Here is a 112,961-nt window from a genome sequence, read left to right on the forward strand (position 1 = left end):
ACACATGTGGCCGCTCGACAGAAGGCGGAGACCGACCGGCCCGGCGGGCCGTCCTACGGGGCGGTGTCGCGCCGCCGGAGACGATCACACCCGTGCCGCCGCGGCCGGGCCGTCCGCCGATCCGGCCACGCCCGCGCCGCCCCCGGGCGCGAACGCATGACCGTACCGCTCAGTACCCTGCGGCAGTGATGACCGGAACACGGGCCCGGCCCACCTCCCCCGGAGCGGGAACCGCGCCGGACCCACCAGCGGTGCACCGCTCCGCGGGACCGGGGCTACACCTGCCCTCAGAGGGTTTTGCTCCGCGAACTCACCGATCGCCGGGACGGGATCGGTCGAGAGGGAGAAGCACCGGATCCGCTGTAAACCGGGCAACGAAGCGCATCAAACCAAATCGGCCTCATTCGCCGGTACTTGTCCGGATGCATATGACGAGAACGCGACAACAAGAGCGTTCGCGTCGTACGGGAACACGCCGATGTGACCGACAAGTAGGCGTTGCGCCACGGCGACGGTTTCGGGCACCGTCCAGGGAACTGGTCATTCAACTAGACGAACTCGGCTACGATCCCGTCGCTCGTTATCTTCTGACAATTCGACAAGTTGAAGGTGTACGTGATAGATTTTTCGTCGGCAGACCGCTCGGCCGAGACCCCGCAGGCGGAAGAGGGCCCACGGTCCAAGTTAACCCGCGGCTTAACACTTCTGCACGCGTTCCGGCCTCAGGACAACGAGGTCCAACTGTCCGAACTCGCCCGGCGGACCGGACTGCCGAAACCCACCGTGCACCGGCTGATAAAAGAACTGGTCGACCAGGGATTCCTGGAACGCGGCCGGCGAGGGCTGAGGCTGGGGCACACCCTGTTCCTGCTCGGCTCCCGCGCCCCGCAGCACCAGTTGCTGCGGCGGACGGCGCTCCCCTGTCTGCAGCGGCTCAACGAGGCCACCGGCGGCAGCGCCTACCTGTCCTTCGCGGACGGCCCGAACGTCGTCCACCTGGACGCCGTGCACAGCCCGTCCCTCCAGACCATGCGCCGCACCGACCACAGCTCGGTGTGCGCCTCGGCGGCACGCCAGGCGCTTGCCTCCCCCGCGCCCACCGGAAGCGCGAACGGCCGGCCGTACACCACGGTGCCCGGCGCGCGCGGGCTGGTCGCCGTCTCCACCCCGGTCCTGGGCGGATCCGGAACACCGGTGGCCGCCCTCACCGTGGTCGGCGTCACGACGCACCTGCGCCCCGAGATCGCCGCCCGGCACGCGCAGGGAGCGGCCCACACCATCTCGCGCCAGTTGCAGGAACCGTGGGAACAGCCACCGTGCTGAGCGGCACGGGCGCGCCCTGACCGGCACCGCCCCGCACCCGTCTCACACCTTCCGGGCGACGAACAGCCGGGGCAGCAGGCGCTCGGCCCGGTACTCCGCCAGCGCGGAGTCGAGGGTGCCGACCACACGGTCCGCCGAGTCGGCGCCAAGGATGGAATCCAGGCTCCCGCGGAACAGCCGCAGGGCGCGCAGCCGTTCGGCCACCAGCTGAGCGGCCCACTCGGAGACGTCCGTCTCGGCCACCAGGTCCAGGCCCGCCGCCGTGAACTGAGTGCGCCGCTCCTCCACGTCCGTCAGGAAGAACACACCCTCGGGATGGAAGCGCCGGAAGGCAGGAGCCGGCGCTTCTCCGGCGGCACACAGGCTCACCTCCTCGGTGACCACCAGCACGCCCCCGTCCGCGAGCAGCCGTGCGGCCTCGCGCAGGACCGCCGCGGGGTCGGGGAAGTGCGGCATGGAACCGGTGACCACCACCGCGTCCACCTCCCCGTCGGGCAGGGGCACCGCGTCGGCGGACGCGCACACCTCGGTGACGTTGGAGCGGCCCTGCGAAGCGGTGATGCGCGCGCTGACCTCACAGTGCTCCGGGACCAGGTCCACTCCGACCGCCTCGCCGACGACGGCGCCGCGCGCGGTCAGGGCGTCCACCAGGTAGCGCAGGGCGCCGCCGAAACCGCTGCCCAGCTCGACCAGCCGCAAGGGCTCCTCGGCCCGGTCGGCGGGCCGGTGCGCGGCCACCGCGTCCGCCACACGATCGCAGCCGTGCGGGCCGAAGTGGCCCATCTGGTCGAGTCCCAGCAGTCCCGACGGGCCGCTCTCGCCCGTGAAGTCGGCGATCCTGCCGACCGTGGTCTCCCAGTCGTGCCAGGCGGGGAACAGCTCCCGGTGGTACTCGCCCTGGGCGGTGGTCTGTCCTCCCCCGCTCATCCGGCGGCCTCCGGGCGGACGAAGTGCACCAGCAGGGTCTGCCGTTCCTGACGCGCCTCGTCGGTCACGGCCGCCACCGAGTGCCACGACGCGTCGGAGGGCACCAGCACCACGGACTCCCCCAGGTCCGGCCGCACCTGCCGCACCACCTCGTCCCCGCTCGGCCCGGCCAGGATGCACAGGGCACCGCCCCACTCCGGGAGCCAGCCGGAGTTGAAGTACCAGGTCTGGGTCACCGCCTTGTCCGCGCGGTCGGTGTGCGGGTCGATCCAGGAGCCCGCCCCGTAACGGACGGCGCGCGCCTCGACGGTGCAGCCGGTCAGGTCACGCCCCGACAGCGCGGCCACCGCCGCCCGGTACCGCGGGGACAGCAGCGCGTCGATCACGCCCCGCCAGCGCGGAGTCAGCGACTCCAGGGCGGCGGGAACGGGCTCGGACCGCTCGACGAGCTTCAGGTTGCGGGTGCTGTAGCCCTTGCCGCCCGTGCCCGTGGCGCGTTCGGTGAGGGTGAAGCCCTCGGTGGGGAACTCCTCGGCCAGCCGGGTCCCCAGGGCGCCGGGCAGCATGCCGCGCACCAGCGCCCAGCGGAACGGATCGGTGGCCGGCTCGGTGCGGGCCAGCGCGTCGTAGTCGAAGGGCGCGTTGTCGACGGTCGTGGTCACGAGGCATCCTCGGGGGTGATGGTGGCGCCGAGCGAGGTGAGCTTGCTGGCGAAGTCCTGGTATCCGCGGCGCAGATGACCGACGCCGACGAGGCGCTGCGGGACACCGGTGCCCAGGGCGGCCAGCACCAGCGTGGCCGCGGCCCGCAGGTCACCCGCCACCAGGTCCGTACCGGCCGGACGCAGCCGGCTCGGCGTCGTCGTGAGCCGGTTGCCGCGCAGGTCCAGCCGGGCGCCCAGGGCGCGCAGCCCCTCGGCGTACCCGAAGCGGCCGCCGTGCCAGACCAGATCGGTGAGGGTGGCCGGGCCGTCGGCACCCAGCAGCATCAGCGCGAACAGCGGCTGCGCGTCGCTGTAGGCGAAGTGGGAGGCGGCCAGGACGTCGGTGGCGCGCAGCCGCTCGGGCTCGCCGATCCGCAGGGACGACGGGCCCCACTCCAGGGGCACGCCCATCGCGTTCAGGTAGCGCAGTTCGGGGGCCAGTCCGGCGCGCACCTCCTCGACGCCGTCCAGGGCCAGTTCCAGCGGACGGCGCAGGTGCACGGCGAGGGCGACGAAGGTGACGACCTCCATCAGGTCGGACGGCACCGTGACACGGGCGGCGCCCAGCGGCCCGCCGGCGCCCTCCACCACGATGCGGCCGGGGGCCGACTCCACCGCCACCCCGGCTTCGGCGAGCACCCGCACCAGGCCGTACACGTCGAGCTTGGGGTACGGGTTGCGTATCTCGGTGGTGCCGGTGGCCGTGGCCGCGGCCAGCAGGGCGGTCTTCGTGGCGCCGGAGTAGTACGGGCCGGTCAGGGTTCCCGTGGCGGGCTCGACGTCGGCGAAGTCGGCCATGTCCAGGGTGGTGCCGCGCAGTCCGCCGCGGGGCGCGCGGGCGCTGAACCCGCCCGCGGTGGCCTCGCAGGTCGCGCCGAACGCCTCCAGGACGCGCGCCACGTGGCCCGTCGGCCGGGCGCCGCCCGCGCCGTCGCCGATGCTGCACCCGCCGTGCGTGCCCGACACCACCCGGCCGCGCGCCGCCAGCAGTGTAGGCAGCAGGTACATGCCGCCGTGCACGCCTTGGGACAGCCCGGCCGGTATCTCGTGGCCCGTCAGCCCGCGCGGGTCGACCGTCATCCGGTCCCCGTCGTGCTGGACCCGCCCGCCGAGGGCGGAGACGATGCCGCCCAGCGCGTGCCGGTCGGCGATGTCGGGGACGTTGGTGAACTCCCACGGCGCGCCGGCGAGGCAGGCGGCGGCCAGGCTCGGCACGAGCAGGTGCTTGAACCCGTCCGCCCGTACGGGACCGGCGTCCGCCGCCGGGGAGCCGCCGCACACCGTCCACACGTCGGTGGCGGCGTGGTCGCGCATCAGGGTGGAACCGCTCATCGCCACATCTCCACCTGCACCGTCACCCGCAGGCCGGGCGCGGACGGACGCACCGGGGCGACCGCGTGCCAGGAGTTCTCCGAGCGCGCGAACAGCACCGACCGGCCGCCGCCGGGGACGATGGAGGCGTGCACCGGCGCGTCGTCGCCCGCCGTGCCGCGTACCAGGAACTCGCCGCCGTCGTCCGTGCCCCACTCCTCGTTGAGGTAGAGCACGTGGGTGGCGTTCTTGTCGGCCTTGTCGGTGTGCGAGGACACCCAGTCGCCCTCGCCGAAGACGAACACCCCCACGTCGAAGGCGCCGCCCGACACGTCCGCGCCCACCGTCTCGCGCACCCAGTGGCGGTACTCGGGCGACTGCACGGCCGCGGCGAACTCGGCCCAGGCGTCGCCCGCCTTGCGCAGCGCGGGCTGCTCCGCGCCGCGGTGCACCAAGGGCAGCACATGCATGCCGTACGTCTTGTCACCGCCGGTGCGGCGCTCGGAGCGGGTGAAGTGCTCCAGCGCGGGCACCGATTCCCGCAGCGCGGCGCGCGCGCCGGCGGGCAGCAGACCGGTGACGGTCGACCAGTGGTAGGGCTCGGTCCTGGTGTCCCGGGCGGCGGTGAAGTCGAGCACGTTGTCCTCCTCGGACGATGGGGTGGTGCGACGGGCGGACGCCGACCGGGTCGTGTCACCGAGGACAACGGCGTGCGCCGGCCGGAGGGAAGGAGTCCGGTGGCGGGGCCTAAAGCGGGGGCTCGGGAAGGCGCGGGCCGAAGGAGACCTGCGGCACGCCCTCCTGGCCGGGTTCGCGCGAGCGGAGGATCTGCACCTCGCGGAAGGACTCCCGCTGGGATTGCGCGAGGTCCCAGATGATCCCGGCGACCTCCGCCGGGTCCATCATCGTGCCGTAGTCGATCTCCAGTCCCGTGTGGAAATCGGGCACCGCGAGGCCGCCCGGCTGGATCAGGGTCACCTGGTTCGCCGGGTGCGCCTCCACCAGTTCCGGCACCAGCCCCCTGGTCGCGGTGGCCTGCGCGGCCTTGAGCGCGCAGTACAGGGACTCGTTCTCCCGCCGCTTCCAGCCGGACGACGAGGCGATCGTCACCAGCCGCACGCTCGACGGGGCGGCCGCCAGCATGCGCCGCAGCAGCTTGAGCGGACCGGTCAGGAGCAGGTCGGTCAGCCCGTCGATCTCCGCGTCCTCGGTCTTGGCCAGGGGCTTCTTCAGGAAGGCCCCGGCCACCCAGAACACGTACGCCGGACCGGGCAGCGACACGTCCGCCGAGGCCACGGAGTCCGCGTCGCACAGGTCCAGTTCACGCGGTTCGAACCCGCGCGAGCGCTCCGGCGGCAGGTCGTGCACGGACCGCCCGTAGACGAAGGTGCGCAGGCCCGCGTCCCGGCAGCGGACCGCGAGCTGGTGGCCCAGCCCCCGGGTCCCGCCGATCACCGCCGCCACCGCGGGCTGCGCTTGCGACGTGGTTGATGTCATGGAGGAGTCACCTTCCGGGGTCCGGTGTCAGGTCGAGCAGGAGGAAGCGCGGCCTGGTGGCCACCGCGGGGAACTTCTTGTCGCCGAAGGCGGCGCGGTGCTCCTCGGTCGCGCGCGGTTCGCGCAGGTCCCGCACCGCGAGGCCGGCCGCGTGCGCGGCGGCGACCATGTCCCCGAGCGGCCTGCGGTAGAAGCGGACCACCATCGGCGGGGGGCCGTAGGACGTCCAGGTGTCCGTGAGCCGCTCCACCGCGAAGTAGTCGCCCCCCTCGGACAGTTCGAGGTCGTCGAAGGGGTGGTGGGTGGAGATCACCACCCGGCCGCCGGGGGCCAGCACCCGGCGGAACTCGGTCAGCACCGGCACCCAGTCCGCCACGTAGTGCAGCGTCAGCGACGACACCACCCGGTCGACCGAGCCGGTCTCCAGGAAGTCCAGCGGCTCGCGCAGGTCGTGCACGCGGAACTCGGCCCTGTCTCCCGCCCGTTCGCGGGCCGCCGCCACCAGGGAGGGGCTGACGTCCAGGCCCAGTACCCGCGCGCCGTCGTCCGCCAGCCGCGCGGAGAGCCGGCCGCCCGCGCATCCGGCCTCCAGTACGCGCAGTCCGCGCACCGGTCCGAGCAGCTCCCGCAGCGCGGGCCGCTCCAGGAGGGTGTTGTAGGGGTTGTCCGCGCTGCCCCGGTCGTACTGGAGCGCGAACGGCTCGTAGCCGAGGTCGTCCGCGTCCCGGTCGGGGCCGGTGGTGGGTGCGTCGTGCTCGCTCATCGTCGTCCTCCGCTCAGCCCGCCGTCCCGCTGACGGCGAGATCGGGAGTGATCCTGGCAGACGCCTCGTCGAGCACCTGCCATGCCCGGTCGAGCTGTGCGGGGGTGGTGACCAGCGGCGGAAGCAGCCGCAGCACCTCGGGCTCGCCCAGGCACGGCGACAGCAGCAGTCCACGCTGCCCCAGCTCCATGAGCAGGTCGCCGGCCGCGGCGGGCGAGGCCGTCTCCAGGCCCCACAGCAGTCCGCGTCCGCGCGCGCCGCGCAGCAGGTCCGGGTGGCGGGCACACAGGTCGGCCAGCCCCCGCTCGACCCGTTCGGCCAGGTCGGCGCCGTCCGCGGCGTGCTCCTCGACCGCCTCGAGCGCGGCCGATCCGGCCGCCGCGCACAGCGGGTGTCCGGAGAAGGTCGTGGTGTGCAGGAACGGGTCGCGGGCCAGGGGCCGGTGGAACTCCTCGGTGGCCACCATCGCCGACAGCGGCAGGACGCCGCCGCCGAGCGCCTTGCCCAGCAGCACCGCGTCCGGGCGCAGTCCCGCCGTCACCGCCAGCGACCGCTCGCCGCAACGGCGCAGGCCGGTCTGGATCTCGTCGGCGACGACGAACGCGCCCGCCTCGCGGGCCCGTGCCACCAGGGCGTGGAGGAACTCCGGCGGCAGCGGGCGCACGCCGCCCTCCCCCTGCACCGGTTCGAAGATCACCGCGGCGACGTCGCCGTCCGCGAAGGCCGCGTCCAGCGCGCCGACGTCCACCGGCACATGGGTGACCCCGCCCAGCAGGCTCCGCACCGGCGCGCGGTAGCGCTCGCTCCAGGTGGCGGCGAGCGCGCCCAGCGACTTGCCGTGGTAGGCGCCCTCGACGGCGACGACGCGGGTGCGGCCGGTGTGCGCGCGGGCCAGCTTCAGGGCGGCCTCCACGGCGTCACAGCCGTTGAGCCCGAACCAGGCGCGGGTCAGCCGGCCGGGGTCGAGGTAGCCGGTCAGCCGGTCGGCGAGCGCGGCGGTGGCCGGGTTGGCCAGGACCCGGGTGGAGGTGGGCATGCGGCCCAGTTCGGCGGCGACCGCGGCGGTGACCGCCGGGTGCCGGTGGCCGAGCAGGGTGACGGCGTAGCTTCCGAAGTCCACCGCGTCCCGGCCGTCGGAGAGGCGGACGAGCGCGCCGTCGCCGGTGGCCTCCACCGCGTCCTTGCCGTTGATCGCGTACAGCATGCCGAGGCTCGGCGAGATGTGCTCGCGGACGCCGCGCAGGGTGTCCCCGGCACTTCTCACCGCGTCGACAGGCGCCGGCGTCACACCGTCTCCAGCTGCTGGAAGAACTGGGTGACGGCCATGGTGGCGTAGCAGCCGGAGGGCAGGAAGAACGACAGGGTGCAGGCCCAGCGGTCCGGGAACCGGTCGTCGGGGCGCACGCCGAGCACCCGCACTCGCGTCTGCACCACGGTGGGGCGCGGGGACTCGGTGTAGCGCATCTCCCCGTCCGTCCACCGGTAGCGGCCGCAGTCCAGCTCCGGCGCGGCGCGCAGCACCTCACGCGCGGCGGCGGGGGTGCGCGGCAGGACGTAGCGCAGGCCCTCCCGGTCGGTCTCGACCGTGTCCGCGCCGCCCTCGTCGGCGACCAGCTCGGTCAGCCGCTCGTTCCACTCGGCCGAGGCGTGGGCGCAGCGGTAGAAGGCGAGCACGCGCGGGTCGAGCGCGGCGAGGAATTCCGCCGGGTCCCCGTCGTGCGCCAGTGCCTGCCCGCCCTCGGGCGAGCCGGACTCCCGCAGCAGCCGGAACGCGGCCCGGTCGTCGCCGTCGATCAGCGCGCCGCCCAGCAGGTGGGTCTGCTTGGGGCCGCCGGGCACGCCGAAGCGCTGGGTGTCGTAGTAGTTGACGAAGAACATGTTGTGCTGGGCGGGACCCGCGCGCAGGGCGTCCGCGGTGGCCGTGTCGAGGTCGCGGGCGACGATGCGGAAGCAGTTGCCGTCCAGCTCGCCGACGACGACCGGTGCGCCGCCGTGCCCGCGCTCGGACAGCCGCATGTAGTCGGTGCCGGCGTGCGCGCGGTTGAAGTCGGCCAGTTGCTCGGGGGAGGCCGCCCCGCGCAGGGACAGCGTCTGTTCGGTGACCCCGTCCTCGTCCTTCAGGCCGGCGGCGGCGACGGCCTCGCGCTCCACCCCCAGGTGGGCGGCGACCGCGGCGACCGCCTGGTGGGTGGTGTACCCGCGCTTGGTGAGCAGCAGGTACTGGTGGTCCGCGGCGCCTGCGGGGCCGGTGGCCGTCCCCAGGCACTCGCTCACCGCGAAGTCCTCGGGGACCGCTTTGAGTACGCAGACGGACATCGGGTTCCTTCCCAGGGGGTCGTGCGGTGCGGGCCCGGCACGGCCGGGCCCGCACCACGCTCTCGCTTCGGTCCGGGGCGAGCGCCCGTCGTCCGGCGTCCGGGGTCATTCGTTCCCCCGACGCGAGAACGCGTCTCGCGCAGGCCGGGCGGGGCCGCTGTCGGTGCAACACGTGAGTCCGCGTGCGGACTTCGTGGTGGGTGCTGCCTCAACGACTCCCGGCCGGAGACGGTCGGAGTGGTGCCGACTCTAGGCACGCCCCATCCCGTGCCGGGGGCGGGTGTTCCGAGCAGTGGAACACCGAACAACGTTCCAGGGCACGGCAGTTCAGGATGGGGGCGCGGCGCCGCCCGGCGCCGCGCGAGCAACCACCCAGGGAGGCCGTCCTGTCGATCGCACCCTCCACCCCCTCGGCCGCGTCCGCTTCGGACGATCTCCTGCGCACCCGGCTCGAAGCGTTCCTCACGGCCCGGTCGTTCGGCCTGGACGATCTGGTCGAGGAGACCGACCAGGGCCACGGCGAACCGGTGCTCGCGGTCGCCGCGGGCTCCGTCCTGGCGGGCTTCGGCACCCACAAGAGCGACCTCGACCTGCTGGTCCTGGTCGACCACGACCGCGTCACCCGGATGCCGATCACCTCGCACCGTTTCGGCACCCTCGTCGACGTCACCGTGCGCGCCGCCGTTCCGGCGAAGGCCGCGGCCGCGGAGCTGACGACCACCGACTGGCCCACGCCGGACCGGGTGGACAACGCGGGCTGGAACCACCACCGCCGTTCCCTGAACACCACCAGCCGGATGGCGCTCGGCCTGCCGCTCAAGGGCGGCGACGAGTGGCTCGCCTGGCAGCGCGGCCTGCGCGGACCGTGGCTCGGCCGGGTGCTGCACCGCTGGTGGGTGGCCGAGTCGGTGCGGATGCGCACCGCCGCCCGCTGGCTCGCGCCGGCCAACCCGGCCCTGGCGCTGCTGCGCGCCCGCGACGCCGTCCTGCACGCCCTGCACGCCCGCGCCACCGAGGCGGGACAGTGGTACTTCAACGCCAAGTGGCTGCCGGAGAAGCTGCGCGCCCTGGACGACGCCGACGGGCTGGCCAAGGTGACCGCGCTGCTGGCCGGCCGTGTCACCCTCGACACCGCGCTGTCCTGGGCCGACGACCTGCTCGGCCCGGTGGGCCGCTGGGAGGCGGCGGTGCACTGGGCGCCCGGCGTGTCCACCTGGCCGGTCGACACCGGCACCGTCGTCGACCGCTGGGGCATCCGCGCGGTGCAGACCCCGCTGTCCGGCCTGCCCGCCGCCCCGGGCGACGGCGCGGTGTGGACGGGGCCGGCCGACGCCCCGCCCCCGGAGGTCCGCGACCTGTTCGCCCACGACATGCTGTGGCTGGGCGTGGCCCCGGCCGTGAAGGAGGCCCCGTGAGTGCCGCGGCCCTGCCCGACGTGCGCCGGCTCATCGGCTACCGCGCCCACGGCGCGGCCCGCCTTGTCCTGGAGGGCCATGCCGCGCTGGAGGACGTCGAGGGCTCGCTGGCCGCCGGCCAGCCGGAGACGGCCGTGCTGATGGCGCACGACCTGATCCAGATCTCCCTGTCCATCAGGGGCCTGGCCACCGCCGGGGAGTTGAGCTGGCCGCAGGGCCAGGCCAGCTTCGACCCCTTCGCCGGGGTGGACCCCCAGGAGGTGGCCGAGGGCGACGCGCTGGCGGCGCGCGGCCTGGACCACGGCGACGAGGCCTGGCTGGAGGAGCTGCGCGCCCACCTGGCGGAGACCGAGAGCCGGCTGGGCTACCCCGAGCCCCTGCCGTACGTGCGCTCCGGTGCCGGGATGTTCAAGGCCGTCGGCCTGGTCCGCACCTGGGCCGCCCATCTGGAGAAGCTCGGCCTTCCGGGCGTCCTCCCCGGCGACTGGGCGCTGCCCGGTGACTGAGTCCGTCCATGACGTGCCGCTCGCCGTCGGCGGGACGAAGTCCTCCGCCGGCCGCGGCGACGGCCCCGCGCTGGACGTCGTCGGCGTCACGAAGTCCTACGGCGACGTCCACGCGCTGCGCGGGGTGGACCTGCGCATCCCACCGGGCCGGGTCACCGCGCTCCTCGGCGAGAACGGCGCGGGCAAGTCCACGTTGATGTCGCTGGTGGCGGGCCTGCAACGGCCCGACGCGGGCACCATCGCCATCACCGGGCACGACGTGGCCGACGCGCCCCGGGCGGCCCGGCGCGCCCTCGGCTTCGCCCCGCAGGACCTGGGCGTCTACCCCACTCTGACGGTCCGCCAGAACCTGATGTTCTGCGCGGAGCTGGCCGGCCTGCGCCGCGGCGCCGCCCGGGACCGTACGGCCGAGACCGCCGAGCCGCTCGCGCTGGCCGGGCTGCTGGACCGGCGGGCGGGCGAGCTGTCCGGCGGCCAGCAGCGCCGGCTGCACGTGGCCATGGCGCTGGTGCACCGGCCCGCCGTCCTGCTGCTGGACGAATCCACCGCCGGAGTGGACGTCCGCACCCGTACCGCCCTGCTCGACCTGGTGCGCGGGCTCGCCGCCGACGGAGTCGCCGTGTGCTACTCCACGCACTACCTGGCCGAGGTGGAGTCCCTCGACGCCCACGTCGCCGTCCTCGACGGGGGCCGGGTGATCGCCCACGACACCCTGTCGGCGCTGGTGGACCGGCACGCCCGCGGCGCGCTGGAGCTGACCTTCCACGGCCCCGTCCCCGAGGACCTGGACCTGCCCTGGCCCACCCGCCCCACCGGGGACGGCCTGCGGGTGCTGGCCGACCGGCCGCACGAGGCGGCGGCACGCCTGCTGGAACTGCTCGGCCCCACCTCCGCGCTGTCCGGGCTGCGCGTGGTCCGGCCCGACCTGGAGGCGGTCTTCCTCGAACTGACCGGCCGCCGCTACCGCGACGAGGGGAGCCCCGCCGATGCGTGAGTCCCTGCCGCGGTCGGTCCGGCGCGTCGCGGCGCTGGTCCGGCACGACCTGCGACTGCACCGCGCCGATCTGACCCCGCTGGTCACCATGACGGTGATGCCCCTGCTCATCATGGCCTTCGTGCGCCCGCTGTACCTGAGCAGCCTCAGCACCCGCTACGGCACCCCGCCCGACGGCGTCCCGTTCACCGGCGCGGAGCTCGCCGTGCCGGGCGTCGCGGTGATCTTCTCGTTCTTCCTGGCCGCCGACGTCGGCTACGGCGTCTTCCGCGAACACGGCTGGCGCACCTGGGACCGGCTGCGCACCGGTCCGGCCCGCCCCTTCGAGGTGCTGGCCGGACGGGCGGTCGTCCCGCTGCTGGTGCTGCTCGCCCAGCTGACGCTGCTGTTCTCCGTCGGCGGGCTGCTGTTCGGGCTGCGCGTGCGCGGCTCCTACGCGGCGATCGCCGCCGTCGGCGTGTGCCTGGCCCTGTGCCTGGTCGCCTTCGGGTTCGTCCTGGTCGCGCTCTGCCGCACGGTGATGCAGCTCAACGTCTTCTCCAACGTGGCCGCCCTGCTGTTCGCGGGCCTCGGCGGCACCCTGGCCCCGGTCGAGCAGCTGCCCGGCTGGGTGCAGGCCCTCGCCCACGTCACGCCCACCTACTGGGCCATGCGCGGCTTCACCGGAGCGGTGCTCGACGGGGACGGCCTCGGCGGGGCCGTCCTGCCCTGCCTGGTGCTCCTCGTGATCGCGGCCGTGCTCACCGTCGCCGGCCTGAACCGGTTCCGCTTCGAGGACCGCAAGGTCTCCTGGTCCTGACCGGCACACCGTCCACCCCACCGTCCGCACTCCTCCGAAGGGGCCCCGCATGCCCGCCCTCGTCGTCTTCGACTGCTTCGGCACCGTGGTCACCGAGCTGACGCCCATGCCCGAGGCGCCGGAGCTGGCCCGCAGGCTGGCGGCCGCCCTCGAACTGCCCGCGGCCACCGCGGCCGCCGTGATCGACGACCTGATCGGCACCCTGTGGACCGCGCTGACCGACCCGGCCGCCGAACAGCCCGCGTCCCGGGCGCTCCTCGCACGCGTCCTGGACGAGCACGGCGTCCCGGCGGACGCGGCGGCCGTGGACCGGACCCTGTGGCACGTCATGGGACCGGACGACGGCCGCTTCCGCCTGTGCGCCCCGGCCGCGGAGGCGATGGTCCGGACGGCCGCCGCCGGTCACACCGTCCGCATGGTCAGTACCTGCTATCTGCCCGGGGACCAGATGCGCCGGCTGCTGGCCGGACTCGGGGTGCCCGACGTCCTCGACGCCTGTCTGTTCTCCGCCGACGGCGGCCCCAAGAAACCCGACCCGCGGGCGTTCGCGGCCGTCGGCGCGGGGGACTTCACCCGGCGCGTCATGGTCGGCGACACCCCGCACAACGACATCGCGCCCGCACGGGAGCTGGGCTGGGACACCGTCCAAGTGGACGCGGCGGCACCGGACTTCACGCCGTTGCACGCCCTGCTCGGCATCTGAGCCGGTCCTCGCACCCACTCGATCGAATCAGCGTTCCAACCACAGAAACACCGCGTTTCCCCGCACCCGCACGACGGCACAGAATCGTCGTGCCCCCACCAGCCGAGGAGTTCATCCGTGGCGAAGATCCTGGTCGTCTGGCCGCCGCACGTGCCCAGCTACTTCAACGCGGGCCACCACACCCCGCTGTACATGACGGCGGGTCACCTGCGTGCCGAGGGGCACGAGGTGGAGACCTGCGACGCGAGCGCGGCGGGCCTGAACTGGAAGGCCATGGGCGACCTGCTCTACCAGGGCGCCTACGACGTGATCGCGATGATGAACGACTTCGACGCCGTCGACGGCTTCGAACGGTTCGTGCTCTACGCCCAGGAGCTGTGCCCCGGCGCCCGCCTGATCACCTTCGGCCGGCTCAGCAGCATGAACCCGGGCTTCTTCGCCCGCTACGCCCTCGACGCCGTGGTGCAGTCCGGCGACTACGAGACCGGCGTGGCCCACTACGCGCGTGCCCTGGCCGAGGGGCCGGTCACCACCGGCCTGCCCGGAGTCACCGTACGCGAGGGCGACCGCTGGCACCCGCCCACCGGCCCCGGGGACACGCTGCCCGCCGAGCAGTGGGTGCTGCCCGAGGTCGACGAGATCCCCTACGACTCCTACGACCGCCTCTACGCCGACGACGCGCACAAGTTCTGCGGCATCCCCTTCCGCCGCGAACTGGTCGTGCCCGCCGCCCGCGGGTGCCCCGTCAACTGCGACTTCTGCGAGGTCCCGGCCATCTTCGGGCTGCGCGAGCGACGGCTGAGCGTGGACGCGACGATCGACTACATCCGCCGTTCCTACGAGAAGGCGCCCTTCGAGTACGTCGCCTTCTACGCGCCGACGTTCACCCTGGACCGCCGCTGGGTCAAGGAGCTGTGCCAACGCTTCATCGAGGGCCCGGTGTCGCCCCAGTGGAAGTGCGCCACCACCATTCCGCACCTCAGTGAGGAACTGGTCGCCCTGATGGGCGAGGCGGGCTGCGTCCGCATCTCCGTGGGCCTGGAGACCCTCGAACCCGACGGGCAGGGCACCCTGCCGCGCGCCAAGCGGATCGAGGAGGAACGCTTCCGCGAGCTGGCACGCTGGTGCGAGGCCGCGGGCATCGAGCTGAACGCGTTCGTCATCGTCGGGCTGCCCGGCACCACCGCCGCCGGGGCCGCCCGCACCCGCGAGGTGCTGCGCGACACCGGCGCCCGCTTCCGTCCCACGGTCTACACCCCGCTGCACGAGATGACGCCGGCCATGACCCCGCTGGAGATCAGCCGGTTCAACCGCCAGCTCACCTCCGCCCCGCTCGGCGCGGAGTCCACCGAGGTCTACGACTTCGTCTTCGGCGGGGACGACCGGCTGACCTCGGTCTACAAGAACATCCCCAGGCGGCTGTCGGGCGGGGTGTCGTGACGGCCGCCGCGCAACCCGCGGTCGCCTTCGCCACCGCACCCGGCGCGGCGGCCGTCGCTCCCCGGCCCCGCCTGCGGACCGACGCGCTCAACCTCAAGAGCTGCGAACTGCGCCACCCCGGCTCCGACCGGCTCGTGGAACGGGCGCTGGCCCGCGTGCGCGTGGAGGACACCCGCTCCTACCCGTACCAGGCGGAGACGCTCGTCGCGCTCGCCCGGGTCCACGACACCCCCGTGGAGGGCATCACCCTGACCGCGGGCTCGGACGCCGCGATCGGGCTGCTCGTCGACGCGTTCGCGCGCCCGGCCGGCGGGCTGGTCGTGGCCCGGCCCGCCTTCGAGGCCTGGGAGTACTACGCCCGGCTGCGCGAGGTGCCGGTCACCGGCGTGCCCGTCCTGGTCGGCACGCCGCCGCGCACGGACCTCGGCGCGCTGGCCGGCGCCCTGGCCGACGCGCCCTCCCCGGCCGTGGTCGCGCTGGCCAACCCGGTCAGTCCCGCCGGTCTCGTGCTCGACACCGCCGAGGTGGCCGAGCTGGCGGTGCTCGCCGCGCACCACGGGCACCTGCTCGTCGTCGACGAGTGCTACGGCGCCTTCACCGGCACCACCCACGTGCCCCTGCTGCGCCACCACCCGAACCTGGTCGTGGTGCGCTCCTGCTCCAAGGCCTACGCCCTGGCCGGCGCCCGGCTGGCGGCGGTCTTCTCCCACCCCGGCCTCGCCGCCGAGCTGTTCAAGTACCGCCCCGACAGCACCGTCTCCGGTACGGCGCTGGCCCTGCTGGGCCAGGGTCTCGACGCGCTCGACGAGTACCGCGCCGTGTGGGCCGACCTGGCGCGGATACGCGAGGAGTTCGTCGCGGCCGTGCTCGCCGACCGCCCCGACTGGACGTTCCTGGCTCCGGGCGGCAACTTCGCCACCTTCGTCACCGGTGACCCCGAACTGCCCGACCGCGTCGCCGCGGGCCTGGCCGAACGCGGCGTCCGCATCCGGTCGCTGACCTCGCTGACCGGGCTGAGCGGCGCCTTCCGCGTCTCGCTGGCCGACGACGCCACCATGCGGCGCGTGGCCGGGTTGATCCGGGAGGTGTCCGATCACCACGCCTGAGACCGTCAGCCGGATCGCCGTGCTCGGCAGCCCCGGAAGCGGCAAGACGACCTTCTGCCACGCGCTGGCCGCCGCGGGCGGTCCCCCGCTGTACCACCTCGACGACCTCTACTGGGGCCGGGGCTGGCGGCGTCCCGCCCCCGCCGAGTGGGAGGCCACGGTCGCCCGGCTGACCCGGCTGCGGACGTGGACGGTCGACGGGAACTTCATCGACACCGTGCCGGTCCGCGTGGCCGCGGCGGACGTCGTGGTCCTCTTCGACCGCCATCCGCTGCTGTGCGCCGCGGCCCTGGTGAGCCGGTCGGCCCGGCTGCGCCGCGGCGACCGCACCGACTACCTGCCGCACGGACTCGCCCCGGACGACCCGCCGGTGCGCAGCGTGCGCGCGTTGCTGCGCAAGGCCCTGGGCTTCCGCCGCCGCGAACTGCGCCGCATGGCACCGCTGCTGGCCGGGGCCGACGTCCGCGTGGTGCGCACCCGGCGCGCCGCCGCGGCCCTGCTGGCGGAGCTGTCCGCCCAGGACCGGCGGGCACCCGCCGCGGACGGCGACCCGGGCCTTGCCCCGTGCCGCTGTCCCGAGACCCTGTCCCCGAGAGGAGAGCCGATGACCCACGGCACCAGGCCCCGAGCGGACCGGGGGACCGGCACGTGACCGCCCCCGTGACAACCCCTCCCGTGTGCGCCGAGGCCACGCTGTCGTGCTGGTTCGGCCGGATCAACGTGGAGAGCGAGGTGCCCGGGCTCGACGACGTGATCGCCGCCGTGCTGGCGCCCTACTTCACCCTGACGCCCGGTCACACCCTGGGCGCCGTCACCGTGCGGATCACCCGCTCCGCACGGCTGCCGGTCTCCTCGTCCGACCTGGAGGCCGTACGCCGTACGCCGCAGCTGTGGCTGAACGAGGACGGGCCGCGCTTCGTCCTGCTCGACCACGGCCACGACCGGATGGTCCTGCTGCGCGACGCGGAGGAGGACAGCGGCCCGATGCTGGTCACCGCCTCGCGGCCGGCCGGGCACGTGCACCTGGAGGTGTACGACGAACGGCCGCAGACCGTCCGTGCCCTGGTGCGCTACCTGGCCTTCCTGGTCGGGGCGCAGCTGCACCACGGCGGTGTGCCGGTGCTGCACGGCTCCGCCGTGGCCCGCCACGGCGAGTCGGTGATCATGCTGGGGGCCACCAACTCCGGCAAGTCCACCCTGGCGTTCCTGGCCACCACCCTGGCGGGCTGGGACTTCGTCAGCGACGACACCCTGATGGTGTGGCGCGACCACGCCTCCGCCCCGCCCCGGGTGAGCGGCTGGCCGCGCCGGCTGGGCATCAGCGTCGGCAGTCTCGTCGGCCACCCGGCCCGCGCCCGCTTCGAGCAGGCCACGCTGCGCCGCTACGACGGTCCGGTGGGCCCGCTGCCCACTCCGGGCGCCTCGTCGTGGACCCGTGAGGGCCGGGTGCGCGTCTACTGCGACCTCGACGAGTTCACCGCCATCACCGGTGCCACGGTCGACCAGGAGTCCCGGCCGCGCGGCATCCTGCTGCCCCAGGCCGACCCCACCGTCCGCGGCTGGCGGGTCGAGCCGGTCGACGGCGTGCCGCCCGAGCTGGCCCCCGTCGCCGGCCGCAACCTGCGCCACTTCGTCGACTACCTCGGCGTACTGCCCTCGTCCGTCGCCGACACCGTCACCCGCGACGCCGTCCTGGCCGGCCTCGCCGCGCTGCCGTGCGCCCGCGTGCGCTACGGCCCGGACGTCAACGACGACTTCCCCCGCTTCTGGGCGGACGCCACCGCCGCCCTCGCCACCCCGGCGGGGGTGCGATGAACGGCGACGACCGCGTCGGGGTGAACTTCCGCGCCGTGCGCGCCCGCGGCCTGGCGGCGGACCGGATGTTCCGCTGCGGCGCCGTGACCACGTACACCGCGCGGGACGCGACGGCCCTGCGCGACCGGTACGGCATCCGCGCACTGGTCGACCTGCGCTCGCGGCGCGAGATCGACAAGTACGGCGCGCCCAAGGCGCTCCAGGACGCGGGCATCCGCTGGATCAACGCGCCCGTGACGGGCTACCCCAGCACCCCGATCGACAAGCCGCGCCCCACCTCCGACGACGTGGTGGCGTACTACCACGGGATGCTCGCGGAGGCGCTGCCGGAGAGCTGGCCGGACCTGTTCGCCGCGCTGGCCTCGGTGGCGCACGAGCCCTTCCTGGTCTGCTGCCACTGCGGCAAGGACCGCACCGGCGTGGTGGTCGCCGCCGTGCTCGACACGGTGGGCAGCCCCGCCGCGGACATCGCCGAGGACTACGGCGCCAGCGCCGCCGACCTGGTGGCCCGGGTCGACCTGTTCGAGGACAAGTGGAGCAAGCGCGGCCACACCCGCGACGACTACCTGACCCGGATGCGCGTGGTGCCCGCCACCATGGCGGACTTCCTCGCCGGGGTCCCCGGCGGTCTGGCCGGCTTCGTCGCCCGTCGAGTGGACCCGGCCGATCTGGCCGCGGTGCGCGCCGCGCTGGCCGCGCCGTGACCGCCGCCCTGCTCACGGCCGTACGGGTGACCAGTCCGGTCCCCCGTGACCTCTGGCACGCGGCGCTCGCGGAGGACCCCGACGCACTCGCCACCCAGACCCCCGGCTGGCTGGACGCGATGTGCGCGGTGCGGCCCTACCGCGACGTCAGCCGGCTCTACGAGTGGCAGGACGGACGGCGCCTGGTTCTGCCGCTGGTGCGCTCCCGCCTGACCACCGCCGCCCGCGCCCAGGAGCTGGGCTGGCCGCTGGACTGGGGCATCGGCGGACCCGTGGCCCCCGGCGGCCCCGTCACCCGCGCGGAGGCGGCCACCGTCTTCGCCGACCTCGCCCGCCGGCCCGGCGCCGCCGCCTATCTGCGGCCCAGCCCGCTGACGGACGAGGTGTGGCGCGCGTCCGCCCCCGGCCACGTGCGCCGCTACCCGCGCATCACGCAGATCGCCGACCTGTCCGGCGGGTACGCCACGGTCTGGAGCGAGCGCTTCACCTCCAACACCCGCCGCAACGTGCGCAAGGCCGAGCGGGCCGGGATCGGCGTCGAGGTGGGCAACGACCCGCGCCTCATACGCGAGTTCGACCGGCTCTACCGGATGTCGGTGGACCGCTGGGCCGCCCAGGAGGGCACGTCCCGGCCGCGCGCCCGCTGGCGGATGTGGCGCAAGGACCCGCGGCGCAAGTTCGCCGCCGTGGCCCGCCACCTCGGCGACGCCTGCCAGATCTGGCTGGCCCACCACCAGGGCCGGGCCGTCGCCGGGATCATCACCATGCGCCAGGGCGAGCACGCCAAGTACTGGCGCGGCGCGATGGACAAGACCCACGCGGCGGCCACCGGCGCCCCCACCCTGCTCCAGGCCCTGGCCATCGAGGCGGCCTGCGCGCAGGGCTGCCGCTACTACCACATGGGCGACAGCCGTCCCGACACCCCGGTCACCCGCTTCAAGCAGCGCATGGGCGGCCGGCTGCACCACACGGAGGGCTGGTGGATCGACCCGCGCCCGGACACGGCGCCCACCGGACCCGGCCGGCACGAGGAGGCCGCAGCATGACCCTCACCGACATCGACCGGCACACCGACCGGCACCTCACCCTGCTCGACGCCGGCTGGCACCTGCCGGACGCCTGGCCGGGGCCGGTGCACGACCCCGAGGAGGGCACCCCGGCCGAGCGCATCCGCGCCGTGGCCGCCTCCGGATTCGCCTCGCTGGCGATCCCGGAGGCGTTCGGCGGCGCGGGCGCCGACCTGGCGGGGACCGCCGCCGCGCAGCGCGCCCTGGCCCGGCGCGACCCGCACGCGGCGATCGCGCTCAACATGCACTCCCTGACCGTCGGCCTGATGACCGACTACTGGGAGCGCCACCGCGACACCACCTCCTGGCTCCTGGAGGGCATCGCGACGCAGAACGCCCTGGTGGCGTCCGCGTTCGCCGAGCCGGGCGGCAGCGCCAACTTCCTCAGCAGCGTCTCCACCGCCCGCCGGGAGGGCCGCGGCTACGTGGTCTCCGGCACCAAGTACCCCTGCTCGCTGGCCTCCACCGCGACCCTGGTGTGCCTGAGCGCCCGGGTCGCCGGCACCGACGACACCATCATCGCGCTGTGCCCGAGCGCCTCCCCCGGACTGCGGGTGGAGGGCGACTGGCCCTCCCTGGGCATGAACGTCTCCGACACGGCGAAGCTGGTGCTCGACGAGGTCGAGATCGACGACCGGCTGGTCTTCCACCGCGCGCCCGCCGACTCGATCGACGACACCGTCATCGCCGGCATCGTGTGGTTCGCCGTACTGATCGGCGCCACCTACCACGGTGTGCTGACCTCTCTGCTGGACCTGGCCGTGAAGACGGTCACCACCAGCGACCGGCACGGCCCGCGCACCGTGCGGATCGGACAGGCGGCGCGGGACCTGCTCGCCCTGGGCGGCGCCTGCCGGCAACTGGCCCGCGACTGGACCGACGGCTCGCTCGGCGGCGAACCGGCGCTGGCCACCGCCATGGCGCTGCGCTCGTCGCTCAGCGACACCCGGGACCGGGTGGTGTCCACGCTGACCCCCGTGATCGGCAGCCGGATGTACACCCGCGGACAGCACGCCGCGGCGCTGCACCTGGACTCGCTCGCCGCCCACCACCACCCGCCGAGCCTGCTGGCCTGCGACGAGGCGGTCGGCGCCTACTGCACCGGCCGGCCACTCGGCTTCGACCCCTCCAGCTGACGTACCACCGAAGGAGAAACACCGTGCCCACCGTTGAAGTCAAGCTGAGCATCGCCGCGCCGGCCGAGGAAACCTGGCAGGCCGTCAGCCGCATCGAGGACTACGCCGACTACATGGACAGCGTGAACTCGGTCCGTGTGACCGAGTCCTCCGGTACGCGGCGCGTCAGCGAGTGGTCGGTGCTGCTCAAGGGCTCGACGCTGGAGTGGGTCGAGGAGGACGAGATCGACGACGCCGACCGCACCATGACGTTCCGGCAGCTCACCGGCGACCTCGACCACTTCGGCGGCTACTGGAGGGTCGACCCGGACGGCGACCACGGTTCGGTGACCACGTTCTTCGTGGAGTTCGAGATCGGCATCCCGCTGCTGGCCGACATGCTCAACCCGGTGGCCGCCAAGGCCCTGCGGGACAACGCCCAGCAGATGCTCACCTCCATCGAGCAGCGGGTCGTGGCGCCGTGAGCCCGCGGATCCTGGTCGCCGGCGCGACGGGGGCGGTCGGCGGCGAGCTGATCCGCCACCTGCGCGCCCGCGGCGCCGACGTGACCGGGGTGAGCAGCCGCGGCGCCCCCGGCCAGCACGCCTGGCGGATCGGCTCCGAACCGCCGCCCCGGGAACTGCGGGACACCTCCTGGGACGTCATCGTCAACAGCGCCGCGGACACCCGCTGGAACCTGCCCGCCGACCAGGCCCAGGCCGCCAACGTGGGCCCGACGAACGCCCTGCTCGACCTGGCGGACGAGCACACCCACTTCCTCCAGCTGTCCACCACCTTCGCCGCGGGCCTGCGCGGTGACGGCGCGTCCGACGGACCCGCCGACTACCGCAACACCTACGAGTGGTCCAAGGCGTGGGCGGAACGGACGGCGTCGGCCCGCCACGCCCGCACCGACGTCGTCCGCTTCCCCATGGTCATGGGCCGCCGCACGGACGGTGCGATCGACCGGTTCAGCGGACTCTTCTGGATCGTCTCCGGCCTGTGCTCCGGGGTGATCCCGGCGGTCGTCGGGGTCAAGGACGCCTACGTGGAGATCGTCGCGGTCGACGACCTCGCCGCGTGGATCACCGACACCGTGTACGCCGGGCCGCCCGAGGCGCCCCGCACCTCGGTGCTCGGCCGGGGCGCCGACGCCCCCCGGGTCGGCGAGATGTTCGACCTGACGGTGGAGGGCCTGAACTCCTGGCGCGTCCCGCGGGGCGCCTCGGCGCTGTCCACGCCGCCGTTCGTCACCCCCGAGGCGTGGAACCGCTTCCACCTGCCCTTCGCCCGGGAGACCCTCAGCCGCGTCCAGCTGCGCCGGGTGGAGATGTACGCGGCCTACCAGGTCTACCTCGCGATCGAGGACCCCATCGGGTGCACGCACGTGATGCCCGACCCGGCCGACTCCATCCGGTCCTCGCAGGTGTACTGGGCCGAGAACAACGCGCGGGCCGCGTCCGCCGAGCCGAAGGCGTGGACCGGATGAGCCCCGCAGCGGTCCACGACACCGCGCCGGACGCCGCCACCCCCTTCGCCGCCCAGGTCGCGCGGGCGGTCGCGGGCCGGCGCTGCGTCCTGGCCGGCATGTCCCCCGCCCGCCTGGTCCCGCGCGTCACCCAGCTGCTGGAGCTGGGCGCGGCCGGCGTGTTCGCCCTGTCGGCCCGCCCGGACTCGGCACCCGCCGACGGCCGCCCCGCCTCCGCGCGGCTGGTGTGGTGGGACGCCGGTCTGGCCTCCGGCGACCAGGACACCCTGGCCGCGGAGTTCACCCGGCTGCTGTCCCGGCCCACGCCCGAGCTGGCCGCACGCCTGGACGCCTTCGACCCGGACCGCTCCGCCCTGGTCCTGGACACCCTGGACACGGACGGCGCCGAACTGCTGCACCGCCGCCGCTACGGCCACCGGCGCCCGCGCTGGACGGTCGCGGAGGACAAGGTGCGGGTGCACGAGGTCTGGGAACGGGCCGGTATCGCCGCGGCCCCGGAGACGGTCGTGCCGTGCGAGCCCGGCGCGCTCACCGAGGCGGTACGCGGGCTCGGTACCGCCGGAGGGACCGTGTGGGCCGCCGACGCCCGCGACGGCATCCACACCGGGGCCCGCGGCACCCGCCACCACCCGCCGGGGGCCGACACCTCCGCGCTCGCCGCCGAGTTCGCCGGGCGCGCCGACCGCGTGCGGGTGATGCCGTTCCTCGACGGGCTGCCGTGCAGCATCCACGGGCTGGTCGTCCCCGGCACCGACGCCGTACCCGTCTTCCGCCCGCTGGAGCTGCTGACCCTGCGCCGCCCCGACGGCGCCTTCGTCTTCGCCGGCACCTCCACGTACTGGGACTGCCCGGCGCCCCGCGGCGCCGAGCTGCGCGCCACCGCACGCGCCGTCGGCCGCGCCCTGCGCGAGCTGTACGGCTACCGCGGCGCCTTCACCCTGGACGGCGTCCTGACCGCGGACGGGTTCCTGCCCACCGAGGTCAACGCCCGCCTCGGCAGCGGTCTCAACATCGACAGCACCCGGCCCGAGCTGGCCTTCGACCTGCTGTGCCGGGTCCTGCGCGAGGGCGGGACGGTGGACGTGGCCCCCGCCCTGCTGGAGAGCACCGTCCTCGACGCGCTGGACCGGGTCCGGCACAGCGAGGCCAAGATCCGGCTGGACGCCCCGGCCGAGCCCGGCCTGCGGCTCGCCCTGCGCCTCGGCCCCGACGGCACGCTGCGGCCCGCCGGACGTCACGACCGCCCCGACGCCACCCTGCGCACCGAGCGGTCCGCCGTGGGCGACCGGGTGCGCTTCCAGCCGCGCACCGACGCCTTCCGCGGCCACGCCCTGGGCGGCGCCCTCGCCGCGGCCTGCGCCCTGGGCGTGCGCGAACTCGGCCTGAGCATCGCGCCGCTGACCGCCTGCGTCCCACCCACCGTCCCCGGATCAGGAGCCACCGCATGACCGTCACCGACCCCTCGACCACCACCGGCCTGCGGCACCGTTTCCCGGGGCTGCGCGGCGACTGGGCCCGGCTGGACGGGCCCGGGGGCACCCAGATCGTCGACACCGCCGTGGAGGCGATGACCCGCTATCTGACCAGCGGCGACAACGCCAACACCGAGGGCATGTTCGCAGCGGCCGACGCCACCGACGAGGTCGTGGCGCGCGGGCGGGCCGCGATGGGCGAGCTGTTCGGCACCGACCCGCGCGGCGTCGTCTTCGGCCCCAACACCACCTCGCTGGTCATCGACCTGGCGCAGACCGTGGCCGCCGGCCTCGGCCCCGGCGACGAGATCGTGTGCACGCGCCTGGACCACGACGCCAACGTGGCCCCCTGGCTGCGGATCGCCGCCCGCACCGGCGCCACGGTCCGCCTCGCCGACGTGGACACCGACACCGGCCGGCTGCCCACCGAGAACGTCACCCGCCTGCTGAGCGACCGCACCCGCTGGGTGGCCGTCACGGGCGCCTCCAACGCCCTGGGCAGCATCCCCGACGTGGCGGCCGTCGCCGGCGCCGCGCACGCCGCCGGGGCCAGGGTCCTCGTCGACGCCGTGCACCTGACCCCGCACCGCCCGGTGGACCGCACGGCCCTCGGCGCCGACGTGCTGGTCAGCTCCGCGTACAAGTGGTACGGCCCGCACCTGGGCGTGCTGTGCGCCGACCCCGACCTGCTCGACGCGCTCGACCCGGACCGGGTGCGGCCCGCTCCCCAGGTGGCCCCCGACCGCTGGCAGACCGGCACCCCGTCCTTCGAGGCGATCGCCGCCGCCACCGAGGCCGCCCGCTTCGTCCTCGACCACGCCCGCGCCGTCGACGAGACGGCCGTGTTCGCCCCGCTCCTCGACGGCCTGCTGGCCATGCCCCACGTACGCGTGCACGGCCCGCACGACCACACCGACCGCACTCCCACGGTGGCCTTCACCGTCGCCGGCCACCGCGCCGACGACGTCGCCCGGCACCTCGCCCGGCAGAGGATCGCCACCTGGAGCGGCATCTTCTACGCCCACGAGGTCATGCACGCCCTGGGCCTGCACGAGGACGGCGCCGTCCGCGCCGGCCTGTCCTGCTACACCAGCACCGAGGACGTCGACCGCCTGCTGCGCGCCGTGGACGCACTCGCCTGAAGGGAACTCCCATGCTCACCAGGATCGACCTCTCCGCCGAGGACCGGGATGCCGTGGCCGCCCTGTGCGCCGAGGCCGCCGGGGAACATCCGGCCGCCGACGACCCCGCCTTCCTGCGCGAGGCCCCGCTGTTCGCCCACCGCCTGCCCCGCGCGGTCCGCGCGGCGCTCGCGGGACTGCACGCGGACGACGGCCCGTCGGCCCTGGTCATCGGCGGGCTCGACGTCCCCGACGAGGCCATCGGGCCCACCCCTGCCAGCTGGCGCGAGGGCCGTCCCGTACCGCCGGCCGTGCACCGTCTGGAGAACGCCCTCGTCCTGTACAGCTCCCTGCTGGGCGACGTGTTCGGCTGGGCCACCCAGCAGGACGGCCGCCTCGTCCACGACGTGGTGCCCACCCGCGGCCACGAGGACGAGCAGCTCGGCTCGGGCAGCACCGCCCCGCTGATGTGGCACACCGAGGAGGCGTTCCACCCCTGCCGGGCCGACTACGTGGTCCTCATGTGCCTGCGCAACCCCGACGGCGTGGCCACGACCGTCGGCGGCCTCGACCCCTCGGTGCTCACCGAGGAGGAGCGCCGCTGCGCCTTCGAGCCCCGTTTCCGCATCCGCCCGGACAAGTCGCACCTGGAGGCGTACAACGCGGAGAACGCCGACCGCCACCGCGAGGGCTTCGACCGCACCGAGCGGATGAACGAGGAGCCCGACGCGGTGCCGGTCCTCTTCGGCGCCCCGCACGACCCCTTCCTCCAGATCGACCCGGCGTACATGGACACCGCCCCCGGCGACGAGCCCGCCCGGCGCACCCTGGACCGCATCGGCGAGGCCATCGAGGGCGGGCTGACCGACGTGCCGCTGCGCCCCGGCGACGTGGTCTTCATCGACAACTTCCGCCTGGTGCACGGCCGTCAGCCGTTCAAGGCCCGCTACGACGGCACCGACCGCTGGCTCAAGCGCGTCAACGTCACCCGGGACCTGCGCAAGTCCAGCGCCATGCGGCTCCCCGACGCCGTGCGCGTCGTCGCCTGAGCCCGCGAGAGGTCTTCCGTGAACTGGTCGACACTCGGCCTGACCGTCCTGGTCTTCGCCGTCCTGGTCTGCCTGGAGCTGCTGGCGCACAAGTTCCTGCCGTCCGACGAGGACACCGGCTACGACCTGCGCGACACCGCCAGCAGCCTGGGTCTGGCCATGGGCAACCAGGTGGTCAACTTCTTCTGGCAGGGCACCAACGTCGCCATCATCGCCGCCCTCTACGCGATCAGCCCGCTGCGCGTGGACGCGAGCGACTGGCGGATGTGGGTCCTGCTGTTCGTCCTGGACGACCTGTGCTACTACGCCTTCCACCGGTCCCACCACCGCGTCCGGGTGCTGTGGGCGGTGCACAGCGTCCACCACTCCAGCGAGCGCTTCAACTTCACCGTGGCGGTGCGCAACTCCTGGGCGCCGATGACCTCCATCCCCTTCTTCGCCGCCGAGCCGCTGCTGGGCTTCCCGCCGTACATGCTGCTCGTCGTGCAGGCCGTGGGCCTCGTCTACCAGCTCGTGCTGCACACCGAGAAGGTGGGCAAGCTGTGGGCCCCCATCGAGTGGGTCTTCTGCACCCCGTCGCACCACCGTGTGCACCACGCCAGCCACTACCCCTACCTGGACCGGAACTACGGCGGCGTCTTCATCGTCTGGGACCGGATGTTCGGCTCCTTCGAGCCGGAGGGGGGCCGCATCGCCTACGGCATGACCACCAACGTCAAGTCGTACAACCCGCTGCGCGTCGTCACCTTCGAGTGGCTGCGCCTGGGCCGTGACCTGCGCGGCGCCCGCTCGCCGCGCGAGGCGGGCGGCTATCTCTTCCGCGGCCCCGGGTGGCAGCCGCGGCGCGAGGAACAACCGGAAGGACAGCCATGATCCAGAACGTGATCGCGGGGGCCTCGGTCCCGGCGGCCGACGGCTCCACCCTCGACCTGATCGACCCCTGCACCGGGACCGTCTCCGGTGCGTCCGCCCGTGCCGGGGCCGCCGACGTCGACGCGGCCGTCCGCGCGGCCCGCGCCGCGTTCCCCGGCTGGCGCGACGCCACCCCGGGCGGACGCCAGGCGGCGCTGCTGCGCCTGGCCGACGCCGTGGAGGCCCACGCCGACGCCCTGGTGGACGCCGAGTGCGCGGACACCGGCAAGCCGCGTGCCACCACGCTCCAGGAGGAGCTGGTTCCCACCGTCGACCAGCTCCGCTTCTTCGCCGGCGCCGCCCGCTCGGTGCAGGGCGCCGCGGCCGGGGAGTACACGCCGGACTTCACGTCCATGCTGCGCCGGGAGCCCCTCGGTGTGATCGGCCAGGTCACGCCCTGGAACTACCCGCTGATGATGGCGGTGTGGAAGGTGGCACCGGCCCTGGCCGCCGGCAACACGGTGGTCCTCAAGCCCGCCGAGACCACTCCGCGCAGCACCGTCCTGCTGGCGGAGCTGGCCGCGCGCGTCCTGCCTCCCGGCGTGCTGAACGTCGTCTGCGGCGACCGCGACACCGGACGTGCCCTGGTCGGCCACCCGGACGTGGACATGGTGGCGGTCACCGGGTCGGTGCGCACGGGGATGGAGGTGGCCGCCACCGCCGCGGCCGGTCTCAAGCGCGTCCACCTCGAACTGGGCGGCAAGGCGCCCGCCCTGGTCTTCCCCGACGCCGACCTCGCGGCCACCGCCGAGGGCATCGCCCAGGCCGCGTTCTTCAACGCGGGCCAGGACTGCATCGCCGCGACCCGCGTGCTGGTCCACGAGGACGTGCACGACGACCTGCTCGCCGCCCTGGTGAAGGAGGCCGAGGGCACGCGGGTCGGTCCGCCCTCGGACACCTCCGCCTTCTGCGGCCCGCTCAACAGCGAGACCCAGCTCCAGCGGGTCGGCGGCTTCGTCGACCGCCTTCCCGGTCACGCCCGCGTCCTCACCGGGGGCCACCGCGTCGGCGAGGAGGGCTGGTTCTACGCGCCGACCGTCGTCGCCGGCGTGCGCCAGGACGACGAGATCGTCCAGCGCGAGGTCTTCGGCCCGGTCCTCACCGTCCAGTCCTTCTCCTCCGAGGAGGAGGCCCTGGCCCTGGCCAACGGCGTCGACTACGCCCTGGCCGCGAGCGTCTGGACCCGGGACCATCCCCGTTCCATGCGTCTGGCCCGGCACCTGGAGGCCGGCTGCGTCTGGATCAACGCCCACATCCCCCTGGCCGCCGAGATGCCCCACGGCGGCACCAAGCACTCCGGCTACGGCAGCGACCTGTCCAGCTACAGCATGGAGGACTACACCCGCCTGAAGCACGTGATGACCCACCTGAACCCCTGACGCGCCCTCCCCACAGGGAGCCACCGCGGCCTCGGGGGCACCGCCTCCCCCAAGGCGCCGGGAACGGGCGGGAACCGCCATCAGAGACCCGGTGAGGGCCCTGCCGACGCACGTCGGCAGGGCCCTCACCGTTGTACGCCGCCTCACCGGCGTCGCGGGCCGCAGGATGCCTGCCTCCCCCGAACGCCAAAATCTACTTTTGCCAGAGTAGACATTGAGGCCCAGCACGGTTAACGTTGTACTCGTCGACACGGTCGAGCGAAGCCCGGCAGACACGAACTGGCGGGCAGATGTAGTTGAAGTTCGCAGGTCGGTGCGGCTCTGGAGCTCCGAAGCCAAGGCGTTCGTAGAACGGTGACGGGGCTGGGAGCCGCACCGGGTGGCCCGCAGGTCGAGGGGTCGCCAACGGCATCACCGACGCAGTACCGCAGTACCCGTTCAGCAAGTGGTCGGTTCGGAGGAAGAACGGAGGAGGAGCAGACGCCATCAGGATCGCCCGGTCCGAAGAGCTTTCGGTCCGGGTACCGCAAGACCCCGGAATGGATGGTGGTCCCCGGTCACGCAGCCGCGATCCCCGCACCCTGCCCCTCGCCGGGCCGGGTGACGGAAACAGAAGGTCGGCACAGCATGAGGGCCGACAGATGGTGTTGAATTTCCTTCGGGGCCCTGGTGCCGTACGGCACCAGGGCCCCTCGACGCGTTGCACAAAGAGGTGACATGGCAGCAGATACTCCACTCAGTGATCGTCTGGACGACGACGACTACCCCGCCTACACCATGGGCCGGGCCGCCGAGATGCTCGGCACCACCCCTGGTTTCCTCCGAGCCATCGGCGAGGCCCGTCTGATCACTCCGCTGCGCTCGGAGGGCGGACATCGCCGGTACTCCCGTTACCAACTACGGATCGCCGCTCGCGCCCGCGAGCTCGTCGACAGGGGAACCCCGATCGAGGCCGCGTGCCGCATCGTCATCCTCGAGGACCAGCTCGAGGAAGCTCAGCGCATCAACGCCGAGTACCGGCGTGCCGCGAAGGAAGGGTCCGGCAGTTCCAGTTCCGGTTCGAGCTGATCACGTGGGCGAGGAAGACGCCGGCCGCTTCCTCGGGACAGGTGACCCGATGACCGCGGTGGACATACCCGCGCATCCGCGTCCCCCCGCCTTCGGCTACCCGAAGGCGCGTGACCGCCAGTCGTACGACTTCACCCGGCCTCGGCAGCCGTCGCACCGCACCCGCGTACCGTGCGGCACACGGCAGCCTCCCGGCCGGGCCGTCGCCCGCATGTCCGTCCGCGGGCAGCCCCGCGGTCTCGGACACACGGAGGAGGGCCGAAGCCGGTGGTACGGGCTTCGGCCCTCCTCACCGACGTCACGACCCGCGTCAGCCTTCGTCGACCCTCATCTCGCCGAGCCGCGACCAGTCGTCCTGGGGCACCTTCACGTGGACGATCCTGGGCGTCTCGGCGAGGTGGGGCGGCAGGGTCCGCCGCGCCTCCTCGAAGTGCGCCGAGCCCACGTGCGCCGCGCCGGCCTCGTCGTCCCGGAAGGCCTCGACCAGGACGTACTCCGCCGGGTCCTCCAGGCTGCGGGACCAGTCGAACCACAGGCACCCCGGTTCGGCGCGCGTGGCCCGGGTGAACTCGTCCACCACCCGGGGCCATTGATCGGCGTACTCGGGGCGGACGCGGAACTTCACGGTGATGAAGATCAAGGGGTCACTTCCTTCGCGGTCGTCCGGGGCCAGGTCACGGGGTGAGGATCGCCCGGCCCCGGATCCGGCCGCTCCCGAGGTCGTCCAGGGCGTCCTGGAACCGGTCGAGGGGGTACTTGACGGTGTGCAGGCGCACGCGGCCCCGCGCGGCGAGGACCATCAGCTCGCACAGGTCGTTGTAGGAGCCGACGAGGTTGCCGATGAAGTTGATCTCGGCGGAGATGATGTCGATGGTGGGGACGTCGATGTTCTCGCCGTAGCCGACGACGTGGTAGTCGCCCGCCCGGCGCAGCATGCCGACGCCGTCCCGGGTGGAGCCGCCCTCGCCGACGAAGTCGATGACCGCCTCCGCCCCGTGTCCGCCGGTCAGTTCGCGCACCCGGTCCACCTGGCCGCCGTCGGCGACGACCCCGTGGTCGGCGCCGATGGAGACGGCCAGGTCCACCGCGTCGGGGTTGCGGTCCACGACGACGATCTCGGCGGCGGTGAGCGCCTTGAGCACCTGTACGCCGATGTGCCCGAGCCCGCCCGCGCCGATCACGACGCACCGGTCGCCCGGCCGCAGCCTCCGGGCGGCCTTCGCCGCGGCGTGGTACGCCGTGAGCCCCGCGTCGGCGAGCGCCGCGACATCGGCGGGTTCGAGGGAGTCGTCGATGCCTACGACACTGCGCGCGGAGGTCTTCAGGTACTCGGCGTAACCGCCGGCCGTGTCGATCCCGGGGAAGCGGCTGCTCTCGCAGTGCACGTCGTCACCGGCCCGGCACGCCCGGCACAGCCCACAGGTGATCAGCGGGTGCACGATCACCTTGTCGCCCTCGGCGACATGGGTGACGGCGCTGCCGACCGCGTGGACCCATCCGGCGTTCTCGTGACCGATCGTGTAGGGCAGTTCCACGCCGGACTTCTGCGCCCACTGGCCCTCCAGGATGTGGATGTCGGTGCGGCACACGCCGGCACCGCCGATCCTGACGATCACGTCGTACGGGCCGGTGATCACCGGATCCGGGACCTCGGCCATCTTGAGGTCCTGGCCGTAGCCCACGACCTGAACTGCCTTCACTGGACGGTCTCCTTCGGTGCGACGGTGACGGGGAGGAGTCCTCCCGCGGGCACGGGCTCCCCCGCGCGTGGTGACTGGTCGGCGGCGGACTCCGGATACCGGGTGCGCAGCAGGCCCCGGCAGAAGTGCGCGTTGCCGTCGATCGACACCCGGACCGCACGGGCGAAGCGCAGCCGGAGCGGGATCTCCCCCGGCGGGAAGCGCCGCCCGTCCTCGTCCACCAGGGCCGGGTCGGTGGGTGCCACGCCCAGACCGAGCGCCGCGCGGCGGCGCAGCAGGGCGTGGGTCGCCGCCGTCCCGGGGAGGTCGCCGAGCACCACGCCGTGGAGGTCCTCCTCGGTGAGGTCCGGGTTCGCACGGAGCAGGCCGGTCAGCGCGCGTTCCATCGCCGCGGTGTGGGCCTTGCGGCGGAACGTCAGCCGGAGCGCTTCGAGGTCCTTCTCCGCCTCGGCCCCGAACGTCCCGCGGTAGCCGGCGTCCGCGGCCAGCCCGCGGTTGATCAGCTCCGAGTCGTGGTGGTCGTCGAGCAGCACCACGACCCGCCGTGTCCAGGGCAGCGCCGTCAGCGCGTCCTTCGCGTCAGAGGCCATCAGGTAGGCGAAGTTCGGGGAGCAGAACGAGGTGGGGAGCCGGAGACGGACGGTGATCCCGCCCCCGGGCGTCACTGTCACGGAGCGTACGAAGCCGAGGTCGGTGATCGGTTCGTCCAGCTCGGGGTCCATGACCGTGTCCAGCGCGGCGCGGGCGGACCGTTCCCTCGGTGCGGCGGGCATCTCAGGCCACCGCCGGTTCGGCGACACCCAGCCCGGCCGGCACCTCGATGCCGTACAGGGCGGCCGCGTTGAGCCCGAGGATCTTCTTCTTCTGCGCCACGGTGATCGGCTCGTACTCGGTCATGTCCGCGGGGATCTGGAAGTCGACGAACCGCTCGACCAGCCAGCGGGGCGTCCACAGCGCGTAGTCGCTGGAGAACTGGATGCGGTCCTCGTCCAGCCAGTACAGCAGTTCGCCGATGATCTGCGCGAAGTAGCGGGGCCGGCTGTGGATGAAGGGCATGGCGACCGCGAGACCGGCGTGCACGTTGGGCTCCTGCGTGGCGATCCAGCAGAAGTCCTCCAGACGGGGCAGGCCGCAGTGCTCCACGACGAAGTTCAGCTCGGGGAACCGCGTGGCCGCCTTGTCGACGTCGGCGACGTCGAACGCGTCCCGGTCCAGCGGCCGGATCGTCGGCCCCTTGTGGATGTGGATGTTGGTGATCCCGAGTTCCTGGCACACCTCCAGGTAGCGGTACGTCCACGGGTCGTCGAGCTTGTAGCCGCGGCTGTCGCCCTTCCATTCGGCGGTGTACAGCTTCACGCCCTTGAGCTGGAACCGCTCGGCGTCGCGCCGCAGCCGGTCGAGTCCCTTCTGCTCGTAGCGGGGGTCCCAGGAGTGGTTGTACGTCAGCTTGTCCGGGTGCCGCCGGGTGAGCGCGAACGCCTCCTCGGTCTGCCCGAAGCCGTTGCGGTAGAACGCCCCGAGCCGGGCGGGCTGGAAGATGGCGTGGTCGACGTACCCGTCGACGAAGAGGTCCTTCATCAGACGCTCGCCGCCGTAGTAGAGGTACTCCTCGTACGGCCACAGCTCCGACGCCGGGCTCAGGTTGCGGTGGTAGTCGTAGAAGCAGTCGATGAACTGCTTGCCGTGGATGTTGAGCTGGTTCTCGGGGCGTGCGTCCCAGAGCGCGACGTGCGCGTCCACGATGAAGTAGTTCTCGCCGTCCTTGGAATACATCTCGCTCCTCGATTCGCGGTGGGTGGTGGACCGAGTGGCCGGGCGGCCGCGGGGCTGCCCGGCGCGCGCGTCAGGAGAACTGGATGCCGCCGTCGATCATCACGGACTGGCCGGTCATGTAGTCCGAGTCGCGGGAGGCCAGGTAGGAGACGAAGGACGCGACGTCGGCGGGCTCCTCGACCCGGCCGAGCGCGATCGCCTCCGCGTACTTCTTGATGGCGCGGCCCTTCTCCAGGCCCTCGGCCTGGGCCAGCCGCTCGTCGATCAGGTCCCACATGTCGGTGCCGACGATGCCCGGGCAGTAGGCGTTGACGGTGATGCCGTGCCGCGCCCACTCCATGGCCGCGGCCTGGGTCAGACCGCGTACGCCCCACTTCGACGCCGAGTAGGCGCCGAGCAGCGCGAACGGCCGGTACGCGACGATCGACGCCGCACCGATGATCTTGCCGCCGCCGCCCTGGGCGATCATCTGGCGGGCCGCGGCCTGGTAGGAGAGGAAGACACCGCGCAGGTTCACGGCCATGATCTGCTCGTACTCGTCGAGCCCGGTCTCCAGCAGCGGGGTGACCCTGGCGATGCCGGCGTTGGCCACGAAGACGTCGACCCGGCCGAAGCGCTCCGCGACCTCCTCGACGAGCGCGTCGGTCTGCTCCTTGCTGGTCACGTCGGCGTGCACGGCGAGGGCGCGGCGGCCCGTCTTCTCGATGCCGGCCGCCACCTCGCTCAGCTCCTCGCCCATGCCCGGGAGGTCGGCCACGGCCACGTCGAGTCCGTCCGCGGCCAGCCGCTCCGCGATGCCCCGGCCGATGCCGCGGGCGGCGCCGGTGACGATGGCGGTACGGGTGGCGTTGTCGGCGGAAGTCATGGGTCCTCCTGTGTTCGACGGTGCGCCGCCGCACCCTTCGTGCGGCGCCGGGCAACAGCGTGGGGGCGGGGAGCGCCGTCGAGTTTTTCAATGTGGAACACAGTCGGTCCGGCCCCTGATCAGGGCACGGCGAACAGGCGGGAAAGCCGTTCGGAACAACCCGTTGACAGGTGCAAACGCGTTCGTAATATGGCGGAAACACGCTCATCGGAGGCGCCATGCCCAGTGACGTCACAGCGCGGGACCGGAACATCGCACGAGCGCGTCTTCAGTTCCTGGAGAACGAGGACCCGCCTCCCACGATCGTGCCCGAGGGCATCCGCAACTCCTGGCGGCGCTCCAAGTACCTGGGGATCGGCACGGACGAGGTGGTCGTCCCCTACCAGCCGGACTACGACCGCGAGAGCCGCCTGGTGCGGGCCGCCACGCCGGTCCTGAACCGTTTGGAACAGGCGCTGGCGGGTTCCGACGCGTGTGTGATCGTGACGGACCGGGAGGGCTGGGTGCGCGACCGCCGTGTCGGGGAGGAGCGGCTGTCGGCGCACCTGGACCGGGTCTACCTGGCGCCCGGCTTCAACTACGCCGAGCAGTTCGTCGGCACGAACGGCATCGGGGTCGCGCTGGAGGAGCGCCGGCCCCATGTGGTGCTGGGCACCGAGCACTTCAACGAACGTCTGCAGAACGTCTCCTGCGCGGCCGCCCCCATCCGCAACTCGGTCACCGGGCGGGTCGAGGGAGCGATGAACCTGACCTGTTGGAACGGCCCGTCACGCACCCTCATGGCGGCCCTGGTGCAGGAGGCCGCCGGTGACATCGAGCGGGTGATGTACGAGTTCAGCAGCTCGCACCAGCGGGCCCTGCTGGAGGCGTTCCAGCAGGTGACCCACTACGGCGACCGTCCGGTGCTCTGCCTCGGCCAGGACCTCGTGCTCGCCAACTCCGCGGCCACGGCGCGGCTCACCGGCGACGACCACCGGCTGCTGCACGAGGCCGCCGCCGGGACGGGGCACGCGCCGCGCACCCGCAAGGAGGTGCGGCTGACCGGCGGGGCGACGGTCCTGATGCGGTGCCGTCAGGTCGACAGCCCGGCGGGCACGGCCGGCTACCTGCTGGAGCTGGCCTTCACGGACGGCCCCGGCGACCCGGCCCGCTCCCGGACCGGCCCCCGTTCATCGCGGGAGGAGCGGGACGCCACCCGCCCGTGGCCGCTGCCGGGGCTGGCCGGGACGGACCCGGCGTGGAACGCGGTGTCCCGCGCGGTGTCGCGCTGCGCCCGGGAGCGGACGCCGCTGCTGCTGCACGGTGAGACCGGGACGGGGAAGTCCGCCCTGGTCCGTGCCGCGCACGCGCTCACCGGCGCGGCCTCGGCGCCCGTGCTCCTGGACGCCGGCGCCCCGCGGCCGGCCGTCACCGACGCGGTCTCGGCGCCCACACCGGTGAACGCCGGAACCCCGCGGCCGGCCGCCGACGGGGAGGATCTTGCGGCCGCCCTGCGCGCGGCGCCCGCCGGGCCGGGGCGGGCCCTGGTCCTGCGCAACGTCGACGCCGTGGCCCCCGGGGAGGCGGCCGCCGTCGCCCGCGCCCTGGACGCCGCGGCGGCGCGGGGCACCTGGATCGTGGGCACGCTCCACGGGGCGGCGGGCGTACCGGAGCCGTTGCGGCGCTGTTTCACCGAGGCGGCGGCGGTCCCCGCCCTGCGGCACCGTCTCGCGGACCTCCCGGCCCTGGCCGGCTGTCTGCTGCGGCGCGTCGGCGCGGGCGTGGAGTGCGCGCCGGAGGTCCTGCCCCTGCTGCGCCGGCACGACTGGCCCGGCAACGTCCGTCAGCTCGGCGAGGTGCTGACCAAGGCCGCCGCGGGCCGCCGCACGTACCGGATCGAGCTGCGCGACCTGCCGCCGTCCCTGCACAGCCCCGGCAGCCGGTCCCTGAGCGCCTGGGAGGCGTCCGAGCGCGACACCCTGGTGCAGGCCCTGCTGGACGCGGACGGCAACAAGCTGCTGGCCGCCCAGCGCCTCGGCATCTCCCGCACGACGATCTACCGCAAGATGCGCGCCTACGGCATCACCCTCCCCGCCCGCTCCTGACGGCACCGGCGGGCGTCAGCCGGTGGCCGGAGCGGCGGCGTACTCCTCGTCGGTGACGGGCGTGAGCCAGTGGACGGCGTCGTGGTCGGCGTCCGCCTCGTTGATGGACGGGGCGCGCGGAGCGCAGGGCCTGCCGCATGAACCGGGACTCACCATGACCGTCCACACCGCCGAACCCGGCTCCCCCTCGGAAGAGGGGCTGCGCCTGCTCGCCTCCCTGGCCGCCACCGAGGACGCCGGCCCACGGACCCGTCACCCCACGGGCCGGACGGAACCGGGCGGGGCGTCGGCACAGCCCTGACCCGGACGACCGTCCAGCCCGTGGACCACGGGCACCGGGCCGGTCCCGGGTCCCGGGCGCGCGCGCCCACCGCCGGGGGACGACCGGCACCCGACCTGCGGGTCCGGGCCCGCTGCCGAGGGGTGACCTCACGCTGCCTCCGCGGTCTCCGGGCACGGCACGCCTGCCGACCGCGCCCGGCGCCGCGGATGTGAGACTGGGCGGATGCTCCTACAGTTCATGACCGCGGTCGGTGTCCTGGCTGTGCTGACCATGGTGCCCGGCCCGGACATGGCCGTCGTGACCAGGCGGGCCGTCGCCTCCGGCTGGCAGGACGGGCTGCGGACCGTGGGCGGGATCACCGCGGGGCTGCTGGTGTGGGGCGTGCTCGCGGTGGCCGGTCTCGCCGCCGTCCTGGCCGCGTCCGCCACCGCGTACACGGTGGTCAAACTCGCCGGAGCCGTCTACCTGGTCCTCCTCGGTGTCCAGGCGCTGCGCCAGAGCCGGCGCGACCGTGCGCAGGCACCGGCAGCGGCCGTCGCCCCGCCCCGCGGCAACCCGTGGCGGACCGGCCTGGTGAGCAACGTCCTCAACCCCAAGATCGCCGTCTTCTACACGGGACTGCTGCCGACGCTGACCCCGGCCGGCGTGCCCCCGCACACCGGTATGGCCCTGCTGGTCCTCGTCCACACGCTGCTCACCGCGGTCTGGCTAGGCGGATACGTGCTGCTGCTGTCCAAGGCCCGCGCCTTCTTCGAGAAGCCGGCCGTACGCCAGGGCTTGGACCGGGTGACCGGGGTCGTACTGATCGGTTTCGGGCTGAAGGTCGCCACGACCCAGCCCTGAGCGGCGGTGACGTGGAGCTCTCGCGCGCGTACGCCGAAGGTGCCGCGCCCACCAGGACCCTGAGAGGAACAGCACGATGACGAACGACGACGACCCGGTACTCGATGACCCGGTGGGCCAATCGCTCGGTGGCCGGCACACGCACCTCGCCCGACGCCACGGCCGGGCCGTCACCTACCTCACGGACGTGGCGACCTTCTCCGCCGTGTCCACCGACCCGGACGCGAGGGACTGGGCCGACCTCGCCGAGCTGCTCGGTCCCGGCGCCTTCGCCGACATGTTCAGCTGCCCGGCCCTCCCGCCGTCGCACTGGGAGCCGGTGTTCACCCTCGAGGGCCGTCAGCTGATCCGGCCCGTCGGCGACCGCCCCGACCGCACCGGCACGGAGCCCGGCACCGATGTGGTCGAACTGGGCGCGGACAGCGTGCCCGAGATGCTCGATCTCGTCGCGCGGACCGAGCCGGGGCCCTTCTGGCCGCGCACCCGTGAACTCGGCACCTACCTGGGTGTCCGGGTCGACGGCACCCTGGTGGCGATGGCCGGGGAGCGCCTGCGCCCTCCGGGATGGACCGAGATCAGCGCCGTCTGCACCGCCCCCGACGCACGCGGGCAGGGCCACGCCGCCCGCCTGGTCGGTGCGCTCGCCGACCGCATCGTGGCCCGCGGCGAACGCCCCTTCCTGCATGTGGCCGAGACGAACACCGCCGCGATCGCGTTGTACGAGCGGCTCGGTTTCACGACCCGCAGGCAGGTGACGTTCCGGGGCTTCCGTACGCCCTGACGGCGTGGCGGGTGCGGCGGGAGGCGCAGACGTGGGCGGCGTCATCGGTGGCCGGGCACCGAGGCGGTCCCGGGTGCGGAGGCGGACGTGGGCGCCGAGGCCGTCGCGGGCATCGCGGTCCCGTCCGCCGGCAGGTCCAGGCCGCGAGAGGTGACCGTCCGTACCGTGCCCTCGGCCAGGCGGTAGGTCAGGCCGACGACCGCCGTGCGTCCGGAGGCGACCCGGTCGGCCAGTTCCTGGGAGCGGTCCATGACGAGGTCGACGGTGTGGCGGACGTGCGTGGCGATGAACTCGTCCTCCTCGCTCACCCCGGCGGCCTGGGCGGCCAGCACGCTGGGGGTCACCCGCTCGATGACGTCCCGCAGGTAACCGGGGGCGGGCGCACCGTCCCTTACGGCGGCCCGGGTCGCCGCGACGGCGCCGCAGGCGTCGTGGCCGAGGACCACGACGAGCGGGCAGCCCAGCACGCTCACCCCGTACTCGATGCTGCCGAGGACCTCCGGTCCCACGGCGTGCCCGGCGGTGCGCACGACGAACAGGTCTCCCAGCCCCTGGTCGAAGATGATCTCGGCGGCCAGCCGGGAGTCGGAGCACCCGAGCAGCACGGCGTGCGGGTGCTGGGCGGACGCCGTGTCGGCACGGCGTACGGCGTCCTGGTTGGGGTGCCGGGGCGTGGCGGCGGCGAAGCGCCGGTTGCCGGCGGTGAGCAGGTCGAAGGCTTCGCGTGGGGTGGCCGGGGCCACCGGGCTGGCGTCACTCATGGGCCGCAGGTTACGTACAGAGCTTCTGCTCGGCCGCATCGGAGTGCGCCGATCGGGTGCAGGCCCGGGGAGCGGGCAGAAGCCTCACCCGCCGGAACAGCCGGACCCGCCGCGCCCACCGCCCCGGCGTCCAGCCGCCCGTGCGCGGCCCGTTACGGCCACCGGGCACCGGGCACTCGCCGCCCATGGCATCCACACAGGGAACGCACCGTTCGCGCGGTTCCGGACGAGGGCCGGCCGCGTCCATGGCGATCGGTGTCGCGGCGGGCGTGACGGCCGCGGCCGGTCTCCTGCTCGGCCGCAAGGCGGCCACGATGAGCAAGGTGGGCGAGGGACACCCGCTCAAGCACCGCGCGCTGGACCTGGCGGCCGGCGCGATGCAGACGAAGTACCCGCTCGACGCGATGAGCACCTACCTCAACGGCTTCCACATGTACGCCGACGACATGGGCCGCCAGGTGGAAGCCACGCACTTCTGCATCCATCTCCGGCACGACCTGCACCAGTGCGTGATCTTCGACCGCAACGCGCCCGACGCCCGTCTGATCGGCATCGAGTACATCATCAGCGAGGAGCGCTTCCGGTCCCTGCCCGAGGACGAGAAACGGCTGTGGCACAGCCACCACTACGAGGTGAAGTCGGGCACGCTCACCGCCCCCGGCATCCCCGACCTGGCCGAACACGCCTACGTCGAGGACCTCGTGACCACGTATGGCAAGACCTTCCACACATGGCAGTACGACCGCGACGACTTCCCGTACGGCATCCCGCAACTGATGATGGGCTTCACCGGGGACGGGCAGGCCGCGGAGGAGATGATCCGGGCCCGGGACGACAGGCTGGGCGTTTCCACGTCCCGCAAGCGGCGGAACCGGGCGGACATCCCCATGCCGGACGTGGCACCGGGCGCCAACGCGTGGGAGAGCGGCAGGACCGTACAGACCCGTATCGAGGACATGGACTTCAGGCGCTGACCGTCCCGCGCCCCCGTCGGCGCCCCCGTCGGCGCCCCCCGTCGGCGTCCGCCCCCGGACGCATGGCGGGCCGTGGCTCAGGCGTCGATGATCAGGCGTCGATGATGACGGGGATGATGAGGGGCTTGCGGCGGTGGGTGCGGAACGCCCAGTTCGCCACGGCACGGGCGAGGAGCTGTTCGAGCTGGCGTGCGTCCCCCACGCCTTCCTCGGCCGCGGTGGCCAGGGTCTTCTCGATGACGGGGACGACCGGCTCGAAGGTGGTGTCGTCGTGGACGAAGCCGCGGGCCAGGAAGTCGGGGGCCTCGGCCAGCGCGCCGGTGTCCGCGTCCACGATCGCCACCACCGTGACGACGCCTTCCTCGGCGAGGGTGAGGCGGTCCTTCAGGGACGCCTCGGTGGCGCCGCCGACCTCCATGCCGTCCACGTAGACGTTGCCCGCGGGGACCTTGCCGGTGATGGAGGCACGCCCGTCGACGAGGTCGACCACGACACCGTCCTCGGCGATGACGACCCGCTCGGGGTCCACGCCGGTACGGATCGCGAGGTCCGCGTTGGCCCGCAGGTGACGGAACTCGCCGTGCACGGGCATGACGTTGCGGGGTTTGACGATGTTGTAGCAGTAGACGAGTTCGCCGGCGCTGGCGTGCCCGGAGACGTGCACCTTGGCGTTGCCCTTGTGGACCACGTGGGCGCCCCATCGGGTGAGTCCGTTGATCACCCGGTAGATGGCGTTCTCGTTGCCGGGGATGAGCGAGCTGGCGAGCAGGACGGTGTCGCCCTCGCCGATGCGGATCTGGTGGTCGCGGTTGGCCATCCGGGAGAGCGCGGCCATCGGTTCGCCCTGGGAGCCGGTGCACACCAGGGTGATCCTGTGGTCCGGGAGCTTCTCCAGCTCCTTCGTGCTCACGACCAGACCGGACGGGACCTTCAGATAGCCCAGGTCACGGGCGATGCCCATGTTGCGGACCATCGAGCGGCCGACGAAGGCGACCTTGCGGCCGTACTGGTGGGCGGCGTCCAGGACCTGCTGGATGCGGTGCACATGGCTGGCGAAGCTGGAGACGATGACCCGGCGCGGCGCGGTGCGCATCACCTGCTCGATCGCCGGGTTCAGCTCACGCTCGGAGGTGGTGAAGCCGGGCACCTCGGCATTGGTGGAGTCGGTGAGGAACAGGTCCACGCCCTCCTCGCCGAGGCGGGCGAAGGCGCGCAGATCGGTGATGCGTTCGTCGAGAGGGAACTGGTCCATCTTGAAGTCACCGGTGTGCAGCACCATCCCCGCGCCGGTGCGGATCGCGACCGCGAGGCTGTCCGGGATGGAGTGGTTGACCGCCACGAACTCACAGTCGTAGGGCCCGAAGCGGCGCCGGTCGCCCTCGCGCACGCGCACCGTGCGGGGCCGGATGCCGTGTTCCTTGAGCTTGGCCTCCAGGAACGCCAGCGTCAGCTTGGAGCCGACGACGGGAATGTCGGACCGCTCGCGCAGCAGGTACGGCACACCGCCGATGTGGTCCTCGTGGCCGTGGGTCAGTACCACGGCCACCACATCGTCCAGCCGGTCCCGGATCGATGTGAAGTCCGGCAGGATCACGTCCACGCCGGGCTGGGTCTCCTCCGGGAACAGCACGCCGCAGTCCACGATCAGCAGCTTGCCTGCATGTTCGAAGACGGTCATGTTGCGACCGATCTCACCGAGGCCGCCCAAGGCGACGACTCGCAGCCCTCCTTCGGGGAGGGGAGGGGCGGCTTTCAGCTCGGGGTGCGGATGACTCATACCTTGACGCTACCGGAGAGTGGGGCGTGGTGATCCATTGCCTGTGCGATCTCTTCCTCTCGACGGGGTCGGGGCACCACGACGGGTGCCCCGAATCGATCGGACTACCCCGGCGGCCGAGCAGGGCCGTCCGGTCATGCCGTGCCCGACGTTGCGAGACCGACCTCCGGGGATCCCGTCACGGGCGGGCTTTTAGCATGATCGGATGGTTGCCGATGATGCTGAAAAGTCCGAGCCGGGACGGAAAGCTGTGTCCGGGGAGGCCGTAGTCGGTCCCCCCGGCGGATCACATCATGGCGATGCCGGGGAGAAGCCTCACCCGGTTGCCGATCTGGTCGAGTGGGCGGCCGACCTGGTCGAGCCGGTCAAGCCGAAGCTGCGTGGCTGGCTCCATGCCGCGATGGTCCCCGCCTCGTTGAGCGCCGGCATCGTCCTCGTCTGCCTGGCCCGGACCCCGCAGGCGACCCTGGTCTGCGCCGTGTACTCCGTCACCGCCTGGCTGCTGTTCGGGACGAGCGCCGTCTACCACCTGGGTACCTGGGGGCCGCTGGGCGAGGCCGTTCTGCGTCGTCTCGACCATGCCAACATCTTCCTGATCATCGCCGGTACCTGCACCCCTCTGGCTGTGCTCCTCCTCCCCCCTGACCGGCGAACCCTGCTGCTGTGGATCGTATGGACGGGGGCGCTGACCGGCATCGCCTTCCGTGTCCTGTGGGTCAACGCTCCCCGCTGGCTGTACACCCCCTGCTACCTGGCCCTGGGGTGGGCACCGGTGCGTTACCTGTCCGACTTCCTGCACACCGGCGGAGCGGCCGTTGCCACCCTGATAGTGACCGGCGGTCTCCTGTACAGCGCCGGCGCGGTGGTCTACGCCGTCCAACGCCCCGACCCCTCACCCCGCTGGTTCGGCTACCACGAGGTGTTCCACGCCCTCACCGTCGCGGCCTTCACCGCGCACTACATCGCCATCTCCCTCGCCGCCTACTGACCACGACGGCAGGCGCGTCCACTCCTGCGGCACGGTGCTCTCGCCGCACTCGCGGCCCGATCAACGACTGCGGCCGTACGGGGATGCCTTGGAGGTGGAGGAGAGGCGGCGTATACGACGGTGATCTGTGGAACGTACGACGGTGATCTGTGGAACGCGTGGAGGGGCCTTGGTGCCGTACGGCACCAAGGCCCCGAAGGAACCGCGACACCATCTGCCGGCCCTGGTGCTGCGCCGGCCTTCTGTCTCCGCCCAGCCGTCCGCTACTCCGACGGGGGTACGGGGATCGCGGATCGGAACCGCGTACTGCCGGTACTGCGACCGCGTCAAACGCGGTCCTGCTCCCGGCGGCCCCCTCCGGCACCAGGGATCCGTGTGTGCCCCTCCTGCCCGGGAGTGCCACCACCCGGGTACGCCCGGACGGGCCGGTGCATAGAATCTGATCTCATGCCGAAGCCTGACGAGCTGATCGTTGACATCGCCGCCCTTGTGGAGTCCGGACAGAGCAATCAGATGTCCCTGACCGTGGTCACCGGTGGTGCTGTCATCACCGGTCGGCTGGCCCCCGAGGCCAAATGGAGGCAGAGGGTGTCGGAGGTGCTGACGGACTCCGCCGACCTGAGCGCGTTCTCCGCCGTCTTCGACACCCCCGCGAAGAAGGACGGGCCGCCCACGCATCTGCACTTCCATGTCGCGCGGATCCTTCAGGGCACGGTGGGGATCCCGGAGACGGGCGGGATGTACCGCGTCGCGATCGAGGACGTCAGCGCCTGGACCGTCGGCGACTTCAGCTACTCCGACCACTGACCCACTGACCCGCCGCCGCGTCGAGACCGGCACGGCACGCAGTGAGGGTCCTACCGGCGCGCGCCGGTAGGACCCTCACTGCTCTGTTCGGCTCGTGCCTGCCCGTCGGTCAGACGGACAGGGGGGTGCCGAGCATCGCGGAAGCCCGCCGCAACGGGCTTTCGACGCGCGCGGGTGCGACCTCGGGGAGGGCGCGACAGGTGAAGCCGAGCCGGGACATGGCCCGGAGGACTTCGCCGGCGCTGAAATCACGGCGGTCCTGGCGGGTGATGACCTGGCCGACCTGCTTGACGGGATAGCGGCGCCGTCCGATGATCACGAACTCGCCGGTGACCGGTTCGGGCTTGACGCCCTTCATCGATTCCAGCACGCCGCTCCTGGTCAGGTCGAACGGGAAGCGGGCGATGACACAGCGCATGATGCCTCACAGGGAGAAGGAGAGACGGGGCCGGCCGTCGTGGAGCGGTTCAGCGGGAGAGGGCGAGGACGCCCAGAGCGTTGCCGTGTTCGTCGACCACGGGCAGGGCGCCGAGCCGGCGACGGCGCATCGCCCGTTCGGCTTCGGCCCTCGTGGTCGACGGAGAGGCGAAGGGCCCGATGACGTCGGCGATGTCACGCAGGCGAATCAGGTCCGTGTATCCGGAACCGTCACGAACGGTTGTGAGCCTGGTCCGGGTGACCAGGCCGGTGCACAGACCGTCCTCGTCGCAGACGACCAGATGACCCGTACGGGCGGCGGCCATCACGGACAGTGCGACCTCCACGGTCATGTCCTCCCAGACCTGCGGTCCGGCCGCGTCCATGGTGTCGACCACCGTGCCGTGCGTGGGCTGGGCGCTCGCCGGGCGGCTCTGCGCGTGTACCAGCGTCAAGGGGGTCCCTCCTGCGGAGTCGGGTCGGCTTCCTGATCACGAAGGTCCTATGCGGCCGCCCCGGCCGTGGACCGCCCTGCGGATGCGCGGCGGGCCGCCGAAGCAGGGCGTCGTCGGCCGCGTGAAGTGGCGCCGCGCTTCTTGGGGCGTTCGACCACCGGTGCGGTGATGACGACCGGGATGCCGGACGGGGTCTGGGCGCCGGTGATGCGGTGCAGGGTCTCTTCGCCGGCGCGGACCTGGGTGGTCTGCGGGACGATCCCGGCCGCTGCCATGAAACGGGCCATACCGCGGCGCTGGTTCGGGGTGACCAGGGTGACGACGCTGCCGGACTCGCCGGCACGGGCCGTACGGCCGCCGCGGTGGAGGTAGTCCTTGTGGTCGGTCGGCGGGTCGACGTTGACGACGAGGTCGAGGTTGTCGACGTGAATGCCGCGCGCCGCGACATTGGTCGCCACCAGCACGTTGACGTGCCCGGTCTTGAACTGCGCCAGCGTGCGGGTGCGCTGCGGCTGCGACTTCCCGCCGTGCAGGGCGGCGGCCCGTACCCCGCTGCTCAAGAGGTGCTCCGTGAGGCGGTCGACGGCGTGCTTGGTGTCGAGGAACATGATCACGCGGCCGTCGCGTGCGGCGATCTCGGTGGTGGCCGTGTGCTTGTCGGCGCCGTGGACATGCAGCACGTGGTGCTCCATCGTCGTGACCGCGCCGGCCGAGGGATCGACGGAGTGCACGACCGGGTCGCTGAGGTAGCGGCGCACGAGCAGGTCGACGTTGCGGTCGAGGGTCGCGGAGAACAGCATGCGCTGGCCCTCGGGACGGACCTGGTCGAGAAGGGCGGTGACCTGCGGCATGAAGCCCATGTCGGCCATCTGGTCGGCCTCGTCGAGGACGGTGATGGAGACCTGGTCGAGCCGGCAGTCGCCGCGGTCGATGAGGTCCTTGAGACGTCCCGGTGTGGCGACGACGACCTCGGCGCCACCGCGCAGCGCGCTCGCCTGCCTGCCGATCGGCATCCCGCCCACCACCGTGGCCAGCCGCAGCTTCACGGAGCGGGCGTACGGGGCGAGCGCGTCCGTGACCTGCTGCGCCAGCTCACGCGTCGGTACGAGGATCAGCCCCAGCGGCTGCCTGGCCTCGGCACGCTGCCCGGCCGTACGGGCCAGCAGCGCCAGACCGAAGGCGAGGGTCTTGCCGGAGCCGGTGCGCCCGCGGCCGAGGACGTCCCGGCCGACGAGGGAGTTCGGCAGGGTCGCGGCCTGGATCGGGAACGGCACGGTCACGCCTTGCGAACCGAGCGCGGCCAGCAGCTCCCGGGGCATGTCGAGATCGGCGAAGTCCTCCACGGCGGGAAGCGCGGGGGTGATCGTCTTGGGGAGGGCGAACTCCCCTCGGACCGAGGCGGGCCGGCGGCCGTAGTCACCGGAGCGGCTCGGCCCGCCGGACCGGCGCGGGGCCGACGAGCCGTATCGGCTGCCGCCCCTTCCGGAGTCGGCACTGCCGTTACGGGTGCGGGCGAAGCGGTCGTTCGTGCGTGTGCGGTTCATGCGGAACCTTCCTCGATGCGGCACATATCAAGGAATTCCCGCAGCGATGAGCAGCACGGAGGAATCGCAAGAATGAACCGGTGGAGCGGAAAAGCGGATCTGGCCGACGGAAAACTCGTGCGGGCGCAGGCGCTGAAATGAGTGACGCGAAGTGGCGCAATGTTCGGGCGTCCACCGCGATAAAGCCATGAAGGGTTGCGTGCATCCCTGAGGCATGCTTCGTATGCGGCGAGCATACGGGTTTCCTGTTTTTCGTCCACAGTCGCGAACACTGCGGGAAACGCCAGCAGCTGGGGCCCGCACCCCGAAGGATGCGGGCCCCAGCTACAAAGTGCGCGTGAGCGTCAGGCGAGAACGATGTTCTCGGCCGTCGGGCCCTTCTGACCCTGCGCGATGTCGAAGGTCACCTTCTGGCCCTCGATCAGCTCACGGAAGCCCTGGGCGGCGATGTTCGAGTAGTGGGCGAACACGTCAGCGCCGCCACCGTCCTGCTCGATGAAGCCGAAGCCCTTTTCCGCGTTGAACCACTTCACGGTACCAGCAGCCATGTCATTTCTCCTTTGGGGCAGTGCCTCGGGATCCACACTGCGCGGACCCCGTGTCGCCGCGATGATCACCCCGTCCGGAAAAGGACCGGATAACAAAAGTGCTTCCAGCGGCACAGGCGCCGCCCGGAGGCACTTGAAGTTTTTGGGAACCACAACTGCAACTGAGATCGACAGTAGCACGCCGCAGCGGCCTGCGTACGGTGAAGAATCCCACGCCACTTAATGCGACAGAGAATCTGTCCGCATGTTCCGTTGAAATCTCAGCTCGCGGGCACATATTTTGCCCAGCCAGAGCGCAACGTTCCGGGGAGTTCTGGGGCGCGCCCGGGCCCGCCGCCATGGGGCGCTCCGGCTCCCGGCGCCTGCCCCGTGAGAACCGACCGAGGACTGCGAGACGAAAATTCTTGGACGAGGTGATCAGTTGTCGGGTTTCTTCTTCGAGCGCCGAGGGGCGGCGGCCCGGGTGGGGCGAGCGCCGGCCTCGATCTGCTGGGCGTACACGGCGTTCGTCACCAGCTCGCGCGCGTATGCGGCGTCCAGTCGGCCGGGGCGGAAGAGGATGCGGTACATGATCGGCGCCACGACACGGTCGATCACCAGGTCCGTCTCGGGCACCGGCTCCCCCCGCCGCACCGCACGGGCCAACACGGCGTCGATCTGCTCTGCGGCATACGCCGAACACTGACCGGCATTGGTTCCGTCGGGGTCGCCGAGCAGGGCGTCCCGGATGTAGGCGCGCCCGGGCGGCGAGGCCATCTCGTCGAGGAACTGTTCCGCCCACGCGTCGAGATCGGCCCGCAGGCTTCCGAGATCGGCCGGATCCGTTTCCGGGCGCAGTCGTTCGACGGCCACGTCGGACAGGAGTTCCTGCAGGTCGCCCCAACGACGGTAGATCGTGGAGGGGGTCACGCCCGCCCGAGCGGCCACCATCGGGACCGTGAGCGCGTCGCGGCCCACCTCCCCTACGAGTTCATGTACCGCCGCGTGGACGGACTCCTGTACGCGTGCGCTGCGCCCGCCGGGGCGGACCATGGGCTTGGGACTCACGCGGTCCACCCTAATGCGATTTTGTTGCTTCTAGGCGGTGGCCGGCGTCGGCGACCCGCAGGGCTACGTGTCCGGGCGCCCGAGCACGGCGGACGCCCCTGCGGCGACGCGACCGCATGCCGGCGGGAACGTCCGCCTTCCCTCAGGCAGCGAGGGGAGCAAGCCGCCCCGCGCCGGCCACCGACTCCTCGTAGACCCGGCCCACGCGGAGCACCGTCGCGTCGTGGAAGGGGCGCGCCATCAGCTGCATGCCGATCGGCAGTCCGGCGCGGTCGTGACCGACCGGCAGGGTGAGGGCCGGGACGCCGGTGATGTTGGCCGGGGCACAGAGGCGGACGTAGCTGTCCGACACGGCCTCGGTCGTGCCATCGACCCACTCGACGGCTTCCTGCCCCGCCTCGACGGCGGTCATCGGCACCGTCGGCGCGGCGAGGACGTCGATTGCGTCGAACATGCGGGCCCAGGCGTCTCGCATCAAGGTGCGGGCCCGCTGGGCGCGGAGGTAGTCGCCCGCGGAGGTGAGTTCGCCGGCCTCCAGCAGGATGCGCACGTCCGCCGCGTACAGGTCGGGGGTGGCCCGCAGCGACCGCTCGTGGTAGGCGGTGGCCTCGGGAACCATCAGCCCCCACTGGACGGCCTGGATGTAGCGCGCCATCGGGATCTCGACGTCGACGAGCTCCGCCCCCAGCTCCGCCAGCCGTTCGATCGCGCCGCGTACGGACTCCTCGACCTCGGGCGTGACCCGGTCGAAGTAGTGGTTTCGCGGTACGCCGACCTTCAATCCTCGCAGGTCGCCTCCCGGGAAGCGGTCCAGCACCGGGCCGGGCACGCTCGCCGGGTCGCGCGGGTCGCGGCCGGCGGTCGCCGACAGCACCAGCGCGACGTCCTGGACGGTGCGGGCGAGAGGGCCCACGTGGTCCAGGGACCAGGACAGCGAGGTCACGCCCGTGCGGGGGACCAGGCCGTAGGTCGGCTTGAGGCCCACCACGCCGTTCAGGGCCGCGGGGACCCGGATGGAACCGCCCGTGTCCGTGCCCATGGCGAACGTCGCCCCGCCGGCGGCGACAGCCACCGCCGAGCCGCCGCTCGACCCGCCCGCGACCCGGCTGTGGTCCCAGGCGTTGTTCGTCTGCGGAGTGGTCAGGCCGTAGGCGAACTCGTGCGTGTGCGTCTTGCCCAGGAGGACGGCCCCGGCGGCGCCGAGCCGTTCGGCCGCCCGGCTGTCGCGTTCCGCCACGTGCCCCGCCCGGACGTGCGAGCTCGCCGTGGTGGGCATCCCCTGTGCGTCGATCAGATCCTTGAGCGCCATGGGGATCCCGTGCAGCGGCCCGCGCGGTCCGCTTCCGGAGATCTCCCGTTCGGCACGGTGCGCTGCGGCCAGGGCCGCTTCGGCGGCGACGGTGACGTAGGCGCCCAGCCGTCCTTCGACGGCGGCGATACGGGCGAGCACCGATGCGGTGAGTTCGACGGGGGACAGCTCCCGTGCGCGCACCGCACGGGAGGCTTCGGTCAGCGACAGCTCAAACGGTTGCATCGGCGTTCCCCCGTCCGGCTCGGTAGGAGGACGCGGGAGGGGTCTCGCCGAAATCGAGCTCGCGCAACGTGCTGATCACGGAGTGGATGTGGTTGGCCGTCATGGCCACTCCTTCGTGTCGGCCGTCCCCGAGGGGGAGCCCCGCCCGCAGCGCCCCTCGGGCTGCCTCTTGGGGGGTGAGTTCGCTGGTCATGGCTTCCTTCCGGATCCGTGCGGCGCGACGGGCCGGGCAGGTACAGGTCCTCCGACCACCGCAAAAGCGAATCGTTTGCTTTAGCCGATCGTAGGATCTACGGTGCCTTAAAGCAAACCAGTCGCTTTTAGCACGGGAAGGACCCTCATGCAGAGCGTCCCCGCGGGCCTCGCGCCTCCCCGCACCTCCCCCTCCGGACGTCTGCCGTTCGCACTGCACGCCTCGATCCTGATCGCGCTGCTCGCCGCATCCAGCGCGCCGACCCCGCTGTACCCCCGCTACCAGGCTCAGTGGCAGTTGTCGTCCCTCGACATCACCGTGGTCTTCAGCGCCTACGCCCTGGCGCTCCTGATCGCACTGCTGACCACCGGAACCCTTTCCGACCATGTCGGACGCCGCCCCGTGCTCCTGGGCGCGCTCGCGGTCCAGGTCGCCTCCATGGCACTGTTCGCGACGGCCGGCGGCCTGACCACCCTGATCGGCGCCCGCGTGCTGCAGGGCATCGCGACCGGCGTGGCGACCAGCGCGGCAGGTGCGGCTCTCCTCGACCTGGAAGACCCCGCCCGGCCGGGTCGCCCCGCTCTGGCCAACAGCATCGCGCCGGTGACGGGCATGGCGGCCGGCGTCCTGGCAGCCACCCTCATGGTGCGCTTCGCCCCCGTTCCGACGATCACGGTGTACGCGGCCCTGATCGCCGTGTTCGCCGCGCAGGCCATCGCCCTCGTCTCGACGTCCGAGACCGTCCGCCGCCGTCCCGGAGCACTGCGCTCGACGCGGCCCCACCTGGCGCTGCCGCCGGCGGCCGCCCACGCTCTCCTGCTCAACGGCGCCGGCGTCGTCGCCGTCTGGGCACTCGGCGGCTTCTACTCGTCCCTGGGACCGGGCTTCACACGGCTCATCTCCCCCGACGGACCCGGATACGCCGGCGGCATGGTCTTCTTCACGCTGACGGCCGTCGCCGCCCCGACGGTGTACTTCACGCGCAGGATGCGTGCCGACGTCTGCGCTCTTCTCGGGAGCTGCGCGGTGATTCCGGCGGCCGTCCTGACCCTGGGTGCCCTCCATTTCGCCGGCCCCGTACTTCTCTTCGCCGGGGCGGCGCTGGCCGGGTTCGGCTTCGGAGCCGTCTCCCAGGGTGCGCTGCGCGCGGTCGTCGACTCGGTCCCGGCCCGGGAGAAGGGCGGCACGCTCGCCTCCTTCCACGTACTCAGCTACCTGGCGATGAGTCTGCCCGCCATCGGCGCCGGCGCCCTCACCGCCGGCTTCGGGCTGCGTGCGGCAGCACTGGCCCATGCCGGCTGCGTGGCCGTACTGGCGACCGTCGCGGTCGCGACCCTGACCGCGCCGCTGCGCGGTCGGCGCCGGACACCGTCCCCGGACGCCCACTCCCGCCCGGCAACGAGCAACTGCACATCTGCCTCACCCGACACACACGCCCCAGACGTCTCGGTCCTCGCGACCCATGACAGGTAAGGAAAGTCGCCGTGTTCACCTCATCACACACGACCAAGTCCACTACTCCCCCCGCCTCTTCCTGGACGGTGGGCGACCACACCGTACGACGCATCGACGAAGTGGTCCTGCCCGCCCGGACCGGTCCGTGGCTGCTGCCCGGGGCGACCCCTGACCTCGTGAGCCGGACTCCCTGGCTGAGCCCCGAATTCGCCGACGAGCAAGGCGTCCTGCGCCTGGCGAGTCACAGCTTCGCCGTCGAGGTGGACGGCATGCGGGTGCTGGTGGACACCGGCATCGGAAACGGGAAGCGGCGCGCCAACCCCGCCTGGCACAACCTGAACAGCGACTACGAGGCACGGCTACGGGCGGCGGGCTTCGCGCCGGAGAGCGTCGACGTCGTGGTCCTGACCCACCTCCACGCCGACCACGTGGGGTGGAACACGCGTGCCGAGGGCGACGCCTGGGTGCCGACCTTCCCGAACGCGCGCTATCTCACCTCACGCATCGAGTGGGACTACTGGGCGGGTGTCGACATGGAGGAGGCGCGTCGGCAGATGTTCCGGGACTCGGTCCATCCCGTCCGGGAAGCAGGTCTGTTCGACCTCATCGATGTCGCGGACGAGGGCACGGACGTCGCGCCGGGAATCCGTCTGCTGCCCACCCCCGGCCACACACCGGGGCAGGTGGCGGTGGAACTGAGCAGCCGCGGCGAGACCGCGTTGGTCACCGGCGACAGCATCCACCACCCGGTCCAGATGGCGCATCCGGAGCTCTGCAGCTGTGTGGACGTCGCTCCCGAACTCGCGGCCAGGACCCGGAACCAGGTGCTCGGCTCACTGGCCGGTACGTCGACTCTCCTGCTCGGGAGCCACTTCCCGCCGCCGACCGCCGGACACGTGCTGCGCGAGGACGGCGGGTACCGACTGGTCCCGGCTCCCCCAGGGGCCACGCCCATCGGCGGCTGAAGCGGATCGGAGCACCCGGGACGTACCGCGCACCGAGTCGCACCGAGTCCGTGCGGGTGACGTCCTGGGCGTCCGCGACCGGACGATCCGGGAGCGGCCATGAGACTCCTCCGGCAGGCGCTCCGTCGCCACCGGGGCGTCAGGTGAACGCCAACGCCCCATGTGCGATGCTTCGTCGCCTTTACCACATGTGACCAGCGGAAGTCATCTCTCCGTTTCTCCGGTGTGGCTGGTTATGATCGGTACATCACGTCGCGTCAAAGCCGAACCGGACTTCCCCCAGTTCTGAACGCAGAACTGCGTCCGGTCTCGGCGGTCGGGCCGTCCCCCTGGTTCCCCGCTCTCCGAGGACTGATGTCTCCCATAGAAACCGAAGGCACACGAGGGCAGCTGACGGCTCGTCGGCGGCGTACTCCGCGCCTGCGTACGCTGCTCATTTGGCTGGCCATCATCCCTATCCTGGCGATGAGCGCCCAAGTGGCCATGACCGCACAGCCGCTGGTACACCAGTCAAAGCAACTACGCGCTGATGTGGCAGTCGCTGAGCGGACCGATGTACCCCTGACCAGGCTGATGGTCGAACTCCAGGCTGAGCGGACGATGACCGCCACACGGTGGGCGAGCGGCTCCGTGTCCGAGAAGGAGCTGCGCGAGCAGCGCGCGGCCACGGACCGGGCCGCGGACGAGTTCCGCCGGGCGGCGGACGGAGCTCTGGCGGCGACCGGGCGCGAAAACGATCATTACGTCACGGAGCTGAAGCACAGCCTCGCGGATCTGGCCGCGTTCCGCGAGCGCGCGGACGCCCGCAGCGGGGACGCGGACCGGACGATCGGCTACTACTCCGACCTCGTCGACCACATCATCCGGGTGTACCAGAACGAGTTCAGCCATGCGGAAGACGCCGAGCTCATCCAGGAGAGCGGCCTGGTCGTCACGGTGTTCACGGTGACCGAGATGGTGGCACGCGAGACCACCATCCTCGCCATGGCCGGGCCGTCCAGGCGTCTGAGCCCTTCCGGGTTCGCCGAATTCGTCAACTCCGTCGGATCCCAGCGGTACCAGTACGACGAGTGGGTCGCGCCGTATCTGACGACCGAGGACAAAGCGGCCTACGACCAGGTCTTCGCCTCGGACGGCTGGAAGACGAAGGTCCGCCTCGAGGACGTGGTCATCTCCGACCACCAGAGCACCGCGTCCGGCATCGAGCTGCCCGAGGAAGCTGACGCCTGGCAGGCCGCGTACGACGAGTTCGCGCCGCGCCTTGCCGCGCTCAACGCGGAACAGGGGCGAGCACTGCTCGTGCACGCCGACGCCAAGGCCACGCAGTTGGAGAACGAGGTCATCTGGCTGATCGTCGGAAACGGCGCGGCCGTCATCGCCGTCGCGGCCGTCATCGTGCTCACCACGCGCTCCGTGCTCCGCCGCCTGCGCGGTCTGCACCAACGTACGGTGGCCATTGCCGAGGACACGCTGCCGGACGTCGTTGCCCGGCTCCAGCGCGGGCAGCCCGTCGACGACGACGCGCTGCCCGCGGTGAGCGGGGACCGGGACGAGGTCGGACGTATCAGCGACGCGTTCGCCCGGGTCGTCTCCGTATCCGTCGACGGGCATGCGCGGCTCGCGGCCGAGCGTCAGGGTTTCGGTATGTTCGCCGCGGGCATCGCCTCGCGCACCGGAAACCTGGTCAGCCGCCAGTTGGCCCTCACCGACGAACTGCAGGACGCCTTCGGGCACGACGAGGAGCTTCTCGCCCGGTTGATGCGATCCGACCAGTTGACGGTGGGCATGCGGCGGCAGATCGAGAACCTGCTCATCCTGGCAGGTGGGGAGATCCCCGATCCGCACACCGAGCCCATGCGCGTCGCCGACCTGCTGCGCGAGGCCGCGGCGGAAGTCGAGGACTTCCGGCGGATCGAGCGCCAGGCCCTGGACGAGATCAGCGTGGCACCGCGGGTGATCAGCGAGATCAGCCACCTCCTGGCGGAACTCCTGGACAACGCCACCCGGTTCTCCCCGCCGCAGTCGAAGGTGGTCATCCGTGCCGAACTGGTGACGGACGGGCTGTCGGTCGACATCGAGGACCGCGGGCCTCGGGTGACCGCCGCCACCTACGAGGAGATGAACGGGCGTCTGCACTCGGCCCCGCCGTATGCCGTCCTGGCGGAGAACGCGCACCGGCTCGGGCTGTTCGTGGTCGGCCACATCGCCGAACAGCTCGGGGCCACAGTGACGCTGCGCCGCTCGGTGTACGGGGGGACGTCGGCCGTGGTGATCCTCCCCAAGGAACTCCTCGTGCCGACCGAACCGGTCCGGGCGGGAAAGGAAGCGCCCCGCGCGGCGATGCCCGCCCCGGCACCGGGCCCGTTCGACGAACGCAAGCCCGAACTGGTCCTGCACGCGAAGACCAGGTCGGCCGCCCGCAGGACGCCGGAGCGCTTGCCCGAGCGGCCGGTGGAGAGCAAGCCGTCGGTTCCTTCCCCGACACGGAACGGTGACGCGAAGCCGGCCCTCCCGGAACGGATCCCACAGGCTCACATCGCCGAGCAGCTCCGCGCGCCGCACGCAGCGGAGACCGGCGTCCATCAGGACGCGGCGACACCCGAAGAAGTGGCCGACGCCTGGGCGGACTACGAACACGGGACTCAGACAGTGGAAGAAGAACTCCGACAGGATCAGCCATGACGACAACGAACGACATGATCTACAGCGTCCTGGACAACAACCTGAGCAGGATCGCCGGCATCAAGGGAGCCGTGCTCCTGTCCAACGACGGGATCAAGCTCAGCTCGTACGAGCTGGAACGGGACCAGGCGGAGCGCATAGCCGCCGCGTCCTCCGGCATCGCTTCCACGATGAAGGCGATATCCAGGGAGGTCGACGGCGGCCGGGTGATCCGTCAGCTGGTCGAGATGGACGACTGCTATCTCTGCATCGTCGGGTGCGGGGAGGGCAGCACGCTCATCGTGGTGACCTCCCGCAAGGCGCGGCTGGGGGAGCTGGGCGGTGAAGCCGTGCGCACCGCCCAGGCGCTCGGTGAGTGGCTGAGCACGCCTGATCGCGGCCAGGCGCAGCCGTCGTAATGGCGGACGAGCCCAGGCCGGGAGAGGGAGGCCACCGCCGGACGCGGCTGTACGCGCTGACCGATGGACGTACGGCGGCTGCACACACCGCCCTCACCATGGACACCACGATCACGGCTGTGGCCGTCGCGGACGGCCACAGCGGCCTGCCCAGCGAGTGGCAGGCCATCCTCGCGATGTGCTCGCCTCCGGGCGGCCTGGCGGTCGCCGAGATCGCGGCGCGCATGCGCATGCGCCTCACTCCCATGACGCTTCTTCTCGGCGAACTCGCGGAGCGGGGGCTGATCGAGCACCGGCCACCCCTGGAAGGGGCCGAGACCACCAATGTCCACCTGCTCATGAGAATCAGGGACAACCTTGCCTGGATATGACGCCCCTGCCCGTGAAGCGGCCCCCGTCAAGATCCTCATCGCTGGGGGATTCGGCGTCGGCAAGACGACCCTGATCGAGACGGTCTCCGAGATCGAGCCGTTGCGCACCGAGGAGCGGCTGACGAGCGCGGGCGTCGGCGTCGACGACCTCGACGGCATCGAGTCCAAGGCGGCCACCACCGTCGCGATGGACTTCGGCCGCATCACCCTCACCGAGGCACAGGTCGTGCTCTACCTGTTCGGCACACCTGGCCAGGAGCGCTTCTGGTTCATGTGGGACGACCTGCTGAACGGGGCACTCGGGGCGATCGTCCTCGTCGACACACGACGCCTCGACCGCAGTTTCCCGGCCGTCGACTTCTTCGAGAACCGAGGGGTTCCGTTCCTGGTCGCCGCGAACTGTTTCCACGGCGAACAGCCCTACACCGTCGAGGAGATCAGGGCGGCGCTGCATCTGCGTGACCCGAACACACCCATCCACTTGCTCGATGCCCGCCTCCGTGACGACGCGCGCGGTGCGCTGCTCTCGCTTCTGGACATGCTCATCGCCAAGGCCGGGGGCGCGGCGACCGGCTGACTTCGGCCTGCCACGTGGTGGCGTAGAGGTTCACGACCGCGACCGTGGACCCGGTCCAGGCCGCCGCCGCGTCGGCCGGCGAGGAGAACGTGCCGTCGTCCGGCGGGTCGGCTGGTACGGCACCGATGCGCACGCCCGTGGCGCCGAGGTCCTCGGCGCCAGAAAGCCGCAGGTCAGAGCCCCTTTGCAGCAGGCTCCAGAATCGCCACGCACTCCACGTGGTGCGTCATCGGAAAGATGTCGGCCTGGACGGAGGCATTAAAAGAGCAGGTCAGAGAGGCTTTCGGGTCCCGAATGAGGGCCAGCGGGCACCCGGAGCGTCAAATGAGCGTCACGGCCGTACGTCGGTTCGGAACGGACAATCTGGCATGGCATGGCCCCCCGCAATACGGCAGCATCCCCCCTGTCGTCCGCCACGGGAACGTCAGTTGCTCCGTCACGGGGGGGGTGTCAGTGGCGCGGCGCGTTGTCCCTCGGTTTTACGATCTGCCCATGACCCGACGTATCGGCCGGGGCGGACGCACGGCCGGGCGACGGACCCAGACGACGCGGCCGGCCCGGACAGATTGCCCTCCGACGCCGCTTACGCCCTGACCCGGATCGGACCGCTCCCGGCTACGGTAGACGCCCATGAACGCCTACGAGCAGGCCGTGCAACGCGCTCTCGCCATTACCGGCCACACCCACCTCACCGCCCGTCAGCTCGCCGCGCTCCTTGACCGCGTCGAGGAAGCCATCCCGCACGCACAACACCTCCAACGCCTCCACCCCGGACATGCCACCACCCGCAACCGCCTGCACGCCGCTGGCATGACCTGCGCACAGATTGGCCTCCACGACGACGGCGACCCGGAGTTCCTCGACGCGCTGCTGCAGGAACTCGCCCACGCATAAAGCCCGACAGCAGCCCACCTGGCTCGGGAGTACCGGGCCAGGGCGGGGAGCGTTGCGGTGCAGGGTCGTGCGCGCCAGCGCGGTGATGGTCGTTTTCTCCGCTGGGCCCCGCCAGGCGCTCTCTACCAGTCGCGGTCGAGGTCTCCAGTTTCTGTGTCGAGCAAACCTGGGAGCGTTGAGTCGGCACCGAGGCCGGCCCGCAAGAGCCAGTCGTACGTCCGGATTTCAATCCGGTCGTTCACGGAATGGCGATCCCGGATCTCGCGGGCGCTGTCCGTCACGTCCTCCCGACCCATGATGATGAGCCCGCGTGCATCCACGGTGATGCCCGGGAGCAAAGCCCGGGCAGACAGGAGGTTGACCTTCAGCCACTCGCGCCAGTCCTGGATCTGGTCGATGGCATGGCGCAGCGTGGGCGAGGCACGCTGGTTTCCAGGGTTGGTGAGCCGCTCGGTGGGGCTTTCCAGTTCGACGAGGTGCCAGCGAAGGCCAGCCGAGGTCCGACTGGCGATGAGGAAGTCCGAGACGTACCTGTCGCCCAGACGAACCTGCGGGCGGACCCAGATTCCGTGGTGGCCGGCGATCACGTTGGCCAGGAGGGCTGGGTGGTTCTCCAGGACGACCTGCATGGGCCGTTCCTCGGTGGCGTTGTCCATCGCCTCGTGGAGGGCTCGGCAGTCCACCATTGACGGGCGCCGAGGCACCTTCCATCTGTCGAGCAGGGCCAGCTCGCGGTTGGTAACGCGCTCAGGGTGCCGGTCCTCGGCAGTGGCTTCTTCGCGTGCCTTGGCGAGCAGATCGCCGTGGTCGGCGTCGCCCGGCTTCGTCAGGTGCTTGACGGTATGGGGCCACGCGCGGCGTCCGAGACCACCGCGGAAGTTCAACCGACCGCTCAGGCTGATCGAGCTGATCTGCCCGTATCGATCCTCATCGGGCTTTCTTCTCTTCACGGTAACGGCGATATCGCCCACCTCGGGGCGCAGCCGACGAGGGTGTCCCCGGGCTCCAGGAAGGCGTGGCACGCCTTCAGCTCCGGCCGGGCGTCGTTCTTGCCCGACTTCTTCTCCTTGATGATTCGCCGACACCGCGCGAGGGTGAGCGCGTCTACCTGCCGGTCTAGCTTCTGCCCACCGGTCGACACCCGCGCGTAGCCGATGCGGATCTCACTCGGCCGCGCGGGGAAGGCGGCCAGGAGGTCGTCGTCGGCGTCGAACATGTCGGTCAGGGTCATCGTCACGTACGGCAGTGTGGCGTCAACTAACCATCATTTTCTGAGGAACGGCCCGGAACCCCCCGTAGGAGGCCGAGAGCCTTCGATAACTCCCTCAACCCCCTTAACACCCCTCCGACACCCTTTGCTGAGGAAATCCGGGCCCTTAGAGGGCGTTTTGAGAGTGTTTGGTAGGCGGCAGTGAGGGCTTGATCGTGGCGAACACTTGTCGGTTGTCGGCGACCGCTCCCACGACGCTGTACGGGGCAGTGCTGCGCGATACTCGTCCTGTGGAGTGGTTCGAACAAGTCCAGGCTGCGGAACAACGCCGAGATTGGGACGCGGCCATCGCGTTGGTGAGTGCCCACGCCGAGTGCTACTCGACCGATCCGTCCAGGCACGACAGTCATCTGTGGCACATGGATTTGCTTGCCCGTGCAGCACGGCTCTCTGAACTCGCAGAGCGCGCTCTCACGGATGTTCACGCACGTCGGAGACTCAACAGAGCGCTTCGCGAGCGGGGGATGGAGGCTGCCCTGCGCGACCGAGCCGAGGCCGGTGATCATGGTGCCCTGTACGCCCTTGTTCGACTGATGTGTGAGACGGGTCGGACCCAAGAGGCCCATCGAGCGGTCCACGACCTCGGCCCGGACAATCAGTACGCACACCAGATCGTGGCTCACTTTCGATCACCATCGAACGGTGCACAGTAGCGGTTTCTGATTGTGGTACTCGGTCGGCTACTGCTTCCTGGCGAAGCTGCCAGTGTCGATCTCGGTGAGGATGTCGAGCTTGACGAGGCGTTTGAGCTTGGCGCGGGTGCCTTCGATGTTCTTCGGCAGGAGTTCGTGGTCGAGGGCTTGGCAGACGTCGCGGGCCCTCAGCGGGCTGGTGGCCTCGTTGAAGACGGCGAGGATGCGAGGGTAGTCCGGGTGCTCGGGCAGGGCCGGCGCGACGGCCGGGAGCCGGTCGGCGAGGCCGGTGACGGTCCTGCGGGTGATTGCGAGGTGATCCAGGTGGGTCTCGGCCTCCCGCAACTGGGTCCGCAGGTCGTCGATCTGTGCGCGGAGGTCGTCGGCCAGGGCCCGGGCGGCGTCTTCCTGGATGTCCAGTGCCCCCAGGAGAGGCTGGATGTTCACGCGGCCACCGCCTGCGTGTCGCGCCAGGTGGGGGCGTTCGCGCCGGTGAGGCGCCGGATCATGACGTGGGTCATCGCCCAGTAGACGCGGGAGGCGGAGGAGGAAGGGCGGTGCTCGTAGTCGCGGACCAGGCGCCGGTGCAGTATCAGGATCCCGTAGGTCTGCTCGACCCTCCACCGCTTCGGCTGCGGCACGAACCCCTTGACCTGCGGGTTGCGTTGGACGATCCCGACATCGATCCCCAGGCCAGCGCCGTGCATGATCACCTGGTTCTTGAAGCCCTGGTCGACCAGTGCCTTGCGGACGGTTGCGCCGGCGTGCTCGGCAACCTGGTCCAGCAGGACGATGCCCGCGGCGTTGTCGTGCGTGTTCGCAGCGAGAACGACGACCGCGATGACCAGACCGAGGACGTCCACGGCCAGGCCCCGCTTGCGGCCGGGCACCCGCTTGGCCGGATCGTGGCCGCTCGTGGCGGCGGGGACCCCGGCGGCCACGTGGACACTCTGGGTGTCCAGGACCACCAGGGTCGGGTCCTCTAATCGCCGGGCCCTCTCCCGGACCTGGCAGCGCAGGAGTTCATGAATGACCTGGTCGGTCCCGTCGTCCCGCCAGGCGGCGAAGTAGTAGTACGTCGCACTCTTCTGCGGCAGATCGTGCGGGAGATAGGCCCACTGACAGCCGGTCCTGCCCTGGTACAGGATCGCGTTCACAATCTCCCGCATGCCGTAGGCAGAGTCCGCCCCGCCGCCACACCATCAGGCGACAGCAGATCCACTCAAAGACTCACGAACCGCCTGCTAAGACTCAAGGTGACATTCCGTGATAACCGAGCAGGACTGGTCGCTGGCGGGTTCAGATTCAGAGGTTAAGTCTGTCGACACCGAAGGCGCGGGGTTCCTGTGGCCGGCGTCCTGGGTTGACGAGTCGCTTCGTCTACAACCTTGCTCCGGCTTCGGGATGACCAGCGCTCGCCTGCACGGCAGTGCTCGGCGCGCGGTTCTCGGCGGAGACCATCCATGCGAGCTGCTCGAGGCGCCCGATGAAGCCGTGGAGGAGGTCGGCGGTCGTCGGGTCTTCCTCGTCGACCTCGTCGTGGACGTCGCGAATGGTTCCGATGGCCTGGTAGAGGCGCAGGGTCACCTGGTCGATGGCGTCGTGGGTCGTGATCTCGCCCTCGGGGAACTGGTCGAGGTGGCTGGTGGCGGCGACCGTGGAGGACCGCCCGTCCGGGACTGCGTAGAGCGCGCGCATGCGCTCGGCGGTGTCATCGGCGAACCCACGAGCGGCGTCAACAATCTCGTCGAGCTGCAGGTGGAGGTCGCGGAAGTTGGCCCCGAGGATGTTCCAGTGGGCCTGCTTGCCCAGCAGGCACAGGTCGATGAGGTCCACCAGGACGGCCTGGAGGTTCTTCGTGAGGGTGGGCGATGCGTGCACGAGTGGTGTTCCTTTCAAGGATGTGAGCCCAGGGGAGCAGTGAGAAGCGTGGGACGGTTCGGTCGCGGAGCCGCCCAGGTGTGGGAATCGGAAGCGCGCGAGCCCGACCGGAGGCCACGCGTGTAGTTGAGGCGCTGTCCAATAGGGGATCGGCCACCGGACGCTGTTGTGCGCCGGCGGGTTAGAGCGGGGGACGCTGCTGATCCTGCATCCGATCCGAGGATGCCGACTTCTCGCGAACGCGTGGCCTCCACGCGGTCCGTAAGGGGGGGGGCGACGGCTGAGCCGAGACGTTCACGATCATCGGGCGCTTGGCGGGTGATGATCGTGAACGTCTCGGCTCAAGTACAGTCAGGGCTGCTGGACGAACGCGAGGATGTCAGGGTTGATGTCGCTGGCATTCACGGTGAGCATTCCGTGCGACAGACCCTCGTAGATCTTCAAGGTCGCATCCTGCAGGAGCTCCGCCTGCTTGACGGCGGCTTCCCGGTACGGGACGACCTGGTCGTCGTCGCCCTGCAGGACGAGCACCGGCACGGTGATGGCCTTGAGGTCTGCAGTCTGGTCGGTTTCCGAGAACGCCTTGATGCCCTCGTAGTGGGCAAGGGCGCTTCCGGTCATCCCCTGGCGCCACCAGTTGTCCACGACCTGCTGCGAAAGCGGGACGCCGTCACGGTTGAACCCGTAGAAGGGACCGGAGGCCACCGCGTGGAAGAACTCCGCCCGGTTGGCCGAGAGAGCGTCGCGGAAGCCGTCGAAGACCGAGACGGGAACACCGTCGGGGTGCTCGGCGGTCTGCACCATCAGCGGGGGCACCGCCGCGACGAGTACCGCCTTCGCGACGCGGCCCTGGGGCTGGCCGAACTTGGCCACGTACCGCGCGACCTGTCCACCACCGGTGGAGTGTCCGACGTGCACAACGTTGCGCAGATCCAGGTGCTGCACGACGGCGTCGACGTCGCTGGCGTAGTGGTCCATGTCGTGACCGGAGCCGATGTCGGAGGAACGCCCGTGTCCGCGACGGTCGCTGGCGATCACGCGGTAGCCGTTGGTGAGGAAGTACAGCATCTGCGCGTCCCAGTCATCCGAGGACAGCGGCCAACCGTGGTGGAACATGATGGGCTGGGCATCGCGCGGGCCCCAGTCCTTGTAGAAGATCTCGGTGCCATCTTGCGTGGTGACGAACGGCATGTCTTACTCCTCGTCTGTGCCGCCGGGATTCGGCGGCACGCATGGCGTCTCGACGGCTTCGCCGCGACGGTGAGCTGCGCCGGTAGGACGGCAGCAGCGAGGTGTGCCAGCCGGGGGCGCCGGCCGGTCGGAGGTAGAGGCCGCATGCGGCTGAGCGATCACGCATGCGGGCACTGTGAAGTGGGGGCGGACCGGACCGGTCGCCAGACTGACGCCGGTCTGGGGTGTCCGCTCAGCGAGTGGCACCGAGCAGGTGCTGCTCGGTGCGGGCGACGATTCCGAGGAACGTCACGTCGTCGCCGTATGCACGGGCCAAGATCAGCCCGCCCTGTATTGCCGCGACTGCGTCCAGCGCGCGGTCTGCCGCTTCCTGAGGTGGGAGACCGCCGGTGCGCAGCACTCCCGCCAGGGCGTCGACCCAGTCGGTGAAGTAGGTCCGCACCGCGTCGGCGAACGTGTCCTGTTCTTCACCCAAGGTCATCGCGGCGAACAGGCACACGCGATTGCGCGAGGTGAAGTACTCCGCCACCTCCTGAGACATTGCTTCGATCGCCTCGGCGGCGTCGTTGGCAGTGCGCAGGGGGGTGAAGATCCGTTCCTCGAACCACTCGCTTACCTGCTCGAGGACGGCAGCGGCCATGTCGGTCTTCCCTCGTGGGAAGAAGTGGTACAGGCTGCCGCGGCCGACGCCAGTCTCCTGCTGAATGACCGACAGGGAGCCGCCTTCAAAACCTCGCTTGCGGAAGACGCCGGCGAGGGCGTGGACGACGTCCGAGCGGTCGAGGACGGTTCGTGCCATTACAGTCCGAGCTCGCTCAGGCCGGGGTGGTCCGCCGGGCGGGGGCCGGATGCGTCCCAGAAGAACTTGCGCTCGGACTCATCGATGGCGACGTCGTTGATACTCGCGTGGCGGTGGGTCATCAGGCCGTCCTTGTCGAAGTGCCAGTTCTCGTTGCCGTAGGCGCGGAACCACTGGCCGGCAGCGTCATGGTACTCGTAGGCGAAGCGCACGGCGATCACGTCGCCGGTGTACGCCCACAGTTCCTTGATGAGGCGGTAGTCGAGTTCCCGGTCCCACTTGTCGGCGAGGAAGTCGACGATGGCGGGGCGGCCCTGCACGAAGGTCGAGCGGTTACGCCACCAGCTGTCCTCGCTGTACGCGAGGGAGATGCGCTCGGGGTCACGGGTGTTCCACGCGTCTTCGGCGGCGCGGACCTTCTGGATCGCGGTGGCCTCAGTGAACGGGGGAAGGGGAGGACGAGACATCACGGCGCCTTTCGAGCAAGGTGTGTACTGATCGGTTCAACGTGTACTGATCGGTTCGGTGTGTACCTAACAGTACAGTCGGCTGGTGGGGGCGTCAACACCGGATTCCGCAGATGCGTGAATCTCGCCCCGCGCTCGAGGTCGCTACCGCTGCCCGCGCCGAGAGTTCCGCCCACCTGTAGGGTGTCAAGGCCGTGTTCGGGCAGGTCAAAGCCCGCGAAGACGGTGAAGCGACCTCGACGAGAGGGCCGTGAACCACGGTGGCGTAGCTGTCACTCGACGCGGTGCGTGCACGCGGCGTCGGCCCTTCGGCGGGCCCGCCCCACACCAAGGTCCGTAGCGGTGCGATCCTGATGCAGTCGGCTCCGATCGGCCGCCCCACGCCTGTGGGGGTGATTCCCGTGCGAGCTCCGCCGGATCGCGAGAGCTGGAATCGGCCCCACACGTGTGGGGTACTGACTCATCAAGCCCCGAACACGCAGCTCAGACGCCCTGCCCTTGGGGGCTTCTCGCAGCGCGCAGGAGGTTCTCACTCGAAGTCGCCTCGAGTTCTCACTCCGTGTTCCGTCCTAGGCACCACCACGTCGCAGACGCCCGAGGACTGGTCCCCGGCCGGGTTCCCGCTTGGGTGTGGCTCACCCATCAGCGGCGCTCGTACAAGGCTGGCCGGCTCGATGCGCAGCGGGTCGCGGAGTCGGACGGACTGGGCATGGTGTGGGCACCGCGCGAGGACGCGTTCGCCGACGGCCTCGCCGCCGCGAAAGCCTGGGCCGGGGCGCACGGGCATTTCCTGCCGCCCACCACCGCGGTGCGGCACGAGTACCCGGTGGGGAAGTGGGCCAAGAACATGCGGGACGCGGCCCGGCTCGCCGACCGCATTGCCGCGCGCCGGAAAGTGGGGGAGCCGGTCGGGTCGGAGGCCGGCGCCCTCACCGACGAGCGGCGCCGACAGCTCGACGACATCGACCCTGGGTGGTGCCCGGCCTGGGACAACCTCCACCAGCAGCCCTGCCCCCGCCTCAGCCAGAAAAGGGACATCACCTTACGAACCGCCCACTAAGAATCCACCTGCTGATCGACCGCTGCTTCGTAGAAGGCATCCGCGAGGGCGACGATGATCGAGTTGATAGCCGGCCCGTCCGTGAAGAAGTAGTCAGCTATCGTGTTGTGGGCGTCCTGGTTGTCTGCAACTGCCTCAGTGACGGCTGCTTGGAAGTCTTGTGACTCCAGAAACTGCTTCTTGGAGTTCACCTTGGTCTGCTTGATCAGGTTCGGGTCGGCGAGCAACCGCTGGACGAGGCCCTGCACGAACTCCCTGATCTGGTACTCGGCGAACGACTCGGCGCCGAAGAGGTCGTTCATCTTGTCTATGACGACCTGGAGCGCGACGTACTTCGGTTCCTTCTTCGTTCCCGTGCCGGCGGCGCTGATGCCCTTCAGCTGCCCGTCACCCACGAGCGAGATGTCGACCGGGATCGCCTTGTTGTGTTTGACCCCGACCAGCACGACGTCGGAGAGGTCGACGTCGGCCGCCCACGCGGACTCGGCGATGACCTTCTCCAGCAGGTGCAGGAAGATCGAGAGCATCTCCATGTAGGGGTCGCCGTAGTCGACGATCTGGGACATGAAGTCAAAGAGGCGTACGTAGGTGGAGACGTCCTTCCGGAACAGGTCGAGCGCCTGGAGCGTGACCTTGTCCTCTTCCTCGATCGCCCTCGCGTAGCGGCGCCGGAAGTCGTGCTGCGCCGGGCTGATCGCCGCCGAGAGGGCGTTGTTGCCCTTCCTGGTCACCCACAGTTCGGCGACCTTGCGGACGTCGTCCTCGGTGTGGATTCCGGCCTGGGCGAGCTTGTTCGCCAGGTGGACGACGACGTACGGGTCGGTCTCGGTCTCCAGGGTCGCGTTCTTGAAGTACGGCTCGAAGGCCGCCTTGATGTCCTCGGGCTTGTTGGCGAAATCGATGACGAACGTCTTGCGCTTCTGCTCCCCACCCGCGGTGCGGTGGGTGCCGTTGAGCCACGAGAACGTCTGCACCGCGGCGACCCCCGACAGCTTTTTGTCGACGTACATCGCTGAGAGTAAGGGCTGGTCGAAGCCGGTCTGGAACTTGTTGGCGACCAGCATGATCTTGTACGTATCACCGTTGAATGCGGCCGCCATATCAGCCCCGGCACCGGGGTTCATGTTGGCCTCGGTGAACTCGTCATCCTTCGACGGCTGCGGGCCCCAGTCGCTGTGCCACGTCTCGTCCTCGGCCATCGTTACCCCGGCGGAGAAGGCGACCAGGGTGCGGTAGTTGTACGAGGCGTCCTCGGCGCTGCGCCTGGCGATGTAGGCGTCGATGGCCAGCTTGTACTTCACCGCGGACTTGCGTGAGTCGGTCACCACCATCGCCTTCGCCTTGCCTTCGAGGAGGTAGGCGACGTTGGCGTGGAAGTGCTCGACGATGATCTGTACCTTCTGGCTGATGTTCGTTGGGTGGAGCTGCACCCAACGCATCAGCCCCTTGCGGGCAGCGGCCTCCTCGACATCTCCCCCCCGTCACCGCTCTCGGCCCTGCCGGCGATCTTCAACGCGGTGTCGTAGGACTGATAGCCCTTGAGCACGTCGAGGATGTAGCCCTCCTCGATCGCCTGCTTCATCGAGTACAGGTGGAACTCGCGCGGCTTCCTGTCGACGCCCTTGCGGCCGAACAGTTCGAGGGTCTTGTTCTTCGGCGTCGCGGTGAAGGCGAAGTAAGAGATGTTCTCCGACTCGGCCCACTCGGTCATCTCCGATGCCAGCACCGACTCCACATCGACCTCACCGCCCTCATCGATCTCCTTCACCTCCTCGGCGGTCAGCACCTGCTTCAGCTTCGAGGAGATCTGACCCGACTGGGAGGAGTGCGCCTCATCGGCGATGACGGCGAACCGCTTGCCCTTCAGGCCGGCGTCGGTCCGTATTTCGTCCAGCGCATGCGGGAAGGTCTGCACCGTCACTGCGATGATCAGCTCACCGTTCTTCAACGCCTGCGCCAGCAGACCCGACTTCGACTTCGCGCCGGCCTTGCGGACGTCCTCGGGGCTGATAGTTGCTGCCGGAGCTTCCCTAGGCGTTGGAAGGTGGCAAAACGAACCAGGCTCGGCGGACTTCCACTACTGCGAGATGAAGATGCGCCGGCACTGCACCGAAGCACCTCTGGGCAAGCAACTGCTCCTGAGCGTGCCCTGGACAGAGTCCGGATAGGAGCTGCGGGCCGTTCGTGCCCTCATCTCCCGCAGGAGGACTCCGGCCCACCGTCACCGCAGGAAATACCAACTGACTCACCATCAGAACGAGCGTCAAATGAGCGTCATTTCAGCGTCAAGATATCGCCCGTAACGCCCACACCGCACATAATACGCACGAGCAAAACCGCAGGTCAGGAGCCCTTCGCGGTGGGTTCGAGGATGGCGACACACTCCACGTGATGCGTCATCGGGAACAGATCGAACACCCGCAGCGTCCGCACCCGGTACCCACCGTCCCGGAAGTACCCCAGGTCCCGGGCCAGCGCGGCCGGGTCGCAGGCCACGTACGCGATCCTGCGGGCGCCCAGGGACGACAGGTGCTCCACGGTCTTCCGGCCGGCGCCGGCCCGCGGGGGGTCGAGGACGATGAGGTCGACCTCGTCGATGCCCGTGCGGGGCAGGACGGACTCGACCTTGCCCTGTTCGATGCGGACCCGGGGGAAGTCGGTGAGGTTGTGCCGGGCGTCCTCGACGGCCCGCTTGCCGGACTCGATGCCGAGGACCGCGCCCGCCTCGCCGACCCGGTCGGCCAGGGCGCCCGCGAACAGGCCGACGCCGCAGTACAGGTCGAGCGCCATGTCGCCCTTGCGGGGCAGCAGGCCCTGCATGACCGCGGTGACCAGGGTGTCGGCGGCCTTCGGGTGGACCTGCCAGAAGCCTCCGCTGCCGACCCGGTGGGTGCGGCCGTCGGCGCGTTCGCGGACGAAGGGGCGGCCGTGGACGCGGTGGACCTGGCCGGAGCGTTCGTCGACGCGCATGACGGAGACCGGGCGGTCGAGTTCGACCAAGGGCAGGCGGGAGCCCGGCTTCGGGGTGAGGATGACCTGGCGGTCCTGGGAGCCGGTCGCGGCGATCGCCTCGACGGAGTCCATGCCCGTCCAGTCCCGCTTCTCGATGCCCAGCTCGCTGACGCCCTCGGCGGCGATCATGCAGTGGTCGATCGGCTCGACCTCGTGCGAGCGGTGCCGGCGCAGTCCGGCGCGGCCGTCGGCGGTGACGGCGTACTGCACGCGCGTGCGCCAGGCCGGGACCTGGCCCGCGGGGACCTTGTCGCCCTCGGCGGGCATGACGGTGCCGTCCCAGCCGACGTCCTCGGGCGCGAGTCCGGCCAGGCGCCGCAGCTGCTCGGCGACGACCTCGCCCTTGAGGCGCCGCTGGGCGCCCGGCTTGGCGTGCTGCCAGTCGCAGCCGCCGCAGCGGCCGGGGCCGGCGAAGGGGCAGGGGGCGTCGATGCGGTCCTTGGAGGCGTCCAGGACGGTGACCGCGTCGGCCCGCAGGAAGCGGGCGCCCTCCTCGCCCTCGGTCACCCGGGCGACGACCCGCTCACCGGGCAGCGCGTGCCGGACGAACAGCACCTGCCCCTCGGACGTACGGGCGATGCAGTGACCGCCGTGGGCGACGGGGCCGACCTCGACCTCGTACTCCTCCCCCACCAGCGATTTCCTCGGTTCTGCCTGCATGGCGGGGTGACTCCACAACATCGGGGGCGGGTGGGCGGCGCGATGGCCCGTGACAACAGCCCACCAGTCTACGTGTGTGTGGAGGAGTCCTTCGTCCGCTCCGCCGGGCCGCGACGCACCGAACCGGGCGCGGTCCACTCCTGCCGCTTGCGGGCCCGCTTCTTGGCCACCTCGGACGACTGGAGCTGGTACGGGACCGAGGTCACCATGACGCCCGGCGTGAACAGCAGCCGGCCCTTGAGGCGCAGGGCGCTCTGGTTGTGCAGCAGGTGCTCGTACCAGTGGCCGACGACGTACTCGGGGATGATCACGGAGACCACGTCGCGCGGCGACTCGTTGCGCAGGCTCTTGACGTACTCGATGACCGGGCGGGTGACCTCCCGGTACGGCGAGTCGAGCACCTTCAGGGGTACGTCGATGCCGCGCCGTTCCCATTCGGCGCGCAGTGCCTTGGTCTCGGCCGGGTCCACGTTGACGCTGAGCGCCTCCAGGGTGTCGGAGCGCATCAGCTTGGCGTAGCCGAGCGCGCGCAGCGTGGGGCGGTGGATCTTGGAGATCAGGACGACGGAGTGGACCCGGGAGGGCCGCACGCTGTCGTCGCTGGGGGCCTCCGGTGCCGCGATCTCCTCGGCGACGCGGTCGTAGTGCTTACGGATGGCGGTCATCGTGGCGTAGAAGATGGCCATGCCGAGCAGCGCGACCCAGGCGCCGTGGGTGAACTTGGTGACGAGCACGACGACCAGCACCATGCCGGTGAAGAAGGCGCCGAAGGTGTTGATGGCCCGCGAGCGGATCATGTGGCGGCGCTTGGCCGGCTCCTTCTCGGTGGTCAGCAGGCGGTTCCAGTGCCGCACCATGCCGATCTGGCTGAGCGTGAAGGAGACGAACACGCCGACGATGTAGAGCTGGATCAGCCGGGTGGAGTCGGCGCCGTAGATCCACACCAGCAGTCCGGCGGCGCCGGCGAGCAGCACGATGCCGTTGGAGAAGGCGAGGCGGTCGCCGCGGGTGTGGAGCTGGCGGGGCAGGTAGCGGTCCTGGGCGAGGATCGAGCCGAGCAGCGGGAAGCCGTTGTAGGCGGTGTTGGCGGCGAGGAACAGCACCAGCGCGGTGGCGGCGGCGAGGATCATGAACAGGACGCTGCCATGGCCGAAGACGGCCTCGGCGACCTGGGAGATCACCGGGTCCTGGACGTAGTCCGGGCCGAGCGGGGCGCCGTTGTGGATCAGATCCTTGGCCGGGTTCTCGGCCATGCGGACGTCGGTGGCCATGGCCAGGCCGATGATGCCGCAGAACATGGTGACGGCGAACAGGCCCATCATGGCGAGCGTGGTCGCCGCGTTGCGCGACTTGGGCTTGCGGAAGGCCGGTACGCCGTTGGAGATCGCCTCGACGCCGGTCAGCGCGGCGCAGCCGGAGGAGAAGGCGCGCAGGAGCAGGAAGACCAGGGCGAAACCGGCCAGCCCCGGGTGTTCGGGCTTGATCTCGAAGTCCGCGGTGGGCGCCCGCATGTCGTCGCCGAGCACGACCCCGCGGAACGCGCCCCACGCGATCATGGTGAAGACGCCGGCGACGAAGACGTAGGTGGGGATCGCGAAGAGCGTGCCCGACTCCTTGACCCCGCGCAGGTTCATCAGGGTCAGGAGCACGATCACGCCGATCGCGCAGGCGACCTTGTGCTCGACGACGAAGGGGACCGCGGAGCCCAGGTTCTCGATGCCGGAGGAGATCGACACGGCGACCGTCAGCACGTAGTCGACGAGCAGGGCGCTCGCGACGGTCAGGCCGGCCTTGGGGCCGAGGTTGGTGTTGGCCACCTCGTAGTCGCCGCCACCGCTGGGGTAGGCGTGCACGTTCTGCCGGTAGGAGGCGACCACAGTGAACATCAGCACCACGACCGCGGCGGCGATCCAGGGGCTGAAGTGGTACGCCGACAGGCCCGCGATGGACAGGACCAGCAGCACCTCACCGGGGGCGTACGCCACGGAGGACAGCGGGTCGGAGGCGAACACGGGCAGTGCGACGCGCTTCGGCAGGAGGGTTTCCCCCAGCCGGTCGCTGCGGAGTGCGCGCCCGATGAGAATGCGTTTGGGCACGTCGGTCAATTTGGACACAGCAGTGGATCGTAAGCCTTCCAGGGCGGGGCGGCCCAACCACCACCCCACTTCCATACGGCATCCATACGGCCTCGGCCCACCGGGTGAAATCACCGGGCGGCCGGGCTGCGGATTCCGCAGGTCGGGTCACTTCCATGGCTATATGACTGAGCCCCGTCCGTTTCCCGTGCCGTCGCCCGGCCGCAGCCGCTCCGTGGAGGTTCCATGCACGCGACCGCAGAACTGATCGGCGCGGCGGCGGCACTTCTCGGCCTCGGAATCCTCACCGCGGCGAGCGTGCGGAGCATCACGCGCCGTCGGCCGTCCCGGGGGCCCGCCCGGTGACTCCGGCGCGCAGGGCCTCCGGCCCGATCGCGGCCACCCGCGTCGACGGCACCGTGCAGGCGTGGGCGCCGGCCACGGCGCCGAGCCGGGCGCAGTGCACGGCCGGTTCGCCGCCGAGCCAGCCGTGGACGAAGGCGGCCGCGAAGGCGTCGCCCGCCCCGTTGGAGTCCACGACCGGTGCCGGGGGCTCGGCCGCGGGGACGTGGGTCAGTTCGCCGTCGGCGAGCAGGTACGCGCCCTCGGCGCCCGCGGTGGCGACGACGATCCGCGCCCTGCCCCGCGCGGTGATCCGGCGCATGGTGGCCTCCGGGTCCGGCAGGGCGGCGGCGGAGAGGAAGACGAGGTCCGCGGCGAGGGCGAAGGGCTCGTGGTAGGGGTTGGCGCCGTCCCAGTCGTGCAGGTCGGTCGAGATCGTCACCCCCGTCTCGCGCAGCACGGGCAGGGCCCGGTCGCAGGGCTGGGTGATGACGACGTGGGCGTGGCGGCTGGCGGCGGCGAGGCCGCGCACGGTCTCCTCGGGCAGCCGGTCCGTCTCGGCCCAGCGGGTCGCGTCGTACAGGGAGAGCCGCCGGCCGTCGGGGCCGACCAGGTTGACCGCGCGCTTGGTGCCGCACGGCTGGGGTACGGCGGTGAGGGCGATGCCGTGGTCGCGGTGCAGGGCGCGGACGAGGTCGCCCTCGTGGTCGTCGCCGATGAGGTCGAGGTGGTGGGTGCGCAGGCCGAGGGCGCTGGTGCCCAGGGCGAAGAAGTCGCCGCTCTGCCCCGCGCGGGTGACGATGCCCGGCCGGATCATGTGGCTGTCGGCGAGCGGCACGGGCAGTTCGGGCACGTGGACGATCGTGTCCACGCCCGCGCCGCCCAGGACGAGGACGTCGGTCTCGGCGGTCATCGTTGTTCCTCTCCCGGCCCGGGCCTCGGAGGTGTCCCGGTGATGCGGATACGTTGGAGTCCGGCACGCGCACACGGCGTCCGGGCCCCGGAGGGCGTCAGGACCGCGATCCCCCGGCATGATGTTGCCCTGCGGCCCGCCTTCGGGCCGCGATGTGTTGCCTGGCGAGCCGAGAGAGAGACATGAGCACGGAAGTCATGAAGGTCGAAGGGCCTGCAGGAAGCGCGGTGTGACGCGATGCATATTGTCATCATGGGCTGCGGAAGGGTTGGTTCCGCCCTGGCCCAGACCCTGGAGGAACAGGGGCACACGGTCGCCGTGATCGACCAGGACCCCACCGCCTTCCGCCGGCTGGGCTCCTCGTTCGGCGGCCGCCGGGTCACCGGGGTCGGCTTCGACCAGGACACACTGCGCGAGGCGGGCATCGAGGAGGCGGGCGCCTTCGCCGCCGTCTCCAGCGGCGACAACTCCAACATCATCGCCGCGCGGGTGGCCCGGGAGATGTTCGGCATCGAGAACGTCGCCGCCCGGATCTACGACCCCCGCCGCGCGGAGGTCTACCAGCGCCTCGGCATCCCCACGGTGGCGACCGTCCGCTGGACGGCCGACCAGATGCTGCGCCGGCTGCTCCCCTCGGGCGCGGAGCCGCTGTGGCGCGACCCCACCGGCGGGGTCCAGCTCGCCGAGGTGCACACCTCGACGGCCTGGGTGGGCCACCGGATCAGCAGGCTGCAGGACGAGACCGGGGTGCGCGTGGCCTTCCTCACCCGGCTCGGTGAGGCGATGCTGCCCAGCTCGCAGACCGTGTTGCAGGAGGGCGACCTGGTGCATGTGATGATGCGGACCGACGAGATCAACCGGGTCGAGGCGGCGTTCGCCAAGGGTCCCGAAGAGGAGGGCGGTCACTGATGAGGGTCGCCATTGCCGGAGCCGGCGCGGTCGGCCGCTCGATCGCGGGCGAACTGCTGGAGAACGGGCACGAGATCCTGCTCATCGACAAGGCGCCGACCGCCATCTCGGTCGAGCGCGTGCCGCAGGCCGAGTGGCTGCTGGCCGACGCCTGCGAGATCACGTCCCTGGACGAGGCGGCGCTCCAGCGCTGCAACGTCGTCATCGCCGCGACCGGCGACGACAAGGTCAACCTGGTCGTCTCGCTGCTCGCCAAGACCGAGTACGGCGTTCCGCGCGTCGTCGCCCGGGTGAACAACCCGAAGAACGAGTGGCTGTTCAACGAGTCCTGGGGTGTGGACGTCGCCGTCTCCACACCGCGGCTGATGTCGGCCCTGGTGGAGGAGGCGGTGAGCGTCGGCGACCTGGTCCGGCTGCTGCGCTTCAGCCACGGCGACGCCAACCTGGTCGAGCTGACCCTGCCGGAGGAGTCGGCGCTGGCCGGCACCCAGGTCGGGGACGTGGAGTGGCCGCAGGACACCTCGCTGGTGACCATCATCCGCGGCACGCGCGTACTGGCGCCGACCCGCGAGGACTCCCTGGAGGCCGGCGACGAACTGCTCTTCGTGGCCGCCCAGGCCCGCGAGGAACAACTGGAGGACCTGCTCTCGGTCCGCAAGGACGACCCGGCCCGCTAGCCGTGCGCAGAGGGGCGCCCGGAAACCCCGGGCGCCCCCTTCAGCCCGTCCGGCGTTCGAGGACGAGGCCGTTCAGGCCGAACCGGGGGTTTGGGGGCGCAGCCCCGGAGGGGACGGGAGCGACGGCGCCTACTCACCCGCGGAAGCCGCGGCCTTGCGCTCCTCCTCCGCGCGCTCCTCCGCCTCCATCTCCGCGAACACGTCGATCGGCGGCGGCGCCTTCGCGAGGAACACCCAGGTCAGGTACACGGCGAGCAGGAACGGCGGGATCTTCAGCGCGACGAGCACCCAGCCCAGCTGCGTGGTGTCCGCCCACCAGTACAGCGGGAAGAGGATCGCGCTCTTGCCGAGCAGGATCAGGCCCCAGGCCCAACTGGCCTTGGTGTACGCCTTCTTGCGGCCCGGGTTACGGGTGCGCCAGGAGAGGTTCTCCTTGAAGACCGGGCCGAGCATCAGGCCGATCAGGGGCACACCGGCCATCGCCGTGACGATGTACGCCAGCGCCAGGCCCAGGGTGTAGAGCATGCCCGGCAGGTAGAAGTCCTTGGCGTTGCCGGTCATCATCGCGAAGACGACACCGAAGGCGACCCCGAAGACGCCGCTGAAGGCGTGCTTGACGGTGTCCTTCATCACCAGGCGGACCACGACCATCACCAGCGCCACGGCGAGCGCCGCGATCGCCGACATGTGCAGGTCCTTGTTGACCGTGTAGATGCTGACGAAGAGCAGTCCGGGCAGCACCGTCTCGACCATGCCCCGCACGCCGCCGAACGCTTCGAACAGGGCGGCCTCCGTCACCGCCCGGGTGTCGTTGGCGGATGTGTCTTCGGTTGTCGGCTTGTCGAGCGACGTCACCGGCTACTCCCGTCCGAGGGGTCTCAGTTCGTATTTCGGATTGAACAGCACCCGGCGGCCCCGGCTCATCGAGATCCGGCCCGATGCGATCAGCTTGCGCCCCGGCTCGATCCCCACGATGGAGCGCCTGCCGAGCCAGACCACGTCCAGCGCGGCGGAGCCGTCGAACAGCTCGGCCTCCAGGGCCGGGACACCGGCGCGCGGCCGCAGCGTGACCGTGCGCAAGGTACCAGTAACCGTGACGATCTGCCGGTCACGGCAGTCGCCTATCCGCGTACAGCCGGCGGTCTCGGCGTCCTCACGCAGCTCCTCGGACTCCAGGTCCTCCTGAGACGAGGAGAGCCGGTCGAGCATGCGCCGGAACCGGCCTGCCGGCTTCTCGGAACGAGGAACAGCACTCATATCTGAAGCGTACCGGGGTGCACTGACGGTTACGTACCCCTTGGTCGCCGGGACCGAACCGGCCGCCGGCGGCCGCCTGCGCGGGCACCTCGCTGACCTTCACTTCTCGAAGCGGTACCCCATGCCGGGCTCGGTGATGAGGTGCTGCGGATGTGACGGATCCGCCTCCAGCTTCCGCCGCAGCTGCGCCATGTACACGCGCAGGTAGTTGGTCTCCGTCCCGTAGGAGGGACCCCACACCTCCCGCAGCAGCTGCTTCTGCGCCACCAGCCGGCCGCTGTTGCGCACCAGCACCTCCAGCAGGTGCCACTCGGTGGGCGTCAGCCGTACGTCCTTGCCGCCGCGGTTGACCTTCTTCGCGGCCAGGTCGACGGTGAACCCCTCGGTCTCCACCACCACGTCGCCCCCGTCGCCGGCGGGCTCCGCGCGGCGTACGGCGGCCCGCAGCCGGGCCAGCAGTTCGTCCATGCCGAAGGGCTTGGTCACGTAGTCGTCGGCCCCCGCGTCCAGCGCCAGGACCTTCTCGTCGGAGGCGTGCCGCGCGGAGAGCACCAGGATCGGCACCCGGGTCCAGCCGCGCAGCTCCCTGATCACCTCGACGCCGTCCATGTCGGGCAGGCCCAGGTCGAGGACGACGACGTCGGGGTGGCGGGCGGCGGCGGTGCGCAGGGCGCCGGCGCCGTCGTGGGCGGAGTCGACCTCGTAGGACCGTGCCTTGAGGTTGATCACCAGGGCGCGCACGATGGCCGGATCGTCGTCGACCACCAGCACACGGGTCATGAGGGCTGCCTTTCCGGTTCTGCGGCGGGTACGGACTCCGGGCGCGTGCCCGCGGCGCGCAGGGTGAGCGCCATGGTGAGGCCGCCGCCGGGAGTGTCCTCGGCGTTCAGGGTGCCGCCCATGGCCTCGGCGAAACCGCGGGCGACGGCGAGCCCGAGGCCCACGCCGGCTCCGCGCGGGGCGTCACCGTGACGCTGGAAGGGTTCAAAGATACGGTCCTTGGCCTCGTCGGGGACGCCGGGGCCGCGGTCGACCACCCGCACCTCGACCCGGTCGGCGAGGGCGCTGGCGGCGACCAGGACGGGCAGGCCGGGGGGACTGTACTTGACGGCGTTCTCGATGACGTTGGCCATCGCCCGCTCCAGCAGTCCGGGGTCCGCGGCGACCATGGGCAGGGACTCCGGGACGTCGAGGGCGACGTCCGCTTCGGGCACCCCGCCGAGCGCCATGGGGACGACCTCGTCCAGGTCGATCTCGCGGATCAGGGGGGTGACCGTGCCGGTGTGCAGCCGGGACATGTCCAGCAGGTTGCCCACCAGGTGGTCCAGCCGGTCGGCGCCGTCCTCGATGCCCTCCAGCAGCTCGGAGCGGTCCTCGGGGGACCATTCGACGTCCTCGGAGCGCAGCGAGGAGACCGCCGCCTTGATGCCGGCCAGCGGGGTGCGCAGGTCGTGGCTGACGGCGGCCAGCAGGGCGGTGCGGATGCGGTTGCCCTCGGCGAGGGCGAGGGCCTGGTCGGCCTGCTCGCGCAGCCTGCGGCGGTCCAGGACGACGGCGGCCTGCGCGGCGAAGGCGGCCAGCACCCTGCGGTCCTCGGCGGGCGGCACCCGGCCGGTCAGGGCCAGCGCCATGTGGTCGCCGACGGGCACCTCCACGTCGGCGTCCTCGGGCCGCTCCACGGGCCGTCCGCGGCCGGCCCGGCCCGCGCAGGTCCACGGCTCCACGTCACCCGCGCGCTCCAGGAGGGCGGCGGAATCCATGCCGAAGGTCTCGCGGACCCGTTCCAGCAGGTCCTCCAGGCCGGTCTCGCCGCGCAGCACGTTGCCGGCGAGGAAGGAGAGGATCTCCGACTCGGCGCGCAGCCGGGCCGCCTGATGGGTGCGCCGGGCGGCGAGGTCGACCACCGACGCCACCGACACGCCGACCGCCACGAAGATCGCGATGGCGACGATGTTCTTCGGGTCGGCGATGGTCCAGCGGTGCAGGGGCGGGGTGTAGAAGTAGTTCAGCAGCAGGGAGCCGACGGCGGCGGAGGCCAGGGCCGGCCAGAGTCCGCCGAGCAGGGCCGCCGCGACCGTCAGCGCCAAAAACAGCAGCATGTCGTTGGCGAGTCCCAGGTCCACGGCGCTGAGCAGCAGCGCCACCGCCGCCGGTCCGGCCACCCCCACCATCCAGCCCGCCGCCCGCCGGGACCGGCCGAGCCGCGCGTCGCGGGCCACGGGCAGTCCGCGGCCCTTGGCGACCTGTCCGTGGGTGACGATGTGCACGTCGAGGTCGGGCCCGGAGTCCCGCGCGACGGTCGCGCCGACGCCGGGGCCGAAGACGTACTGCCAGGCCCTGCGGCGTGAGGAGCCCAGGACGATCTGGGTGGCGTTGGCGCCGCGCGCGAAGGCGAGGAGGGCGGCGGGGATGTCGTCGCCGACGACGTGGTGGAAGCTGCCGCCGAGGTCCTCCACGAGGGTGCGCTGTTCGGCCAGCTCCTTGGGCGAGGCCGCGGTGAGTCCGTCGCTGCGGGAGATGTAGACGGCGAGCACCTCGCCCCCGGCGCCCTTCTCCGCCAGCCGGGCGGCCCGCCGGATCAGGGTGCGGCCCTCCGGTCCGCCGGTCAGGCCGACGACGATCCGTTCGCGCGAACCCCATATGGCGGAGACGTCGTGTTCGCTGCGGTAGCGCTGGAGGTGGGCGTCGACCCGGTCGGCCACCCACAGCAGCGCCAGTTCCCTGAGCGCGGTGAGGTTGCCGGGGCGGAAGTAGTTCGAGAGGGCGGCGTCGACCTTGTCCGGCTGGTAGATGTTGCCGTGCGCCATGCGGCGGCGCAGCGCCTCGGGGGTCATGTCGACCAGTTCGACCTGGTCGGCCCGCCGCACCACCTCGTCCGGTACGGTCTCCCGCTGCCGTACGCCGGTGATCGACTCCACGACGTCGCCGAGGGACTCCAGGTGCTGGATGTTGACGGTGGAGAGCACGTCGATGCCGGCGGCGAGCAGTTCCTCGACGTCCTGCCAGCGCTTCGCGTGGCGTGAGCCGGGGACGTTGGTGTGGGCGAGTTCGTCGACCAGGGCGACCTGGGGGCGGCGGGCGAGGACGGCGTCGAGGTCCATCTCGGGGAAGACCGCCCCCCGGTGTTCCAGCTCGGCACTGGGGATCCGCTCCAGGCCGTGCAGCAGCGCCTCGGTGCGCGGCCGGCCGTGCGGTTCGACGAAGGCGACCACGCAGTCGGTGCCCCGCTCGACCCGGCGGTGCGCTTCGGAGAGCATCGCGTACGTCTTGCCGACCCCGGGTGCCGCACCCAGGTGGATCCGAAGCTTGCCGCGTGCCATGGCCCCATTGTCTTCCGGTCGTTCTTTTCCGAGAGTCGACCTTAAGGCCGCAATGGGAGGTATGCGGATGCCGCGGGGGTGCGCGGACCGTCCTTGACGCAACTCTGACGCACCGGGGGCGGAGCGGGTCCAGTCCTCGACGATCACGCCGTCGCTCGGTTCCGGGACCCGGTCGGCGACGGCGAGGGCGACCCGCTGCTGGCCGCAGGAGAGTTCGCCGGGCCGCTGGGCCGCGTGTCCGGCGAGCCCCACGGGTGAGAGCAGCAGGGCGACGTGCTCCTCCCGCTCGTCCGGGTCGGCGCAGTCCGAGCGGGACGCGCCCTCCCCCGTGGACCGGACGCCGGTGTCCCCGCCCGACGCCCGGCATCCGGTCGAACAACGGTCAGGCGGGGTTGTCGCCGTGAGTGAGGGTCTCCCAGGCGACGAAGAGGTTGTTGGTGCCGCAGGGGCGGGTGCGTTCGGTGAGCGCCTGGGTGTTGGGCATGGCGTGGCCGAGACGGTTGTGCAGGGCGTTGTGGCCGACCTCGGTGACCGGACCGAGGCCGAGGTGCAGGGAGCGGCCGCACAGCCGACTCGGGACGGCCGCGCCCTGCTCGTAGGTGGCCTGGAAGCCGAGCGCGTGCCGCAGCCGCTCGCCGACGTCGTGCCGTACAGGTCCTGGCCCTGGATGCGGCTGGTCTCGGCGACGTGCGAGATGGAGGCCGTAGGTCCGGACCAATGGACCGTCAAGGGTCCGCGCACGCGAAAGGGCCGCGCCCCTCCCGGGACGCGGCCCTTCCGGCGATGCCTAGCGGACCTCGGTGATCTCCGGCCCGCGCTGCAGCTGGCCCATGCCGCCGGCGAAGCGGGAGCCCTCCTCCTGCTGCACGTTCTCGGGGACCATCTGCGCGTCGTTCGGCAGCTTCAGGACGATCGGGTCGCGCGGCGCCATCGGGCCTTCCCCGCGCACCACCACCGTGTCCCGGAAGATCTGCTCCAGCAGCCCGGCGGCCTGCGGCTGCACCGCGCCCTGGCCCGAGATCACACCGCGCAGGAACCAGCGGGGTCCGTCCACGCCGACGAACCGCACGACCTGGAAGCCGCCGGTGCCGTCCGGCAGCTGCACCGGCACCTGGGCGCGCAGCTCCCAGCCCAGCGGGCCCTCGACCTCGTCGATGATGCCGCCCTGCTGGGTGATGCCGGCCGCGATCTCCTCGCGGACCTCGCCCCAGATGCCCTCGCGCTTGGGCGCGGCGAAGGCCTGCAACTGGATGGCGCTGTCGCGCAGCACGACGGTGGCCGCGACGATCGCGTCGCCCGCGACCTCCACCCGCAGCTCCATGCCGTCGACGCCGGGCACGAACAGGCCGCCCAGGTCGACCCGGCCCTCGCCGGGCTCCCGGACCTCGGTGCTGTCCCAAGGTCCGTCGGGCCGTGGCGCCGGCTCGAGCCTCAGCCGCTCGGCCTCCTCGTCCGCCTCAGCGTCGACACCGTCGACGACCTGCTCGGCCTCGCCGGCCGCACCCTCGGCGGCATCCTTCTTCTTGCGACGTCCGAACACGTCACTGTCCTTCCCGGTCGGATACGACCGAAGCGTATCGATTCCCACCCGTCGTGCCGCCCACGGCGGCCTGAACGCTTGTGCCGCTCTTACCTTCCACCGCCGCGTGCCCGCCGGTGGAACCGAAGCCCCCCTCGGCCCGGGCCGAGGGGGGAAGTTCCGCGACCGACACGAAACGAACCCTCTCGACCTGCTGGACGACCAGTTGGGCAATCCGGTCGAAGCGCTCGAACCGCACCGTCTCGCGCGGGTCGAGATTCACCACGATCACCTTGATCTCCCCACGGTACCCGGCATCAACCGTCCCCGGGGCATTCACCAGGGCGACGCCGCAGCGCGCGGCCAGACCGGAACGCGGGTGCACGAAGGCCGCGTACCCCTCGGGCAGGGCCACAGACACCCCGGTGGGCAGCACCGCACGCTCGCCGGGGGCCAGTTCGCAGGGCTCGGTGGTGCGCAGATCGGCCCCCGCGTCGCCCGGGTGCTCGTACGCCGGAAGCGGTACGTCGGGGTCGACGCGCTTGATCGCGACCTCGAGCCCGCTCACGGGTTCACCTCGAAGGCGCGGGCACGGCGGACCTGGTCGGGGTCGCTCATGGCGGCCTGGATCTCCTCGTCGCGCCCGTGGTCGATGAAGTGGTCGACCTTGACCTCGATGAACAGGGCGTCGGCGCGGACCGCGACGGGCCCGTCGGGGCCGCCGATGCGTCCGGTGGCACTGCAGTAGATCTTCCGTCCCGCCACCGCGGTCACCTCGGCCTCCAGGTGCAGCACCGTGCCGACCGGCACCGGCCGGACGAAGTCGGTCTCCAGCCTGCCGGTCACCGCGATCGTGCGCAGCAGCCAGTTGAGCGAGCCGAGCGTCTCGTCCAGGGCGGTGGCGAGCACCCCGCCGTGCGCGAGTCCCGGGGCGCCCTGGTGGGCGGCCTGCACGGTGAACTCGGCGGTGATCGACACGCCTTCACCGGCGCGGGCCTGGAGGTGCAGCCCGTGGGGCTGTTCGCCGCCGCAGCCGAAACACTGGCCGTAGTGCGCGCCCAGGAGCTCGCCGGGTGCGGGGGCGTCCGGGTGGCGCACCGGCTGCACGGCGTCGGCCGGGGGCTGAAGAGCTGCGGAAGTACCACTCACAGCCGCAGACCTTACCCGCGCGTCGGCCCTGCCCCGACACCGTGCCAAGCTTGGATTCATGCAGCTCTCCGCCGCCCCGTACGAAGAACGCCTCACCGCCCCCCGCACCTGGTGGCTGCTCGCCTTCCTGGTGGGGGTCTCCATGGCGCTGATCCTGCTGCCGTTCGGCACCCTGCCGATGCTCGGCGGCCTGGCCGGCGGCACCGCCGTCGCGGCGGTCGTGGCCAGCTCGTACGGCTCGGTGCGCATCCGGGTCGTGGGCGGCCACCTCATCGCGGGCGACGCGAAGATCCCGGTGTCGGCTCTGGGCGAGGCGGAGGTCCTGGACGCCGAGGAGGCCCGGGCATGGCGCACGCACAAGGCCGACCCGCGCTCCTTCATGCTGCTGCGCGCCTACATCCCGGGCGCTCTGCGCGTGGACGTGACGGACCCGGCGGACCCGACGCCCTACGTCTTCCTGTCGACCCGCGAGCCGGAGCGGCTGGCCCAGGCCCTGCGGGCGGCGAAGGAGTCCGCGGACGCCGCTTGAGAGCGGGCACGGGGCGCCGGGCGGGCGTCACCGGGCCATGCGGAGGGGGCGCCGCCCGGCCCCGCGCGCGGGCGTCACCGGGCCGGGACGCGTCACGGGGCTCTGTGTCCGTCGCCCTTGTCGGAGTGGCCGCCGAGTTCCTTCAGGGCGTCCTCGGGCAGGGCGTTGTCGGGGCGCTCCAGGGCGGGCAGCGCCGGCAGCGCGTCCCAGGGCACCTGCACTCTGCGCAGGTCGTCCCGGATGCGGGCGGCGAGCTTTCTGGTGTCCCGGCGGTTCATGGCGGCGCCCACGGCGGCTCCCACCAGGAAGGGCATCAGGTTCGGCAGGTTGCGGACCGTGCGCTTCATGATCCGCTGGCGCAGTTCGCGCTTCATGCGGCTGTTCAGCGCCGCGCTCACGGTCGAGGGCCTGGTCGCCTCGATCCCGCGCTCCTCCGACCAGGAGTTCAGGTACACGGTGCTGCGCTGGGCGAGACCGCCGGCCGGCCGCACACCGTAGACCTCGTGGAGTTCGGCGATCAGCTTCAGCTCGATCGCGGCGACGCCGGTGACCTCGGCGGCCAGCTCCGCCGGCATCGCGGGCGGCACGGGCATCGCCGCCGCCGCGCCGACTCCGGCCCCGACGGTCGCCGTGGCCTTCGCGGCTCCCGCCACGAGCTTGTCCGCGAGCTCCTCGGGACCGAGCCCGGGGAACTGCCGGCGCAGGGTCGCGAGGTCCCGTACGGGCACCCGCGGGGCGATCTCGATGATCCGGTCCGTGAGGTACGCCAGTCCCGCGCGGGCGCGGGCACCGCCCTTGCGGGCGCCTTCCCTGGCCCTCTCACGGAACGCGGCAGCCCTCCGGTGCGCCGCGGGCGCGGTGACCTCCAGGGACGCCGGGAGGTCACCCCGGCCTGCTGCCGATTCGAGCGAGGCCGCCCCGGTACCGGTTGAGCCCCGCTCGTGGTCACGCGTGTCGTGCTGCGGGCCCTGCTGGGCCCCTTGGTCCGCTCCCCTCGGGAAGAAGCGGCGCTTCCTCGGAGGGGTCGAGCCAGTCACGGCCGACCCGTCCTCAGTCGCAGTCGCGGCAGATCGGCTGGCCGTTCTTCTCGCGGGCCAGCTGGCTGCGGTGGTGCACCAGGAAGCAGCTCATGCACGTGAACTCGTCCTGCTGCTTCGGCAGGACCCGGACGGCCAGCTCCTCGTTCGAGAGGTCCGCCCCGGGCAGTTCCAGGCCTTCCGCGGCCTCGAACTCGTCGACGTCCACTGCGGAGGCCGACTTGTCGTTGCGTCGGGCCTTCAGCTCTTCCAGGCTGTCCGAGTCGACGTCGTCGTCGGTCTTGCGTGGAGTGTCGTAGTCGGTTGCCATGTCGCTCTCCCCCTCTGGGTGTATGCGGTGTCTCCAGCGCACGTAACGCGTGAGAGGCCGGACTTGTGCCCGACCTGAGGCGGAGATTTTGCCTCACATCAAGGTCTGTTACTCAATCGACACCCAACCGGACTCCTCATGAGTGATCGGCTTGGATGGCGATGGGGACCGTACACGGTCCGGATACCGCACTTCAAAGGCGCCCCACCGTGTACTTCCCGTGATCGGGCCCCCTGAAAACCGGGACTTTCCCGACCTTCCGACCGGATACATGATCACGGAGAGTAGATGGCCGGGAAATCGCCCCTGTGATCGATCACACATGGGGTTACCGGAAACATGCCCCGGAAATTCCGCGCAAAGCGAACACCCGTGGTGTCGGGGGCATGCTCTCAGATCGGAAGGGTGACGCGCATCACGAGTCCGCCTCCTTCACGGGGCTGGGCGTAGATGTGCCCGCCGTGCGCCCGGGCCACCGACCGCACGATGGAAAGACCCAGTCCTACACCCTTGTCACTGCCGGTGCGCTCGGTGCGCAGCCGCCTGAAGGGCTCGAAGAGATTGTCGATCTCGTACGCCGGTACGACCGGGCCGGTGTTGGACACCACCAGGACCGCCTGTCCGTGCTGGACCTCGGTGGTGACCTCCACCCAGCCGTCCTCGGGCACGTTGTACCGCACGGCGTTCTGCACCAGGTTGAGGGCGATCCGCTCCAGCAGCACGCCGTTGCCCTGGACGACCGCGGGCTCGCAGGTGCCGCGGATCTCCACGCCCTTGGCGTCCGCCTCGGCGTGCACCTGGTCGATGGCCTGGGAGGCCACCTCGGCCAGGTCCACGGGTTTGCGCTCGACGATCTGGTTGTCGCTGCGGGCGAGCAGCAGCAGGCCCTCCACGAGCTGTTCGCTGCGCTCGTTGGTGGCCAGCAGCGTCTTGCCGAGCTGCTGGAGCTCCACCGGCGCGTGCGGGTCGGAGAGGTGCACCTCCAGCAGGGTGCGGTTGATCGCCAGCGGGGTGCGCAGCTCGTGCGAGGCGTTGCCCACGAAGCGCTGCTGGGCGGTGAACGCCCGCTGGAGCCGCTCCAGCATGTCGTCGAAGGTGTCGGCCAGCTCCTTCAGCTCGTCGTCCGGGCCGTCCAGCTCGATCCGGCGGGACAGGTCGGAACCCGCCACGACGACCGCGCGGGCGGTGCGGGTGATCCGGCCCAGCGGCGACAGGACGCGGCCGGCCATGGCGTAGCCGAAGGCGAAGGCGATGATCGCCAGGCCGAGCAGCGCCCCCAGGGAGCGGCTGAGCAGATCGTCCAGCGCGTGCTGGCGCTGGGCCGCGTTGCACTGCTTCAGCATGTCGTTGAGCTGGCTGTTGGTGGTCGCCGTGTCCAGCTGGGGGCAGGTGTCGCTGGTGATGTCGATGTTGGTGCCGGTCACCTGGAAGGACTGGCCGCTGCCGCCGTCGTGGAGGGCCTGGGCGGCCAGCAGGTAGATGATCGACAGCAGCAGGATGCCGGCGATCAGGAACATGCCGCCGTACAGCAGCGTGAGACGTATGCGGATGGTCGGGCGCAGCCACGGGAAGGGCGGGTCGAGCTTCCTCGGGTCCCACGTCGGCTTGGGGGGCGCGGTGGGGGGCGCGGGTGTGGTGGCCATCGGGTATCAGATCCGGTATCCGGAGCCCGGCACGGTCACGATGACCGGCGGCTCGCCCAGCTTGCGGCGCAGCGTCATCACGGTCACCCGCACCACGTTGGTGAACGGGTCCGTGTTCTCGTCCCAGGCCTTCTCCAGCAGCTGCTCCGCCGAGACCACCGCGCCCTCGCTGCGCATCAGCACCTCCAGGACGGCGAACTCCTTCGGCGCGAGCTGGACCTCCTTGCCGTCGCGGAAGACCTCGCGGCGGTTGGGGTCGAGCTTGATCCCGGCGCGCTCCAGGACGGGCGGCAGCGGCACGCTCGTCCGCCGTCCCAGCGCGCGCACGCGCGCGATGAGCTCGCTGAACGCGAAGGGCTTGGGCAGATAGTCGTCGGCGCCGATCTCCAGGCCCTCCACGCGGTCGCTGACGTCACCGGAGGCCGTGAGCATCAGCACGCGCGTGGGCATGCCGAGCTCGACGATCTTGCGGCAGACGTCGTCGCCGTGCACGAGCGGGAGGTCGCGGTCGAGGACGACCACGTCGTAGTCGTTGACGCCGATGCGCTCCAGGGCGGCCGCACCGTCGTACACGACGTCGACGGCCATGGCCTCCCGGCGCAGTCCGGTGGCCACGGCATCGGCGAGCAGCTGCTCGTCCTCGACGACGAGTACGCGCACGTCGCTTGTCCTTCCTCATGACCTGCCCGGGCAGCGCCGCAGGGCGCGCACGGGCAGGGGTGCTGGTGGGTGTGTTGCCTCCATCCTGCCCTTTTCGGTCATAAGTCGGCGGTAAGGCGGTCGGGCGCACGGTGGCGGACGGGTGCGGGACCGGGGAACGTCCGGGCGAACGGGGCGGGAATACGAGATTTTCTCGCGCGGTTAGGTTTCCGCGGAAGGGAGCTTGGGGAGGACGGGTTTTACATCCCGCGATCACGCTCTGCATGTACGGCACCACCTTGTGGTGCGCACAGGTCCGCTTCCGCAGAGCGGGCGTGGATGTCCGGCACCGTCGCCGCCCGGCCGGGTGGCGCTGGGCATCCGCTTCGGACGTGATCGTCCCTTTCCGAACGGCACACCCCCGTGCCACCGACCCACCGACCCAGGACGAGGGGGCGCAGCATGGACGCATTCACCGCAGGACTTCTCCAGCGCATAAAGGCGACCGAGTCCGATCTGACGCGTGCCCGCGACGAGGGCGACGAATTCCTCGTCGAAGTGGAGCAGGGCGAACTCGACGACCTGCGCCGCCTCGCCGCCGAGCATGGCGTGGAGGTCGGCGCGTACAGCGTCTGATCGGCTCGCACGGAGCGGGCCCCGGCGAATCCAGCGCCGGGGCCCGCTTCGGTCTTTCGGCACGGTCCTTCCGCACGCCGGGGCGGGCGGGCGTGCGGTCAGTCGTGCCAGGCGCCGAAGTCCTCCAGAAGCTGCTGGAGGGGCTCGAAGACGCCCGGGGTGGCCGCGACGGTCAGGTCCCAGGACGGGCGCTCCCCGGGGCGTCCACCGGTCACCGCGCCCGCCTCCCGGGCGATCAGGTCACCGGCGGCGAGGTCCCAGGGGTGCAGCCCGCGCTCGTAGTAGCCGTCCAGGCGGCCCGCGGCCACGTCGCAGAGGTCGACGGCGGCCGAGCCGCCGCGCCGGATGTCACGCAGGAGGGGGATTATCCGCCGGGCCACGTCGGCCTGGTGGGTGCGGACGTCCGCGACGTAGTTGAAACCGGTCGAGACCAGGGCCTGGTCCAGGGGCGGCGAGGGGCGGCAGGTCAGCTCGCGCTCGCCCTCCCAGGCGCCGGTGGCCCACGCGCCTCCGCCCCGGACCGCGTGGTAGGCCTCACCGCGCATGGGCGCGACGACCGCCCCGGCCACGGTCTCGCCGTCCTGCTCGGCGGCGATGGAGACGGCCCAGGTGGGCAGCCCGTACAGGTAGTTCACCGTGCCGTCGAGCGGGTCGATCACCCAGCGGATGCCGCTGCTGCCCTCGGTGGAGGCGCCCTCCTCGCCGAGGAAGCCGTCCTCCGGGCGCCGCTCGGCGATGAGCGTGGTGATCAGCTTCTCCGCCGCGATGTCCATCTCGGTCACCACGTCGATCGGGCTGGACTTGGTCGCGGCGACCGCCAGGTCGGCCGGGCGGCCGTCCCGCAGCAGCTCGCCCGCGCGGCGGGCCGCTTCCCGGGCCAGTTCGAGCAGTTCCGCGTGCAGGGGGTCGGTCACGGGGCTCCTCATGCGTAGGGGCTGTCGGCGCCCGCGGCGGCGGGACGCGGTGCGCGGGCCGGGCAGCAGTCCACCGGGCAGAGGTGGTGGCTCGCGCCGAGCGCGCCCAGGGCGCACGGCGTGACGTCCTGCCCGCGCTCGGTGGCGGCACGCTCCACGACCAGCTCACGGACGGCGGCGGCGAACCGCGGGTCGGCTCCGACGGTCGCGGAGCGGCGCACCGGCAGCCCCAGCTCCCGCGCCTTGGCCTCGGCCTCGGTGTCGAGGTCGTAGAGGACCTCCATGTGGTCGGAGACGAAGCCGATCGGGGCCATCACCACGGCCGGGACACCGGCGGCATGGCGCTCCTCGAGGTGGTCGCAGATGTCGGGTTCCAGCCACGGGATGTGCGGGGCGCCGGAACGGGACTGGTAGACGAGCTGCCAGGGGTGGTCGACGCCGGTGCGCTCGCGGACGGCGTCGGCGATCAGCCGGGCCACGTCCAGGTGCTGCGCGACGTACGCACCGCCGTCGCCGTGGTTCTCGACGGGGCCGGAGGTGTCCGCGGCGGAGGTGGGGATCGAGTGGGTGGTGAACGCGATGTGCGCGCCGTCCCGGACGTCCTCGGGGAGGTCGGCGAGGGACCGGACGACTCCGTCGACCATGGGCTCGACGAAGCCGGGGTGGTTGAAGTAGTGCCGCAGCTTGTCGATTGTCGGCAGCTCCAGCCCTTCCGCCTCCAGGGTGGCGAGGGCGTCGGCGAGGTTCTCGCGGTACTGGCGGCAGCCGGAGTACGAGGCGTAGGCGCTGGTGGCCAGGACGAGGATGCGGCGGTGGCCGGCCTGGACCATCTCGCGCAGGGTGTCGGTGAGGTAGGGCGCCCAGTTGCGGTTGCCCCAGTGGACCGGCAGGTCCAGACCGTGCGCGGCGAAGTCCTCGCGGAGCGCCTCCAGCAGCGCGCGGTTCTGGTCGTTGATGGGGCTGATCCCGCCGAACAGGAAGTAGTGCTGCCCGACTTCCTTGAGGCGTTCCTTGGGGATGCCGCGCCCGCGCGTCACGTTCTCCAGGAACGGGACCACGTCGTCCGGGCCTTCGGGGCCGCCGAAGGAGAGCAGGAGCAGGGCGTCGTAAGGACTGGCGTCGAGCACGTCTGGCATGCCTCGATCCTGCCACCCGGCACCGACAGCGGGGACAAGGTGGGGGGTGTCACCGATCGTGCGGCGATAATCGCTGGTGCGTCGGAGTGACCTCGCCCGTAAGCTCTATCGACTGCGGTCGCACCTTACTGAGATGTTCGGAGATCCCGTGCCCAGCCCCTACCGCGCCCTGTTCGCCGCTCCTGGCAGCAAGGCCTTCTCCGCCGCGGGGTTCCTCGGCCGGATGCCGCTGTCCATGATGGGCATCGGCGTGGTGACGATGATCTCCCAGCTCACCGGGCGGTACGGGCTGGCGGGTGCCCTGTCCGCCACCATCGCGCTGGCGGCCGCCGTGGCCGGCCCCCAGGTCTCCCGTCTGGTGGACCGGTACGGGCAGCGGCGGGTGCTGCGCCCGGCGACGCTGATCTCGCTCGCCGCGGCGGCGGTGCTCCTGCTCGCCGCGCACTACGACTGGCCGGACTGGGTGCTCTTCGTCGCGTGCGTCGGCATCGGCTGCGTGCCGAGCGTCGGCGCGATGGTCCGGGCCCGCTGGGCCGCCCTGTACCGGGGCACCCCGCAACTGCACACCGCGTACTCCTTCGAGTCCGTGGTCGACGAGATCTGCTTCATCTTCGGGCCGATCGTCTCCATCGGGCTGTCCACGGCCTGGTTCCCGGAGGCCGGCCCCCTGCTGGCGGCCTGCTTCCTGGCGGCCGGCGTCTTCTGGCTGACCGCGCAGCGCGCCACCGAGCCCGAGCCGCACCCGCGCGAGCACAAGGGCGGCGGCTCGGCGCTGCGCGCCCCGGGCCTTCAGGTCCTGGTCGCGACGTTCGTGGCGACGGGGGCGATCTTCGGTGCCGTGGACGTGGTCACCGTGGCGTTCGCCGAGGAGGAGGGGAGCAAGGCGGCCGCCAGCGTGGTGCTGGCCGTGTACGCGCTGGGTTCGTGCCTCGCGGGCGTCGTGTTCGGGCTGCTGCACTTCGCGGGGGCGGCGGAACGCCGTTGGCTGCTGGGCGTGTGCGCCATGGCCGTGAGTATGATCCCACTCCTACTGGTCGGGAACCTGCCGTTTCTGGCCGTGGCGCTGTTCGTTGCGGGTCTGTCCATCGCTCCCACGATGATCACGACGATGTCCCTCATCGAAGAGCACGTACCACGCGCGCAGCTCACCGAGGGGATGACCTGGGTGAGCACCGGGCTCGCGGTCGGGGTCGCGGTCGGCTCCTCCGTGGCCGGCTGGGTGATCGACGCGGCCGGGGCGCGTGCCGGGTACGGGGTTCCGGCGGTGTCCGGGGCCGTCGCGGTCGTGGTCGGTTTCCTCGGGTACCGCCGGCTCAGGCAGCCGGCTCCGGGTCGGGGAGGCTCCGTTGGGCAGCACGGCGAGCGCGAGGAACGGCACGTGGCGTAACTGGGGAGGCAATGTCTCCGCCCGGCCCGCGCGAGAGGTCGCGCCCGCCTCCGTCGAGGAACTGGCCGACGCCGTACGGCGGGCCGCCGAGGACGGGCTGCCGGTGAAGGCGGTCGGCACAGGGCACTCGTTCACCTCCATAGCCGCCACCGACGGTGTGTTGATCCGGCCTCAACTATTGACCGGCATACGTGACATCGACCGGGTGGGCGGTACCGTCACGGTGGAGGCGGGCACACCGCTCAAGAGGCTCAATGTGGCCCTCGCGCGGGAGGGTCTGTCGCTGGCCAACATGGGCGACATCATGGAGCAGACGGTCTCGGGGGCCATCAGTACCGGCACCCACGGCACCGGCCGCGACTCCGCCTCCATCGCCGCCCAGATCCGGGGTCTGGAGCTGGTCACCGCCGACGGTTCGGTGCTCACCTGCTCCGCGAAGGAGAACCCGGACGTCTTCGCCGCCGCCCGCATCGGCCTCGGCGCGCTCGGCGTCGTCACCGCGATCACCTTCGCCGTGGAGCCGGTCTTCCTGCTGACGGCCCGCGAGGAGCCCATGCCCTTCGACCGGGTCTGCGCCGAATTCGATCAACTGCATGCCGAGAACGAGCACTTCGAGTTCTACTGGTTCCCGCACACCGGCAACACCAACACCAAGCGGAACAACCGCAGCGCGGGCCCGGAGCGGCCGGTGCCGGCCCTCAGGGGCTGGTTCGAGGACGAGTTCCTCTCCAACGGTGTCTTCCAGGCGGCCAACTGGCTCGGCCGCGCGGTGCCCCCGGCCGTTCCGGCCATCGCGCGGATCTCCAGCCGGGCCCTGTCCGCGCGGACCTACACCGACATCCCCTACAAGGTGTTCACATCGCCGCGCCGGGTGCGCTTCGTGGAGATGGAGTACGCCGTTCCGCAGGCGGCCCTGGTGGAGACGCTGCGGGAACTGAAGGCGATGGTCGACCGCTCGCCGCTCAGGGTCAGCTTCCCCGTCGAGGTGCGCACCGCGCCGGCCGACGACATCACGTTGTCCACGGCGTCCGGCCGGGACAGCGCGTACATCGCCGTCCACATGTTCAAGGGCACCCCCTATCAGGGGTATTTCACCGCGGCCGAGCGGATCCTCACCGCGCACGAGGGGCGGCCCCACTGGGGGAAGATCCACACCCGTGACGCCGCGTACCTCTCCCGGGTGTACCCGCGTTTCGAGGAGTTCGCCACGCTCCGTGACCGCCTGGATCCCGAACGCCGGTTCCGCAACGACTACTTGCGGAGGGTCCTGGGAGCGTAGAGATTCGTTCCGTTTCTGGTGGTTGCGTGAAGTTCCCCACGTTCAAGATCGGGGAAGCCGGGTAACCACGGCCAAGACCCACCTCTTGCGCAAAGTTGGGCGGCGCGCCAATCCACGCACGTGGCCCGAATGGAGTACTGTTGCGAGCCCTGGGTCCGGTCTCCCGTCAGGGTGCTCGGGACCTTTGAGGACCGCCGGGAGGGGGCTAGTTGCACAGGGTGACGCAGTTGGTCACTTAGCGTTGCGAATAGATAACCGTGCCATAACGGCGATCCAGGGCTCTCGCCCGACACGCCGGGCAACTCGGCAAGGTTGTGGCAGGCTGCACCCGGGCAGGCCACACTCGACTAGCGGAAGCAGCGACGCACGTGACGTCGGCAGGCACCACCCGGGAGGTCCCCATGCCCGAACTGCGTGTCGTGGCCGTCTCGAATGACGGCACACGGCTGGTGCTGAAGGCTGCGGACAGCACGGAGTACACGCTTCCGATCGACGAACGGCTCCGCGCCGCCGTGCGCGGCGACCGTCCCCGCCTCGGCCAGATCGAGATCGAGGTGGAGAGCCATCTCCGCCCCCGCGACATCCAGGCGCGTATACGAGCCGGCGCGACCGCGGAAGAGGTCGCGCAGATGGCCGGCATCCCCGTGGACCGCGTACGCCGCTTCGAGGGCCCGGTCCTCGCCGAGCGCGCCTTCATGGCCGAACGCGCCCGCAAGACCCCCGTGCGCAGGCCCGGCGAGAACTCCGGTCCCCCGCTCGGAGAGGCCGTGCAGGAGCGGCTGTTGCTGCGCGGCGCGGAGAAGGACACCGTCCAGTGGGACTCCTGGCGCCGCGACGACGGCACCTGGGAGGTCCTGCTGGTCTACCGGGTCGCGGCCGAACCGCACTCGGCGATCTGGACGTACGACCCGCCCCGGCGGCTCGTCCAGGCCGTCGACGAGGAGGCGCGCTCGCTGATCGGCGAGTCCGACGACCTCGCCGCGCCCGAGCCCAGCTTCCCGTTCGTGCCGCGCATCGCCCGGCTGCCGCGCGACCGCCCGCTGGACCGTCCCGGCGACCGCGAGCGCCCGGGCCTTCCCGCGCAGGCCTCCGAGCCGCCCGAGGAGTCCACGGCAGTTACGGCATCGGGTGAACGGGACTCGCTGACCAGTCTGCTGGAGGCGGTGCCGAGCTTCCGGGGCGACCTGGTGGTCCCGGAACGCGTACCCGAGGCGGCTCCCGAGGAGCCGGATCCCGACGAGCCCGAGGCGGAGGAGCCGCCGGCGCCCGCGGCCTCGGCCGGTTCCGCCTACGCGGACGTCCTCATGCCGCGGTCCGTCGGCAGCCACCGGGACCGTCTCATCGGCTCGACCGACCGGCAGGCCGAGGCGGACGGCGTCCGTCCGGGCCGCCGGGCGGCGGTGCCGAGCTGGGACGAGATCGTCTTCGGGACGCGGCGGAAGAAACAGGAGTAACTCGTCCGGGTCGTCCGCGCGGCGGCCCGTTGACGAGGTGGGGAGACAGTGAAGCGTGAGGGGGTGTGCGCCGCGCGGCGCACACCCCCTCACGTGCGGTCGCAGCCGATCGGCTGCCGTCCGGTCCGGGTCACTGTGGGTCGGGCCCCAGCGCCACCGGCCGCTCCGGGTCCGACGACCACTCCGACCAGGACCCGACGTACAGCGCCGCGGGGATGCCCGCGACCGCCAGTGCCAGCACCTCGTGCGCCGCGGAGACGCCCGAGCCGCAGTACACGCCGACCGCCGAACCCCGCGCCACGCCGAGTTCCCCGAAGCGGGCGGCGAGTTCCGCGGCGGGCCGGAAACGGCCGTCGGGGCCGACGTTCTCCGTGGTGGGCGCCGACACCGCGCCCGGGATGTGCCCGCCGACCCGGTCGATCGGCTCCACCTCACCGCGGTACCGCTCCCCCGCGCGGGCGTCCAGCAGCACCCCCGAACGCGCCAGCGCCGCCGCGCCGTCGGCGTCGAGCAGCCCTTCCGCCGCCGGCACGGGGACGAAGTCGCCCTCGGCCGGCCGCGGCTGCGACGTCTCCAACGGGCCCTCCCAGGACGGCAACCCGCCGTCGAGGACCCGCACGTCCGGGTGACCCGTCCAGCGCAGCAGCCACCACGCGCGGGCGGCCGCCCAGCCCGTGCCCCCGTCGTACACGACCACCGGCGTCCCGGCCGACACGCCCGCCCGTCGCATCGCGGCGCCGAACACCTCCGGGTCGGGCAGCGGATGGCGGCCGTGTCCGCCCGGCGCGGAGGCCAACTCCGTGTCCAGGTCGACGTAGACGGCTCCGGGGAGGTGGCCGGCCCGGTGGGCGGCCCTTCCGTCGAACGGCGGTTCACCGGCCGCCGTGGCCGTGCTGAGCTGCCAGCGGACGTCGAGCAGCACCGGCGGGTTCGCCCCCGCCAGCGCGTCGGCGAGTTCGGATGCGGAGATGATGGCGTTCATGGTCACCATCCTCGCGCACGGGTGGCCGAGTCGTCCCGGTCCGGCTACTCTGCTCGGCCGGGCAGGACCGGTCACGAGGCGTACGGGAACGGGCACATACTGTGTCGGCACCGGTACGGGGACGATCCGCCGAGCGGACGCGACGCGGCCCCGCAGGGGCGAGAGGACAACGGCCACCGCAACGGGCGGCCGAGAAGAGAGTGACGATGACCGACGCACGGGGGAACGCCCGCCCGAACGGCGAGGCACCCGCTCGGCACGCGCCCGGCGCACCCTGCCGGGTGAGCCTGATGGTGCACGGACCGGACGCGGCCCAGGAGTTCTACGGAGCGCTGTTCGGCTGGGAGTTCCGGCCCGGACCCCGGCAACTCGGCTGCTGTGTGCGCGCCCTGCTCGACGGGCGCGAGGTGGCCGGCATCGGCGTCCTGCCGCCGGACCGTCACCGGCCGGCCGCCTGGACGCCGTACTTCCCCTCGGACGACGTGGACGCGAGCGCCGCCGCGGTGCGGTCGTGCGGCGGCACGATCGGCGTGGGCCCCCTGGACTCGGCCGACGCCGGACGGCTGGCGATCGGCTCCGACCCCTGCGGCGCCGTCTTCGGCATCGTGCGGGCCCCGGCTCCCCCGGTGACCGCCGCCACGGGCACGCCCGGCACACCGGTCTGGAACGAACTGACGACCTACGAGGCGGCCGGCACGGCCAAGTTCTACCGGTCCGTCCTCGGTTACGAGGAGGGACCGCCGGCCACCGCCGGACCCGACCGCGTCACCCTGCACCTCGACGGCCGTCCCGTGGCCGGTGTACGCGGGGTGGGCGACGCCCTGCCCCGGGACCGCGGCCCGCACTGGACGACGTACTTCGCCGTGACCGACACCGACGAGGCGGCGGACCGGGTCCGAGACCTGGGCGGCCTGGTCGTGGAGCCCGCCCGCGACGGGGACCGCGGCCGTGTCGCCACGGTGACGGATCCGGAGGGGGCGCGGTTCGCGCTGGTGCAGCAGGCGCGCTGACCCGGCGGGCGTCGGGGCCGGTGGCCTCAGGCGGGGGCCACCGGCAGGACGTCCGGCGAGAGCGCGCCGGCGCGGGCGGAGACGCTCGTCATCCGGCGGCGGTGGTGACGCCGGCACAGCACCTCGTAACCCACCTCGGCGGCGGTGCCGTTGACGTCGCCGACGACGACCTGCTCGCCCTCCACGACCATCTCGCCGCCCACCGTGCGGGCGTTGTGCGTGGCGCGCGCCCCGCACCAGCACATCGCCTCGACCTGAAGGGTCTCCAGGCGGTCCGCCAGCTCGATCAGCCGCTGCGAACCCGGGAACAGCTTGGTGCGGAAGTCGGTGGTGATGCCGAAGGCGAAGACGTCCAGCCCCAGGTCGTCCACCACCCGCGCCAGCTGGTCGATCTGCTCCGGCGCGAGGAACTGCGCCTCGTCCACGATCACGTAGTCGACCCTGCCGCCCTTGGAGAGCTGGTCCACCAGGTAGGCGTGCAGGTCCATGCCCGGCGCCGCCTCGACCGCCTCCGTCACCAGGCCGAGCCGTGAGGAGAGCTTCCCCTCCCCCGCCCGGTCGTCCCGCGTGAAGATCACACCCTGCAGCCCGCGCGCCGACCGGTTGTGACCGATCTGCAGGGCCAGTGTCGACTTCCCGCAGTCCATCGTTCCGGAAAAGAACACCAGCTCGGACATGAGGGGGTGGGCACCTTTCGGCAGCGGGTCGTGGTGGGGCGGGCGTCGGGGTGGGGCGGAGGGTCAGGAGCGTACTTCGAGGAGCGGGACCAGTTGCTCGGCCGGGGTCATCGAACCGTGGTTGCCGACCATCGCCGACTCCCGCGGCTCCCGCTCGGAGGCGATCAGCAGGACGTCGTCCCGCGCGGCCGCGACCACGTCGCCGATCCGGTGGTACACGCGGTCGTCGACCTGCGGCCCGAACCAGCCGGAGGCGATCGCCTCGTCGCGCGAGGCCACCCAGAACTGCTCGCCGAGCACTTCGCGCCAGCAGGTCAGCACGTCGTTCGCGGCGCCCGGTACGGCGTAGACGTGGCGGGCGCGGCCCTCGCCGCCGAGCAGGGCGACCCCGGCGCTCAGCTCCCAGTCCTCGTCGAAGTCGATGCGGTGCTGCTCGTCGAAGGGGACGTCGACCATGCCGTGGTCGGCGGTGACGTAGAGCGCGCTGCGCGGGGGCAGTTGTTCGGCCAGGCGCTGGACCAGGCGGTCGACGTACATGAGCTGGCCGCGCCAGGTGTCGGAGTCGACGCCGAAGCGGTGGCCCGCGCCGTCGACCTCGGCGTAGTACGTGTAGACCAGGGAGCGGTCGGCGGCGGCCAGCTGCTCGGCCGCGAGGTCCATGCGCTCCTCGCCGGACAGCCGCCCGTGGAAGGTGCCGCCACTGAGCGCGATCTTGGTCAGCGGGGTGTTGGCGAAGGTCGGGGAGGACACCTGGGCGGCGTGCACACCCGCGCGGTGGGCCAGCTCGAAGACGGTGGGGTACGGCTGCCAGGCGCCGGGCGGGGTCCAGGGCTGCCAGCGCAGCTGGTTCATCAGCTCGCCGGTGCCGGGGTCGCGCACGGTGTAGCCGGGCAGTCCGTGCGCTCCCGGCGGCAGGCCGGTGCCGACGGAGGCCAGGGAGGTGGCGGTCGTCGCCGGGTACCCGGCGGTGATCGGACGGCCGGTGCCGCCGCGCGAGGCGGCCAGCAGGGACGTCATGTAGGGGGCCTCGTCCGGGTGCGCCTTGAGCTGTTCCCAGCCCAGCCCGTCGATCAGGAACACGCAGTTGCGGTCGGCGGGCGTCAGCTCCGTGATGCCGGCGGTCATGCCGGGGACACCGAGGCCGGCGGCGAGTGTGGGCAGCAGGTCGGCGAGGGAACCGGTGCCGTACTCGGGCACGGGGGCGGAGGCGAGCGGGAGCGGTTCCGGGTGGGGGTCCCAGACGGCGGACTGCACCATCAGCGGGTGGGGTCCGCGGTCGCCTCGGAGAGGGCCTGGGCGAACGTGAGCGCCTGGCGCACCGTCTCCGGGCCGTCGCCCGCCTCGCTGACGCGCAGGCTCAGGTCGTCGGCCGTCGAGTTGCCCGTGTAGCCGTGGTCGGCCTCGCAGTTCGGGTCGCCGCAGGCGGCCGGCTCCAGGTCGATGCGGGAGACGGCGCCCCAGCCGATGGTGAGCACGATCTCGCGCGGCAGCGTGCCCGGCGTGTACGACTCCGGGTTGGCGACCACGCGGCTGACCACGATGGACGAGATCCGGCTGAGCTTGACCGACTCCGTGGACGTGGTGGCGTACGGCGTGGGGGAGGTGTTGTCGGCGGCCTGCTCGTCGGTGTGGCTGACGATGAAGCGGTTGCCGGTGAGAACGAGGACGGTCACATGCCGCCGCACCTCGTTCTGGTCGAACGTCGTCTCCTGGTGGACCAGGTACGACCGGACGGGCTCGCCGCCCACCGCGGCCTCCACCGCCTCGGCCACGAGGGCCGGGTAGTAGCCGCTGCGCTCGATCGCCGCCCGCAGCCCCTGGGTCGTCGTACTGGTCTTGGCCATGACGCCCATCCTACGGGGGACCGCTGACTGCGAGGCACCGCTCATCTCACTGGGCGAGCGCGACGGTGCCGTCCCCGGCGTCCGTCCTCAGTACGCCGGGAGGGTCCGCGGGCCGAGGTCGTCGCGGGCGGGCGGCGGGGCCAGTCGTACGGAGGCGCCCAGGACGCTCACGCCGTGCGGGGCGACGACCACCGGCTCCAGGGTGACCGCGACGACCTCCGGGTGGTCGTCGACCAGCCGCGACACCCTCAGCATCAGCTCCTCCAGGGCGGGGGTGTCGACCGGTGCCGAGCCGCGCCAGCCGAAGAGGAGCGGGGCCGTCCGGATCGATCGCACCAGTGAGGTCGCGTCCCGGTCGGTGACGGGTATCAGCCGGTGCGCCCTGTCCCCCAGCAGCTGCGAGGCGGCCCCGGCGAGGCCGAAGGACAGCACGGCTCCGGCCGCCGGGTCGATCACCGCGCGGACGACGGTGTCGACTCCGCGCGGTGCCATGCGCTGCACCACGGGACGCAGCTCCTGCGGCGCGCCGAACAGCTCGGTCAACTCGGCGTACGCCCGGCGCAGTTGCTCCTCGTCCGCGAGATCCAGGCGTACGCCCCCGAGGTCGGCGCGGTGCCTGAGGTGCGGGGCGGTCGCCTTGAGGGCGACGGGATAGCCGAGGGTGCGGGCGGCCTCCGCCGCGGCGTCGGGGGTGGGGGCGGACAGGGCCCGGTGCACGGGGATGCCGTACGTGCCGAGCAGGTCGCAGGTCCGGTCGCTGCCGAGAGTGAGGCCCTGACCGCGCGAGAGCAGCCCGTCGATGAGGGCGGCGGCTCCCCGTACGTCGATGTCCTCGTACTCGGGCACCTTGCCGGGGTCGGCGGCGTCCCGGCGCCACTGCGCGTACGCGACGGCCTGCGCGAGAGCGCGGACGGCACGTTCGGCGGCGGGGTAGGCGGGGATGAGGTGGGCGTCCTCGGGGGGTGCGACGGGGGCGAGTGGGGTGTCCTGGGAGGTCGCGGGGGGCGGCGTGCGGTCGTCCGTGGGGGGTGTGGCGGGAGGGGTGTCGGTGGCTGATGTGGCGGAAGGACCCGCCGTGGGGTGGGGCGAGGGGGCGGGCGTCGGCGTGCCCGCGGGCGGTCGGGGCGTCGGGGCGGCCTGGGGGACCGGGGCGGGGGCCGTGTTTGTTGGTGCTTCGGGGGCGGCGCCGTCTCCCGGTATCGGCGCGGAGCCCGCTGCCGCGCGGGGCGCGGCGCCCGCGGTCGGCTCCGGTGCGCCGCCCGCGGGTGGCTGCGGTGCCGTGCTCGTCGCGGCCGAGAGGGCCTCCGCGAGACCGCCCAGTTCCACGTGGACCACGAGGACCGGCTTGGCCGGGGCCGCGGCGGCGGCCGAGCGCAGGGCCCGCGCCAGCGCCGCGTCGCCGACCGACCCCTCGCCCACCGCCGGGATCGCGGTGACCACCACCGCGTCGCAGGTGTCGTCCGCCAGCGCGCGGGAGAGCGCGGCGTGGAAGTCCGCCGCCGATGCCGCGGTGCTGAGGTCCAGCGGGGGGTGCGGGCGCAGCCCCTCGGCGAGGCACGCGTCGTAGGTCAGCAGGCCCAGGGACTCGGAGTTGCCGAGGATCGCCACCCGGGGCCCGGCCGGCAGGGGCTGGCGGGCGAGCAGCAGGCCCGCGTCGACCAGTTCGGTGATGGTGTCCACCCGTATCACCCCGGCCTGCCGCAGCAGCGCGGAGACCGTCGCGTGAGGCAGCCGGGTCGCCCGTACGGCGTGCCCCCTGGGGCCCGCTCCATGGCGGGCGCCCTGGACCACGACCAGCGGCTTCGCCGCCGCCGTCCGGCGGGCGAGGCGGGTGAACTTGCGGGGGTTGCCGATGGACTCGAGGTACATCAGGACGACGTCGGTGTCGGGGTCCTCGTACCAGTACTGAAGGAGGTCGTTGCCGGAGACGTCGGCGCGGTTGCCGGACGAGACGAACGTGGACACGCCGGTGACCCCCGTGACGCCGCCGCCGCGCCGGTGCAGGCGCGACAGGAGGGCGACGCCGATGGCGCCGGACTGGGCGAACAGCCCGATCCGGCCCGGGCGGGGCAGCTCGGGTGCGAGGGAGGCGTTCAGGCGCACGTCCGGGGACGTGTTGATGACACCGAACGCGTTCGGGCCGATGATCCGCATGCCGTACGTGCGCGCCTGCCGTACGAGGGCGCGCTGGCGTTCGCGGCCCTCCGGGCCCGAGTCGGCGTACCCGGCGGAGACGACGACGAGCCCCTGCACTCCGTGCTCCCCGCACTCGGTGACGATCCCGGGGACGCGCTCGGCGGGCACCGCGACGACGGCGAGGTCCACGGGCCCGTCGACGGCCCGGACGGAGCGGAACGCGGGCACCCCGTCGAGTTCCTCGCGGTCCTCGGGGAACGCCTCGTTCACGGCGTAGAGCCGCCCGGTGAAGCCGGCGTCCCGGAGGTTGTCGAGGATGCTGCGGCCGACGCCGCCGGGGGTGCGTCCGGCGCCGACCACGGCGACCGAGCCGGGGGCGAGCAGGCGCTGCACGGAGCGGGCCTCGGCGCGCTGTTCGCGCGCGTGCTGCACGGCCATGGAGCGGTCGGTGGGTTCGAGGTCGAACTCCAGGCGGACGACACCGTCCTCGAAGCTGCGCTTCTGCGTGTACCCGGCGTCCCGGAACACCTTGATCATCTTGGTGTTGGCGGGCAGCACCTCGGCGGCGAACCGGCGGATGCCGCGCTCCCGCGCGACGGCACCGATGTGTTCCAGCAGGGCGGAGGCGACGCCCCGGCCCTGGTGGGCGTCCTGCACGAGGAAGGCGACCTCGGCCTCGTCGGCGGGCGCGGAGGCGGGCGTCCCGTCGGCGCCGATCCGGTCGTAGCGTACGGTGGCGATGAACTCGCCGCCGATGGTGGCCGCGAGTCCCACCCGGTCCACGAAGTCGTGGTGCGTGAAGCGGTGGACGTCCTTGGCGGACAGGCGAGGGTAGGGCGCGAAGAAGCGGTAGTACTTCGACTCGTCCGACACCTGCTCGTAGAAGCTGACCAGGCGCTCGGCGTCATCAACGGTGATGGGGCGGACGCGCGCGGTGCCGCCGTCGCGCAGCACCACGTCGGCCTCCCAGTGGGCGGGATACTCGTGCCGGTCCGACGAGGTCTGCATGGGCCCCAGAGTACGGCTCGCGTACGACAACGGCGCGAGGCAGTCTGTGGTGGACGGGAGCCGGACCGAGGCCGCGGTCCGGCGGTCACCGGGAGCGGGCGCGCAGGCCGCTCCGGGCCGCGCTTCACGATGTGGGAAACTGGTCTAGACAACCCTGAACAGCGAAGGGCAGCAACACATGGCTGAGCGCCGCGTCAACGTCGGCTGGGCCGAGGGTCTCCACGCCCGCCCCGCCTCCATCTTCGTCCGAGCCGCCACGGCCGCAGGCGTCCCGGTGACGATCGCCAAGGCCGGGGGCAACCCCGTCAACGCGGCCTCCATGCTGGCCGTCCTCGGCCTGGGCGCCCAGGGCGGCGAGGAGATCGTCCTCGCTTCCGACGCGGAGGGCGCGGACGTCGCCCTGGACCGTCTGGCGAAGCTGGTCTCCGAGGGCCTCGAGGAACTTCCCGAGACCGTCTGAGCCCACGTGTGACAGCCGCGGAGCCGCGTCGCCCTTCCCGGGTGGCGCGGCTCCGTCGTGTTCCCTGCCCACCGGATCGGCCGGCCGCATTCCCCGGCGCGCGTTGTGCGCGCGGACACGGGAGCGCACCGCACGGGACTCCATCCGCACGGGCAGAAAGGAACGCGTCCGCCCGGGTACGCCAAAGCATCCGCACGAGCACCTCGGATTGTTCGCGCGGGCACCCAGAATTGTCCGCGCGGGCACACGGAAAGCCGCGGCCGTGAATTCACCGCACTGCGGAAAAGGGCAGCGGAATGACTTCGGCACGAAATGCTCTTCTTTGTATACGGCCCTCGTGTTAATGCCGCAGGCTCGGCGTGTTTACGGGATGTTGCGAGTTCCTCACACGGTCCGTGCGGCCGGCCCGCTCGCCGCCGGGGGCGAGACGCAGCCGGTGCGCGGCGCTCGCGCGCTCGGTGTGCAGCGCCGTGACGGCCCGCGCGCGGTCGCCGTCGCCGCGCCCCACGGCGTCCACGATCGCGCCGTGTTCCGCCCAGTACTCGACCGGGTCGGGCGGCCCCTCGGTGGCGTACATCCAGGCGATCTTGTGCCGCAACTGGGTCAGCGTCGACGCCAGCGCCGGGCTGCCGGAGGCCTGGGCGAGCGTCTCGTGGAACCAGCCGCCCAGGGAGCGCAGGTCCTCGCTGTTGCCCTGACGGGCGCGTTCCTGCCCGAGCCTGACCAAGCCGCGCAGCACCTTCAGATGGGCCTCGGTGCGGCGCTGTGCCGCGCGGGAGGCGCCGAGCGGCTCGAGCAGCAGGCGCATCTCCAGCAGGTCGGCGGCCTCCTGCTCGGTGGGTTCCGCCACGCACGCGCCCGCATGGCGCCGGGTCACCACGAAGCCCTCGGCCTCCAGCGTGCGCAGGGCCTCCCGGACGGGGACGCGGGAGACGCCGTAACGACGGGCGAGGAGTTCCTCGGTGAGCCGGCTGCCGCGCTCGTGGACACCCGCGACGATGTCGTCCCGGATCGCCGTGCACACCGAGTGCGCGGGAATACGCATGACCGACCTCCGGCTTAATCCCCGTGAAACGTCGAAGATCGACGTGTGTTCCGTGACTCTATTGAAATCAGCGGGATTTTCCGAAGGGGGTACGGAAACCATGCGTATTTTTTGGACAAGCGGCCCGCTGAAACGCCGAAAGCCCCGGCTCGGGAGCCGGGGCCACGGTGAGCGGGGCCGCCGCGCGGGCGGCCGGCCGCGGGTGTCAGAGGTTCACGCCGTGCGCGCGGAGGTAGGCGACGGGGTCGATGTCGGAGCCGTACTCGGCGGTCGTACGGGCCTCGAAGTGCAGGTGCGCGCCGGTGACGTTGCCGGTCGCGCCGGAGACGCCTATCTGCTGCCCTGCGGTGACCTGCTGACCCACCGAGACGCCGAGGGAGGACAGGTGACCGTACTGGGTGTACGTGCCGTCGTTCATCCTGATGACGATCTGGTTGCCGTAGGCGCCGCCCCAGCCGGCCTCGACGACGGTGCCGATGCCGACCGACCGGACCGGGGTGCCGCTCGCGGCGTGGAAGTCGACACCGGTGTGGCTGCCGGAGGACCAGACGGCGCCGCCGCTCTTGTAGCCGGTCGACACGTAGGAGCCGGCGATCGGGGAGACGAAGGTGTTGAGACGCTTGCGCTCGGCCTCCCGCGCGGCGCGCTCCTTCTCCGCTCGGGCCTCGGCTGCCGCTTCGGCGGCCTTCTCGCGCGCGGCCTGCTCGGCCGCCTTCCGCGCGGCGGCCTCGGCGGCCTCCCGGGCGGCCTCGTGCTGGGCGGCCGCCTGGGCGTCGATCCGGTCGGCGACCGCGTCGCCCAGGGTGACGACGGGGGTGAGGCCGGTCTGTGCGGCGGCCGGTCCGGCGGCGAGCGCGGGGGCCGCGAGGGAACCGACGACGCCGGAGGTGGCGAGCGCCGCGACGCCCGCCGCGCGGGCGGTGCCGCGCTGCGTCCGGCTCGGACGACGGTGTTTCCCGGAGGCGCGGGTGAACGCCATGTGGAGGCTGGTCCTTTCCTTCCCTCTCGCCTACCGGGTTAGCTGACGGGTTCGGAGCAGGAAGGTCTCCTACGGACTCCCTCACGACACGCGCGGGCGTCCGATTCACCCCAGGGACTACGGTGGGTCCCCGGCTCCCCTGGCTCGCGCCGTACGGGGACTCGGCGATGGCTGTCCGCTGCCGCGGGTGCGGCGCACTGCCCGACGAACAGCCCGGAAGACGCTAAGCGGGAGATCTTTCGATCCCCAAGCGGATCACGGCTTTTGTAGCGCATCCCACAGGGCAGACGGGCATCCTCCGTCGCAATTCGGGCATGAGTGGGCCCTGGTGACTCGCGTGTCACCAGGGCCTCACGCGCGTGTGCGCCTCCGCGGCTCGCTACTCGGCCGTAACGACGGTGACTTCCCCGATGCCGAGGGCCTCGACGGGCGCCTTGATCTGCGCCGCGTCCCCGACGAGGACGGTCACCAGGCGGTCCACCGGGAAGGCCTTGACGACCGCCGCGGTGGCCTCCACGGTGCCGGTCGCGGCCAACTGCCGGTACAGGTCCGCCTGGTAGTGGTCGGGCAGGTGCTGCTCGACCTGGTCGGCCAGGGTGCTCGCGACGGCCGCGGCGGTCTCGTACTTCAGCGGCGCCACGCCGACGAGGTTCTGCACGGCGACGTCGCGTTCCGCGTCGGTCAGTCCTTCCGCGGCGAGGGTGCGCAGCACCGTCCACAGGTCGCCGAGGGCGGGACCGGTGTTCGGGGTGTCGACGGAGCCGCTGATGGCCAGCATCGCCGCGCCCGTGCCGTCCGGGGCGGACCTGAGGACCTGCCCGAACGACCGCACGCCGTAGGTGTAGCCCTTCTCCTCGCGCAGGACGCGGTCCAGACGGGAGGTGAGGGTGCCGCCGAGGCAGTAGGTGCCGAGCACCTGCGCGGGCCACACGCGGTCGTGCCGGTCGGGTCCGATGCGGCCGATCAGCAGCTGCGTCTGGACGGCGCCGGGGCGGTCCACGATGACGACCCGGCCGGTGTCGTCGGCGACCACGGCCGGGACGGGGCGCGGCTTGCCCGGGGAGCCGGTCCAGGCGCCCAGGGTGTCGCCGAGCAGCGCGTCCAGGTCGATGCCGGTGAGGTCACCGACGACCACCGCGGTCGCCGTGGCGGGGCGGACGTGCTGCTCGTAGAAGGCGCGCACGGCCGCCGAGTCGATGCCCTCGACCGTCTCCTCGGTGCCCTGGCGGGGACGCGACATGCGCGAACTCGCCGGGAACAGCTCCTTGGAGAGCTCCTTCGCCGCGCGGCGGGAGGGGTTGGCCAGCTCGTGCGGGATCTCGTCGAGGCGGTTGCGGACCAGCCGCTCGACCTCGCTGTCGGCGAACGCGGGCGCCCTGAGGGCGTCCGCGACCAGTCCGAGGCCCTTGGCGAGCCGTGAGGCCGGGACCTCCAGGCTGAGGCGGACCCCGGGGTGGTCGGCGTGCGCGTCCAGGGTGGCGCCGCAGCGCTCCAGTTCGGCGGCGAACTCCTCGGCGGAGTGCTTGTCGGTGCCCTCGGAGAAGGCCCGCGCCATGATCGTGGCGACGCCGTCGAGGCCGGCCGGCTCGGCCTCCAGGGGCGCGTCGAGGATCACCTCCACGGCGACGACCTGCTGGCCGGGGCGGTGGCAGCGCAGCACCGTCAGGCCGTTGTCCAGCGTGCCGCGCTCGGGGGCCGGGAAGGCCCAGGGCCTGGCCTCGCCCGCCTGGGGCTGCGGGTGGAAGTCCATCGTGGCGAGCTCGGTCACTTGGCCGCCTCCTCGTTCTCGTCGGTGCCGGCGACTGCGGCGGCTTCCTCGGTGTCCTCGGCCTCGGGGGCGACGGGCTCGTAGACGAGCACCGCGCGGTTGTCGGGGCGCAGGCGGGACTTCGCGACCTCCTGCACCTCCTCCGCCGTCACGTCGAGCACGCGCTGGACGGCGGTCAGGGCGAGCTGGGGGTCGCCGAACAGGACGGCGTACCGGCACAGTTCGTCGGCGCGGCCCGCGACCGTGCCGAGCCGGTCGAGCCACTCGCGCTCCAGCTGGGCCTGGGCGCGCTCCATCTCCTCGGCCGTGGGGCCCTCGTCGGCGAAGCGGGCGAGCTCCTCGTCGATGGCGGCCTCGATGACGGGCACCTCCACGTCGCCGGACGTCTTCACGTCCAGCCAGCCCAGGGAGGGCGCCCCGGCCAGCCGGAGCAGGCCGAACCCGGCGGCGACGGCCGTGCGGTCGCGCCGTACCAGCCGGTTGTAGAGCCGGGAGGACTCGCCGCCGCCGAGGACGGTGAGGGCCAGGTCCACCGCGTCGCACGCGCGCGTGCCGTCCTCCGGCAGCCGGTAGGCGGCCATCAGCGCCCGCGCGGGGACCTCCTCCTCCACGATCTCGCGCAGCTGCCCGCCGATGACGTCGGGGAGCGAACCGTCGCGCGGTGCGGGCTTGCCGTCGTGGGAGGGGATGGAGCCGAAGTACTTCTCGATCCAGGCGAGCGTCTGCTCCGGGTCGATGTCGCCGACGACGGACAGCACGGCGTTGTTCGGCGCGTAGTAGGTGCGGAAGAACTGGCGGGCGTCCTCCAGGGTCGCCGCGTCCAGGTCCGCCATCGAGCCGATCGGCGTGTGGTGGTACGGGTGGCCCTCCGGGTAGGCGAGCGCGGTCAGCTTCTCGAAGGCCGTGCCGTAGGGGACGTTGTCGTAGCGCTGGCGGCGCTCGTTCTTGACGACGTCCCGCTGGTTCTCCATGGACTCGTCGTCCAGGGCGGTCAGCAGGGAGCCCATGCGGTCGGCCTCCAGCCAGAGGGCGAGCTCCAGCTGGTGGGCGGGCATGGTCTCGAAGTAGTTGGTGCGCTCGAAACTGGTGGTGCCGTTGAGGGAGCCGCCGGCGCCCTGGACCAGCTCGAAGTGGCCGTTCCCCTTGACCTGGGCGGATCCCTGGAACATCAGGTGCTCGAAAAGGTGAGCCAGACCGGTACGTCCCTTGACTTCGTGACGCGAACCCACGTCGTACCAGAGGCACACCGCGGCGACCGGGGTCAGGTGGTCCTCGGAGAGCACCACGCGCAGGCCGTTGGCCAGGCGGTGCTCGGTCGCTGTCAGGCCGCCGGAGCCTGCCTGGGCTGTGGCCGTGTGACCCATGGGCATGTACGTCCCTTCGATCGCGGAGGCGGTTGTCGAAACCGCCGTTTCTGCCGGTCCTGCCACTGTATGCAAGCGTGCGGACGGCCGGTGAAGTTCCCGGCCGGGCCGGCTACGCCGAGAGCGAGAACCTGGTGGGACACGTGATGCCGGTGTGGAGGCTGGGGTCCCGGCCTCAGACAACGGCACCACGGGCGGGGCGGGCCGCCCGCGCGGTCCCTGGCCCACGCGGCCGCGGGCAGGCGAGCTGTCCCCGTGTTCCTCACGGGCGAACCACGCCGGGTGGCGAGCGCCCGGGAGTGCGGGAGGCACCGCGCGCACCCCGGCCGCGCGACCCGCCCCCGCCCAAGTCGCCCCGCCGACCGGCAACCCCGCGCGGGGCCGGCCGCGCACTCCCCCGTACCCTTCTCGCGCCGTCGCCACCCGCCCGCGCCGGACGGCCGGAGCCGGGTCTTGGTCCCGCTTGTCAGTGCGACGGTCCACAATGGTCCGCGTCAGATCCCGTCACACGCTTCAGCAAGGAGCCGGCAGCGATGGCCCGCCGCAGCACGAAGACCCCGCCGCCCGACGACTCGTACGAGGAGAAGATCCTCGACATCGACGTCGTCGACGAGATGCAGGGCTCCTTCCTCGAGTACGCGTACTCGGTCATCTACTCACGCGCCCTGCCGGACGCGCGTGACGGCCTCAAACCGGTGCACCGCCGCATCGTCTACCAGATGAACGAGATGGGCCTGCGCCCCGAGCGCGGTTACGTGAAGTGCGCCCGCGTGGTCGGCGAGGTCATGGGCAAGCTGCACCCCCACGGCGACGCGTCGATCTACGACGCCCTGGTCCGCATGGCCCAGCCGTTCTCCATGCGCGTCCCGCTGGTCGACGGCCACGGCAACTTCGGCTCGTTGGGCAACGACGACCCGCCCGCCGCCATGCGGTACACCGAGTGCCGGATGGCCGAGGCCACGAGCCTGATGACCGAGTCCATCGACGAGGACACGGTCGACTTCGCGCCCAACTACGACGGTCAGGAGCAGGAACCGGTCGCGCTGCCCGCCGCGTTCCCGAACCTGCTGGTGAACGGCGCCTCGGGCATCGCCGTCGGCATGGCCACCAACATGCCGCCGCACAACCTGCGCGAGGTCGTCGCGGCCGCCCGCCACCTGATCAGGCACCCCAACGCCGATCTCGACGCCCTGATGAAGCACGTCCCGGGCCCCGACCTGCCGACCGGCGGCCGGATCGTCGGCCTCTCCGGCGTCCGGGACGCGTACGAGACGGGCCGCGGCACCTTCAAGATCCGCGCGACGGTCACCGTGGAGGACGTGACGGCGCGCCGCAAGGGCCTCGTCGTCACCGAGCTGCCCTTCACGGTGGGTCCGGAGAAGGTGATCGCCAAGATCAAGGACCTCGTCGGCTCGAAGAAGCTCCAGGGCATCGCCGACGTCAAGGACCTCACCGACCGCGAGCACGGTCTGCGCCTGGTCATCGAGATCAAGAACGGCTTCGTGCCGGAAGCGGTGCTGGAGCAGCTGTACAAGCTGACGCCGATGGAGGAGTCCTTCGGCATCAACAACGTGGCCCTGGTGGACGGCCAGCCCCTCACCCTCGGCCTCAAGGAGCTCCTGGAGGTCTACCTCGACCACCGCTTCGACGTCGTGCGGCGGCGTTCGGAGTTCCGCCGCAGCAAGCGGCGCGACCGGCTCCACCTGGTCGAGGGCCTGCTGACGGCCCTGCTGGACATCGACGAGGTCATCCGCCTCATCCGCTCCAGCGAGAACTCCGCGCAGGCCAAGCAGCGTCTGATCGAGCACTTCTCCCTCAGCGAGGTCCAGACCCAGTACATCCTGGACACGCCGCTGCGCCGCCTCACCAAGTACGACCGGATCGAGCTGGAGGCGGAGAAGGACCGGCTGAACGCGGAGATCGAGGAGCTGACCCGGATCCTGGACTCGGACGCGGAGCTGCGCAAGCTGGTCTCGGCCGAACTGGCCGCGGTCGCCAAGAAGTTCGGCAACGACCGTCGTACGCTGCTGCTGGAGTCGGCCGCGACCCCGGCCGCCGCCGTGCCGCTGCAGGTGGCCGACGACCCGTGCCGCGTGCTGCTGTCCTCCACGGGCCTGCTCGCCCGCACGGCGAACGACGCACCGCTCGTCGACGCCCCCGGCGCCAAGCGCGTCAAGCACGACGTGATCGTCTCGGCGGTGCCCGCGACGGCCCGCGGCGAGATCGGTGTGGTCACCTCGGCCGGCCGCCTGCTCCGGCTGAACGTCGTGGACCTCCCGCAGCTCCCCGAGACGATGCCGACGCCGAACCTGTCGGGCGGGGCGCCCCTGGCGGAGTTCGTGTCGCTGGAGGACGACGAGCAGGTGGTGTGTCTGACCACGCTCGACGAGTCGTCGCCCGGCCTGGCCCTCGGCACGGAACAGGGAGTCGTCAAGCGCGTGGTGCCCGACTACCCGTCCAACAAGGAGGAGCTGGAGGTCATCACCCTCAAGGAGGGCGACCGGATCGTCGGCGCGGTCGAGCTGCGCACGGGCGAGGAGGACCTGGTCTTCATCAGCGACGACGCGCAGTTGCTGCGCTACCAGGCGTCGCAGGTCCGCCCGCAGGGCCGGCCCGCGGGCGGTATGGCGGGCATCAAGCTCACCGACGGCGCGAAGGTCATCTCCTTCACGGCGGTCGATCCGGCGGCGGACGCGGTGGTGTTCACGGTCGCGGGCTCGCGCGGCACACTGGACGACTCCGTCCAGACGACGGCCAAGCTGACCCCGTTCGACCAGTTCCCGCGCAAGGGCCGGGCCACCGGCGGTGTGCGCTGCCAGCGGTTCCTGAAGGGCGAGGACTGCCTGTCCCTGGCCTGGGCCGGCCCACTTCCTGCCCGTGCCGCCCAGAAGAACGGCGCCGCGGTGGACCTCCCGGTACCGGACCCGCGCCGGGACGGTTCGGGGCTGTCCCTGCCGAAGACGGTGCACGTGGTGGCAGGCCCCGTCTAGGCCGCGGGGTCCTCGGCCTCCTCGGTCTCCTGCACATAGCGCAGCACGCCCCACATGCCGTCCTCGTCGGCGTGTGGGGCGCCGTCGTTCCCGCACGCCTCCAGCTCCGCGCGGAGGGCGGCGGCGTCGATGCCCGCCCCGATGAGCACGAGCTGCGTCCGCCGCTCCGCGCCGGCCGGCCAGGGCTCGGGGTAGAAGCGCAGGAAGCGCCCCACGGCGTGCACGGCGTACCGGTTGCGGACGTCGTACGGCCCGAAGTCGACGTACCCCTTGATCCGGTACAGCCCGGCGGGACGGCTGTCCAGGAAGCGGATCAGCCGCCGTGGGTCCGTGGGGCGCGCGGAGGCGAAGGAGAGGCTGTCGTACGCGGCGTGCAGATGTGCCGTGTGATCGTCCTCCGCGTCGTCGTGGCGGTGCAGGTCGTCGAACGACAGCTGCCCGATGCGCTCCTCGCCGGGCCTGCAGTCGAAGAGGAACGCGGGATCGACACGGCCGTAGGAGGCGGGCACCACGGCGGCACGGTCGACCAGGGAGCGGACGAGCCCCAGCACGCGTGCCGCGTCCGTCACCCGGTCGATCTTGTTCACGACGACGAGGTCGGCGAGGGCGAGGTGCCGGTCGATCTGCGGGTGCCTGGCCCGGGTGTCGTCGAACTCGGCGGCGTCCACGACCTCGACGAGTCCGCCGTACACGATCCCGGGGTGCTCGCTGGCGAGCACCATCCGCACGAGCTCCTGCGGTTCGGCGAGACCGCTGGCCTCGATGACGATGACGTCGATCCCGGCGGAGGGCCTGGCCAGGCGTTCCAGGTAGACGTCGAGTTCGCTGCTGTCCACCGCGCAGCACAGGCAGCCGTTGCCGAGCGACACGGTCGAGTCGCCGAGGGCCCCCGCGACGGCCATGGCGTCGATCTCGATGGCCCCGAAGTCGTTCACGACGGCACCGATGCGGCTGCCGCCGCTGCGGTGGAGGAGGTGGTTGAGGAGGGTGGTCTTCCCCGAGCCGAGAAAACCGGCCAGGACCACCACCGGAATCTGCCGCCCGCTGCTCCGCTCCGACACGCGACCCCTTTCGCACCTGTGCGCGCACCGGCTCACTCTCGGCGTGCGCACCGAAAATCGACTGTCGTCCCAGGATACGAGCGACAAGAACGACGGCGAAGTGAACGATTGTTAGCAGCATCTGTGGGGCAGACGTTGGGGAAGGCGCCGGTATGTGCGACCCTCGCTTCCCTCCGTGCGCCTCCTCTCCGCCTTCCCGCCGATCAGAGCCGCTCGGCACCCTGGAAGGCGGCAAGCGCCGCCCACCGCTCGCCGGTCCCCGCCGACAGGCCCAACTCTCCGACGACCGGCGGACGGCGGCCTGATCGGGGGTATTTGACATGGCCACACAGAACATGGGGCTGCGGAGGCTCCGCTCCGCCGCCGCGGCCGGCCTGGGCCTGGCCGCGGGTGCCCTCGCTGCCATGGCAGCACAGCGACACACCCTGGACGCGATCAACGAGCGTCTGGCGCACCTGGAGAAGCACACGGGCAACCAGCAGCAGGCGAACCTGGCCATGCAGCAGCGGCAGCACTGGGAGCTGCTCAGCAAGGCGATCGACGACCCCGAACTCGCCGAGGTGCTGAGCGTCTTCGAGGTGCAGGTGACCACCCAGAAGCGCAGGCAATACCTCTTCGCGAACGCCCTGTACACGAATCTGCTCTGCTACTACCGCATCGGCAACATGACGAGGGACGAGTTCCTGAAGCGGGTGCGGGGCACGTTCCAGAACCCGATCGTCCGGGAGTACTGGTACGCGACCCAGCAGCAGCGCGCGAGCCTGACGGGGACGGAAGAGGCGGAACTGGGTCTGCTGGTCGACGATCTGCTGCTGCAGCTCGACGAGGCGGACACGGAGGAGTGGTGGGTGGTCGGCATCCCGCCCGGCGAGGCGTGAGCCGCGGGGCCGGCCCGCGGCGGTGCGCACCGCGAACGGCCCGGCCCTCTGTCCACAGGCGCTTTGGGGCGTCTCCCCGCCGGCGCTTCTGGACGTCTCTCCGCAGGCGCTTCTAGGCGTCCGGGATGTCCGCCTTGGCCCTGACCAAGGTCTCACGGCTGATCACGACGATGCGTTCGTAGTCCGCGCGCGCGGCGTCGGCGGGCAACTCGGCGTCCAGGGAGTCGGTCACATCCGTGCCGATGACGGCGAAGTTGCCGTCGGCCAGCTCGAAGATGTCGGGACACGTCGCACCATTCGTGCTCCCCCGGAAACGCGGAGCGACACCGAGGCGGCGGATGATCTGACTCACTGTTGGATTCCCTCTGCTCTCAAGGCACGAGCGCCTACGCCCGCTGCGGCGTCATCGTGACAGGTCCGGCGCCACTCCAGACACGGCGGCACACTCAAGTCGCAGAAGACTCCATGGACTGGGCCGCTCTCCTGTCACTCGTGAGGGTGGCCTCACACCGTGCCGTCGTCACGTCCGGGAGGATCATGGAGGGCTCCGAAGAGGCGACCGGGGGATCGTCCACGGGGCCTTCGCGGTGTTCAGGCGACGTCCGGCACCGCCACCGGCGCGCCCTCGCCCACGTACCGCGCCGCCGGCCTGATGATCTTCGAGTCCTCCGCCTGCTCCAGGATGTTGGCGCTCCACCCCACCGCGCGGGCCGCCGCGAACGTCGGTGTGAACATCTCGCGCGGTACGTCGCAGAGCTCCATGACGACGCCGGCGTAGTACTCCACGTTGGTGTGCAGCGCCCGGCCCGGCTTCAGCTCCGCCAGGATCGCCTCCACATGGCGTTCGACCTCCACGGCGAAGTCGACCCGTGGCCCGCCGAACCGCTGGGCCACCTCTCGCAGCATCCGCGACCGGGGATCCTCGGTGCGGTAGACCGCGTGGCCGAAGCCCATGATGCGCTCACCCGCGAGGACGTGTTCCCGGACCCAGGAGTCGATGCGCTCCGGCTTCCCGATCGCCTCCAGCGTGTCCAGTGCCCGGCTCGGGGCCCCGCCGTGGAGCGGACCCGACAGCGCGGCCACCGCCCCGGCCAGGCAGGCCGCCACGTCCGCGCCCGTCGACGCGATGACCCGCGCAGTGAAGGTGGACGCGTTGAAGCCGTGGTCAATGGTGGAGATCAAGTACTGCTCGATCGCCCGCACCCGCTCCGCGTCCGGCTCCGTCCCCGTCACCATGTACAGGTAGTTCGCCGCGTACGACAGGTCCTCGCGCGGCTCCACCGGCTCCAGCCCCCTGCCCAGCCGGTACAGAGCGGTGAGCAGTGTCGGTACGGCCGCGGTCGCCTCCAGCGTGTCCTGCCTGCGCCGGCCGGCGTCGATGTCGTACACCGGCCGGAACCCTTTCGCCGCGCCGAGCAGGGACAGTGCCGTCCGCAGTCCGGCGAGGGGGCCCGAGCGGCCGCCCGCCGCCGCGATGGCGGGCAGCGCCGCCCGCACCTCGTCGGGCAGCGTCCGCAGCGCGGCGGTCCCGGCGGCGAACGCCGCGGCGCGCCGTGCGTCCGGCAGCTCCCCGTGGACCAGCAGGTGCCATACGTCCTCGAAGCCACGCGACCGGGCGAGATCGACGGCCGAGTACTGGCGGTAGTGGTAGAAGCCCTCGTCGCCCCGGACGTCACCGATACGGGTGTCGGTGACGACGACCCCCGCCAGTCCCCGCGGTACCTCGACGCGTGGCGCTACAGCCTCATTGACAGACATGACTTCCTCCTCGCACTTGATTCGACTGTCCACTGTTGATTGAAAGGTGTCAACATTGATTGAATCAATATGTCAATCCATGTGAGGCAGGACGGATACCGTGACGGCCATGCGCGATCAAGACCCCTCTCCCGTCGACACGGACCGGCGCCTGAGCACCAAGGAGGCCGCCGAACTGCTCGGCGTGAAGCCGGAGACCGTGTACGCGTACGTGAGCCGTGGCCAGCTCAGCAGCCGCCGGGCCCCCGGCGGCCGCGGCAGCACCTTCGACGCGGGTGAGGTGGCGGCGCTCGCGCGGCGCAACAGACGCGAGAGCGCCGGCGGTGGGGACGGCCCGGGCGGCGAGTCCGTGCGGACCCGCCTCACCCTGATCGACGGCGACCGGTACTACTTCCGGGGCGTCGACGCCGTCGAACTCGCCGCCCGGCACACCTACGAGGAGGTCGCCGAGTGGCTGTGGACGGGCCGGCTCCGTCCCAGTGCCGCGTTCGTCGCGCCCGAGTCGTCCGTCGCCGTGGCCCGGCGCGCCGTCGATGCCCTGCCCGAACACGCCACGCCGACCGACCGCCTGCGGGTCGCGGCCATCGCCGCGGCGACCGCCGACCCGCTGCGCTTCGACCTGTCGGAGGAGGCCGTGCTCGGCACGGCCCGTTCGCTCATCCCCACCCTGGTCGCCGCCCTCCCGGCGGTGCTGCCCGGCCACCGGGACTCCGGCCCGCTGTCCCACCGGCTCTGGGCCCGGCTCACCGGCCGGGAGGCCGACGAGGCACGGCTGCGCGTCCTGGACACGGCCCTCGCGCTCCTGGTCGACCACGACCTCGCCGCCTCCACCCTCGCCGTCCGCGTCGCCGCGTCCGCCCGCGCGCACGCCTACGCGGCCGTCTCGGCGGGGCTGGGCGTGCTGGAGGGCCCGCTGCACGGTGCGGCCAGCGGGCTCGCGCACAGGCTGCTGCTGGAGGTGCTCGACCAGGGGGAAGCGGCCCCCGTGATCGCCGACGAACTGCGGGCCGGCCACCGCATCCCGGGCCTCGGCCACCGCGTCTACGCCGGTGAGGACCCGCGCGCGCGTGCCCTCTTCGCCCTCTTGGAGGACATCCCGCGCGCCGCCCCCGCCCTGGCCGCCGCCCGCGACCTGACGGCCACCGCCGCCCGCCACACCCCCCTGCACGCCAACGTCGACCTGGCGCTCGCCGTCTTCACCGCCTCCTCCGGGATGCCGGCCTCGGCGGGCGAGACGATCTTCGCCGTCGCCCGTACGGCCGGGTGGATCGCCCACGCGCTGGAGGAGTACGGCGAGCGCCCGCTGCGCATGCGCCCCAGCGGCCAGTACGTGGGACCGAAGCCGCCGCGGCCACTGCCCGGAGGAGACACGGACGGCCCGACAGGTCACTCCTGAGCAAGTCAGGTTAGGCTCACCTCTGTGAGTACGTGCTCAACCGTCTCCCGCGCGCTCGACGAGCCGGTCGCGGGCACCGCGGCCACCGCGAGGACCTGGCTGCTGCTGGAGCAGCCCGGCCCCTGGGGTGCCAAGGCGCTCACCTCGAGCCATCTCGACCCCGCGCTGGGCCGCGCCCTGGAAGCGGCCGCGAAGGGCACCGGGGTGCGTGTCGCCCTCATACGCCGTCCCGGGCGCCACGCGGACTGCCGGGTGCCCGCCGCACGACAGGTGTTCGTGGCCCACACCGGCCCGGGGAACGTGTGGCTGCACGCCGCCACCACCACGGAACCCGAACGGCTGCTCGACCTCGATGTCGCCGCCCTCGGCCGGGGCGAGGTCGCCTCGTTCGACGCGGTGCTCGGCGGGCGGCCCTACGAGGGCGACCCGCTCGCCCTCGTCTGCACCAACGGCAAGCGCGACCGCTGCTGCGCGCTCCTCGGCCGGCCCCTGGCGGCCGAGCTGGCCGCCTCCGGCGTCCAGGGCGTCTGGGAGGTCACCCACCTGGGCGGTCACCGCTTCTCCCCCACGGTGCTCGTCCTGCCGTACGGCTACGCCTACGGCAGGGCGGAGGCGCACCTCGTCAAGGAGGTGCTGCACCGTGCACAGGAGGGCCGGATCGTCCTCGAGGGGTGCCGCGGCAGGTCGGCGTGGGAGCGGCCCGGTCAGGCGGCCGAGCTGGCCGTCCGCCGCGCGGTGGGCGAGTACGCCGCGGAGGCCCTGAGCGTCGTACGGACGGACGGCGCGGCGCCCCACTGGGAGGTGACCGTCGCCCACACGGACGGGCGCCGGTGGCTGGTTGAGGTCGCCCAGGGCGCGTCCCTTCCGCCCCGCCCGGAGAGCTGCGGGTCGGTGCTCGGCTCACCCGCGCGGATGGACGTGGCGGCGGTCCACGAGCTGACCGCGGCGGCACTGGCCGGCTGACGGCGTCGACGCCGACAGCCGGCCAGTGCCGCGGCGGCGGAGCCCCGCGCGGGGCGTGCTCGTGAACGGGGCTCCCCGGCCGGCACAGGCCGCCAGGCCGCGCCCCGTGCCGGCCGCTCCCCGCGCGCGCGGAGGCGGGTCCCCGGGAGATCCGCGCCACACCCCTACGGCGTCCCGCGCCCGCCCACGTACCGTCTTGGGTATGAGCCCCACTGCCCCCGCACGCCGCCTGCGCCTCGGCCTGCCGCGGCGGGTGTTCTCGCAGGTCCTGCTGATGCAGTTGGCGATCGCCGCGGGAGTCGCCGTGCTCGCCACCGGACTGTTCCTCGCGCCGCTCGGCGACCAGCTGGACGACCAGGCGATGCGCCGCGCCCTCGCGATCGCGCAGACCACCGCCCAGCAGCCGCAGATCGCGGACGACCTGCGCGGCACGGCGCCGTCCCCGGACGGACCGGTGCAGCGGAACGCGGAACGGATTCGGAAGGCCACCGGTGCCGAGTACGTCGTGGTGCTGGACAAGCGGGGCGTGCGCTGGTCCCACACCGACCCGGGGCGCATCGGCGGCACGGTGTCGACCGACCCCGGCGAGGCGCTGGCCGGACGCGACGTCATGGAGATCGACGAGGGCACCCTGGGACGCTCCGCGCGGGGCAAGGTGCCGCTGCGCGACGAGGACGGCGAGATCGTCGGGGCGGTGTCGGTCGGCATCGCCTACGACAGTGTCCGGGCCCGGCTGATCCACGCCATCCCGGGGCTGTTCGCGTACGCGGGCGGCGCCCTGGCCGTCGGGGCGCTCGCGGCCTGGCTCATCTCACGGCGGGTGCACCGGCAGACC

The 112,961-nt window shown here is 71.9% G+C and carries 110 protein-coding genes, 2 pseudogenes and 1 riboswitch (1 of these 113 only partly in view); of the genes and pseudogenes, 50 read left to right on the forward strand and 62 right to left on the reverse strand.

Going from position 1 to position 112,961, the window contains the following annotated elements; translation table 11 throughout:
- Positions 1-615: 615 nt before the first annotated feature.
- Positions 616-1,323, forward strand: coding sequence for an IclR family transcriptional regulator (locus FHX78_RS07705; protein WP_268257235.1), 708 nt, complete (start codon positions 616-618; stop codon positions 1,321-1,323).
- A gap of 42 nt (positions 1,324-1,365) precedes the next feature.
- Here the strand turns inward: FHX78_RS07705 and FHX78_RS07710 are convergent, their stop codons facing one another.
- The 8 genes from FHX78_RS07710 to truD form a co-directional block, all read right to left on the reverse strand.
- A complete protein-coding gene (locus FHX78_RS07710; protein WP_145866710.1) occupies positions 1,366-2,250 on the reverse strand; it encodes a class I SAM-dependent methyltransferase in 885 nt (294 codons plus the stop codon).
- Complete coding sequence (locus FHX78_RS07715; RefSeq protein WP_145866711.1) at positions 2,247-2,912, reverse strand: 2OG-Fe(II) oxygenase; 666 nt, start codon at positions 2,910-2,912, stop codon at positions 2,247-2,249. Before FHX78_RS07715 ends, FHX78_RS07710 begins: the two co-directional genes overlap by 4 nt.
- Positions 2,909-4,285: a hypothetical protein gene (locus tag FHX78_RS07720; protein WP_145866712.1), complete on the reverse strand. Its 1,377-nt coding sequence runs from the start codon at positions 4,283-4,285 to the stop codon at positions 2,909-2,911. Before FHX78_RS07720 ends, FHX78_RS07715 begins: the two co-directional genes overlap by 4 nt.
- Positions 4,282-4,902 carry a 2OG-Fe(II) oxygenase gene (locus tag FHX78_RS07725; RefSeq protein WP_145866713.1) on the reverse strand — a complete coding sequence of 207 codons (621 nt, stop codon included), beginning with the start codon at positions 4,900-4,902 and terminating at the stop codon, positions 4,282-4,284. The genes FHX78_RS07720 and FHX78_RS07725 overlap by 4 nt, the downstream gene beginning before the upstream one ends.
- A 109-nt stretch (positions 4,903-5,011) precedes the next feature.
- A complete protein-coding gene (locus FHX78_RS07730; protein ID WP_145866714.1) occupies positions 5,012-5,761 on the reverse strand; it encodes an SDR family NAD(P)-dependent oxidoreductase in 750 nt (249 codons plus the stop codon).
- 7 nt (positions 5,762-5,768) lie between these two features.
- Entirely contained in the window at positions 5,769-6,524 is a 756-nt protein-coding gene (locus FHX78_RS07735; RefSeq protein ID WP_145866715.1) for a class I SAM-dependent methyltransferase, read from the reverse strand.
- A gap of 13 nt (positions 6,525-6,537) precedes the next feature.
- Entirely contained in the window at positions 6,538-7,812 is a 1,275-nt protein-coding gene (locus FHX78_RS07740) for an aspartate aminotransferase family protein (RefSeq protein WP_229924166.1), read from the reverse strand.
- Complete coding sequence (truD, locus tag FHX78_RS07745) at positions 7,809-8,840, reverse strand: tRNA pseudouridine(13) synthase TruD (RefSeq protein WP_145866716.1); 1,032 nt, start codon at positions 8,838-8,840, stop codon at positions 7,809-7,811. The genes FHX78_RS07740 and truD overlap by 4 nt, the downstream gene beginning before the upstream one ends.
- Positions 8,841-9,172: 332 nt before the next feature.
- Between truD and FHX78_RS07750 the strand changes: the two genes are divergently transcribed.
- The 20 genes from FHX78_RS07750 (at position 9,173) to FHX78_RS07845 (ending at position 28,994) form a co-directional block, all read left to right on the forward strand.
- Positions 9,173-10,255: a hypothetical protein gene (locus FHX78_RS07750; RefSeq protein WP_189908733.1), complete on the forward strand. Its 1,083-nt coding sequence runs from the start codon at positions 9,173-9,175 to the stop codon at positions 10,253-10,255.
- Positions 10,252-10,761, forward strand: a complete 510-nt coding sequence (locus FHX78_RS07755; protein WP_145866717.1) for a hypothetical protein — start codon at positions 10,252-10,254, stop codon at positions 10,759-10,761. The genes FHX78_RS07750 and FHX78_RS07755 overlap by 4 nt, the downstream gene beginning before the upstream one ends.
- Complete coding sequence (locus tag FHX78_RS07760; RefSeq protein ID WP_229924165.1) at positions 10,754-11,755, forward strand: ABC transporter ATP-binding protein; 1,002 nt, start codon at positions 10,754-10,756, stop codon at positions 11,753-11,755. Before FHX78_RS07755 ends, FHX78_RS07760 begins: the two co-directional genes overlap by 8 nt.
- The gene (locus tag FHX78_RS07765) at positions 11,748-12,554 is read left to right on the forward strand and encodes an ABC transporter permease (protein ID WP_145866718.1); all 807 of its coding nucleotides are present in this window, start codon (positions 11,748-11,750) and stop codon (positions 12,552-12,554) included. Before FHX78_RS07760 ends, FHX78_RS07765 begins: the two co-directional genes overlap by 8 nt.
- A gap of 49 nt (positions 12,555-12,603) precedes the next feature.
- Positions 12,604-13,257: an HAD family hydrolase gene (locus FHX78_RS07770; protein WP_145866719.1), complete on the forward strand. Its 654-nt coding sequence runs from the start codon at positions 12,604-12,606 to the stop codon at positions 13,255-13,257.
- A 117-nt stretch (positions 13,258-13,374) separates the two neighbouring features.
- Positions 13,375-14,697, forward strand: a complete 1,323-nt coding sequence (locus FHX78_RS07775; protein ID WP_145866720.1) for a B12-binding domain-containing radical SAM protein — start codon at positions 13,375-13,377, stop codon at positions 14,695-14,697.
- On the forward strand, positions 14,694-15,803 hold the full coding sequence (locus tag FHX78_RS07780; protein WP_167531712.1) for an aminotransferase class I/II-fold pyridoxal phosphate-dependent enzyme: 1,110 nt from the start codon (positions 14,694-14,696) through the stop codon (positions 15,801-15,803). The genes FHX78_RS07775 and FHX78_RS07780 overlap by 4 nt, the downstream gene beginning before the upstream one ends.
- Before the next feature lie 19 nt (positions 15,804-15,822).
- Positions 15,823-16,455, forward strand: a complete 633-nt coding sequence (locus tag FHX78_RS07785; RefSeq protein WP_145866722.1) for a P-loop NTPase family protein — start codon at positions 15,823-15,825, stop codon at positions 16,453-16,455.
- A gap of 8 nt (positions 16,456-16,463) precedes the next feature.
- Entirely contained in the window at positions 16,464-17,618 is a 1,155-nt protein-coding gene (locus FHX78_RS07790; protein WP_145866723.1) for a phosphoenolpyruvate carboxykinase (ATP), read from the forward strand.
- Positions 17,615-18,322: a tyrosine-protein phosphatase gene (locus FHX78_RS07795; protein ID WP_145866724.1), complete on the forward strand. Its 708-nt coding sequence runs from the start codon at positions 17,615-17,617 to the stop codon at positions 18,320-18,322. The genes FHX78_RS07790 and FHX78_RS07795 overlap by 4 nt, the downstream gene beginning before the upstream one ends.
- Positions 18,319-19,368: a GNAT family N-acetyltransferase gene (locus tag FHX78_RS07800; RefSeq protein ID WP_145866725.1), complete on the forward strand. Its 1,050-nt coding sequence runs from the start codon at positions 18,319-18,321 to the stop codon at positions 19,366-19,368. The genes FHX78_RS07795 and FHX78_RS07800 overlap by 4 nt, the downstream gene beginning before the upstream one ends.
- Positions 19,365-20,525: an acyl-CoA dehydrogenase family protein gene (locus tag FHX78_RS07805; protein WP_145866726.1), complete on the forward strand. Its 1,161-nt coding sequence runs from the start codon at positions 19,365-19,367 to the stop codon at positions 20,523-20,525. Before FHX78_RS07800 ends, FHX78_RS07805 begins: the two co-directional genes overlap by 4 nt.
- A gap of 23 nt (positions 20,526-20,548) precedes the next feature.
- Positions 20,549-20,989 carry a type II toxin-antitoxin system RatA family toxin gene (locus FHX78_RS07810; protein WP_145866727.1) on the forward strand — a complete coding sequence of 147 codons (441 nt, stop codon included), beginning with the start codon at positions 20,549-20,551 and terminating at the stop codon, positions 20,987-20,989.
- Positions 20,986-21,993: an NAD-dependent epimerase/dehydratase family protein gene (locus FHX78_RS07815; protein ID WP_145866728.1), complete on the forward strand. Its 1,008-nt coding sequence runs from the start codon at positions 20,986-20,988 to the stop codon at positions 21,991-21,993. The genes FHX78_RS07810 and FHX78_RS07815 overlap by 4 nt, the downstream gene beginning before the upstream one ends.
- On the forward strand, positions 21,990-23,441 hold the full coding sequence (locus FHX78_RS07820) for an ATP-grasp domain-containing protein (protein ID WP_145866729.1): 1,452 nt from the start codon (positions 21,990-21,992) through the stop codon (positions 23,439-23,441). The genes FHX78_RS07815 and FHX78_RS07820 overlap by 4 nt, the downstream gene beginning before the upstream one ends.
- A complete protein-coding gene (locus FHX78_RS07825) occupies positions 23,438-24,607 on the forward strand; it encodes a cysteine desulfurase-like protein (RefSeq protein ID WP_145866730.1) in 1,170 nt (389 codons plus the stop codon). The genes FHX78_RS07820 and FHX78_RS07825 overlap by 4 nt, the downstream gene beginning before the upstream one ends.
- 11 nt (positions 24,608-24,618) lie before the next feature.
- Complete coding sequence (gntD, locus tag FHX78_RS07830) at positions 24,619-25,635, forward strand: guanitoxin biosynthesis L-enduracididine beta-hydroxylase GntD (protein ID WP_189908732.1); 1,017 nt, start codon at positions 24,619-24,621, stop codon at positions 25,633-25,635.
- An 18-nt stretch (positions 25,636-25,653) separates the two neighbouring features.
- Positions 25,654-26,508 (forward strand): sterol desaturase family protein, encoded by an 855-nt coding sequence (locus tag FHX78_RS07835; RefSeq protein WP_208766181.1) that lies wholly within the window; start codon positions 25,654-25,656, stop codon positions 26,506-26,508.
- Complete coding sequence (locus FHX78_RS07840; protein WP_145866731.1) at positions 26,505-27,926, forward strand: aminobutyraldehyde dehydrogenase; 1,422 nt, start codon at positions 26,505-26,507, stop codon at positions 27,924-27,926. Before FHX78_RS07835 ends, FHX78_RS07840 begins: the two co-directional genes overlap by 4 nt.
- Positions 27,927-28,643: 717 nt before the next feature.
- Positions 28,644-28,994 (forward strand): MerR family transcriptional regulator, encoded by a 351-nt coding sequence (locus tag FHX78_RS07845; RefSeq protein ID WP_145866732.1) that lies wholly within the window; start codon positions 28,644-28,646, stop codon positions 28,992-28,994.
- Between the two features lie 310 nt (positions 28,995-29,304).
- On the opposite strand, the gene FHX78_RS07850 is transcribed toward FHX78_RS07845, so the two are convergent.
- The 5 genes from FHX78_RS07850 to FHX78_RS07870 form a co-directional block, all read right to left on the reverse strand.
- Complete coding sequence (locus tag FHX78_RS07850; protein ID WP_145866733.1) at positions 29,305-29,634, reverse strand: putative quinol monooxygenase; 330 nt, start codon at positions 29,632-29,634, stop codon at positions 29,305-29,307.
- A 34-nt stretch (positions 29,635-29,668) separates the two neighbouring features.
- Positions 29,669-30,694, reverse strand: coding sequence for an NAD(P)-dependent alcohol dehydrogenase (locus tag FHX78_RS07855; protein ID WP_145866734.1), 1,026 nt, complete (start codon positions 30,692-30,694; stop codon positions 29,669-29,671).
- A complete protein-coding gene (locus FHX78_RS07860) occupies positions 30,691-31,467 on the reverse strand; it encodes a metal-sulfur cluster assembly factor (RefSeq protein WP_145866735.1) in 777 nt (258 codons plus the stop codon). The genes FHX78_RS07855 and FHX78_RS07860 overlap by 4 nt, the downstream gene beginning before the upstream one ends.
- Position 31,468: 1 nt before the next feature.
- Positions 31,469-32,467 carry an amidohydrolase family protein gene (locus FHX78_RS07865; protein ID WP_145866736.1) on the reverse strand — a complete coding sequence of 333 codons (999 nt, stop codon included), beginning with the start codon at positions 32,465-32,467 and terminating at the stop codon, positions 31,469-31,471.
- 70 nt (positions 32,468-32,537) lie between these two features.
- Positions 32,538-33,332 carry an acetoin reductase gene (locus tag FHX78_RS07870; protein WP_145866737.1) on the reverse strand — a complete coding sequence of 265 codons (795 nt, stop codon included), beginning with the start codon at positions 33,330-33,332 and terminating at the stop codon, positions 32,538-32,540.
- A gap of 218 nt (positions 33,333-33,550) precedes the next feature.
- Here FHX78_RS07870 and FHX78_RS07875 point away from each other — a divergent pair, with 218 nt between their 5' ends.
- Positions 33,551-35,416 (forward strand): sigma-54-dependent Fis family transcriptional regulator, encoded by a 1,866-nt coding sequence (locus tag FHX78_RS07875; protein WP_145866738.1) that lies wholly within the window; start codon positions 33,551-33,553, stop codon positions 35,414-35,416.
- 15 nt (positions 35,417-35,431) lie between these two features.
- Here the strand turns inward: FHX78_RS07875 and FHX78_RS07880 are convergent, their stop codons facing one another.
- Positions 35,432-35,569, reverse strand: a complete 138-nt coding sequence (locus tag FHX78_RS07880) for a hypothetical protein (protein WP_244403735.1) — start codon at positions 35,567-35,569, stop codon at positions 35,432-35,434.
- 1 nt (position 35,570) lies between these two features.
- Here FHX78_RS07880 and FHX78_RS07885 point away from each other — a divergent pair, with 1 nt between their 5' ends.
- The 3 genes from FHX78_RS07885 (at position 35,571) to FHX78_RS07895 (ending at position 37,323) form a co-directional block, all read left to right on the forward strand.
- On the forward strand, positions 35,571-35,717 hold the full coding sequence (locus tag FHX78_RS07885; protein ID WP_167531647.1) for a hypothetical protein: 147 nt from the start codon (positions 35,571-35,573) through the stop codon (positions 35,715-35,717).
- 204 nt (positions 35,718-35,921) lie between these two features.
- Complete coding sequence (locus FHX78_RS07890) at positions 35,922-36,542, forward strand: LysE family translocator (RefSeq protein ID WP_145866740.1); 621 nt, start codon at positions 35,922-35,924, stop codon at positions 36,540-36,542.
- A 76-nt stretch (positions 36,543-36,618) separates the two neighbouring features.
- A complete protein-coding gene (locus tag FHX78_RS07895) occupies positions 36,619-37,323 on the forward strand; it encodes a GNAT family N-acetyltransferase (protein ID WP_145866741.1) in 705 nt (234 codons plus the stop codon).
- Positions 37,324-37,364: 41 nt separating this feature from the next.
- Here the strand turns inward: FHX78_RS07895 and FHX78_RS07900 are convergent, their stop codons facing one another.
- Complete coding sequence (locus tag FHX78_RS07900; protein WP_145866742.1) at positions 37,365-38,084, reverse strand: carbonic anhydrase; 720 nt, start codon at positions 38,082-38,084, stop codon at positions 37,365-37,367.
- A gap of 245 nt (positions 38,085-38,329) precedes the next feature.
- Between FHX78_RS07900 and FHX78_RS07905 the strand changes: the two genes are divergently transcribed.
- On the forward strand, positions 38,330-39,058 hold the full coding sequence (locus FHX78_RS07905) for an OBAP family protein (protein WP_229924164.1): 729 nt from the start codon (positions 38,330-38,332) through the stop codon (positions 39,056-39,058).
- A gap of 91 nt (positions 39,059-39,149) precedes the next feature.
- Here FHX78_RS07905 and FHX78_RS07910 read toward each other — a convergent pair whose 3' ends face one another.
- Positions 39,150-40,835, reverse strand: coding sequence for a ribonuclease J (locus FHX78_RS07910; protein ID WP_145866744.1), 1,686 nt, complete (start codon positions 40,833-40,835; stop codon positions 39,150-39,152).
- 376 nt (positions 40,836-41,211) lie between these two features.
- Here FHX78_RS07910 and trhA point away from each other — a divergent pair, with 376 nt between their 5' ends.
- Both trhA and FHX78_RS07920 read left to right on the forward strand, forming a co-directional pair.
- Entirely contained in the window at positions 41,212-41,823 is a 612-nt protein-coding gene (trhA, locus tag FHX78_RS07915) for a PAQR family membrane homeostasis protein TrhA (protein WP_244403726.1), read from the forward strand.
- Between the two features lie 447 nt (positions 41,824-42,270).
- Entirely contained in the window at positions 42,271-42,630 is a 360-nt protein-coding gene (locus tag FHX78_RS07920; RefSeq protein ID WP_145866746.1) for a hypothetical protein, read from the forward strand.
- A 109-nt stretch (positions 42,631-42,739) separates the two neighbouring features.
- Here the strand turns inward: FHX78_RS07920 and FHX78_RS07925 are convergent, their stop codons facing one another.
- From FHX78_RS07925 to FHX78_RS37365, 7 genes are all read right to left on the reverse strand, one after another.
- Positions 42,740-43,048, reverse strand: a complete 309-nt coding sequence (locus FHX78_RS07925; RefSeq protein WP_145866747.1) for an SCO5918 family protein — start codon at positions 43,046-43,048, stop codon at positions 42,740-42,742.
- 49 nt (positions 43,049-43,097) lie between these two features.
- Positions 43,098-43,502, reverse strand: a complete 405-nt coding sequence (locus tag FHX78_RS07930) for a CBS domain-containing protein (RefSeq protein WP_145866748.1) — start codon at positions 43,500-43,502, stop codon at positions 43,098-43,100.
- A gap of 47 nt (positions 43,503-43,549) precedes the next feature.
- Complete coding sequence (locus FHX78_RS07935; RefSeq protein WP_145866749.1) at positions 43,550-45,046, reverse strand: DEAD/DEAH box helicase; 1,497 nt, start codon at positions 45,044-45,046, stop codon at positions 43,550-43,552.
- Positions 45,047-45,390: 344 nt separating this feature from the next.
- Complete coding sequence (locus tag FHX78_RS07940) at positions 45,391-45,594, reverse strand: cold-shock protein (RefSeq protein ID WP_070022949.1); 204 nt, start codon at positions 45,592-45,594, stop codon at positions 45,391-45,393.
- 417 nt (positions 45,595-46,011) lie between these two features.
- Positions 46,012-46,626, reverse strand: a complete 615-nt coding sequence (locus FHX78_RS07945; RefSeq protein WP_229924169.1) for a TetR/AcrR family transcriptional regulator — start codon at positions 46,624-46,626, stop codon at positions 46,012-46,014.
- 157 nt (positions 46,627-46,783) lie between these two features.
- Positions 46,784-48,175, reverse strand: a complete 1,392-nt coding sequence (locus FHX78_RS07950; protein WP_145866751.1) for an amidase — start codon at positions 48,173-48,175, stop codon at positions 46,784-46,786.
- Positions 48,162-48,368 carry a hypothetical protein gene (locus FHX78_RS37365; protein WP_145866752.1) on the reverse strand — a complete coding sequence of 69 codons (207 nt, stop codon included), beginning with the start codon at positions 48,366-48,368 and terminating at the stop codon, positions 48,162-48,164. The genes FHX78_RS07950 and FHX78_RS37365 overlap by 14 nt, the downstream gene beginning before the upstream one ends.
- 147 nt (positions 48,369-48,515) lie before the next feature.
- Here FHX78_RS37365 and FHX78_RS07960 point away from each other — a divergent pair, with 147 nt between their 5' ends.
- The 7 genes from FHX78_RS07960 to FHX78_RS07990 all read left to right on the forward strand — a co-directional run bounded on the left by FHX78_RS07960 (position 48,516) and on the right by FHX78_RS07990 (position 55,710).
- Positions 48,516-49,841 (forward strand): MFS transporter, encoded by a 1,326-nt coding sequence (locus tag FHX78_RS07960; protein ID WP_145866753.1) that lies wholly within the window; start codon positions 48,516-48,518, stop codon positions 49,839-49,841.
- Positions 49,842-49,852: 11 nt separating this feature from the next.
- A complete protein-coding gene (locus FHX78_RS07965; protein WP_229924163.1) occupies positions 49,853-50,788 on the forward strand; it encodes an MBL fold metallo-hydrolase in 936 nt (311 codons plus the stop codon).
- A gap of 354 nt (positions 50,789-51,142) precedes the next feature.
- A complete protein-coding gene (locus FHX78_RS07970; RefSeq protein WP_145871781.1) occupies positions 51,143-53,470 on the forward strand; it encodes a sensor histidine kinase in 2,328 nt (775 codons plus the stop codon).
- Positions 53,467-53,868 (forward strand): roadblock/LC7 domain-containing protein, encoded by a 402-nt coding sequence (locus tag FHX78_RS07975; protein WP_145866754.1) that lies wholly within the window; start codon positions 53,467-53,469, stop codon positions 53,866-53,868. The genes FHX78_RS07970 and FHX78_RS07975 overlap by 4 nt, the downstream gene beginning before the upstream one ends.
- Complete coding sequence (locus FHX78_RS07980; RefSeq protein ID WP_142231623.1) at positions 53,868-54,239, forward strand: DUF742 domain-containing protein; 372 nt, start codon at positions 53,868-53,870, stop codon at positions 54,237-54,239. The genes FHX78_RS07975 and FHX78_RS07980 overlap by 1 nt, the downstream gene beginning before the upstream one ends.
- Complete coding sequence (locus FHX78_RS07985; RefSeq protein ID WP_145866755.1) at positions 54,226-54,816, forward strand: GTP-binding protein; 591 nt, start codon at positions 54,226-54,228, stop codon at positions 54,814-54,816. Before FHX78_RS07980 ends, FHX78_RS07985 begins: the two co-directional genes overlap by 14 nt.
- 630 nt (positions 54,817-55,446) lie before the next feature.
- Positions 55,447-55,710 (forward strand): hypothetical protein, encoded by a 264-nt coding sequence (locus FHX78_RS07990; protein ID WP_145866756.1) that lies wholly within the window; start codon positions 55,447-55,449, stop codon positions 55,708-55,710.
- Positions 55,711-55,832: 122 nt separating this feature from the next.
- Here FHX78_RS07990 and FHX78_RS07995 read toward each other — a convergent pair whose 3' ends face one another.
- The 8 genes and pseudogenes from FHX78_RS07995 to FHX78_RS08035 all read right to left on the reverse strand — a co-directional run bounded on the left by FHX78_RS07995 (position 55,833) and on the right by FHX78_RS08035 (position 61,950).
- Positions 55,833-56,660: a Shedu anti-phage system protein SduA domain-containing protein gene (locus FHX78_RS07995; RefSeq protein ID WP_229924161.1), complete on the reverse strand. Its 828-nt coding sequence runs from the start codon at positions 56,658-56,660 to the stop codon at positions 55,833-55,835.
- The gene (locus FHX78_RS08000; protein WP_229924168.1) at positions 56,657-56,941 is read right to left on the reverse strand and encodes a recombinase family protein; all 285 of its coding nucleotides are present in this window, start codon (positions 56,939-56,941) and stop codon (positions 56,657-56,659) included. The genes FHX78_RS07995 and FHX78_RS08000 overlap by 4 nt, the downstream gene beginning before the upstream one ends.
- A gap of 719 nt (positions 56,942-57,660) precedes the next feature.
- Positions 57,661-58,059 carry a hypothetical protein gene (locus FHX78_RS08010; RefSeq protein WP_145866758.1) on the reverse strand — a complete coding sequence of 133 codons (399 nt, stop codon included), beginning with the start codon at positions 58,057-58,059 and terminating at the stop codon, positions 57,661-57,663.
- Positions 58,056-58,787 (reverse strand): annotated as a pseudogene (locus FHX78_RS08015) (IS5 family transposase); the annotation flags it as partial. The pseudogene FHX78_RS08015 and the gene FHX78_RS08010, both read right to left, overlap by 4 nt.
- A gap of 205 nt (positions 58,788-58,992) precedes the next feature.
- Positions 58,993-59,493 (reverse strand): Dps family protein, encoded by a 501-nt coding sequence (locus FHX78_RS08020; protein ID WP_145866760.1) that lies wholly within the window; start codon positions 59,491-59,493, stop codon positions 58,993-58,995.
- Positions 59,494-59,844: 351 nt separating this feature from the next.
- Complete coding sequence (locus tag FHX78_RS08025) at positions 59,845-60,684, reverse strand: alpha/beta fold hydrolase (RefSeq protein WP_145866761.1); 840 nt, start codon at positions 60,682-60,684, stop codon at positions 59,845-59,847.
- Positions 60,685-60,916: 232 nt separating this feature from the next.
- On the reverse strand, positions 60,917-61,483 hold the full coding sequence (locus tag FHX78_RS08030; RefSeq protein ID WP_145866762.1) for a TetR/AcrR family transcriptional regulator: 567 nt from the start codon (positions 61,481-61,483) through the stop codon (positions 60,917-60,919).
- Positions 61,483-61,950: a nuclear transport factor 2 family protein gene (locus FHX78_RS08035; protein ID WP_167531713.1), complete on the reverse strand. Its 468-nt coding sequence runs from the start codon at positions 61,948-61,950 to the stop codon at positions 61,483-61,485. Before FHX78_RS08035 ends, FHX78_RS08030 begins: the two co-directional genes overlap by 1 nt.
- Positions 61,951-62,578: 628 nt before the next feature.
- Here FHX78_RS08035 and FHX78_RS08040 point away from each other — a divergent pair.
- Entirely contained in the window at positions 62,579-63,010 is a 432-nt protein-coding gene (locus FHX78_RS08040) for a helicase associated domain-containing protein (RefSeq protein ID WP_145866764.1), read from the forward strand.
- Here FHX78_RS08040 and FHX78_RS08045 read toward each other — a convergent pair.
- The 5 genes from FHX78_RS08045 to FHX78_RS08060 form a co-directional block, all read right to left on the reverse strand.
- The gene (locus FHX78_RS08045) at positions 63,007-64,440 is read right to left on the reverse strand and encodes a type I restriction enzyme subunit R domain-containing protein (RefSeq protein WP_229924160.1); all 1,434 of its coding nucleotides are present in this window, start codon (positions 64,438-64,440) and stop codon (positions 63,007-63,009) included. The two genes, FHX78_RS08040 and FHX78_RS08045, sit on opposite strands and share 4 nt — an antisense overlap.
- A gap of 8 nt (positions 64,441-64,448) precedes the next feature.
- Positions 64,449-64,958: a hypothetical protein gene (locus tag FHX78_RS37370; protein WP_229924159.1), complete on the reverse strand. Its 510-nt coding sequence runs from the start codon at positions 64,956-64,958 to the stop codon at positions 64,449-64,451.
- A 395-nt stretch (positions 64,959-65,353) separates the two neighbouring features.
- Positions 65,354-66,682 (reverse strand): class I SAM-dependent RNA methyltransferase, encoded by a 1,329-nt coding sequence (locus tag FHX78_RS08050; RefSeq protein ID WP_145866765.1) that lies wholly within the window; start codon positions 66,680-66,682, stop codon positions 65,354-65,356.
- A 68-nt stretch (positions 66,683-66,750) separates the two neighbouring features.
- Complete coding sequence (locus tag FHX78_RS08055; protein ID WP_145866766.1) at positions 66,751-68,796, reverse strand: APC family permease; 2,046 nt, start codon at positions 68,794-68,796, stop codon at positions 66,751-66,753.
- 289 nt (positions 68,797-69,085) lie between these two features.
- A complete protein-coding gene (locus tag FHX78_RS08060; protein WP_145866767.1) occupies positions 69,086-70,012 on the reverse strand; it encodes an adenosine kinase in 927 nt (308 codons plus the stop codon).
- Positions 70,013-70,249: 237 nt separating this feature from the next.
- Between FHX78_RS08060 and FHX78_RS08065 the strand changes: the two genes are divergently transcribed.
- Together FHX78_RS08065 and FHX78_RS08070 are read left to right on the forward strand one after the other, a co-directional pair.
- Positions 70,250-70,921 carry a potassium channel family protein gene (locus FHX78_RS08065; RefSeq protein ID WP_145866768.1) on the forward strand — a complete coding sequence of 224 codons (672 nt, stop codon included), beginning with the start codon at positions 70,250-70,252 and terminating at the stop codon, positions 70,919-70,921.
- Complete coding sequence (locus FHX78_RS08070) at positions 70,921-71,598, forward strand: potassium channel family protein (RefSeq protein WP_145866769.1); 678 nt, start codon at positions 70,921-70,923, stop codon at positions 71,596-71,598. The genes FHX78_RS08065 and FHX78_RS08070 overlap by 1 nt, the downstream gene beginning before the upstream one ends.
- A gap of 129 nt (positions 71,599-71,727) precedes the next feature.
- Here the strand turns inward: FHX78_RS08070 and FHX78_RS08075 are convergent, their stop codons facing one another.
- The 8 genes and pseudogenes from FHX78_RS08075 to FHX78_RS08110 form a co-directional block, all read right to left on the reverse strand.
- Complete coding sequence (locus FHX78_RS08075; protein WP_145866770.1) at positions 71,728-72,453, reverse strand: DUF3159 domain-containing protein; 726 nt, start codon at positions 72,451-72,453, stop codon at positions 71,728-71,730.
- A 3-nt stretch (positions 72,454-72,456) separates the two neighbouring features.
- Complete coding sequence (locus tag FHX78_RS08080) at positions 72,457-72,855, reverse strand: OB-fold nucleic acid binding domain-containing protein (protein WP_073930701.1); 399 nt, start codon at positions 72,853-72,855, stop codon at positions 72,457-72,459.
- 99 nt (positions 72,856-72,954) lie between these two features.
- Positions 72,955-73,635: a response regulator gene (locus FHX78_RS08085; RefSeq protein WP_145866771.1), complete on the reverse strand. Its 681-nt coding sequence runs from the start codon at positions 73,633-73,635 to the stop codon at positions 72,955-72,957.
- Entirely contained in the window at positions 73,632-76,175 is a 2,544-nt protein-coding gene (locus tag FHX78_RS08090) for a sensor histidine kinase (RefSeq protein WP_145866772.1), read from the reverse strand. Before FHX78_RS08090 ends, FHX78_RS08085 begins: the two co-directional genes overlap by 4 nt.
- 382 nt (positions 76,176-76,557) lie before the next feature.
- A pseudogene (locus FHX78_RS08095) lies at positions 76,558-76,877 on the reverse strand (alginate lyase family protein); the annotation flags it as partial.
- 85 nt (positions 76,878-76,962) lie between these two features.
- The gene (locus FHX78_RS08100) at positions 76,963-77,715 is read right to left on the reverse strand and encodes a DUF3710 domain-containing protein (RefSeq protein ID WP_145866773.1); all 753 of its coding nucleotides are present in this window, start codon (positions 77,713-77,715) and stop codon (positions 76,963-76,965) included.
- Between the two features lies 1 nt (position 77,716).
- Complete coding sequence (gene dut / locus FHX78_RS08105) at positions 77,717-78,262, reverse strand: dUTP diphosphatase (protein ID WP_145866774.1); 546 nt, start codon at positions 78,260-78,262, stop codon at positions 77,717-77,719.
- Entirely contained in the window at positions 78,259-78,843 is a 585-nt protein-coding gene (locus tag FHX78_RS08110; protein ID WP_145866775.1) for a PaaI family thioesterase, read from the reverse strand. Before FHX78_RS08110 ends, dut begins: the two co-directional genes overlap by 4 nt.
- Before the next feature lie 58 nt (positions 78,844-78,901).
- On the opposite strand from FHX78_RS08110, the gene FHX78_RS08115 reads away from it, so the two are divergent.
- On the forward strand, positions 78,902-79,372 hold the full coding sequence (locus tag FHX78_RS08115; protein WP_145866776.1) for a DUF3093 domain-containing protein: 471 nt from the start codon (positions 78,902-78,904) through the stop codon (positions 79,370-79,372).
- Between the two features lie 92 nt (positions 79,373-79,464).
- On the opposite strand, the gene FHX78_RS08120 is transcribed toward FHX78_RS08115, so the two are convergent.
- The 4 genes from FHX78_RS08120 to FHX78_RS08135 form a co-directional block, all read right to left on the reverse strand.
- The gene (locus FHX78_RS08120; RefSeq protein ID WP_145866777.1) at positions 79,465-80,409 is read right to left on the reverse strand and encodes a hypothetical protein; all 945 of its coding nucleotides are present in this window, start codon (positions 80,407-80,409) and stop codon (positions 79,465-79,467) included.
- A 13-nt stretch (positions 80,410-80,422) separates the two neighbouring features.
- Positions 80,423-80,719 (reverse strand): DUF4193 domain-containing protein, encoded by a 297-nt coding sequence (locus FHX78_RS08125; RefSeq protein ID WP_003993510.1) that lies wholly within the window; start codon positions 80,717-80,719, stop codon positions 80,423-80,425.
- Between the two features lie 392 nt (positions 80,720-81,111).
- On the reverse strand, positions 81,112-82,362 hold the full coding sequence (locus tag FHX78_RS08130; protein ID WP_145866778.1) for a sensor histidine kinase: 1,251 nt from the start codon (positions 82,360-82,362) through the stop codon (positions 81,112-81,114).
- A gap of 6 nt (positions 82,363-82,368) precedes the next feature.
- Positions 82,369-83,022, reverse strand: a complete 654-nt coding sequence (locus tag FHX78_RS08135; protein ID WP_003993508.1) for a response regulator transcription factor — start codon at positions 83,020-83,022, stop codon at positions 82,369-82,371.
- Between the two features lie 441 nt (positions 83,023-83,463).
- On the opposite strand from FHX78_RS08135, the gene FHX78_RS36725 reads away from it, so the two are divergent.
- Positions 83,464-83,637: a hypothetical protein gene (locus FHX78_RS36725; RefSeq protein WP_167531714.1), complete on the forward strand. Its 174-nt coding sequence runs from the start codon at positions 83,464-83,466 to the stop codon at positions 83,635-83,637.
- Between the two features lie 98 nt (positions 83,638-83,735).
- Here FHX78_RS36725 and FHX78_RS08140 read toward each other — a convergent pair whose 3' ends face one another.
- Together FHX78_RS08140 and FHX78_RS08145 are read right to left on the reverse strand one after the other, a co-directional pair.
- Positions 83,736-84,551: an inositol monophosphatase family protein gene (locus FHX78_RS08140; protein WP_145866779.1), complete on the reverse strand. Its 816-nt coding sequence runs from the start codon at positions 84,549-84,551 to the stop codon at positions 83,736-83,738.
- A gap of 8 nt (positions 84,552-84,559) precedes the next feature.
- Complete coding sequence (locus FHX78_RS08145; protein WP_145866780.1) at positions 84,560-85,687, reverse strand: ferrochelatase; 1,128 nt, start codon at positions 85,685-85,687, stop codon at positions 84,560-84,562.
- A gap of 148 nt (positions 85,688-85,835) precedes the next feature.
- On the opposite strand from FHX78_RS08145, the gene FHX78_RS08150 reads away from it, so the two are divergent.
- The 3 genes from FHX78_RS08150 (at position 85,836) to sepH (ending at position 89,807) form a co-directional block, all read left to right on the forward strand.
- A complete protein-coding gene (locus FHX78_RS08150) occupies positions 85,836-87,074 on the forward strand; it encodes an MFS transporter (RefSeq protein ID WP_145871783.1) in 1,239 nt (412 codons plus the stop codon).
- Positions 87,034-88,353, forward strand: coding sequence for a D-arabinono-1,4-lactone oxidase (locus FHX78_RS08155; protein WP_145866781.1), 1,320 nt, complete (start codon positions 87,034-87,036; stop codon positions 88,351-88,353). Before FHX78_RS08150 ends, FHX78_RS08155 begins: the two co-directional genes overlap by 41 nt.
- A 401-nt stretch (positions 88,354-88,754) precedes the next feature.
- Positions 88,755-89,807, forward strand: coding sequence for a septation protein SepH (gene sepH, locus FHX78_RS08160; protein ID WP_145866782.1), 1,053 nt, complete (start codon positions 88,755-88,757; stop codon positions 89,805-89,807).
- A 130-nt stretch (positions 89,808-89,937) separates the two neighbouring features.
- Here the strand turns inward: sepH and FHX78_RS08165 are convergent, their stop codons facing one another.
- Positions 89,938-90,789 carry a sulfurtransferase gene (locus tag FHX78_RS08165; protein ID WP_145866783.1) on the reverse strand — a complete coding sequence of 284 codons (852 nt, stop codon included), beginning with the start codon at positions 90,787-90,789 and terminating at the stop codon, positions 89,938-89,940.
- Between the two features lie 206 nt (positions 90,790-90,995).
- Between FHX78_RS08165 and FHX78_RS08170 the strand changes: the two genes are divergently transcribed.
- On the forward strand, positions 90,996-91,799 hold the full coding sequence (locus tag FHX78_RS08170) for a VOC family protein (protein ID WP_145866784.1): 804 nt from the start codon (positions 90,996-90,998) through the stop codon (positions 91,797-91,799).
- A gap of 26 nt (positions 91,800-91,825) precedes the next feature.
- Here the strand turns inward: FHX78_RS08170 and FHX78_RS08175 are convergent, their stop codons facing one another.
- The 4 genes from FHX78_RS08175 to FHX78_RS08190 all read right to left on the reverse strand — a co-directional run bounded on the left by FHX78_RS08175 (position 91,826) and on the right by FHX78_RS08190 (position 97,464).
- Complete coding sequence (locus FHX78_RS08175) at positions 91,826-92,476, reverse strand: thymidine kinase (RefSeq protein WP_145866785.1); 651 nt, start codon at positions 92,474-92,476, stop codon at positions 91,826-91,828.
- 63 nt (positions 92,477-92,539) lie between these two features.
- Positions 92,540-93,733 carry an alkaline phosphatase family protein gene (locus tag FHX78_RS08180; protein WP_145866786.1) on the reverse strand — a complete coding sequence of 398 codons (1,194 nt, stop codon included), beginning with the start codon at positions 93,731-93,733 and terminating at the stop codon, positions 92,540-92,542.
- On the reverse strand, positions 93,733-94,329 hold the full coding sequence (locus tag FHX78_RS08185) for a DUF5998 family protein (protein WP_167531715.1): 597 nt from the start codon (positions 94,327-94,329) through the stop codon (positions 93,733-93,735). Before FHX78_RS08185 ends, FHX78_RS08180 begins: the two co-directional genes overlap by 1 nt.
- A gap of 78 nt (positions 94,330-94,407) precedes the next feature.
- Positions 94,408-97,464 carry a bifunctional acetate--CoA ligase family protein/GNAT family N-acetyltransferase gene (locus tag FHX78_RS08190; RefSeq protein ID WP_145866788.1) on the reverse strand — a complete coding sequence of 1,019 codons (3,057 nt, stop codon included), beginning with the start codon at positions 97,462-97,464 and terminating at the stop codon, positions 94,408-94,410.
- A gap of 178 nt (positions 97,465-97,642) precedes the next feature.
- Here FHX78_RS08190 and FHX78_RS08200 point away from each other — a divergent pair, with 178 nt between their 5' ends.
- A complete protein-coding gene (locus tag FHX78_RS08200) occupies positions 97,643-97,924 on the forward strand; it encodes an HPr family phosphocarrier protein (protein WP_145866789.1) in 282 nt (93 codons plus the stop codon).
- 340 nt (positions 97,925-98,264) lie between these two features.
- On the opposite strand, the gene FHX78_RS08205 is transcribed toward FHX78_RS08200, so the two are convergent.
- The 4 genes from FHX78_RS08205 to FHX78_RS08220 all read right to left on the reverse strand — a co-directional run bounded on the left by FHX78_RS08205 (position 98,265) and on the right by FHX78_RS08220 (position 103,086).
- Positions 98,265-98,969 carry a GntR family transcriptional regulator gene (locus FHX78_RS08205; RefSeq protein ID WP_145866790.1) on the reverse strand — a complete coding sequence of 235 codons (705 nt, stop codon included), beginning with the start codon at positions 98,967-98,969 and terminating at the stop codon, positions 98,265-98,267.
- A gap of 205 nt (positions 98,970-99,174) precedes the next feature.
- The gene (locus FHX78_RS08210; protein WP_145866791.1) at positions 99,175-99,948 is read right to left on the reverse strand and encodes a M23 family metallopeptidase; all 774 of its coding nucleotides are present in this window, start codon (positions 99,946-99,948) and stop codon (positions 99,175-99,177) included.
- A gap of 12 nt (positions 99,949-99,960) precedes the next feature.
- A riboswitch (cyclic di-AMP (ydaO/yuaA leader) is annotated at positions 99,961-100,125 on the reverse strand.
- 202 nt (positions 100,126-100,327) lie between these two features.
- The gene (locus FHX78_RS08215; protein ID WP_145866792.1) at positions 100,328-101,716 is read right to left on the reverse strand and encodes a M16 family metallopeptidase; all 1,389 of its coding nucleotides are present in this window, start codon (positions 101,714-101,716) and stop codon (positions 100,328-100,330) included.
- Positions 101,713-103,086, reverse strand: a complete 1,374-nt coding sequence (locus tag FHX78_RS08220) for a M16 family metallopeptidase (RefSeq protein WP_145866793.1) — start codon at positions 103,084-103,086, stop codon at positions 101,713-101,715. Before FHX78_RS08220 ends, FHX78_RS08215 begins: the two co-directional genes overlap by 4 nt.
- Positions 103,087-103,613: 527 nt before the next feature.
- On the opposite strand from FHX78_RS08220, the gene FHX78_RS08225 reads away from it, so the two are divergent.
- Positions 103,614-106,070: a DNA gyrase/topoisomerase IV subunit A gene (locus tag FHX78_RS08225; protein ID WP_145866794.1), complete on the forward strand. Its 2,457-nt coding sequence runs from the start codon at positions 103,614-103,616 to the stop codon at positions 106,068-106,070.
- Here the strand turns inward: FHX78_RS08225 and FHX78_RS08230 are convergent.
- Positions 106,067-107,131: a CobW family GTP-binding protein gene (locus FHX78_RS08230; RefSeq protein ID WP_145866795.1), complete on the reverse strand. Its 1,065-nt coding sequence runs from the start codon at positions 107,129-107,131 to the stop codon at positions 106,067-106,069. The genes FHX78_RS08225 and FHX78_RS08230 overlap by 4 nt on opposite strands.
- 320 nt (positions 107,132-107,451) lie before the next feature.
- Here FHX78_RS08230 and FHX78_RS08235 point away from each other — a divergent pair, with 320 nt between their 5' ends.
- The gene (locus tag FHX78_RS08235; RefSeq protein WP_145866796.1) at positions 107,452-108,009 is read left to right on the forward strand and encodes a DUF6082 family protein; all 558 of its coding nucleotides are present in this window, start codon (positions 107,452-107,454) and stop codon (positions 108,007-108,009) included.
- 112 nt (positions 108,010-108,121) lie between these two features.
- Here the strand turns inward: FHX78_RS08235 and FHX78_RS08240 are convergent, their stop codons facing one another.
- On the reverse strand, positions 108,122-108,361 hold the full coding sequence (locus FHX78_RS08240) for a hypothetical protein (protein WP_145866797.1): 240 nt from the start codon (positions 108,359-108,361) through the stop codon (positions 108,122-108,124).
- Positions 108,362-108,600: 239 nt separating this feature from the next.
- Positions 108,601-109,767, reverse strand: coding sequence for a citrate synthase (locus FHX78_RS08245; protein ID WP_145866798.1), 1,167 nt, complete (start codon positions 109,765-109,767; stop codon positions 108,601-108,603).
- A 109-nt stretch (positions 109,768-109,876) separates the two neighbouring features.
- Between FHX78_RS08245 and FHX78_RS08250 the strand changes: the two genes are divergently transcribed.
- From FHX78_RS08250 to FHX78_RS08260, 3 genes are all read left to right on the forward strand, one after another.
- Positions 109,877-111,163: a citrate synthase gene (locus tag FHX78_RS08250; RefSeq protein WP_145866799.1), complete on the forward strand. Its 1,287-nt coding sequence runs from the start codon at positions 109,877-109,879 to the stop codon at positions 111,161-111,163.
- A gap of 24 nt (positions 111,164-111,187) precedes the next feature.
- Positions 111,188-112,126, forward strand: coding sequence for a sucrase ferredoxin (locus tag FHX78_RS08255; RefSeq protein WP_145866800.1), 939 nt, complete (start codon positions 111,188-111,190; stop codon positions 112,124-112,126).
- Positions 112,127-112,328: 202 nt separating this feature from the next.
- Positions 112,329-112,961 carry the 5' portion of a sensor histidine kinase gene (locus FHX78_RS08260; protein WP_145866801.1) on the forward strand. 1,062 nt of this gene lie beyond the right edge of the window, so only the first 633 of its 1,695 coding nucleotides appear in the window; the start codon lies at positions 112,329-112,331; its stop codon lies off the right edge, out of view.

It is taken from the genome of Streptomyces capillispiralis, from assembly GCF_007829875.1.
In the GTDB taxonomy this organism is placed as follows: Bacteria; Actinomycetota; Actinomycetes; order Streptomycetales; family Streptomycetaceae; genus Streptomyces; species Streptomyces capillispiralis.

Bases quoted from the DNA above. Each gene is read 5' to 3' on its own strand.
- FHX78_RS07710 (WP_145866710.1), bottom strand. From the start codon at position 2,250: ATGAGCGGGGGAGGACAGACCACCGCCCAGGGCGAGTACCACCGGGAG.
- FHX78_RS07720 (WP_145866712.1), bottom strand. From the start codon at position 4,285: ATGAGCGGTTCCACCCTGATGCGCGACCACGCCGCCACCGACGTGTGG.
- FHX78_RS07730 (WP_145866714.1), bottom strand. From the start codon at position 5,761: ATGACATCAACCACGTCGCAAGCGCAGCCCGCGGTGGCGGCGGTGATC.
- FHX78_RS07735 (WP_145866715.1), bottom strand. From the start codon at position 6,524: ATGAGCGAGCACGACGCACCCACCACCGGCCCCGACCGGGACGCGGAC.
- truD (WP_145866716.1), bottom strand. From the start codon at position 8,840: ATGTCCGTCTGCGTACTCAAAGCGGTCCCCGAGGACTTCGCGGTGAGC.
- FHX78_RS07750 (WP_189908733.1), top strand. From the start codon at position 9,173: ATGGGGGCGCGGCGCCGCCCGGCGCCGCGCGAGCAACCACCCAGGGAG.
- FHX78_RS07765 (WP_145866718.1), top strand. From the start codon at position 11,748: ATGCGTGAGTCCCTGCCGCGGTCGGTCCGGCGCGTCGCGGCGCTGGTC.
- FHX78_RS07770 (WP_145866719.1), top strand. From the start codon at position 12,604: ATGCCCGCCCTCGTCGTCTTCGACTGCTTCGGCACCGTGGTCACCGAG.
- FHX78_RS07795 (WP_145866724.1), top strand. From the start codon at position 17,615: ATGAACGGCGACGACCGCGTCGGGGTGAACTTCCGCGCCGTGCGCGCC.
- FHX78_RS07805 (WP_145866726.1), top strand. From the start codon at position 19,365: ATGACCCTCACCGACATCGACCGGCACACCGACCGGCACCTCACCCTG.
- FHX78_RS07820 (WP_145866729.1), top strand. From the start codon at position 21,990: ATGAGCCCCGCAGCGGTCCACGACACCGCGCCGGACGCCGCCACCCCC.
- FHX78_RS07825 (WP_145866730.1), top strand. From the start codon at position 23,438: ATGACCGTCACCGACCCCTCGACCACCACCGGCCTGCGGCACCGTTTC.
- gntD (WP_189908732.1), top strand. From the start codon at position 24,619: ATGCTCACCAGGATCGACCTCTCCGCCGAGGACCGGGATGCCGTGGCC.
- FHX78_RS07840 (WP_145866731.1), top strand. From the start codon at position 26,505: ATGATCCAGAACGTGATCGCGGGGGCCTCGGTCCCGGCGGCCGACGGC.
- FHX78_RS07845 (WP_145866732.1), top strand. From the start codon at position 28,644: ATGGCAGCAGATACTCCACTCAGTGATCGTCTGGACGACGACGACTAC.
- FHX78_RS07860 (WP_145866735.1), bottom strand. From the start codon at position 31,467: ATGCCCGCCGCACCGAGGGAACGGTCCGCCCGCGCCGCGCTGGACACG.
- FHX78_RS07865 (WP_145866736.1), bottom strand. From the start codon at position 32,467: ATGTATTCCAAGGACGGCGAGAACTACTTCATCGTGGACGCGCACGTC.
- FHX78_RS07870 (WP_145866737.1), bottom strand. From the start codon at position 33,332: ATGACTTCCGCCGACAACGCCACCCGTACCGCCATCGTCACCGGCGCC.
- FHX78_RS07875 (WP_145866738.1), top strand. From the start codon at position 33,551: ATGCCCAGTGACGTCACAGCGCGGGACCGGAACATCGCACGAGCGCGT.
- FHX78_RS07885 (WP_167531647.1), top strand. From the start codon at position 35,571: ATGACCGTCCACACCGCCGAACCCGGCTCCCCCTCGGAAGAGGGGCTG.
- FHX78_RS07890 (WP_145866740.1), top strand. From the start codon at position 35,922: ATGCTCCTACAGTTCATGACCGCGGTCGGTGTCCTGGCTGTGCTGACC.
- FHX78_RS07895 (WP_145866741.1), top strand. From the start codon at position 36,619: ATGACGAACGACGACGACCCGGTACTCGATGACCCGGTGGGCCAATCG.
- FHX78_RS07900 (WP_145866742.1), bottom strand. From the start codon at position 38,084: ATGAGTGACGCCAGCCCGGTGGCCCCGGCCACCCCACGCGAAGCCTTC.
- FHX78_RS07905 (WP_229924164.1), top strand. From the start codon at position 38,330: ATGGCGATCGGTGTCGCGGCGGGCGTGACGGCCGCGGCCGGTCTCCTG.
- FHX78_RS07910 (WP_145866744.1), bottom strand. From the start codon at position 40,835: ATGAGTCATCCGCACCCCGAGCTGAAAGCCGCCCCTCCCCTCCCCGAA.
- FHX78_RS07920 (WP_145866746.1), top strand. From the start codon at position 42,271: ATGCCGAAGCCTGACGAGCTGATCGTTGACATCGCCGCCCTTGTGGAG.
- FHX78_RS07925 (WP_145866747.1), bottom strand. From the start codon at position 43,048: ATGCGCTGTGTCATCGCCCGCTTCCCGTTCGACCTGACCAGGAGCGGC.
- FHX78_RS07935 (WP_145866749.1), bottom strand. From the start codon at position 45,046: ATGAACCGCACACGCACGAACGACCGCTTCGCCCGCACCCGTAACGGC.
- FHX78_RS07940 (WP_070022949.1), bottom strand. From the start codon at position 45,594: ATGGCTGCTGGTACCGTGAAGTGGTTCAACGCGGAAAAGGGCTTCGGC.
- FHX78_RS07945 (WP_229924169.1), bottom strand. From the start codon at position 46,626: ATGGTCCGCCCCGGCGGGCGCAGCGCACGCGTACAGGAGTCCGTCCAC.
- FHX78_RS07950 (WP_145866751.1), bottom strand. From the start codon at position 48,175: ATGCAACCGTTTGAGCTGTCGCTGACCGAAGCCTCCCGTGCGGTGCGC.
- FHX78_RS37365 (WP_145866752.1), bottom strand. From the start codon at position 48,368: ATGACCAGCGAACTCACCCCCCAAGAGGCAGCCCGAGGGGCGCTGCGG.
- FHX78_RS07960 (WP_145866753.1), top strand. From the start codon at position 48,516: ATGCAGAGCGTCCCCGCGGGCCTCGCGCCTCCCCGCACCTCCCCCTCC.
- FHX78_RS07970 (WP_145871781.1), top strand. From the start codon at position 51,143: ATGTCTCCCATAGAAACCGAAGGCACACGAGGGCAGCTGACGGCTCGT.
- FHX78_RS07975 (WP_145866754.1), top strand. From the start codon at position 53,467: ATGACGACAACGAACGACATGATCTACAGCGTCCTGGACAACAACCTG.
- FHX78_RS07980 (WP_142231623.1), top strand. From the start codon at position 53,868: ATGGCGGACGAGCCCAGGCCGGGAGAGGGAGGCCACCGCCGGACGCGG.
- FHX78_RS07990 (WP_145866756.1), top strand. From the start codon at position 55,447: ATGAACGCCTACGAGCAGGCCGTGCAACGCGCTCTCGCCATTACCGGC.
- FHX78_RS08000 (WP_229924168.1), bottom strand. From the start codon at position 56,941: ATGACCCTGACCGACATGTTCGACGCCGACGACGACCTCCTGGCCGCC.
- FHX78_RS08025 (WP_145866761.1), bottom strand. From the start codon at position 60,684: ATGCCGTTCGTCACCACGCAAGATGGCACCGAGATCTTCTACAAGGAC.
- FHX78_RS08030 (WP_145866762.1), bottom strand. From the start codon at position 61,483: ATGGCACGAACCGTCCTCGACCGCTCGGACGTCGTCCACGCCCTCGCC.
- FHX78_RS08035 (WP_167531713.1), bottom strand. From the start codon at position 61,950: ATGTCTCGTCCTCCCCTTCCCCCGTTCACTGAGGCCACCGCGATCCAG.
- FHX78_RS08050 (WP_145866765.1), bottom strand. From the start codon at position 66,682: ATGCAGGCAGAACCGAGGAAATCGCTGGTGGGGGAGGAGTACGAGGTC.
- FHX78_RS08060 (WP_145866767.1), bottom strand. From the start codon at position 70,012: ATGACCGCCGAGACCGACGTCCTCGTCCTGGGCGGCGCGGGCGTGGAC.
- FHX78_RS08065 (WP_145866768.1), top strand. From the start codon at position 70,250: ATGCATATTGTCATCATGGGCTGCGGAAGGGTTGGTTCCGCCCTGGCC.
- FHX78_RS08070 (WP_145866769.1), top strand. From the start codon at position 70,921: ATGAGGGTCGCCATTGCCGGAGCCGGCGCGGTCGGCCGCTCGATCGCG.
- FHX78_RS08080 (WP_073930701.1), bottom strand. From the start codon at position 72,855: ATGAGTGCTGTTCCTCGTTCCGAGAAGCCGGCAGGCCGGTTCCGGCGC.
- FHX78_RS08085 (WP_145866771.1), bottom strand. From the start codon at position 73,635: ATGACCCGTGTGCTGGTGGTCGACGACGATCCGGCCATCGTGCGCGCC.
- FHX78_RS08090 (WP_145866772.1), bottom strand. From the start codon at position 76,175: ATGGCACGCGGCAAGCTTCGGATCCACCTGGGTGCGGCACCCGGGGTC.
- FHX78_RS08115 (WP_145866776.1), top strand. From the start codon at position 78,902: ATGCAGCTCTCCGCCGCCCCGTACGAAGAACGCCTCACCGCCCCCCGC.
- FHX78_RS08125 (WP_003993510.1), bottom strand. From the start codon at position 80,719: ATGGCAACCGACTACGACACTCCACGCAAGACCGACGACGACGTCGAC.
- FHX78_RS08130 (WP_145866778.1), bottom strand. From the start codon at position 82,362: ATGGCCACCACACCCGCGCCCCCCACCGCGCCCCCCAAGCCGACGTGG.
- FHX78_RS36725 (WP_167531714.1), top strand. From the start codon at position 83,464: ATGGACGCATTCACCGCAGGACTTCTCCAGCGCATAAAGGCGACCGAG.
- FHX78_RS08145 (WP_145866780.1), bottom strand. From the start codon at position 85,687: ATGCCAGACGTGCTCGACGCCAGTCCTTACGACGCCCTGCTCCTGCTC.
- sepH (WP_145866782.1), top strand. From the start codon at position 88,755: ATGCCCGAACTGCGTGTCGTGGCCGTCTCGAATGACGGCACACGGCTG.
- FHX78_RS08165 (WP_145866783.1), bottom strand. From the start codon at position 90,789: ATGAACGCCATCATCTCCGCATCCGAACTCGCCGACGCGCTGGCGGGG.
- FHX78_RS08170 (WP_145866784.1), top strand. From the start codon at position 90,996: ATGACCGACGCACGGGGGAACGCCCGCCCGAACGGCGAGGCACCCGCT.
- FHX78_RS08175 (WP_145866785.1), bottom strand. From the start codon at position 92,476: ATGTCCGAGCTGGTGTTCTTTTCCGGAACGATGGACTGCGGGAAGTCG.
- FHX78_RS08180 (WP_145866786.1), bottom strand. From the start codon at position 93,733: ATGGTGCAGTCCGCCGTCTGGGACCCCCACCCGGAACCGCTCCCGCTC.
- FHX78_RS08185 (WP_167531715.1), bottom strand. From the start codon at position 94,329: ATGGGCGTCATGGCCAAGACCAGTACGACGACCCAGGGGCTGCGGGCG.
- FHX78_RS08190 (WP_145866788.1), bottom strand. From the start codon at position 97,464: ATGCAGACCTCGTCGGACCGGCACGAGTATCCCGCCCACTGGGAGGCC.
- FHX78_RS08200 (WP_145866789.1), top strand. From the start codon at position 97,643: ATGGCTGAGCGCCGCGTCAACGTCGGCTGGGCCGAGGGTCTCCACGCC.
- FHX78_RS08205 (WP_145866790.1), bottom strand. From the start codon at position 98,969: ATGCGTATTCCCGCGCACTCGGTGTGCACGGCGATCCGGGACGACATC.
- FHX78_RS08210 (WP_145866791.1), bottom strand. From the start codon at position 99,948: ATGGCGTTCACCCGCGCCTCCGGGAAACACCGTCGTCCGAGCCGGACG.
- FHX78_RS08220 (WP_145866793.1), bottom strand. From the start codon at position 103,086: ATGCCCATGGGTCACACGGCCACAGCCCAGGCAGGCTCCGGCGGCCTG.
- FHX78_RS08225 (WP_145866794.1), top strand. From the start codon at position 103,614: ATGGCCCGCCGCAGCACGAAGACCCCGCCGCCCGACGACTCGTACGAG.
- FHX78_RS08235 (WP_145866796.1), top strand. From the start codon at position 107,452: ATGGCCACACAGAACATGGGGCTGCGGAGGCTCCGCTCCGCCGCCGCG.
- FHX78_RS08245 (WP_145866798.1), bottom strand. From the start codon at position 109,767: ATGTCTGTCAATGAGGCTGTAGCGCCACGCGTCGAGGTACCGCGGGGA.
- FHX78_RS08250 (WP_145866799.1), top strand. From the start codon at position 109,877: ATGCGCGATCAAGACCCCTCTCCCGTCGACACGGACCGGCGCCTGAGC.